General features: G+C 71.3%; 78 protein-coding genes and 1 pseudogene. 50 read left to right on the top strand and 29 right to left on the bottom strand.

Features of this window, described 5'->3' with window-relative positions:
• The 4 genes and pseudogenes from ACVCAG_RS38345 to ACVCAG_RS38360 all read left to right on the top strand — a co-directional run.
• Positions 1–99 (top strand): annotated as a pseudogene (locus tag ACVCAG_RS38345) (succinate--CoA ligase subunit alpha); the annotation flags it as partial.
• A gap of 261 nt (positions 100–360) precedes the next feature.
• Positions 361–2,022: a cell division protein PerM gene (locus tag ACVCAG_RS38350; RefSeq protein ID WP_440087892.1), complete on the top strand. Its 1,662-nt coding sequence runs from the start codon at positions 361–363 to the stop codon at positions 2,020–2,022.
• Between the two features lie 218 nt (positions 2,023–2,240).
• Complete coding sequence (locus ACVCAG_RS38355) at positions 2,241–2,759, top strand: SigE family RNA polymerase sigma factor (RefSeq protein WP_440087893.1); 519 nt, start codon at positions 2,241–2,243, stop codon at positions 2,757–2,759.
• The gene (locus ACVCAG_RS38360) at positions 2,746–4,149 is read left to right on the top strand and encodes a hypothetical protein (protein ID WP_440087894.1); all 1,404 of its coding nucleotides are present in this window, start codon (positions 2,746–2,748) and stop codon (positions 4,147–4,149) included. Before ACVCAG_RS38355 ends, ACVCAG_RS38360 begins: the two co-directional genes overlap by 14 nt.
• Positions 4,150–4,275: 126 nt before the next feature.
• On the opposite strand, the gene ACVCAG_RS38365 is transcribed toward ACVCAG_RS38360, so the two are convergent.
• Positions 4,276–4,686, bottom strand: a complete 411-nt coding sequence (locus ACVCAG_RS38365) for a hypothetical protein (protein WP_440087895.1) — start codon at positions 4,684–4,686, stop codon at positions 4,276–4,278.
• 79 nt (positions 4,687–4,765) lie between these two features.
• On the opposite strand from ACVCAG_RS38365, the gene purN reads away from it, so the two are divergent.
• The 4 genes from purN (at position 4,766) to ACVCAG_RS38385 (ending at position 8,219) form a co-directional block, all read left to right on the top strand.
• Complete coding sequence (gene purN / locus ACVCAG_RS38370; RefSeq protein ID WP_440087896.1) at positions 4,766–5,386, top strand: phosphoribosylglycinamide formyltransferase; 621 nt, start codon at positions 4,766–4,768, stop codon at positions 5,384–5,386.
• Between the two features lie 46 nt (positions 5,387–5,432).
• Positions 5,433–6,977 (top strand): bifunctional phosphoribosylaminoimidazolecarboxamide formyltransferase/IMP cyclohydrolase, encoded by a 1,545-nt coding sequence (gene purH / locus ACVCAG_RS38375; RefSeq protein ID WP_440087897.1) that lies wholly within the window; start codon positions 5,433–5,435, stop codon positions 6,975–6,977.
• A 150-nt stretch (positions 6,978–7,127) separates the two neighbouring features.
• Positions 7,128–7,310, top strand: a complete 183-nt coding sequence (locus ACVCAG_RS38380) for a hypothetical protein (RefSeq protein ID WP_362678706.1) — start codon at positions 7,128–7,130, stop codon at positions 7,308–7,310.
• A gap of 48 nt (positions 7,311–7,358) precedes the next feature.
• Positions 7,359–8,219, top strand: a complete 861-nt coding sequence (locus ACVCAG_RS38385) for a bifunctional methylenetetrahydrofolate dehydrogenase/methenyltetrahydrofolate cyclohydrolase (RefSeq protein WP_440087898.1) — start codon at positions 7,359–7,361, stop codon at positions 8,217–8,219.
• A 25-nt stretch (positions 8,220–8,244) separates the two neighbouring features.
• Here ACVCAG_RS38385 and ACVCAG_RS38390 read toward each other — a convergent pair whose 3' ends face one another.
• Positions 8,245–8,901 (bottom strand): FHA domain-containing protein, encoded by a 657-nt coding sequence (locus tag ACVCAG_RS38390; RefSeq protein WP_344749230.1) that lies wholly within the window; start codon positions 8,899–8,901, stop codon positions 8,245–8,247.
• A 181-nt stretch (positions 8,902–9,082) separates the two neighbouring features.
• Here ACVCAG_RS38390 and ACVCAG_RS38395 point away from each other — a divergent pair, with 181 nt between their 5' ends.
• The 3 genes from ACVCAG_RS38395 (at position 9,083) to ACVCAG_RS38405 (ending at position 11,885) form a co-directional block, all read left to right on the top strand.
• Positions 9,083–10,204 carry a citrate/2-methylcitrate synthase gene (locus ACVCAG_RS38395; RefSeq protein ID WP_440087899.1) on the top strand — a complete coding sequence of 374 codons (1,122 nt, stop codon included), beginning with the start codon at positions 9,083–9,085 and terminating at the stop codon, positions 10,202–10,204.
• 34 nt (positions 10,205–10,238) lie between these two features.
• Positions 10,239–10,526 carry a hypothetical protein gene (locus ACVCAG_RS38400; protein ID WP_440087900.1) on the top strand — a complete coding sequence of 96 codons (288 nt, stop codon included), beginning with the start codon at positions 10,239–10,241 and terminating at the stop codon, positions 10,524–10,526.
• A gap of 141 nt (positions 10,527–10,667) precedes the next feature.
• Complete coding sequence (locus tag ACVCAG_RS38405; protein WP_440087901.1) at positions 10,668–11,885, top strand: NADP-dependent isocitrate dehydrogenase; 1,218 nt, start codon at positions 10,668–10,670, stop codon at positions 11,883–11,885.
• Positions 11,886–12,125: 240 nt separating this feature from the next.
• On the opposite strand, the gene ACVCAG_RS38410 is transcribed toward ACVCAG_RS38405, so the two are convergent.
• Positions 12,126–13,706, bottom strand: coding sequence for a sigma factor-like helix-turn-helix DNA-binding protein (locus ACVCAG_RS38410; RefSeq protein WP_440087902.1), 1,581 nt, complete (start codon positions 13,704–13,706; stop codon positions 12,126–12,128).
• 243 nt (positions 13,707–13,949) lie between these two features.
• Between ACVCAG_RS38410 and ACVCAG_RS38415 the strand changes: the two genes are divergently transcribed.
• The 3 genes from ACVCAG_RS38415 (at position 13,950) to ACVCAG_RS38425 (ending at position 18,678) form a co-directional block, all read left to right on the top strand.
• Positions 13,950–16,355, top strand: coding sequence for a protein kinase domain-containing protein (locus ACVCAG_RS38415; protein WP_440087903.1), 2,406 nt, complete (start codon positions 13,950–13,952; stop codon positions 16,353–16,355).
• A 251-nt stretch (positions 16,356–16,606) separates the two neighbouring features.
• Complete coding sequence (locus ACVCAG_RS38420; protein ID WP_440087904.1) at positions 16,607–17,584, top strand: malate dehydrogenase; 978 nt, start codon at positions 16,607–16,609, stop codon at positions 17,582–17,584.
• Between the two features lie 254 nt (positions 17,585–17,838).
• Complete coding sequence (locus tag ACVCAG_RS38425) at positions 17,839–18,678, top strand: hypothetical protein (protein WP_440087905.1); 840 nt, start codon at positions 17,839–17,841, stop codon at positions 18,676–18,678.
• A gap of 88 nt (positions 18,679–18,766) precedes the next feature.
• Here the strand turns inward: ACVCAG_RS38425 and galE are convergent, their stop codons facing one another.
• On the bottom strand, positions 18,767–19,726 hold the full coding sequence (gene galE / locus ACVCAG_RS38430) for a UDP-glucose 4-epimerase GalE (RefSeq protein WP_440087906.1): 960 nt from the start codon (positions 19,724–19,726) through the stop codon (positions 18,767–18,769).
• A 122-nt stretch (positions 19,727–19,848) separates the two neighbouring features.
• Here galE and ACVCAG_RS38435 point away from each other — a divergent pair, with 122 nt between their 5' ends.
• The 5 genes from ACVCAG_RS38435 to ACVCAG_RS38455 all read left to right on the top strand — a co-directional run bounded on the left by ACVCAG_RS38435 (position 19,849) and on the right by ACVCAG_RS38455 (position 24,955).
• A complete protein-coding gene (locus ACVCAG_RS38435; protein ID WP_440087907.1) occupies positions 19,849–21,162 on the top strand; it encodes a CNNM domain-containing protein in 1,314 nt (437 codons plus the stop codon).
• Between the two features lie 139 nt (positions 21,163–21,301).
• The gene (gene trpS, locus ACVCAG_RS38440) at positions 21,302–22,306 is read left to right on the top strand and encodes a tryptophan--tRNA ligase (RefSeq protein ID WP_440087908.1); all 1,005 of its coding nucleotides are present in this window, start codon (positions 21,302–21,304) and stop codon (positions 22,304–22,306) included.
• Between the two features lie 184 nt (positions 22,307–22,490).
• Complete coding sequence (locus ACVCAG_RS38445) at positions 22,491–23,423, top strand: YhjD/YihY/BrkB family envelope integrity protein (RefSeq protein WP_440087909.1); 933 nt, start codon at positions 22,491–22,493, stop codon at positions 23,421–23,423.
• A 64-nt stretch (positions 23,424–23,487) separates the two neighbouring features.
• Complete coding sequence (locus tag ACVCAG_RS38450) at positions 23,488–23,841, top strand: helix-turn-helix transcriptional regulator (protein ID WP_440087910.1); 354 nt, start codon at positions 23,488–23,490, stop codon at positions 23,839–23,841.
• 61 nt (positions 23,842–23,902) lie between these two features.
• Entirely contained in the window at positions 23,903–24,955 is a 1,053-nt protein-coding gene (locus tag ACVCAG_RS38455) for a hypothetical protein (protein ID WP_440087911.1), read from the top strand.
• Positions 24,956–25,041: 86 nt separating this feature from the next.
• Here ACVCAG_RS38455 and ACVCAG_RS38460 read toward each other — a convergent pair whose 3' ends face one another.
• Positions 25,042–26,298, bottom strand: coding sequence for a D-alanyl-D-alanine carboxypeptidase family protein (locus ACVCAG_RS38460; protein WP_440087912.1), 1,257 nt, complete (start codon positions 26,296–26,298; stop codon positions 25,042–25,044).
• 105 nt (positions 26,299–26,403) lie between these two features.
• Between ACVCAG_RS38460 and ACVCAG_RS38465 the strand changes: the two genes are divergently transcribed.
• Complete coding sequence (locus ACVCAG_RS38465; protein WP_440087913.1) at positions 26,404–26,604, top strand: SCO4848 family membrane protein; 201 nt, start codon at positions 26,404–26,406, stop codon at positions 26,602–26,604.
• On the opposite strand, the gene ACVCAG_RS38470 is transcribed toward ACVCAG_RS38465, so the two are convergent.
• On the bottom strand, positions 26,563–27,996 hold the full coding sequence (locus ACVCAG_RS38470; RefSeq protein WP_440087914.1) for a peptide ligase PGM1-related protein: 1,434 nt from the start codon (positions 27,994–27,996) through the stop codon (positions 26,563–26,565). The two genes, ACVCAG_RS38465 and ACVCAG_RS38470, sit on opposite strands and share 42 nt — an antisense overlap.
• A gap of 536 nt (positions 27,997–28,532) precedes the next feature.
• On the opposite strand from ACVCAG_RS38470, the gene ACVCAG_RS38475 reads away from it, so the two are divergent.
• The 7 genes from ACVCAG_RS38475 (at position 28,533) to ACVCAG_RS38505 (ending at position 37,027) form a co-directional block, all read left to right on the top strand.
• A complete protein-coding gene (locus ACVCAG_RS38475) occupies positions 28,533–29,774 on the top strand; it encodes a M20 family metallopeptidase (protein WP_440087915.1) in 1,242 nt (413 codons plus the stop codon).
• Positions 29,775–30,074: 300 nt separating this feature from the next.
• Positions 30,075–31,154 (top strand): BMP family ABC transporter substrate-binding protein, encoded by a 1,080-nt coding sequence (locus ACVCAG_RS38480; protein WP_440072578.1) that lies wholly within the window; start codon positions 30,075–30,077, stop codon positions 31,152–31,154.
• A 100-nt stretch (positions 31,155–31,254) separates the two neighbouring features.
• Positions 31,255–32,778, top strand: coding sequence for an ATP-binding cassette domain-containing protein (locus ACVCAG_RS38485; RefSeq protein WP_440087973.1), 1,524 nt, complete (start codon positions 31,255–31,257; stop codon positions 32,776–32,778).
• Between the two features lie 37 nt (positions 32,779–32,815).
• On the top strand, positions 32,816–33,964 hold the full coding sequence (locus ACVCAG_RS38490; RefSeq protein ID WP_440087916.1) for an ABC transporter permease subunit: 1,149 nt from the start codon (positions 32,816–32,818) through the stop codon (positions 33,962–33,964).
• On the top strand, positions 33,961–35,241 hold the full coding sequence (locus ACVCAG_RS38495) for an ABC transporter permease subunit (RefSeq protein WP_440087917.1): 1,281 nt from the start codon (positions 33,961–33,963) through the stop codon (positions 35,239–35,241). The genes ACVCAG_RS38490 and ACVCAG_RS38495 overlap by 4 nt, the downstream gene beginning before the upstream one ends.
• Positions 35,242–35,336: 95 nt before the next feature.
• The gene (locus ACVCAG_RS38500; RefSeq protein ID WP_362849937.1) at positions 35,337–35,744 is read left to right on the top strand and encodes a cytidine deaminase; all 408 of its coding nucleotides are present in this window, start codon (positions 35,337–35,339) and stop codon (positions 35,742–35,744) included.
• A 2-nt stretch (positions 35,745–35,746) separates the two neighbouring features.
• Positions 35,747–37,027, top strand: coding sequence for a thymidine phosphorylase (locus tag ACVCAG_RS38505; protein WP_440087918.1), 1,281 nt, complete (start codon positions 35,747–35,749; stop codon positions 37,025–37,027).
• A 69-nt stretch (positions 37,028–37,096) separates the two neighbouring features.
• Here the strand turns inward: ACVCAG_RS38505 and ACVCAG_RS38510 are convergent, their stop codons facing one another.
• Complete coding sequence (locus ACVCAG_RS38510; protein WP_440087919.1) at positions 37,097–37,564, bottom strand: MarR family transcriptional regulator; 468 nt, start codon at positions 37,562–37,564, stop codon at positions 37,097–37,099.
• Between the two features lie 87 nt (positions 37,565–37,651).
• On the opposite strand from ACVCAG_RS38510, the gene ACVCAG_RS38515 reads away from it, so the two are divergent.
• The 5 genes from ACVCAG_RS38515 (at position 37,652) to ACVCAG_RS38535 (ending at position 42,536) form a co-directional block, all read left to right on the top strand.
• Entirely contained in the window at positions 37,652–39,187 is a 1,536-nt protein-coding gene (locus ACVCAG_RS38515; RefSeq protein ID WP_440087920.1) for an MFS transporter, read from the top strand.
• A gap of 259 nt (positions 39,188–39,446) precedes the next feature.
• Positions 39,447–40,058 (top strand): AMIN-like domain-containing (lipo)protein, encoded by a 612-nt coding sequence (locus tag ACVCAG_RS38520; RefSeq protein ID WP_447191323.1) that lies wholly within the window; start codon positions 39,447–39,449, stop codon positions 40,056–40,058.
• Between the two features lie 116 nt (positions 40,059–40,174).
• A complete protein-coding gene (locus ACVCAG_RS38525) occupies positions 40,175–40,495 on the top strand; it encodes an AraC family ligand binding domain-containing protein (protein WP_440087922.1) in 321 nt (106 codons plus the stop codon).
• 202 nt (positions 40,496–40,697) lie between these two features.
• Complete coding sequence (locus ACVCAG_RS38530) at positions 40,698–41,777, top strand: adenosine deaminase (RefSeq protein ID WP_440087923.1); 1,080 nt, start codon at positions 40,698–40,700, stop codon at positions 41,775–41,777.
• Between the two features lie 33 nt (positions 41,778–41,810).
• A complete protein-coding gene (locus ACVCAG_RS38535; RefSeq protein WP_440087924.1) occupies positions 41,811–42,536 on the top strand; it encodes a PH domain-containing protein in 726 nt (241 codons plus the stop codon).
• 120 nt (positions 42,537–42,656) lie between these two features.
• Here ACVCAG_RS38535 and ACVCAG_RS38540 read toward each other — a convergent pair whose 3' ends face one another.
• The 3 genes from ACVCAG_RS38540 to ACVCAG_RS38550 all read right to left on the bottom strand — a co-directional run bounded on the left by ACVCAG_RS38540 (position 42,657) and on the right by ACVCAG_RS38550 (position 45,823).
• Entirely contained in the window at positions 42,657–44,300 is a 1,644-nt protein-coding gene (locus ACVCAG_RS38540; RefSeq protein WP_440087925.1) for a phospho-sugar mutase, read from the bottom strand.
• 75 nt (positions 44,301–44,375) lie between these two features.
• Positions 44,376–45,179, bottom strand: coding sequence for a purine-nucleoside phosphorylase (locus ACVCAG_RS38545; protein ID WP_440087926.1), 804 nt, complete (start codon positions 45,177–45,179; stop codon positions 44,376–44,378).
• Positions 45,180–45,370: 191 nt separating this feature from the next.
• Positions 45,371–45,823, bottom strand: coding sequence for a gamma-glutamylcyclotransferase (locus tag ACVCAG_RS38550; protein ID WP_440087927.1), 453 nt, complete (start codon positions 45,821–45,823; stop codon positions 45,371–45,373).
• A gap of 153 nt (positions 45,824–45,976) precedes the next feature.
• Between ACVCAG_RS38550 and ACVCAG_RS38555 the strand changes: the two genes are divergently transcribed.
• The gene (locus tag ACVCAG_RS38555) at positions 45,977–47,371 is read left to right on the top strand and encodes an NAD(P)H-quinone dehydrogenase (RefSeq protein ID WP_440087928.1); all 1,395 of its coding nucleotides are present in this window, start codon (positions 45,977–45,979) and stop codon (positions 47,369–47,371) included.
• 55 nt (positions 47,372–47,426) lie between these two features.
• Here the strand turns inward: ACVCAG_RS38555 and ACVCAG_RS38560 are convergent, their stop codons facing one another.
• Together ACVCAG_RS38560 and ACVCAG_RS38565 are read right to left on the bottom strand one after the other, a co-directional pair.
• Positions 47,427–47,759, bottom strand: a complete 333-nt coding sequence (locus ACVCAG_RS38560) for a nuclear transport factor 2 family protein (RefSeq protein WP_440087929.1) — start codon at positions 47,757–47,759, stop codon at positions 47,427–47,429.
• An 83-nt stretch (positions 47,760–47,842) separates the two neighbouring features.
• A complete protein-coding gene (locus ACVCAG_RS38565; RefSeq protein ID WP_447191324.1) occupies positions 47,843–48,628 on the bottom strand; it encodes an SDR family oxidoreductase in 786 nt (261 codons plus the stop codon).
• 110 nt (positions 48,629–48,738) lie between these two features.
• Here ACVCAG_RS38565 and ACVCAG_RS38570 point away from each other — a divergent pair, with 110 nt between their 5' ends.
• Positions 48,739–49,257 carry a winged helix-turn-helix transcriptional regulator gene (locus ACVCAG_RS38570; RefSeq protein WP_440087931.1) on the top strand — a complete coding sequence of 173 codons (519 nt, stop codon included), beginning with the start codon at positions 48,739–48,741 and terminating at the stop codon, positions 49,255–49,257.
• Positions 49,258–49,318: 61 nt separating this feature from the next.
• Here the strand turns inward: ACVCAG_RS38570 and ACVCAG_RS38575 are convergent, their stop codons facing one another.
• From ACVCAG_RS38575 to ACVCAG_RS38595, 5 genes are all read right to left on the bottom strand, one after another.
• Positions 49,319–51,142 (bottom strand): ABC transporter ATP-binding protein, encoded by a 1,824-nt coding sequence (locus ACVCAG_RS38575; protein ID WP_447191325.1) that lies wholly within the window; start codon positions 51,140–51,142, stop codon positions 49,319–49,321.
• Positions 51,139–52,923, bottom strand: coding sequence for an ABC transporter transmembrane domain-containing protein (locus ACVCAG_RS38580; protein ID WP_440087974.1), 1,785 nt, complete (start codon positions 52,921–52,923; stop codon positions 51,139–51,141). The genes ACVCAG_RS38575 and ACVCAG_RS38580 overlap by 4 nt, the downstream gene beginning before the upstream one ends.
• 496 nt (positions 52,924–53,419) lie before the next feature.
• On the bottom strand, positions 53,420–54,703 hold the full coding sequence (locus ACVCAG_RS38585; protein ID WP_447191326.1) for a M20 metallopeptidase family protein: 1,284 nt from the start codon (positions 54,701–54,703) through the stop codon (positions 53,420–53,422).
• 82 nt (positions 54,704–54,785) lie between these two features.
• The gene (locus tag ACVCAG_RS38590; RefSeq protein WP_440087934.1) at positions 54,786–55,577 is read right to left on the bottom strand and encodes an alpha/beta fold hydrolase; all 792 of its coding nucleotides are present in this window, start codon (positions 55,575–55,577) and stop codon (positions 54,786–54,788) included.
• A 25-nt stretch (positions 55,578–55,602) separates the two neighbouring features.
• Positions 55,603–55,941, bottom strand: coding sequence for a hypothetical protein (locus tag ACVCAG_RS38595; protein ID WP_440087935.1), 339 nt, complete (start codon positions 55,939–55,941; stop codon positions 55,603–55,605).
• Between the two features lie 129 nt (positions 55,942–56,070).
• On the opposite strand from ACVCAG_RS38595, the gene ACVCAG_RS38600 reads away from it, so the two are divergent.
• Positions 56,071–58,359, top strand: coding sequence for an AAA family ATPase (locus ACVCAG_RS38600; RefSeq protein WP_440087936.1), 2,289 nt, complete (start codon positions 56,071–56,073; stop codon positions 58,357–58,359).
• A 154-nt stretch (positions 58,360–58,513) separates the two neighbouring features.
• On the opposite strand, the gene ACVCAG_RS38605 is transcribed toward ACVCAG_RS38600, so the two are convergent.
• Both ACVCAG_RS38605 and ACVCAG_RS38610 read right to left on the bottom strand, forming a co-directional pair.
• Positions 58,514–59,710 (bottom strand): pentapeptide repeat-containing protein, encoded by a 1,197-nt coding sequence (locus ACVCAG_RS38605; protein ID WP_440087937.1) that lies wholly within the window; start codon positions 59,708–59,710, stop codon positions 58,514–58,516.
• A gap of 93 nt (positions 59,711–59,803) precedes the next feature.
• Positions 59,804–61,003 carry a cytochrome P450 gene (locus tag ACVCAG_RS38610; protein WP_440087938.1) on the bottom strand — a complete coding sequence of 400 codons (1,200 nt, stop codon included), beginning with the start codon at positions 61,001–61,003 and terminating at the stop codon, positions 59,804–59,806.
• Positions 61,004–61,282: 279 nt separating this feature from the next.
• Here ACVCAG_RS38610 and ACVCAG_RS38615 point away from each other — a divergent pair, with 279 nt between their 5' ends.
• The 3 genes from ACVCAG_RS38615 (at position 61,283) to ACVCAG_RS38625 (ending at position 65,388) form a co-directional block, all read left to right on the top strand.
• Complete coding sequence (locus tag ACVCAG_RS38615; protein ID WP_447191327.1) at positions 61,283–64,444, top strand: BTAD domain-containing putative transcriptional regulator; 3,162 nt, start codon at positions 61,283–61,285, stop codon at positions 64,442–64,444.
• Positions 64,445–64,660: 216 nt separating this feature from the next.
• Positions 64,661–64,981, top strand: a complete 321-nt coding sequence (locus ACVCAG_RS38620; protein ID WP_447191328.1) for a type II toxin-antitoxin system Phd/YefM family antitoxin — start codon at positions 64,661–64,663, stop codon at positions 64,979–64,981.
• Positions 64,978–65,388 carry a type II toxin-antitoxin system VapC family toxin gene (locus ACVCAG_RS38625; protein ID WP_440087941.1) on the top strand — a complete coding sequence of 137 codons (411 nt, stop codon included), beginning with the start codon at positions 64,978–64,980 and terminating at the stop codon, positions 65,386–65,388. Before ACVCAG_RS38620 ends, ACVCAG_RS38625 begins: the two co-directional genes overlap by 4 nt.
• 179 nt (positions 65,389–65,567) lie before the next feature.
• Here the strand turns inward: ACVCAG_RS38625 and ACVCAG_RS38630 are convergent, their stop codons facing one another.
• Positions 65,568–67,658 (bottom strand): beta-galactosidase, encoded by a 2,091-nt coding sequence (locus ACVCAG_RS38630; protein ID WP_447191329.1) that lies wholly within the window; start codon positions 67,656–67,658, stop codon positions 65,568–65,570.
• Between the two features lie 240 nt (positions 67,659–67,898).
• Between ACVCAG_RS38630 and ACVCAG_RS38635 the strand changes: the two genes are divergently transcribed.
• The 6 genes from ACVCAG_RS38635 to ACVCAG_RS38660 all read left to right on the top strand — a co-directional run bounded on the left by ACVCAG_RS38635 (position 67,899) and on the right by ACVCAG_RS38660 (position 77,261).
• Complete coding sequence (locus ACVCAG_RS38635; protein ID WP_440087943.1) at positions 67,899–68,681, top strand: permease-like cell division protein FtsX; 783 nt, start codon at positions 67,899–67,901, stop codon at positions 68,679–68,681.
• Between the two features lie 99 nt (positions 68,682–68,780).
• A complete protein-coding gene (locus tag ACVCAG_RS38640) occupies positions 68,781–71,126 on the top strand; it encodes a TIM-barrel domain-containing protein (RefSeq protein WP_440087944.1) in 2,346 nt (781 codons plus the stop codon).
• 10 nt (positions 71,127–71,136) lie between these two features.
• Positions 71,137–72,441, top strand: coding sequence for an extracellular solute-binding protein (locus ACVCAG_RS38645; RefSeq protein ID WP_440087945.1), 1,305 nt, complete (start codon positions 71,137–71,139; stop codon positions 72,439–72,441).
• A gap of 85 nt (positions 72,442–72,526) precedes the next feature.
• Positions 72,527–73,405, top strand: coding sequence for an ABC transporter permease subunit (locus tag ACVCAG_RS38650; protein ID WP_440087947.1), 879 nt, complete (start codon positions 72,527–72,529; stop codon positions 73,403–73,405).
• Positions 73,402–74,217: an ABC transporter permease subunit gene (locus tag ACVCAG_RS38655; protein ID WP_440087949.1), complete on the top strand. Its 816-nt coding sequence runs from the start codon at positions 73,402–73,404 to the stop codon at positions 74,215–74,217. Before ACVCAG_RS38650 ends, ACVCAG_RS38655 begins: the two co-directional genes overlap by 4 nt.
• 92 nt (positions 74,218–74,309) lie before the next feature.
• A complete protein-coding gene (locus ACVCAG_RS38660) occupies positions 74,310–77,261 on the top strand; it encodes a glycoside hydrolase family 3 C-terminal domain-containing protein (RefSeq protein ID WP_440087950.1) in 2,952 nt (983 codons plus the stop codon).
• Positions 77,262–77,509: 248 nt separating this feature from the next.
• Here the strand turns inward: ACVCAG_RS38660 and ACVCAG_RS38665 are convergent, their stop codons facing one another.
• Positions 77,510–77,794 (bottom strand): MoaD/ThiS family protein, encoded by a 285-nt coding sequence (locus ACVCAG_RS38665; RefSeq protein WP_440087952.1) that lies wholly within the window; start codon positions 77,792–77,794, stop codon positions 77,510–77,512.
• Between the two features lie 8 nt (positions 77,795–77,802).
• Positions 77,803–78,918 (bottom strand): WD40/YVTN/BNR-like repeat-containing protein, encoded by a 1,116-nt coding sequence (locus ACVCAG_RS38670; RefSeq protein WP_440087954.1) that lies wholly within the window; start codon positions 78,916–78,918, stop codon positions 77,803–77,805.
• 342 nt (positions 78,919–79,260) lie between these two features.
• Between ACVCAG_RS38670 and ACVCAG_RS38675 the strand changes: the two genes are divergently transcribed.
• Positions 79,261–80,127 carry an oxidoreductase gene (locus tag ACVCAG_RS38675; protein WP_440087956.1) on the top strand — a complete coding sequence of 289 codons (867 nt, stop codon included), beginning with the start codon at positions 79,261–79,263 and terminating at the stop codon, positions 80,125–80,127.
• Positions 80,128–80,223: 96 nt separating this feature from the next.
• On the opposite strand, the gene ACVCAG_RS38680 is transcribed toward ACVCAG_RS38675, so the two are convergent.
• The gene (locus tag ACVCAG_RS38680) at positions 80,224–80,763 is read right to left on the bottom strand and encodes a phosphatase domain-containing protein (RefSeq protein WP_440087958.1); all 540 of its coding nucleotides are present in this window, start codon (positions 80,761–80,763) and stop codon (positions 80,224–80,226) included.
• Between the two features lie 19 nt (positions 80,764–80,782).
• Entirely contained in the window at positions 80,783–81,367 is a 585-nt protein-coding gene (locus ACVCAG_RS38685) for a CGNR zinc finger domain-containing protein (RefSeq protein WP_440087959.1), read from the bottom strand.
• Between the two features lie 250 nt (positions 81,368–81,617).
• Between ACVCAG_RS38685 and ACVCAG_RS38690 the strand changes: the two genes are divergently transcribed.
• Both ACVCAG_RS38690 and ACVCAG_RS38695 read left to right on the top strand, forming a co-directional pair.
• Positions 81,618–82,073 carry an Hsp20 family protein gene (locus tag ACVCAG_RS38690; protein ID WP_440087961.1) on the top strand — a complete coding sequence of 152 codons (456 nt, stop codon included), beginning with the start codon at positions 81,618–81,620 and terminating at the stop codon, positions 82,071–82,073.
• A gap of 144 nt (positions 82,074–82,217) precedes the next feature.
• A complete protein-coding gene (locus tag ACVCAG_RS38695) occupies positions 82,218–82,544 on the top strand; it encodes a MerR family transcriptional regulator (RefSeq protein ID WP_440072622.1) in 327 nt (108 codons plus the stop codon).
• 4 nt (positions 82,545–82,548) lie between these two features.
• Here the strand turns inward: ACVCAG_RS38695 and ACVCAG_RS38700 are convergent, their stop codons facing one another.
• Genes ACVCAG_RS38700 through ACVCAG_RS38710 form a run of 3 tightly spaced genes read right to left on the bottom strand, consistent with a single transcriptional unit; the run spans position 82,549 to position 86,166 of the window.
• Positions 82,549–83,448, bottom strand: coding sequence for an ABC transporter permease subunit (locus ACVCAG_RS38700; RefSeq protein WP_440087963.1), 900 nt, complete (start codon positions 83,446–83,448; stop codon positions 82,549–82,551).
• Entirely contained in the window at positions 83,445–84,428 is a 984-nt protein-coding gene (locus tag ACVCAG_RS38705; RefSeq protein ID WP_440087976.1) for an ABC transporter permease subunit, read from the bottom strand. Before ACVCAG_RS38705 ends, ACVCAG_RS38700 begins: the two co-directional genes overlap by 4 nt.
• Positions 84,429–84,471: 43 nt before the next feature.
• Entirely contained in the window at positions 84,472–86,166 is a 1,695-nt protein-coding gene (locus ACVCAG_RS38710) for an extracellular solute-binding protein (protein ID WP_440087964.1), read from the bottom strand.
• 212 nt (positions 86,167–86,378) lie between these two features.
• On the opposite strand from ACVCAG_RS38710, the gene ACVCAG_RS38715 reads away from it, so the two are divergent.
• From ACVCAG_RS38715 to ACVCAG_RS38725, 3 genes are all read left to right on the top strand, one after another.
• Entirely contained in the window at positions 86,379–87,584 is a 1,206-nt protein-coding gene (locus ACVCAG_RS38715) for an ROK family protein (protein ID WP_440087966.1), read from the top strand.
• Positions 87,585–88,006: 422 nt separating this feature from the next.
• Positions 88,007–90,808 (top strand): glycoside hydrolase family 3 C-terminal domain-containing protein, encoded by a 2,802-nt coding sequence (locus ACVCAG_RS38720; protein ID WP_440087967.1) that lies wholly within the window; start codon positions 88,007–88,009, stop codon positions 90,806–90,808.
• Positions 90,809–90,819: 11 nt separating this feature from the next.
• Complete coding sequence (locus ACVCAG_RS38725) at positions 90,820–91,809, top strand: substrate-binding domain-containing protein (protein WP_440087968.1); 990 nt, start codon at positions 90,820–90,822, stop codon at positions 91,807–91,809.
• Between the two features lie 171 nt (positions 91,810–91,980).
• On the opposite strand, the gene ACVCAG_RS38730 is transcribed toward ACVCAG_RS38725, so the two are convergent.
• On the bottom strand, positions 91,981–93,321 hold the full coding sequence (locus ACVCAG_RS38730) for a hypothetical protein (RefSeq protein ID WP_440087969.1): 1,341 nt from the start codon (positions 93,319–93,321) through the stop codon (positions 91,981–91,983).
• 145 nt (positions 93,322–93,466) lie between these two features.
• Positions 93,467–94,426, bottom strand: a 960-nt coding sequence (locus tag ACVCAG_RS38735; RefSeq protein WP_440087971.1) for a biotin/lipoyl-containing protein, incomplete at its 5' end; no start/stop codon positions are given.

Consider the following 94,426-nt stretch of genomic DNA (forward strand, 5'->3'; position numbering starts at 1 on the left):
CAGGCCAAGAAGGACGCCCTGGAGAAGGTCGGCGTCCGCGTCGGCAGGACCCCGAGCGAGACCGCCCGCCTGATGCGCGAGGTCGTCAAGTCGCTCTAGCGCACGGCCCCGGGAACGGGAGAACGCGGCGGCGCATCGCCCCGGAGCACGCTCCGGGGCGATGCGCCGCCGCGGTTTCTCACCGGTGATCGTCCGATGGCCCGATCGTCCGATGGCCGTACGTCCCTCTCCGGGGAGGGGACGCGAGCGGTTCCCGTGCCGGCGCGGCCCGGATACCACAGGGGACTCCTGTCACACGGTGCGCGACACGCGGGCGCGGGAGTCCCTTCCGCACCGAAGATCCTGAGACCATCGACTACTGTGACGGCCCTTTTCGATCAGCTACGGACGGCTCCCCGCAACGTCCTCAGCCGTATCCCCCTGCCCGGCCTCACGGGTGACGACGACGACGTCCGCCGGCCGCTTCCCGTCTCCGGGATGCTCGCCGCCGCGTGGACCCTCGGCGTGGGGCTGGCGGTGCTCACCACGCTCACCCTGGTCGGCTGGATCGCCGCTCCCCGCGGTGCGCTCGGCGCGGGCCTGCCCGCGGTGTTCCGCACCGCGTCGCAGCTCTGGCTGGCCGCGCACCACGCGGGCTTCGCGATACCCGGCGGCTCGGTGGGCCTGCTCCCGCTCGGTCTGACGGTCCTGCCCGCCTTCCTGCTGTACCGCGCCGGGATGTGGATGGCCCGCGACGCGGACCTGCGGCTCCGGCTGCCCGCCCGGCTGCCCAAGAACACCCCGAAGGAGGTGTCCAACGCCCGCCGCAGGGCGCAGCTGGTCCTGATCGCGCAGGCGGGCATCTCGCTGGCGGCGCCGTACGCGCTGCTGGCCGGGCTGATCGCGCTGGTCACCAGGAACGAGATCACCCAGCCCTTCCTCGGCGACGTGCTGGTCAGCCATCTGGCGCTGGCCTTCATCGCGGGCTCCGTGGCCGTCGCCAGGACGATCGGGCCCTGGCGGTCGATGCTGCGCCTGCTGCCCGAACGGCTGCGCTCGGTCGTGGTCGGGACGTCCGCCGCACTGGCGATCATGCTCATGGCGGGTGCCGTCATGGTGCTCGGGGCCGTCGTGGTCAACTTCGGGCAGGTCCGGGAGCTGTCCGGGATCCTGGCGCCGGGGTTCGTCGGCGGGATGCTGCTCCTGCTGGTCCAGGGGCTCTACCTGCTCAACGCCGTCATCTGGGGGCTGGCCTACATCGCGGGTCCGGGTTTCGCGGTCGGCACCGGCACGCTGGTCGCGCCGACGGGCGTGCAGCTGGGTACGGTGCCGAGCCTGCCGATCCTGGGCGCGCTGCCCGAGGCGGGCCCGACCCCGGCCTGGGTGATGATCGTGATCGCGGTGCCGTTCGTGGCCGGGGCCGTGGCGGGCATCCTGGTCGTCCGGATCTCGCCCTCCTCCTCGTACGAGGGGGCGCCGCTGTGGGGGTTCGTCTGCGGGCTGGCGACCGGGGCGGCGGCGGGCCTGCTCGCGGCGCTCTCCGGCGGCTCGCTCGGCGGCGCGCGGCTGTCCGCGCTGGGCCCCGCGGGGTGGGAGGTGATGCTCTCGGTGACCCTGGAGGTGGGTGTCGCGGCGGGGATCGCCGCCGGGCTGGCCAACTGGTGGCTGATCTTCCGTGGACACAACACGGCCGTCACCAAGGCGGCGGCCAAGGTCGGCACGGCCACCGCGCCGGTGCGCAAGGCGGGCGTCAAGATCGCCAAGGCAGCGGCCTCGGCGGCCGGCAAGGTCGGCTTCGCCGAGCCGGAGGAGCTCCAGAAGCTCCCCGGCTACTGGCTGGACGCCACGGAGTGCGACACCCAGCCGATCCCGGTCATCAGGGACGACTGGGAGGACGAGCACGCCTCGGCCGCGGCGGAGAGCTCGCAAAAGGCCCGCCGCCCCGACCCGCCGCGCACGCCCCGGCGTGACATCGTCGACGAGACCGACGACAAGGGCGGTCACGTCATCTACGTCGATCCTTACGCCTGGGACCGCGACTGAGAACCGGGCGTCCACGTTCCGCCACACCCCGGCCGGGGACCGCGGCCGCTCGGGACAGGGCCGCCTGAGGTCGTGGTCGCCCAGGACGGTGACCGCCCGGGACCGGTGATCTCCCCGGACCGTGACCGCCCGGGGCCGTGACCGGAAATTCGGCCGTTCCTGGAAACCCTTCGCACGGAGCCGGGCGTATGGACGGGTATGAGACCTAAGACGGCCGGGTGAGCGGTCACGAGGGGTTCACCGAGTTCGTCGCGGCGCGGGGAGCGAGCCTGTTCAGGATCGCCCACCTCACCTGCGGGTCCCGCGACGAGGCCGAGGACGTCCTGCAGAGCGCCCTGGAGAAGGCCTACCGCAGCTGGGGCCGCCTGCACGCGGGGAGTGATCCCGAACCCTACGTGCGCCGCATCATCGTCAACACCGCGATCAGCCGCGCCCGCCGTCGCGCGATCCTGCGGATCTTCCTGACCGGCTCGCCCCCGGAGACTCCGGCGCCCGACTCCCTGAGCGGCGTCGAGCTTCGTCAGGTCCTGATCGCCGGTCTCCGGAGCCTGCCGCCACACCAGCGCGCCGTACTGGTCCTGCGCTTCTTCGAGGACCTGACCGAAGCCCAGACCGCCGAGGTCCTCCGCTGCTCGATCGGGGCGGTCAAGAGCCAGTCGTCCAAGGGGCTGGCCCGTTTGCGCGCCCTGATCGGCGCCGATCTTCACGAGGAGGAGTTTCCCCATGCCGAACGTTGAGCACGAACTCCGGCTGGCCATGGTCGAGGAGACCTCCGCGCTCGGCGCGCCTCCCGGCCTCGCCCACCGGGTCGTACAGGGCGCGAGACGGGACAGGAGGGCTCGTACGACGGCGGTTGCCCTGGTCGCCGCGGCCGTGCTGGCGGCGGCCGTACCCGGATACCTGGCCGTGACGGACCGGAGCGGCGTCGCCTCCCCCACCCGGACGGTGGGCGTGGACGGTGTCAAGGTCGGTCACCTGCCCCCGGGGCTCGGCACCCCCGTACTCGAGAGAGCCGACGCCGGAGGTCTCCGCGGCACCGCTGCGACCTGGGGGTCGGGGGACGACCTCGTCCGCGTCACGGTCTACCGGGACCCGGCCTTCCACTCCGGGGGGGCCGAGCGCGTGCTCGGCGGGATCAGGGGCACGCCCGAGACACTGCCGGGGGTCCTCGCCGCGAAGGTGCGCGGACGCGGGGCGTTCACCCGGGCCGAGGGGGACGACCTGGTCTGGGAGGAGCGACCCGGTCTGGTCCTGCGTGTCACGGTGGGCGCCCGGCACCGGGACGACCTGCGGAGGATCGCCGGCGGTCTCATCCCCAAGGATCCGACCGGCGGAGTCTTCCAGGAACTGCGCGTCACCTACGTTCCTCCCGGCCTGTACCTGAAAACCCCCTTCTCCGTGGTCGACCAGACCGGGTGGGCCGAGCTCGGGTGGGGCGGGGACGACGGCGCCTCGGTCCGGCTCCTGGCGGTGCGCGGGGTGAGCGCCGCGGACGCGGAGGCGTTGCTCACCTGGGCCAGGACCCGTCAGAGCCTGTACGCCGTCACCCCGGAGAAGGTCCGCGGCAAACCGGGGTACCGGGCCGCCGGGGGCGCGGGGGGCGCCTCGCGGACGCGGATGCGCCTGTGGCTGGAGCGGCCCGGTCTCGGATACGTCGTGGCGGTGAACCAGGGCCTCGCGGCCACGCTGGACAGGATCGTGAAGGGTCTCGTTCCCACCGAGCCGCCGTCCACCTCCGGCAACGCGGTCGACCACGTCGCCGTCGCCTACCTGCCTCCCGGCCTGCGGCGGGTCGCCGGGGAGACGACGCGGCTCGGCAAGGGCTGGAGCGCGAAGGCCGGACGGTGGTCGGACGGCTCGCGCGACGTCGAGGTCACCGTGGTACGCGGCGCGGTCCTCCACGGCAGCCGGTGGGAGGACGAGTTCCTGCGCGGGGAGAAGCGGGAGTCCGCACGCACGAGAAGGCCGCCCATGGGCATACGGACCACCGATCCTGACGGTCGCCGGGGGATCTTCTTCGAGAGCCCGGAGGTCGCCGTCCATGTCAAGGCCGATCCCGCCCTGGCCGGCGAACTGGACAGGATCGCCGCGAAGATCCGCGTCCCGCCCCCGTCCTACAGGCCGTAGCTCCTACGAGCCGTAGGTCTCACAGGCACCGATCGAGGAGGCAGGACCCGCCCGCGCTCTCCCAGGAGTGCGGGCGGCATCGCCACCGGCGGCAGGTCAGGGCGGGAAGAGGCGGGAAGGGGCAGGTCAGGGCGGGAAGGGGAACTGCACCTGGCCCGGCTGGAGGAAGGGCATCTTCTGCTCCATGGCCCGTTCGAGCTGCTCCACGCACTCGTTCTGCGACGCTATGGTGCCCGCGCCCCTGCCGCACTCGGCGTAGGCGGCCAGCTCGTCACCGAAGTAGAACTGCAGCGCCGTCACCGCGATCGAGATCAGCAACGCCCCGGCCGACAGCACGACGCCCACCACGGCGGTGCCGGCCGGCTTGGGGATGGCACGGAGCGTCCGGATCGCGCGAATCGAGGTGATGAGGGCGAAGATCGCCATGACGATTCCCGCGAGGGGGAGCACCAGCGTCATCACCGCCGCGGCGACCGCGAGCCACAGCGCCCTCCGACCGGCGTTCTCAGCAGGCCGGACCTCGACCGGTAGTGTCACCTGACCTCCTTGCGTTGTTCGTACGGACAGGCCGATACCCTTGCAGCGGCGTGAGTCCCCGTCCGAATGGAGTGCGTCGGTGTCATCCCAGGCCGTTCGGCTTGTGGTTCTCGTGTCCGGTTCTGGAACCAACCTACAGGCCCTGCTGGACGCTGTGGCAGACGAAACCTACGGTGCCCGGATCGTGGCCGTGGGTGCCGACCGCGCCGGTGTCGAGGGCCTGGTGCGCGCGCAGCGCGCGGGGGTGCCGACCTTCGTGGAGAGGCTCGCCGACCACCCCACCCGCGAGGAGTGGGACGACAGGCTCGCCGCCCGCATCGCCGAGTACCGGCCGGATCTCGTGGTCTGCGCGGGGTTCATGAAGATCCTCGGCGCGCCGACGCTGGAGGCCTTCCCGGTCCTCAACACCCACCCCGCCCTGCTGCCCTCCTTCCCCGGCGCGCACGGCGTCCGCGACGCGCTCTCGTACGGCGTGCGCGTCACCGGCTGCACCGTGATGCTCGCCGACGCGGGTGTCGACACCGGGCCGATCATCGCCCAGGAGACCGTGCCCGTGCTGGACGGCGACGACGAGGCGGCCCTGCACGAGCGCATCAAGACCGTCGAGCGTCACCTGCTCGTCGACACCGTCGGCCGGATGGCCCGCGAGGGCTGGACCGTGACCGGCAGGACTTTCCGATTCGGACGCCCCGGTGGATGAGCCGGGCGCCTCGGAGAAAACCGGAACCAACCAGGAGGAGCACGAAGTGACCCGCATCGCCATCCGGCGCGCGTTGATCGCGGTGTATGACAAGAGCGGGCTGGAGGAACTGGCCCGCGGGCTCGACGCCGCGGGCGTGGAGATCGTCTCTACCGGGGGCACCGCCGCGAAGATCGCCTCCTTCGGCGTCCCCGTCACTCCTGTCGAGTCGCTGACCGGCTTTCCCGAGTGTCTCGACGGCCGGGTCAAGACGCTGCACCCGCGCGTGCACGCCGGGCTGCTGGCCGACAGCGGCAACCCGTCCCACGTCAAGCAGCTCGAAGAGCTGGAGATCGAGCAGTTCGAGCTGGTGGTGGTCAACCTCTACCCGTTCCAGGAGACCGTGGCCTCCGGCGCCTCCGACGCCGAGTGCGTGGAGCAGATCGACATCGGCGGCCCCGCCATGATCCGGGCCGGTGCCAAGAACCACGGCACCGCCGCGGTCGTGGTCGACCCCGCCTCCTACGGCGACGTGCTCGCCGCGGTCGCCGCGGGCGGCTTCACCCTCGTCGAGCGCCGCCGCCTGGCCGCCGCCGCGTACGCCCACACCGCCTCGTACGACACCGCGGTGGCCTCCTGGTTCGCGAACGTCTACGCCGCCGAGGACGGCGCGTGGCCGCGTTACATGGGCGCGGCCTGGGAGCTCCGGTCTCCGCTGCGCTACGGCGAGAACCCGCACCAGGGCGCCGCCCTGTACTCGGGGCAGAAGGACGGTCTGGCCAACGCCGAGCAGCTGCACGGCAAGGAGATGTCCTACAACAACTACCTCGACGCCGACGCCGCCTGGCGGGCCGCCTGGGACTTCGACGGGCCCGCCGTTGCGATCATCAAGCACCAGAACCCGTGCGGCATCGCGGTCGGCGCCGACGTCGCCGAGGCGCACCGCAAGGCACACGCCTGCGACCCCGTCTCGGCGTACGGCGGGGTGATCGCGGTCAACGCGGAGGTGACCGGGGAGCTGGCCCGGCAGATCGCCGAGGTGTTCACCGAGGTCGTGGTGGCCCCCTCCTTCACGGAGGAGGCGCTGGAGGTGCTCACCGCCAAGAAGAACATCCGGCTGCTGTCCTGCCCCGCGGGGCCGTCCAACCCGGCGGAGTTCCGCCGGATCGACGGCGGCCTGCTGGTGCAGATCGCCGACCGGGTCGACGCCCCGGGCGACGACCCGTCCGCCTGGGAGCTGAAGGCCGGGCCCGCCGCCTCCGCCGAGGTCCTCGCCGACCTCGCCTTCGCCTGGAAGGCGTGCCGCTCGGTGAAGTCCAACGCGATCCTGCTGGCCTCGGACGGCGCGAGCGTGGGCGTCGGCATGGGTCAGGTCAACCGGGTCGACTCGGCGCGGCTCGCGGTCTCCCGGGCGGGCGAGCGCGCTTCGGGGGCCGTGGCGGCCTCCGACGCGTTCTTCCCCTTCGCCGACGGCCCGCAGATCCTCATCGACGCGGGAGTGAGGGCGATCGTGGAGCCGGGCGGTTCGATCCGGGACGAGGAGGTCGTCGCGGCGGCCGAGGCGGCCGGGGTGACCCTCTACTTCACCGGCACCCGTCACTTCTTCCACTGACCCGTTCCCGGTGTGCGGCCGCCGCACGGCTGTGGCGGCCGCACACAGGAGATAGGAAAGTGGCGGATTAGACAGGACTCCCTGGATGAAAAAGGTTTGACCTGCGGTTAGTCTGAAGCATCCCTTTCGTCCCAGTCGTGGAGCTCCCTTATGCCCCTGCTCGACCACGCCCTGTACGCCTTCGTGATCATGCATGGTTTCTGGATCAGCCCCTGGATGATGATCATCATCGCGCTCGGCGCGGCCTACCTCAGCGGGCGGGCCATGGAGTGGATTCCCTTCACCCGCAGGATCATCGAGCGAAGGGAAGCGAGGGAGGCGGAGCGCGGCTGATCCCGGCGGACCCGCCGCTCCCGCCGATCCCGTGAGAGGGTTGTCCGCATGAGCGCGCGGATTCTCGACGGCAAGGCCACGGCGGCGAAGATCAAGGCGGACCTCACGGCGCGGGTGGCCGCGCTGAGGGAGCGGGGCGTCGTCCCCGGGCTCGGCACCGTCCTGGTGGGCGGTGATCCCGGCAGCCAGATCTACGTGGCCGGCAAGCACCGCGACTGCGCGGAGGTGGGCATCTCCTCCATCCGCAGGGACCTGCCGGAAAGTGCCACCCAGGCCGACGTCGAGGCGGTCGTCGACGAGCTCGACGCCTCCGCCGAGTGCACCGGCTACATCGTCCAGCTCCCGCTGCCCCGCCACCTCGACACGCAGGCGCTGATCGAGCGGATGGACCCGGCGAAGGACGCCGACGGTCTCCACCCGGTCAACCTGGGCCGCCTGGTCCACATGGTCGACGCTCCGCTGCCCTGCACGCCGTACGGCATCGTCGTGCTCCTGCAGGCGTACGGGGTGCCGATCAAGGGGGCCGAGGTCGTCGTGGTCGGCCGCGGCATCACCGTGGGGCGCTCGCTCGGCCTGCTGCTGACCCGCCGCTCGGAGAACGCCACCGTCACCCTCTGCCACACCGGCACCCAGGACCTCGCGGCCCACACCCGGCGCGCCGACATCGTCGTCGCCGCGGCCGGGGTGCCGCACCTGATCACCGCGGACATGGTGAAGCCGGGCGCCGCCGTGCTCGACGTCGGCGTCTCCCGGGTCGACGGGAAGATCGCCGGTGACGTGGCCCCGGGCGTCGAGGACGTCGCGGGCTTCCTCACCCCCAACCCCGGCGGCGTGGGCCCGATGACCCGGGCCATGCTGCTCACCAACGTGGTCGAGGCCGCCGAACGGCGCGCCCGCGAGCGGGGCTGATCCCACTCGCGGGGGCCGCGGTTCTCTACGAGGCCCTGCGGTTCGCGGTGGTGGACGACGCCGTCTGGGGCTCCGGGGAACCGGCCGCGCGCTGCGGTGGCACCACCGGGGTGGGCCTGACCAGCCCCAGGGCGACGACCTCGTTCGCCAGCCTGGTGCGCCGGTTGGTCCCCTCGGGAATGCGGAACTTCTGGTAGAGGCGCAGGAGGTGCTGCTTGACAGCCGCCTCCGTCACCACCAGATCGTCGGCTATCTCCCTGGCCGTGGCCGGTGCGACGAACGCCTCGTCCGACAGCGCCGGACGGCACAGCGACGTCAGGACATCAACCTCCCGCCTGGTCAGCTCCGGTGCCGCGGCGCGGCGGAGCTCGACCTCCGGTGCGAAGTCCTCGCGTGGCACTCCGCCGATCCTGCCTCGTGCCGCGCCGAAGGACACCACGTCGCCGTCGTCAAGCACCCTCCGGGCGATCGGCCGGCCGTTGACCCGAGTGCCGTTGCGGGACAGGCCCAGGTCAACGACGTACAGGTAGGGTCCGCGCCGGACGAATTCCGCGTGCAGCCGGGAAACACTCGGATCGGTGAGCCGGATGTCCACTCCCCGGCCACGTCCGATCGTCGTGATCTCGGGGCGCAACGGGACCACCTCGCCAGTGTCCTCGATGCGTATGAACGGCCCCTCCACGGCAGTTCCTCCCCAGGTAGCCCGCCGTAACTATTCCTACAGCTCCGGCTTACCCAAACGAGGTGATGGGGAATCGCCTTTGCCAGAAGGAGAATCCTTCGTGAAATTGGTCTGTACCTCTCGGGAGGGTTTCCGCTGCTCACAGGTAGACTTCGGACACAGATAAGCGGAGGAAACACTTATGGCGGACAAGCCCACCAAAGGTCTCGCCGATGTCGTAGCCGCGTCCACAGCGCTCAGTGACATCGACGGTCAGGCCGGTCGCCTCTTCTATCGTGGCTACGACATCCACGATCTGGCCGGCCGTACCACCTTCGAAGAGACCGCCCACCTGCTCCAGTGCGGCACCCTCCCCACGCGGGAGCAACTGCTGACGTACGGTGAGGAACTGGTCCGAGGGCGCACGCTCGGCACGCTCGCCGAGGCCAACATCCAGGAGATCGCGGAGAAGCAGGCCCCCATGGAGGCGCTGCGCACGCTGGTCTCGCTGGCCGGAGGCGACGATCCGGACAAGGGCACCAACGCCCCCGAGGCGAACCTGCGCAAGGCCGCCAGGCTGACCGCGCAGCAGCCGATCCTCGTGGCCCGCTACCACGCGGCCAGGACCGGGGCCTCCGTGCCCGATCCGGACCCCGAGCTGAGCGTGGCGGCGAACTTCCTGCTCCAGATCACCGGCCGTACCCCCGGTGAGCGCGAGGTCGAGATCTTCGACGCCTGCCTGGTCCTGCACGCCGACCACACGATGAACGCCTCCACGTTCGCCGCCCGCGTCTGTGCCGCGACCCTGTCCGACATGCACTCGGCGGTCGTGGCGGCGATCGGCACCCTCAAGGGCCCCCTGCACGGCGGTGCCAACGAGCAGGTCATGCGCACCCTGGAGTCGCTCGACGCGGGTTCCGTCGCCCAGGCCGTACGGGACAAACTCTCCGCGGGAGAGAAGATCATGGGCTTCGGGCACCGCGTCTACAAGACCGAGGACCCGCGCGCCACGCACCTGCGCAGGATGTCGCAGGAACTCGGCGAGGCCTCCGGCGACGACACGTACTACCGGATGTCCAAGGAGATGGAGGAGGTCGTCTTCGAGACGAAGGGCCTCTACCCGAACGTCGACTTCTACGCGGCGACCGTCTACCACTATCTCGGCATCCCGACGGACCTGTTCACTCCCGTCTTCTCCGTCAGCCGCATGTCAGGATGGACCGCACACGTCATCGAGCAGCACGCCGACAACCGGCTGATCCGCCCGGACAGCGAGTACATCGGCGAGCGCGACCAGAAGTGGAAGCCGATCTCCGAGCGATGAGCCGACGTCAGGGGCGAGAGCGGGTGGTGGGCCGGTGAACGCGCGAGCGGCCGAGGCGAACAGGGAACGTTGGGGGGCCTACCCCCTGGTGGTGGGCGGCGCGCTCGTCGCGCTGATCCTCGCCGTGCTGCTGGGCCTGCCCTACTGGGGCGGAATCGCGATGGGCGCCGTCATGATGCTGGGGGCGCTCGCCCGGCTGGCCGGGGGCGGGCGGCTCGCCGTCCGCCGCAAGGCCACCGACGTCGTCACGCTGGGAGGCCTCGGCGTCGTGCTGACGGTGGCCGGGATCATCCTCGAGTTCAAGGACCACATACCGATGTGAGTTCAAGGACCACATACCGATGTGGCGGGTCGGATGACCGGGTGCGCCGCGAGGTGGTCGACCACGTCCGATAGCCTCAACGGCCAGTGAGCCTCAAAAAGGACTGTCTGGCCAATTTAGTTCAGAAGGGGAACCACACGCATGCCCAAGATCAAGGTAGAGGGCCCCGTCGTCGAGCTTGACGGCGACGAGATGACCCGGATCATCTGGCAGTTCATCAAGGACCAGCTGATCCTTCCCTACCTCGACGTCGACCTGAAGTACTACGACCTCGGGATCGAGCACCGCGACGCCACCGACGACCAGGTGACGATCGACGCCGCGAACGCGATCAAGCAGTACGGCGTCGGCGTCAAGTGCGCCACGATCACCCCTGACGAGGCTCGGGTGGAGGAGTTCGGCCTCAAGAAGATGTGGAAGTCCCCGAACGGGACCATCCGTAACATCCTCGGCGGTGTCATCTTCCGCGAGCCGATCATCATGTCCAACGTGCCGAGGCTCGTCCCCGGCTGGACCAAGCCGATCATCATCGGCCGTCACGCGTTCGGCGACCAGTACCGCGCCACCGACCTGAAGATCCCCGGCGAGGGCAGCCTGACCCTCACCTACACCCCCAAGGACGGCTCGGAGCCGATCGAGCTCGACGTCTACGACTTCCCCGGCCCCGGCATCGCGCTGGCGATGTACAACCTGGACGACTCGATCCGCGACTTCGCCCGCGCCTCCATGCGGTACGGCCTGTCGCGCGGCTATCCGGTCTACCTCTCCACGAAGAACACGATCCTGAAGGCCTACGACGGCCGCTTCAAGGACATCTTCGCGGAGGTCTTCGAGACCGAGTTCAAGGCCGACTTCGACGCCGCCGGGATCACCTACGAGCACCGTCTCATCGACGACATGGTCGCCGCGGCGCTCAAGTGGGAGGGCGGATACGTCTGGGCCGCCAAGAACTACGACGGCGACGTCCAGTCCGACACCGTCGCGCAGGGTTTCGGCTCGCTCGGCCTGATGACCTCGGTCCTGCTCACCCCCGACGGCCGGACCGTCGAGGCCGAGGCCGCCCACGGCACGGTGACCCGCCACTACCGCGAGCACCAGAAGGGCAACCCCACCTCCACGAACCCGATCGCCTCGATCTTCGCGTGGACCCGGGGCCTGCAGCACCGCGGCAAGCTCGACAACACCCCCGCGCTGATCGACTTCGCCGACAAGCTGGAGCAGGTCTGCGTCGAGACCGTCGAGGGCGGCCAGATGACCAAGGACCTCGCCCTGCTGGTCGGCGGCGACGCCGAGTGGCTGACCACCCAGGACTTCCTGGCGGCCCTGGACGAGAACCTGAAGAAGAAGATGAGCCTGTAAGCCTGTCCGTCGAATCCGGCCTCCGCCCGCACGTGCCGTGCCAGGCGGAGGCTGTTTCTTCGTTCCGTGACGCGCCGGGGCGCGGTGAAAGCCGGTGACCTGAGCGAACGGGCAGGATGGCGGCGGGCCGGGCCGAAGACGTTGCGTCCGCGAACGCTTTCTCCCATCCGGCCGGCACGGCACGAACATGTACGGCGACAGCACGCGATCCGGGTCGTCGTCACGGCGCCGGGCGGCCGGTCACGGTGCCGCCACGGCCCCCAGGACGAGGGGGGCGTCCGCCGGCAGGCCGGGCACGCGGTGCGACCGCCCGGTGACGGCGTCCACCCGGAAGAAACCGAGGAGGCCGCCCCCGGCCCTGGCGCTCATCCTCACGACCACCTCGCGGTTGTTCAGCCAGCTCACGACCTCGGCCGTGGCGGGCCGCCTCGTCTCGGGCAGCGGGAGCCGCTTGAAGACCCGCCGCGACGCGGCGTCGATGACGTGGAGGCTGTGGAGGTCCTCGCCCTTCCCCGCGACGATCGCGGCGGAGTGTCTTCCGCCGGGAGAGTCGGCCCAGGTCCCGTACTTCTCCTGGAGCCAGGCGGCGATCCGCTGCGCCGGAGGCATCTGTCCTGCGGGCACAGACGTCAGGGCGCCGGTCGTGAAGTCGGTCCGCAGCCGCCGCTCGCCGAGGGTGACGGTGAAGTGGCGGCCGCTGGGGGAGACGCTCACCTGGGTGCCGTCCTCGGTGTCGGCGGGGGCGAGGACCGGTGACAGGTAGCGCTTCACGCCGCTGCCGAGGTCGTGGGCCACGTACCGTCGCTCCGCCGCGCTCAGGTAGGCGATGCGGCGCCCGTCGCGGCTGATGGCGGGGGCGAGCCGGGGGCGCTCCCTCCCGTCGCCGTGCGCGAGGCGCTGGGCGGCGTCGGGGACGCGCAGCCTCGCCTCGCAGGGTTCGCGGCCCTCGCACCCGCCGAGGCCGGGAGCGGGGCTCTCGGGGCCGCCGGAGGCCATCGTCAGCGTCCAGCCCGCGCAGGTGACGTCTCCGGCGCGCGCGGGAGGTGTCCCGACGGGGGCGTCGGGACACGGCCCAGGGACCGCGTAGCGTATCACCGAGGAGGTCCGCGGGGCCTGCCACGGTGCCGGGACGGCGCCGGGTTCCCCGCCGCCCGGCCCCGAGCCGTCCGGCTCCGGACTGGAGACCGCTCGTACGGGCTCCTGCGCCTGCGCCGCGTGCGGCCGGCTGCGCTCGCCCAGCGCCGAGTTCCACACCTCGCCCTGCTGGGACACGACGAAGGCGGCGATCAGGCCGACCGGCACGAGCGCCGCCGCCACGGCCAGGAGGGCCCCCCTGGCGCGACGCCGCCTGAGCGTGCGCATGGACCGGACGGTGAGGTCGGGGACGGAGGCCTCACCCGCGGCCGTGGCCATCCTGGTGATCAGACGGCTCTCGCTGCCCTTGGTGAGGGTGTCGACCGCCTCGGCGATCTCCGACTTCACGGTCTCCTCCGGGAGCCCGAGGAGGGAGGCCATCTCCGCGCGGGACCTGCCGTCGTGCAGGCAGGCGACCACGAGGAGCCGCTGCCGGGGCGGGATCCGTACCAGGGCCGTCGGGCCGGCGGCGCTCGGCCGCTGGAGGAAGCGGCGGTAGAGCGCGATCTGGGCGTGCGTGGTGGGGTTCTCCCACAGCGGCGGCGGCCAGGAGAGGGCGACGGTGTGGAAGGAGCGCAGGGTGAGGCGGATGGCCTGCTCGTGGCTGCCGGTGAGGAGAAGGGCGGTGCCGACGAGGGAACGCTGATCGCGCTGCACGAACTCGCGATAACCGATATATCGGCGCATGGAAGTTTTAGCTCCGGCTTGCCTGAGGGACGTACAACGGTAGCGATCTAAGCGGCTGGAGCGCCAGATTGGGGTGAATGTCGGAGATTGGGGGTGAGGGCGTCCGCTGTTTTTCGTCGTGACGCGGGCGGGGGCGGGTCGTGGTCGTGAGGGATGTGAGGTCACGTCGGGATAACAGGGGGAGAGGGCGGGTCATGGCGCCGTAAAGTTTGCCACGTCGAAGATTACGAGACCGTGGGGACGATGATGCCGGAGATCGCGCCACTGGAAGCGGGAGAGCCGCGCCAGCTCGGGCCGTTCCGCGTCGTCGGGCGGGTCGGCGAGGGCGGGCAGGGCATCGTCTACCTGGGGATCAACGCCGCGGGGGAGCGGGCGGCGATCAAGCTGCTGCACGTGAAGTTCTCCGGCGACGCCGTCGCCAGGTCCCGGTTCGCCAGGGAGGCGAGGGCGGCCCAGCGGGTCGCCTCGTTCTGCACGGCGGGCGTGATGGACGCCGACCTCGAAGGCGACACCCCCTACATCGCGAGCGAGTACATCGAGGGCAGGTCGCTGCGCGAGGTCGTGGAGACCGACGGCCCCCTCAAGGGCGCCCCGCTGCAGCGGCTGGCGATCGGCACGGCCACCGCGCTCACCGCGATCCACCACGCCTCGATCGTGCACCGCGACTTCAAGCCGGACAACGTGCTCATCGCGGCCGACGGCCCGAGGGTCGTCGACTTCGGCATCGCCCGCATCCTCGACTCCACCGGCACGATCACCAGCCGGGCCATCGGCACCCCCGCGTACATGGCGCCGGAGCAGATCTCCGGCTCCGAGGTCGGACCGCACACCGACGTCTTCGCCTGGGGGGCGACCATCGCGTTCGCCGCGACCGGCGAGACGATCTTCGCCGGAAGCTCGATCGCCGTGGTGCTCAACCGCATCCTCAACCACGAGGTCGACCTCGGCACGCTGCCGGAGCCGCTGCGCGGCGTGGTCGGCTCGGCGCTGGCAAAGTCGCCCGCCACGCGGCCCTCGGCCGACCAGCTCCTGCTCCGGCTGCTCGGCCACCCGGAGACGGTGAACGCCTCGCCCGCGATCCTCACCCAGGGCGCCAAGGTCGCCGTCCCCGAGCCGCCGCCCCGCGACGAATTCCGATCCCGGGAGCGGGACCGTGAGCAGGGCCGCGAGCAGGGCCGCGACCGGGGACACGCCGACGACGGCGATCAGGGCCGTGACAACGACGCCACCAGTCCCATGCGCACCCCGAAGCCCCGGACGGGCGGTGTCTCGGGCGACCTGCTCCTCCCGTCCACGGGATTCCAGCACCCCCACCCCGTCCACGACCAGGGCTCCCACCCCGGGCGCGGCGATCAGGGCGGCCGGAGCGGTCAGGGGGTTCACCGGGAGACCGGGCCGGGCCAGGGCGAGCGTCGCGCACCCGCCGCCCACGGCGGGCCGTCGCACATCCCCGCCCCTCCCCCCGTGGAGCATTCGTCCTTCCCCGACCAGCGCTTCCCCGACCAGCGCTTCCCCGACCAGCGCTTTCCCGAGTCGCGCCCTGAGGACCGTCGCCTCCCGCGGCAGAGCCCACCGGACCACCTCTCTCCGGATCGCCGCTCACCGGCGCATCGCGGCCACCCGTCGTCGCCGGACTACTGGGACCACCCTCCGCCTCCCGCGTACGGCGACGGCACGGGGTACGCGGAGCACGGGGAGCACGGGGGCGAGGTGCCGCCGCCCAGCTGGCAGGCGTCCGCCACCCTCGTCGGGGTCCCGGAAACGCCGCCGCGCCCGCGCAGGGGGCGCTGGATCGCCGCCGCCGTGGCCGTGCTGCTGCTGATCGCCGGCGGGGCCGCCGCGGTCCGCTGGTGGCCGGGGATCGCCTCGGAGAGCGGGCCGGAGGAAACCGTTCCCACCGCGTTCACCTCCGTGGTGGACAAGGCCGCCAAAACGGGCAAGCTCGTCGTCGGCGTGCGCGACTTCCTGCCCGGTATCGCCCTGCAGAACCAGGGCAGGTGGAGCGGCTTCGAGATCGACCTCGCCCTGGAGATCGCCAAGGCGCTGGGAGTGCCGGCGAGCGGCGTCACCTTCCGGGGCACCGGCCGCCCCGAACGGCCGAAACTGCTGGCGGACGGAGACGTCGACCTCGTCCTGGCGACGTACTCGATCAACGACACCGACGACGTCACCTTCGCCGGGCCGTACTACCTCGCCCACGTCGACGCCCTCGTCAAGGACGGTTCGCCGATCGTGGACCTGAGAGGCCTGGAGGGCAGCCGGATATGCCAGCCGGCCTCCAGCGCGGCCGTGGCCGTCCTGCAGGGCGCGGTCGAGCGGCTCGCGCTGGAGGCCGCCGAGACATACTCCGAGTGCGTCAACATGCTGCAGGCCGGCCAGGTCGACGCGATCCCGGGCGACGACCTGCTGCTGGCCGGTTTCGCCAACCGGGAGAGCATCCGCTACAAGCTGCTCGGCCTGAAACTCACCGACGAGCGTTACGCGGTGGCCCTCAAGAAGGGCGACGTGCGCACCTGCGAGGCCGTCAAGGGGGCGATCGCCGACCTCTACCGGAGCGGCACGATCCGCACGCTGCTCGACAAGCACTTCTCCAAGGTCGAGTTCCCGGGGCGGGAGAACGACGCCCCCACCATGGCCGCCTGCACCTGACCGTGAGGGCCCCCGCGGAGACCTCCGCCGGGGCCCTGGTCCGGGGCCGGCGTCAGGGCCGCGCCTCGCCGTCGCGGGGCGTTCGTCCTGCTCTCCCTGTCGGCCGGCTGCCGGCCGGCTGCCGGCCGGCTGCCGGTCCCGCCGCCCGGAGCGCGGATCGGAGCGCGCATCGGGGCACTCGCCGGACGGCCGTCCACCGTGGACGGGTAGCATCCGAGCGTCACAATTCATCCTTCGAGTGGGGGAAGGTCATGGCCCAGACTCCCGTAAAGGTCACCGTTACCGGCGCCGCCGGTCAGATCGGCTACGCGCTGCTTTTCCGCATCGCCTCGGGCCAGTTGCTGGGCGCCGACGTCCCGGTCACGCTGAGCCTCCTGGAGATCCCGCAGGCCGTGAAGGCCGCCGAGGGCACCGCGATGGAGCTCGACGACTGCGCGTTCCCGCTGCTGAGCGGCATCGAGATCACCGACGACCCGAACGTGGCGTTCAACGGCGCCAACGTCGCGCTGCTGGTCGGTGCCCGTCCCCGGAGCAAGGGCATGGAGCGCGGCGACCTCCTCCAGGCCAACGGCGGCATCTTCGGCCCGCAGGGCAAGGCGATCAACGACAACGCGGCCGACGACATCCGCGTGCTGGCGGTCGGCAACCCGGCCAACACCAACGCGCTCATCGCCCAGCAGCACGCCCCGGACGTCCCGGCCGAGCGCTTCACCGCGATGACCCGCCTCGACCACAACCGCGCGCTGTCCCAGCTCGCCGCCAAGCTGCAGGTCCCGGTCACCGAGATCAAGAAGATGACGATCTGGGGCAACCACTCCGCCACTCAGTACCCCGACCTCTTCCACGCCGAGGTCGGTGGCAAGATCGCCGCCGAGCTGGTCGACGAGGCCTGGCTGCGTGACACCTTCATCCCCACCGTCGCCAAGCGCGGCGCCGCGATCATCGAGGCCCGGGGCGCGTCCTCGGCCGCCTCCGCCGCCAACGCGGCGGTCGACCACGTCTTCGACTGGGTCAACGGCACCGCCTGGACCTCGGCCGCGATTCCCTCCGACGGTTCGTACGGCGTGCCGGAGGGGCTCATCTCGTCCTTCCCGGTCACCTCGCGCGACGGCAAGTGGGAGATCATCCAGGGCCTGGAGATCGACGCCTTCTCCCGCGAGCGCATCGACGCCACGGTGCGCGAGCTGGAGGAGGAGCGTGCCGCGGTGCGCGAGCTCGGTCTTATCTGAGCCGTCCCGATCCGAGCCGTCCCGATCTGATCCGTTCTGATCTGGGTCGTTCTGATCTGGGTCGCCACGCGAAAGGGGCCCCGGCGTGCCGGGGCCCCTTTCGCGTTCCCGGCCTCCCGGGTTCCGGCCCGTTCGGGTTCCCGGCCTTTCGCGCCTCCCCGGCCCCTCGCCGCGCGGGCGGCGGGGGAAGGCGAAGGAAAAGGCGGCGTGTCGATCATCGCGGAGCGGCGCGACCCGGCGTTCAATGATCACTTGTGGTCGGGGGATCGGTGTTCAGGGAGTACGCCGCGGTGCGGATCGTCGCCGGGATGATCTGTCTCGCGCTCGTGGCGACCCCCCGTGGGGCGCTCGCCTCTCCCGACGACGACGGCTGGGGCGGCGCCGACCTGTCGGTGCGGCTGACGGTCTCCCCGAAGCGCGCGCAGCCCGGTCGGCCGCTGACCTACCGGGCCGAGGTGCGCAACGACGGTCCCGGCGACGCGGTGCTCCCGCTGCTCACCGTACGACTGCCCGAGAAGGTGGCGGTGGCCGGCGTCAACGTCGCCGAATGCCTTCCCGGCGCCGCGGCCGGAGAGGTGATCTGCCCCTCGCCGACGGACGTCCTGGCGGGGCAGACCGGCGGGGTGACGATCACCGGGATGGTGGGGTCCGGCGCGCGGGGCCCGCTGAGGGCGAGCGCCACGCTCTCCTCCGAGGTCGTGGACGACGACGAGACGGACAACTTCTCCGAGACGCTCACCGAGGTGGACAAGGGTGCGGACCTGGCCGTCAGGCTGTCGCGCGCGACGCGTGCGGGCCGCCTGGTCACGGTGGCCGCCGTGGTGCGCAACCGCGGGCCGCGGCGCGTCCACGACGCCGGGGTCCTCTTCGACACCGGCGGGGCGCATCTCGTGTCGGCGAGGGGCGCGCGGTGCGACTCCCACCTCGCCTACGTCGGGTGCAGGCTTCGTACGGTCGGCGCGGGCCGGCGGGTGAGCTTCACGCTCGCCTTCGTGGCCCGCGCGCACGCGCCACGGGCCGAGGCGACCGTCTACTCCCTCCGGCTGGGCGACCGCCGCCCGGCCAACAACACGGCCCGCTTCGGCCTGGGGTAGGCGCGGCCGGTCGGCTCGCGCCCGGCCCCGGTCGCAGGTTTCCGAGACCGGTGGCGCGGCCGGGGCGGCGGAGTGGAGCGGGGTGGTGTCAGCCGAGCATGGCGGCCCAGGCGTCGGCGACGACGTCGCGGACCGACGGGTGCTCGGGCTTCCAGCCGAGCTCACGCTGGATCTTCTCCGACGAGGCCACCAGCACGGCCGGGTCACCGGCGCGGCGCTCGCGCACGACCGCGGGGATCTCGTGGCCGGTCACCTCGCGGCAGACCGACAGCACCTCCTGGACAGAGAAGCCCGTCCCGTTGCCCAGGTTGTAGATCTTGTGTTCGCCCGGCGAGCAGGCGTCCAGCGCCAGCAGGTGGGCCCTGGCGAGGTCGGCCACGTGGATGTAGTCGCGCACGCATGTGCCGTCGGGAGTGGGGTAGTCCGTGCCGAACAGGCTGACCGACTCGCGACCGCCGAGTGCGACGGCGAGGATGTTAGGGATCAGGTGGGTCTCCACGGTGTGACGTTCGCGGTAGACCCTGCCGTCTCCGGCGGTGTGGGCGCCGCCCACGTTGAAGTAGCGCAGGCTCACCGCGGCCAGGCCGTACAGCCCGGCGAACGCGCTCAGCGCGGTGTCGACGGCGAGCTTGGACGCGCCGTAGGGGTTGGTCGGCCGGGTCGGGTCGGTCTCCTCGATCGGGGAGCGCTCCGGCTCGCCGTACGTCGCGGCGGTGGAGGAGAAGACGATCCGGCCCACCCCGGCGCCCCGCATGGCGTCGAGCAGGGCCAGGGTGCCGCCGAGGTTGTGCGTCCAGTAGAGGCCGGGCCGCTCCACGGACTCGCCGACCAGGGACTTCGCCGCGAAGTGGAGCACGGCGTCCGTGCCGGGCAGCAGGGCGGCGGCCTCGGTGATCGACCCCTCGACGAAGCGGGCACCCGGCGGCACCGCGTCGGCGTGGCCGGTGGAGAGGTCGTCCAGCACGGTGACCTCGTGGCCCGCCTCGACGAGTTGCGCCGCCACGACCCCGCCGATGTATCCGGCGCCTCCGGTGACGAGCAGCTTCACGGAGCCTCCTGTTTGATGATGTTTGTACTTGTTTACTTTTGTAAGTCTATCGCCAGCATATGCTGGCACATCAAATATCGGCCACCGCCGGAACAGGCGACCGCCATGACGGAGACGATCTCGTGAACAGCGTCCTGGCGAACATCGCCTTGGTCATGCTCTTCGTACTGATCGGGGGATTCTTCGCCGCGGCCGAGATGGCCATGGTCTCCCTCAGGGAGAGCCAGGTCAGACGGCTCGACACCCAGGGTCGCAGGGGGGCGAGGGCGGCCAAGCTCGCCCGCGACCCCAACCGCTTCCTGTCCGCGGTGCAGATCGGCGTCACCGTGGCGACCATGCTCTCGGCCGCCTTCGGCGCCGACACCCTCGCCCGGGACCTCATCCCCGTGGTGACCGGCTGGGGGGTGCCGGAGGCCGTGACGGCCCCGCTCTCCCTGGTGCTGGTGACGCTGGCGATCTCGTACGCCTCGCTGGTCCTCGGCGAGCTGGCCCCCAAACGGATCGCCAGGCAGCGCGCCGAGGGGATCTCCCTGCTGGTCGCGCCGTTCCTCGACCGGATGGCCGCGCTGTCGCGGCCGATCATCTGGGCGCTGTCCAAGTCCACCGACGGGGTCGTCAAGCTGCTCGGCGGCGACCCGGACGCCGACCGCGAGGAGATCTCCACCGAGGAACTGCGCGACATGGTGGTGGGCCACCAGGAGCTCACCGCCGACGAGCGCCACCTGATCGGGGAGGTGTTCGCGGCGGGCAAGCGGCAACTCCGCGAGGTGATGCTGCCGCGCACCGAGGTGGAGTTCATGTCCGCCGACACGCGGCTGGCCGAGGCGGCGATCCTGGCCGCGGCCATGCCGCACTCCCGTTTCCCCGTCTACCGCGACTCCTACGACGACGTCGTGGGCTTCGTCCACATTCGCGACCTGCTCGACCCGGTGCTGACCGGGTCCATCGAGCCGATCAGCGAGCTGGTGCCGATCCGCCCGGTCAAGCTGGTCCCCACCAGCAAGCGGCTGATGGCCACGCTGTCGGAGATGCGCAGGGAGGGCCACCACCTGGCGATCGTGGTCGACGAGTACGGCGGCACGGCGGGCATCGTCACCCTGGAGGATCTCGTCGAGGAGCTGATCGGCGACATCCGCGACGAGCACGACGTGGCGGACGAGCACGTCGCGCTGCCCGCCGGGGAGGTCGAGCTCGACGGGCTGGCCAACCTCGACGAGGTGGCGACCGAGAGCGGGATCCGTCTGGCCGACGGCCCGTACGAGACCCTCGGCGGGTTCGTCATGTGGGCGCTCGGCCACCTTCCCGCGCTGGGGGAGCGGGTGGAGATCCCGGGATTCGACCTGACGGTCACCGAGATGGACGGGCGCAGGGTCGCCCGGGTGAGGATCAAACGGAGCACGTCGCGGCCGGAGGCGCCGCCCGCGCCCGACAGCTGACGGGGAGCGCCCCGCGTGAGCGGGGCCCGTGATGGGGGTTCTTCGGCGAGGCCGCGAGCGAGGCCGTGGGCGGGGTCCGCGGGCGGGGTGCCGTGATCGGCGCGCCAACCACTCCCGGTAGCTGACAGAATTGGCTGCTATGGCCAGTCCTCGTGTCCTGTCGGGAATCCAGCCGACCGCAGACTCCTTCCACCTGGGAAACTACCTCGGTGCCATCAGGCAGTACGTCGCCATGCAGGAGGGGTACGACGCCTTCTACTGCGTCGTCGACCTGCACGCGATCACCGTGGACTACCAGCCGGACGTGCTGCGCAGGCGTTCCAGGGTCGCCGCGGCCCAGCTCTTCGCGGCCGGTCTCGACCCCGAGCGCTCCACGGTCTTCGTGCAGAGCCACGTCCGTGAGCACACCGAGCTGGCCTGGGTGCTGATCTGCCTCACCGGCATGGGCGAGGCCGGGCGGATGACCCAGTTCAAGGACAAGGCGGCCAAGGCCGGTGAGAGCTCGGCGAGCGTCGGGCTGTTCACCTACCCGATCCTGCAGGCGGCCGACATCCTGCTCTACCAGGCCAACCGGGTTCCGGTCGGCGCGGACCAGAAGCAGCACCTGGAGCTCACCCGCGACCTCGCGCAGCGCTTCAACCACCGCTTCGGCGAGACCTTCACGCTGCCGGAGCCGCACATCGTCAAGGGGGTCGAGAAGATCACCGACCTCCAGGAGCCCACGGCGAAGATGTCGAAGTCGTCCTCCTCGCCCACCGGGATCCTGGACCTGCTGGAGCAGCCGGGACCGCTCCGCAAGAAGATCATGCGCGCGGTCACCGACACCGGCTCCGAGGTCCTCGCCGACGACGAGAACAAGCCCGGCGTCACCAACCTGCTGCGCATCCAGTCCGCGCTGAGCGGCGTCGCGATCCCCGAGCTGGAGGCCCGCTACGCCGGGCAGGGGTACGGCACGTTCAAGAAGGACGTGGCCGAGCTCGTGGTCGACACCTTCACCCCGATCCGCGAGCGCACCGAGAAGCTGCTCGCCGACGAGGCCGAGCTCGACCGGATGCTCGCCGTCGGGGCCACCCGGGCCCGCGCGGTGGCCGCCGAGACCATGGCCAGGGTGCGCGACCGGGTGGGGTTCCTGCCCACCCCGTGATCCTCCTTCGCGCGGCCCGGGCGGGGTTCCCGCCCGGGCCGCGACGTTCTCCCGTACGGCCGGAGTCTCCTTCGCAGTAGGGCTCCGGCGGCCTCCCGTCCGCTCCGTGGTCCCCTGTGCGCGCACGGCCGCCTTTCCGCCGCCGTCCACGGTCGGGACGGCGGCGATTGGGTAGGGGGCGCACGTGACAAGCGTGCTGGAACGTATCCAAGCGGCCCGTGAGCGGTTCGGAAGGACACTCGGCACGGCCCGGGTCAGGTGGCACTGGCTCGATCACCTGGTCAGGACCTTCCAGCGCTACCAGATCCAGTCCGGCGACCGGCTCGCCGGAGCGGTCAGCTACTTCGCCTTCCTGTCCTTTTTCCCGATCATCGCGCTGGCCTTCGCGGTCTTCGGCTACTTCCTCTCCACCAGGCCCGAAGCCACCCAGGCCCTGCAGACGGCGATCAACCAGTACCTGCCCGGCCTCGCCGACAAGCTGCCGATCAAGCAGATCGCCGACTCCCGGACCAGCGCCGGGATCATCGGCCTGCTCGGGCTCCTCTACGCCGGGCTCGGCGCGATCGACGCCCTGCGCGGCGCGCTGCGCGAGATCTCCATGACGACCGAGGCGCCGCTCAACTTCGCCCTGGCCAAGCTGAGAGACCTGGCCGCACTCGTGATCGTCGGCACGACGATGGTGGCGTCGGTGCTGGTCGCCGGTTTCGCCACCCAGGCCAGCGGGGTCGTGGCCGGATGGCTCGGCCTGTCGGGGTCGGTGGTGGCCACCGCCACGATCTGGCTGGCCGGGCTGGCGGTCAGCGTGCTCACCGACGTCGTCGTCTTCCTGGTCATCCTGCGCGGGCTGGGCCGGTCCAGGCAGCCGTGGCGGGTGCTGCTGCGCGGAGCCCTGCTCGGCGCGGCCGGTTTCGCCCTGCTCAAGCAGCTCGCCGCACTGATCCTCTCGGGCACCCTGAACAACCCCGTCTACGGGGTGTTCGCCGTGGTGGTCGGCCTGCTGGTCTGGATCAACTTCTCGGCCCGGGTGATCATGTACGCCGCCGCCTGGACCGCGACCGCCTCCCTGGGCCCTCCGCCCGACCCCACCCCGGTCCCGGCGACCGCCATCCGCGCCTGAACGCCCGGCGTCACGGGAGATCCACCCCTCGGCATATCCTGCTTTCCGATATATGCTGCTAAGCATGACTCCAAGGACGATGACGGAGCCCGCGTTCCTCATCCTCACCGCGCTGGTCGACGAGCCGTGTCACGGCTACGGCATCGTGCGGGAGGTCGAGCGGCTGTCCGGCGGGCGGGTCCAGCTCAAGGTCGGCACGCTCTACGGCGTGCTCGACCGGCTGGCGGGTGACGGGCTGGTCGCCCTCGACCGCGAGGAGGTCCAGCAGGGGCGGCTGCGCCGCTACTACCGGCTCACCGACTCCGGGTCGCGGACGCTGGAGGCCGAGGCCGTCAGGCTCGCGGAGAACGCCAGGACCGCCGTCGACCGGCTCCGCGCCCGGCACGGCCGGCCGGCCGCCGCCGGAGGCCCCGCGTGAGGGCGGGCGTGAGGTTCCGCGTGATGGCGAGTGAGGGAACGAGCGGGAGGGTGGCGCGCCGATGAGTCTGCTGGAGGAGCGCTACCGTCACTGGCTGCGCCTGCTGCCCGCCTCCTATCGCGCCGAGCGCGAGGAGGAGATGGTCTCGGTGTTCCTGGAGGGTTCGCCCGACGTCTCCGACGCCGACGGGCCCCGGCCTCGCTGGTCGGAGATCGCCAGCGTCGCCGCGCTGGCGGCCCGGGTCCGTCTCGGGGGAGCGGGTCACACGGTGCCGAGGTTCCTCGCGTGGGGAGAGACGGTCCGCCTCGTCGCCCTGCTGGGGGTGGGCTTCCAGGCGTTGCTCGGAGCCCTCGCCGCCACGGCCACGCTGCGCATGTACGGGGTGATCGGCGAGGCCCGGCCCCTGCTCGCCCAGGTGGCCGGGCCCCCGGGCTCACCCGAGCGGCTCGTGGCCGTCCTGGGAGGCCTCACGGGCGCGCTCTGGTTCGCCCCGCTCGTGGCGCTCATCGCCGGGCGTCCGCGCGCCGCCAGGGCACTGGCGCTCCTCGCGCTCGCGCTGAAGCTGCCGTTCCTGCTCCAGGAGCGCGTGGACGTCTTCCTGTGGAGCGCGCTGATCGGCCTGCTGCCGTCCCTGGTCACGGTGCTGGCCCTGTGGGCCGGTTTCCACCGGGACGCGCGGCTCGTGCGCCGGCCGCTGTGGCTCCTGCTGCCTCCCCTCGCCGCCGGTGCCGCCCTCGTCGCGCTGTACGAGGCGGTCGCGTCCCCCACGACCACCGCCTGGATATGGCCGTGGCTGGACGATCCCGGCCTGGCGAGCGCGCTCATCCTGGGCGCGGGCGCCGCGTACGCCTGCGTGCACGTGTACGTACCCGCGCGGCGCACCCCGTCGTGGCCGCTGGCCCTGGCGATCCTGGCGCTGCCGGTGCTGTGCGTCCGTCTGGCCGAGCTGAACTACGGCGCCGACCTCGCCGACGAGACGAGCCGGATCATCACATTCGGAATGTTCGGCCAGGCGGCTCTGCTCCTGGCCTTCGTCGCCTGGAGCGCCGTCCTGGGGGTCAGGACACTCCCGGCCGCACCGGCCCGGAGCCGCGGGGGACCGGCCGAGGGGTGACCGAGCCGCCGGGGGCGGGCGAGCAGTCGCGGCGGGGCGCCCCCCGGCCCGGGGCGGACACCCCGGGCACGACGAGGGCCACCGGATCACCGCTCCCGGTGGGAGCGCCTGCGCAGGCCGTACGTCAGCCAGGCCAGGCCGCCGAGCAGGGCGGCGCCGAGGGCGTAGTAGCCGACCGGGACGCCCTCGTCGGCGGGTCTGCCGGCCGCCGCCGGGTCCTGCGCGGAGACGGGGGCCGGGGCGGAGGGAGGCGCCGAGGCGGCGGGCCCGGTGGGCAGCGGGGCGGGCTCGGGGACCGGGTCGACCAGCTTTCCGACCGGGAGGACCTTGCCGCGGTTGGCGAAGCCCCAGTCGAGCAGGTCGGCGACCTCCTCCCAGAAGTAGCCGTCGTGACGCATGATCGACACGATGACGGTGTGGCCGTTGCGCTTGGCGGCGCCGACGAAGCTGCCCAGGGCCTTGGACGTCCAGCCGTTCTTGACGCCGATCATGCCCTTGTAGCGCCAGAGCAGCCTGTTGTGGTTGCCGATCTCGTAGTAGCCCTTGGGAGCCGGGAACTTATCGGTCTTTGTGCTGATATATCGACGAAAATCGGCGTTGGCCAGGCCGGCGCGGGCGATCAGCGCCAGGTCGTAGGCCGAGCTGCTCTGCCCCGGCTTGTCCAGCCCGCTCGGCGTCTTGGCCACCGTGTCGAACGCCTGCAGGCGCTTGGCCTCGGCGTTCATGTCCGCCAGGGTCGCGGCCAGGCCGCCGTTGGCCTCGGCCAGCGCCATCGCGCAGTCGTTGCCCGAGACGAGCATCAGCGCCTTGAACAGGTCCTCGACGGTGTAGAGGGGCTTGGGGACCAGGCCGACCGCGCTGCCCTCCTCGTTCACGGCACGCCTGCTCGGCGTGATCTTCCGGTCCTTGTCCAGCTTCGGGATCAGGGTGAGGGCGGTCAGCGCCTTCAGCGTGCTCGCGGGAAGGTAGCGCCCGTGGGCGTCCTTGGCGGCCAGCACCTCACCGCTCTCGGCGTCGGCGATCACGTACGACTTCGCGGCCGTCCTGGGAGGGGCCTTCACGCCCGCGGGGACGACGAGGCCCCGCCCCCCGAGCCGGGAACCGCCGACCGGCTCCCGCTCACGGCGCGCGCCCGGCCCCTTCGCCGAAACGGCGCCCGCGCGTGGACCCGGCGAACCGGCGCCCGTACGCGAATCCAGCGCGCCGGCGCCTGTCCGCGCGTCCGCGCGCAGGTCGAGCCGGCCGTTCGCGGGCGCGTCCGCGACCCGGGCCTGTGCGGGCGCGCCAAGGAGGGCGGTCGCCGCGAGCAGCACCCCAACGGGCGCGACATGTTTGATCCCCATGATGATCTCAGGGTAGCTTCGTACCGGTTCGCATGGAGTTACAGGTGCCCTGACCAGGTACGAACCACTCGGCGGAATACTGACATCATGCAAATAACGCGAAAGATGGCCGCTTTTCTGATCGGCCTTGCCGCTTTCATGATCTTCGAATGGATCACCCTTGGCTTCAACCTCGCGGACGGCCATCCGACGGCCTTCTACGTGGTCCACGGAATCCTGATCGCCGTCAACCTCGTGCTGGCGGCCGTGCTCGGCGTGATCGGCCTACGCTGTCTGGCGCAGCGTGGCCAGCGTCCTCCGGTGTAGCTCGGCGGCCTCCTCCGCGGAGTCGCCGATGCTGGTGAACCCGAGCTTGCCGTACTTCGGGATCCCGCCCAGCATGTGCAGCACGTTCCCGGTGCGGCGCTCGCGGTCGAAGCCCAGGCCCTCGTCGTGGACCAGCTTGACCACCTCACCCGGGGTGCGGCCCCGCAGGGCGGGCGCGGCGCAGTTGTCCGTCGCCACGTAGTACTTCGGCCGGCCCGCGTGCACGAGCGTGCCGGTCCCCGGGTCGTACGACGCGCCGGTGGTCAGGACCGCGGCGCCGAACGGGTGGGTGGTGCCGCCGATGCGCAGGTTGATCTCGCACATCAGCGTGCGATAGCCGCCGTCGGTCTTGACGGCGAAGAAGTCGATGCCGAACAGTCCCACCACGCCGCGGCCCGCGAGGATCCTGGCGATCCGCTCCGCGTGCGCGCCCAGCTCGGCCCGGTACTCCTGCCGGGCGGGGAAGGTGCAGCCCTGGTAGACGTCGCCGTTGGGGCCGCCGAGGATCTGCTCGTGGGTGGCGACCACGTCGTACACGCCGCCGGGGGTGATCCGTGCCAGCGCGCTGGGGGAGTACAGGGGCCGGTCCTCGATGAACTCCTCGATCACCGCTCCCCGCTCGGCGACCTTCTCGGCGAACGTCGTCCAGTTCTCGTCCGACGCGGAGAAACTCGTGGGACAGGAGGCGAGCGGCCGGTCGCCCTTGGTCACGATGGCGTTGCCGAGTCCCGAGTAGCTGTTGTTGAGCTTGACCATCAGCTTGCTCGTGGGACCCATCGCGCGCGCGGCGTGCTCCACCTCGATCAGCGAGCGCAGGTCGCCGAAGCCCCTGACCAGCGGCACCCCGGCCTCGTCGCCGATCGTGCGTCCGCCGCTCTTGGAACCCAGGTGGGCCAGGGCGGTGGCGGGGCCGTACACCGGCAGGGAGAGGATCCCGGCGAGGCGCTCCTCGTACTCGCTCACCACGAACGGCACCATCCAGGCGGCCCTGCCGTTGCCGCCGTTGCCGCCGTTGCCGCCGTCCCCGGCGGTGGCGTCGCCCTCCCGGTGGCCGCCGAGGGCGGCGCGGATGCGCGCGATCGCGTCCGGGCGGCGCAGCAGCGCCTCGGTGAGCGGATGCGTGTCGGGATCATCCAAACTGATCATCTGCAGGCGCGTGCGGGCCTCGTCGGGATCGTCGAGGAAACCCAGGTAGTAGTCCACGACCGCACTGTCCACCGGCGTCGAGGTGAGGTAGACGACCTCGACTTTCGGCTTCCTCAGGGTGAGGAGGAGAAACAGCAGCCGCTCCTCGTAGCAGAGGGGACCGGTGATCCTGCGCAGCTCATCCTGGGGAAGCGACAACGAGGGAAGGACCACCAGGGTCCCCTCGTCCGGTTCAAATATGCTCAAACGCGACTGCCTCTCCCCGAATGGGATGTTAGCGATCATGTGAGGAGTGAAACACGCATTCCTCCCGTTTGCATCACTCCGCCGGGTTCGATGACCGGCACCTGAGGTCACGTAAATTGCCAGGTCGGCGACGTTTGGAAATGGCCCGGGGGCTACCGCCTCCCGGATCCTCCACCCCCCTGCCTAGCCATCGTCTCATAGTCAATTTGGGCTATCTTTCCTGGTCCTTCCGGGTCGGAAGGTGTACGAGTGGGGCATGGGGCGACAAAACATTTGGCCTGGATGTCGGCGAGCTGCTCGGGGGGAGGGATAAAGTCGTTGTCATCGCCAACGCGACGGCTTCTCCGGGTCACCGGCCTGCCGTTTTCGCGTCGGTGACCGACCAGCCCGCGCTGATGCGGCCCGTGAGACCCCACTCCGGCCCGTCGGCGCGGCGATCGCTTTTTTTCGAGACTGCCTCATGGGTTTCGAGATCCTGGGCAGTGGCACGGTGCGTCGAGGATCCAGGCCCGCCGGCGCAGATGGGACGGTGAGCAATGCGGGGGCGTAATTTGCGGGGAGAACTCGACACGTTCCTCGCCGGTCGCGAGCAGGAACTGATCAACTTCCGTCGAGACCTGCACATGCATCCCGAGCTCGCGTTCGCCGAATACCGCACGACGCAGCGCGTCGCCGAGCGCCTGACCGCCGCGGGGCTGGTCCCCTCGGTGCTGCCGCGCGGCACCGGCCTGCTCTGCGACGTCGGCAGCGGCGACGGCCCGACCGTGGCGCTGCGGGCCGACATCGACGCGCTGCCCGTGCCGGACGAGAAGGACGTCTCCTACAGCTCGACGGTCCCCGGTGTGTGCCACGCCTGCGGCCACGACGTGCACACCGCGATCCTGCTCGGCACCTCGCTCTTCCTCGCCCAGCAGGCCGAGGCCGGTCTGCTGCCCGGCCGGGTCCGGCTGATCTTCCAGCCCGCCGAGGAGCTTCCCGGCGGCGCGCTGGAGGTGATGGCCTCGGGCGGCATCAGCGGCGTCGACCGCATCTTCGGCCTGCACTGCGACCCGCGGCTGGACGTCGGCAAGGTCGGCCTCAAGGCCGGTCCCATCACCTCGGCCTGCGACAGGGTCACGATCAGGGTGAGCGGTCCCGGCGGGCACACCGCCCGGCCGCACCTCACCGCCGACCTCGTCTTCGCGCTCGCCAAGATCCTCACCGAGCTGCCCGCCGCGCTCTCGCGCCGGATCGACCCCCGCTCCTCGCTCAGCCTGGTCTGGGGCCGGGTCGAGGCGGGCTCGGTGGCCAACGCCATCCCGGACGACGGCGTCGCCGAGGGCACCGTGCGCTGCCTGGACGAGGCGGCCTGGCACGCGGCCCCCGACATGATCAAGTCGCTGCTGGAGTCGGTCGCCGGCGCGTACGGCGTCGAGGCCGAGATGGACTACGTGCGCGGCGTGCCGCCGGTGGTCAACGACAAGGTCAGCGTGCAGATGCTGGCCGAGGCCGCCGAGGGCGTGCTCGGCGAGGGCGCTCCGGTGCCGACGGAGCAGAGCCTGGGCGGCGAGGACTTCGGCTGGTACCTGGAGTCCATTCCCGGCGCGTTCGCCAGGCTCGGCACCCGCGAGCCGGGGTCGGCGCACCTGGCCGACATCCACCAGGGCACCTTCGACGTGGACGAGACCGCCATCGGCGCCGGGGTGCGTTTCCTGGCGGCGACCGCGCTGACGGCCCTGTGGGAGGGGCAGCGTCCCATCGCGGGCGAGCCGCTCATGGCCCTGAACGCCGACAACTAGTCAATTCTGACATCTAGTCAGCTGAAAAGTCCGGACATATCCTGAGGAGCCGGTCGATGATCCCCGAAGACGATCGTCGACCGCCGGACAGGAGTGCCAACGCCAGGCTGCGGCGGCCATCCAGGGCTACCGGCGGGTAGTCCCGCCCCGCTTCCCGGGTCACAAGGTGGCGTGAGCTGGATAACGGACCTGTTGCGGACTTGTGTGCTGGTTTGGTCAACCCTGATGGACCAACTATCTTCCGTGCAGGGTTGCCGTGCGTCTCTTCGCGCGTGCACTGAAACGCGAAGGGAGTCCATCTTGCTTCAGAACCGATTCGGCAAGCTGGCCGCGACCGCACTGGCGGGCAGCATGCTCATGGGAGCTGCCGCGTGTGGTGGAAGCGAGGAACCGGCCACGTCGGCTCAGCCGAGCGGGGCCGCCAGCAGTGCGGCGCCGGCCGCGACGGGACCGAAGGTCGGTCTCGCCTACGACATCGGCGGGCGTGGCGACCAGTCGTTCAACGACTCCGCGGCGGCGGGCATCGACAAGGCCAAGGCCGAGCTGGGCCTGGCCGAGGTCAGCGAGCTGGAGGCCGGCAACGGCGAGACCGAGGCGGCCAAGGAGGAGCGGCTCCGCCTGCTCGCCGACGGCGGCTTCAACCCGATCATCGCCGTGGGCTTCGCGTACTCCAACCCGGTCAAGAAGGTCGCGACCGAGTTCCCCGACGTCAAGTTCGCGATCGTCGACGACGCGGCGGCCGCCGCGCCCAACATCTCGAACCTGCTGTTCGCCGAGCACGAGGGTTCCTTCCTGGTCGGCGCCGCCGCGGCGCTGAAGAGCAAGAAGAACCACGTGGGCTTCGTCGGCGGCGTCCAGGTGCCGCTGATCAACAAGTTCGAGGCCGGATTCGCCGCGGGCGCCAAGGCGGTCAAGTCCGACGTGAAGATCGAGGTCAAGTACCTCACCCAGCCGCCGGACTTCACCGGCTTCAGCGACCCGGCCAAGGGCAAGACCGCGGCCGAGGGCATGTTCGACGCGGGTGCCGACGTGGTCTACCAGGCCGCGGGCGGCTCCGGTGGCGGCGTGTTCGAGGCGGCCAAGGCCGCCAAGGGCCTGGCCATCGGCGTCGACTCCGACCAGGCGAAGACCGCCGCCCCCGAGCTGCAGAGCGTCATCGCGACCTCGATGCTCAAGAAGGTCGACGTCGCCGTCTTCGACTTCCTGAAGAGCTTCACCACCAACTCCGTGAAGTCGGGCAGCACGATCTACGACCTCAAGGCCAACGGCGTCGACTACTCCACCACCGGTGGCCAGGTCGACGACATCAAGGCCAAGCTCGACGAGTACAAGCAGAAGATCATCTCCGGCGAGATCACCGTTCCGGACAAGACCTCCTGACCTGGTACTAATGAGGGGCCCGGTGGACATTTCCCCCGGGCCCTTTGTCCTCTCTGACCACCACGTTCCGTATCGGGGCATCCGTACGGAGGAGGCCGTCATCAGCACCTCGGCACCGGCCGTCGAGCTCGAGGGAATCACCAAACGATTCCCCGGCGTCGTCGCCAACCGCGACATCTCCCTATCCGTACGGCAGGGGCACGTGCACGCCGTCGTCGGCGAGAACGGCGCGGGCAAGTCCACCCTCATGAAGATCCTGTACGGCATGCAACGCCCGGACGAGGGACGGATCCGCGTCAACGGCCAGGACGTGAGCTTCCGCTCCCCCGGGGAGGCGATCGCCGTGGGCATCGGCATGGTCCACCAGCACTTCATGCTGGCCGACAACCTGACCGTGCTGGAGAACGTGATCCTCGGCAGCGAGCCCCGCAAGGGCGGGATCGCCCTCGACTTCGGCGCCGCGCGAAAGAGGATCCGGGAGATCTCCGACTCCTACGGCCTCGGCATCGACCCCGACGTCACCGTCGAGGACCTGGGCGTCGGGGCCCGCCAGCGGGTGGAGATCCTCAAGGTCCTCTACCGGGGCGCCCGGATCCTCATCCTGGACGAGCCGACCGCCGTGCTCGTGCCGCAGGAGGTCGACGAGCTCTTCGCCAACCTGCGAGAGCTGGTCCGCGAGGGCCTGACGATCATCTTCATCTCGCACAAGCTGGACGAGGTGCTCTCGGTCGCCGACGCCATCACCGTCATCCGGCGCGGCACGACCGTGGCCAGCGTGGATCCCAAGGACGTGACCGCCAGGCAGCTGGCCGAGCTGATGGTCGGCAGCGAGCTGCCCAGCCCGGAGACCCGCGAGTCCACCGTCACCGACGTGGTGGCGCTGTCGGTGCGCGGCCTGAACGTCCACTCGGCCGAGGACCGCTGCGTCGTGGACGGCGTCACCTTCGACATCCGCAAGGGCGAGGTGCTCGGCATCGCCGGGGTCGAGGGCAACGGCCAGGCCGAGCTGGTCGAGGCCATCATGGGCATGCGCGCGGCCGAGGGCGAGATCCGCCTCGGCGAGCACGACATCTCCGCCTGGACGACGCTGCGCCGCCGCGAGGCCGGCATCGGCTACATCCCCGAGGACCGTCACCGGCACGGCCTGCTGCTGGAGGCCCCGCTCTGGGAGAACCGGATCCTCGGCCACCAGACCCGGCGGCCCAACGTCAAGGGCCCCTGGATCGACCGCGCGGGAGCGCGCGAGGACACCCGGCGCATCGTCGAGGAGTACGACGTGCGGACCCCGGGCATCGACGTGGACGCCGCGGCCCTGTCCGGCGGCAACCAGCAGAAACTGATCGTCGGCCGGGAGATGAGCGGGGAGCCGGTCTTCCTGATCGCGTCCCACCCGACGCGCGGCGTCGACGTGGGCGCCCAGGCCGCGATCTGGGACCACCTGCGCGCGGCGCGCGCCGCGGGCCTGGCGGTCCTGCTGATCTCGGCCGACCTCGACGAGCTCATCGGCCTGTCGGACACCCTGAAGGTGATCCTGCGCGGCCGGATCGTCGCCGAGGTGGATCCCAAGGACGTGACACCCGAGCAGCTCGGTTCGGCCATGACGGGTGCTGGAGAGGCGGCATGAACACCCACGTAGCGCACACGCCCCCGGGGACGCGCGGATGAGCCAGGAAAGATCCACCTTCGCCGACCGGCTGCTCGGACGGGTCTCGCCGGCGGGGCTGCTCTCGCTCGCCGCCCCGCTCGTCGCCATCGTGTTCGCGGCGCTGATCACCATGGTCATCCTGGCGATCACCGGCGCCCCGCCGCTCGACACGCTGGTCGTCATGGGCGAGTACGGCATCCGGCCGCGCTCGATCGTGCTGACCCTGAACTACGCGACGACCTACTACCTGTCCGCGCTCGCGGTGGCGATCGGGTTCAGGATGAACCTCTTCAACATCGGCGTCGACGGCCAGTACCGCCTGGCGGCGCTCACCGCCGCGGCCGTCGGCGGCGCGGTCACCCTGCCCGCCCCCCTGCACGTCGCGCTGATCATGTTCGTCGCCGTGCTGGTCGGCGCGGGATGGGCGGCGATCGCCGGGCTGCTCAAGGTGCGGCGCGGGGTGAGCGAGGTCATCTCCACGATCATGCTGAACGCCATCGCCACCGCGCTCGGTGCCTGGCTGCTCAACAAGGAGCGCCTCGCGGTCGAGGTCGCGGGCAGCAACAACATCGGGACCAAGCCGATCGGCCCCTCCGGCCAGGTGCCCGGCATGGAGATCATCGCCGGCACCCAGACGAAGGTGTTCGGCCTGATCATCCTGTCGGTCGTGATGGGCGTCCTCTACCACGTGGTGATCAACCGGACCCGCTTCGGCTTCGACCTGCGCGCCACCGGCCGCTCGGAGACGGCCGCGGTGGCCAGCGGCGTCAACGTCAAGCGGATGATCCTCGTCTCGATGGTCCTGTCCGGCGCGATGGCGGGCCTGGTCGGCATGCCGCAACTGCTCGGCGCCTCCTACAGCTACAGCCTGGACTTCCCCACCGGGCTCGGTTTCACCGGCATCGCGATCGCGCTGCTCGGCCGCAACCACCCGGTCGGCATCGCGTTCGGCGCCCTGCTGTGGGCCTTCCTCGACACCTCCGCGGGCATCCTGCAGATCAAGAAGATCTCCCCGGACATCGTCACCATCATGCAGGGCACGATCGTGCTCTCGGTGATCATCGCCTACGAGCTGGTCCACCGTTACCAGATCTCCGCCGAGCAGCGCCGGGTGAGCCGCCAGCTGGCGGGCACCACCCCGACCAGGGAAGGAACGCCGGCATGAGCCAGGGAGCCCTCACCACGCCGGAGGCTCCCTTCGTGGAGCCGAAGACCCCCGCCCGCAGGTTCAGGGTCACCTGGCGGGTCCTGCTGCTCGCCCTCGGCGCGCTCGTCCTGCTGCTCTCGTTCGCGCGGACCGTCACCGGCGCCGTCGACCTCACCTCCGCGGGCGCGATCAACGCCTCCGTCGCGCTGGCCATCCCCATCGGCCTGGCCGGTCTGGGCGGCCTGTGGGCCGAGCGGGCCGGGGTGGTCAACATCGGCCTCGAAGGCATGATGATCCTGGGCACCTGGTGCGGCGCCTGGGGCGCGCTCCAGTTCGGCAACCCCTGGGCGGGCGTTCTCGCGGGCGCGATCGGCGGGGCGCTGGGCGGCCTGCTGCACGCGGTCGCCACCGTGACGTTCGGCGTCGACCACATCATCTCCGGTGTCGCGATCAACATCCTGGGCCTGGGCGTCACCCAGTTCCTGTCCAAGGTCACCTTCGCCGAGATGCCGGGCGGCGGCGACTCCCAGTCGCCCCCGGTGCCCAAGCCCGGCGTGGTGAGCGTGCCGTGGGTCGGGGATCCGCTCAGGACGCTGGAGGCCAAGCAGTGGTTCCTGCTGTCGGACGTCGCGGGCATCCTGCGCGGCCTGACCACGAACGTCTCGCTGCTGACGATCCTGGCGATCCTGCTCGTCCCGCTCTCGTACTACCTGCTGTGGCGTACGGCGTTCGGCCTGCGCCTGCGCTCCTGCGGGGAGAGCCCGGTGGCCGCGGAGTCGCTGGGCGTCAACGTCTACACCTACAAGTACATCGCGGTGCTCGTCTCCGGCGCCCTGGCGGGCCTGGGCGGCGCGTTCCTGGCGCAGGTGGCCGCCAGCGCCTACCGCGAGGGACAGACCGGCGGGCGCGGCTTCATCGGCCTCGCCGCCATGATCTTCGGTAACTGGCGGCCGGGAGGGCTGGCCGGGGGCGCCGTGCTGTTCGGCTACACCGACGCGCTCCAGCTGCGCAGGGGTGGCGAGTCGGTGCACGCGCTGCTGCTCGTGGTGACGATCCTGCTCGCCGCGGTCGCCGTCTACCAGCTCGTACGGCAGAACCGGACGCGGGCCGCGCTGATCACCGGGGTCGCGGCGGTCGCCGTGTTCGTGGTGTTCGCGCTGACCGACTCCGTCCCCTCGGAGTTCACCTCCGTCACCCCGCACATCACCACGCTGCTGGTGCTGTCGCTGGCGGCGCAGCGGCTCCGCCCGCCGGCCGCCGACGGCGTGCCGTACCGCAGGGGACAGGGCAAGTGACCATCACGCGGCACCTCACGAGCGGATCTGATTCGATGGGCACCGAGACGGGCAATGAGACGGGCGCCGAAGCGGGTGCCGAGACGGGTGGTGAGATGAGCACCGGGACGGGCATCGACTGGGCGGCGCTGAAGGCCGAGGCCGTGCGGGCCATGGGCCACGCCTACGCCCCCTACTCCAAGTTCCCGGTCGGTGCCGCCGCGCTGGTGGACGACGGGCGGATCGTGTCCGGCTGCAACGTCGAGAACGCCTCCTACGGCATCGGGCTGTGCGCCGAGTGCGGGCTGGTGTCCTCGCTGCAGGCCACCGGCGGCGGCCGTCTCGTCGCGTTCACCTGCGTCGACGGGCACGAGGAGCTCCTCATGCCGTGCGGCAGGTGCCGCCAGCTCCTGTACGAGTTCGGCGGCCCGGAACTGCTGCTGGAGACCATCGACGGCCCGAAGCCGATGGCGGAGATCCTTCCCTACGCCTTCGGGCCCGACGACCTGAGCCGGGGGGCCTGAGCATGGACGCGATCGACGTCATCGTCACCAAGAGGGACGGCAGGGAGCTGTCGGCGGAGCAGATCGACTGGGTGATCGACGCCTACACCAGGGGCGTCGTCGCCGACGAGCAGATGTCCGCGCTCGCGATGGCGATCCTGCTCAACGGCATGAACCGGCGGGAGATCGCCGAGTGGACCCAGGCCATGATCCGATCCGGGTCCAGGATGGACTGGTCGTCGCTGCCGGGGGCCACCACCGACAAGCACTCCACCGGCGGCGTCGGTGACAAGATCACGCTGCCGCTGGCGCCGCTGGTCGCCGCGTGCGGGGGGTACGTGCCCCAGCTGTCCGGCAGGGGGCTCGGCCACACCGGCGGCACCCTGGACAAGCTGGAGTCCATCCCCGGCTGGCGGGCGTCCCTGTCCAACGACGGGATGCTCGACGTGCTCGGCAAGGCCGGAGCGGTCATCTGCGCGGCCGGTGACGGCCTCGCCCCCGCCGACAAGAAGCTGTACGCGCTCCGCGACGTCACCGGCACCGTCGAGGCGATCCCGCTGATCGCCTCCTCGATCATGTCGAAGAAGATCGCGGAGGGCACCGGCGCGCTCGTCCTGGACGTCAAGGTCGGCTCCGGGGCCTTCATGAAGAACGTGGAGCAGGCCCGCGAGCTGGCCACGACCATGGTCGAGCTCGGCACCGACGCAGGGGTCAACACCGTCGCGCTGCTGACCGCGATGGACCGGCCGCTGGGCCGGGCCGTGGGCAACGCCCTGGAGGTCACCGAGTCGGTCGAGGTGCTCGCCGGAGGCGGGCCCGCCGACGTGGTCGAGCTGACCGTGCGGCTGGCGCGGGAGATGCTCCAGGCGGCGGGCCTGTCCGGGGGCAAGGACCCCGAGCGCGCCCTCGCGGACGGCTCGGCGATGGACGCCTGGCGCCGGATGATCGCCGCCCAGGGCGGCGACCCCGACGCCCTGCTGCCCAGGGCCGCCGAGACGATGGAGATCACCGTGCCCTCGTCCGGCGTGCTGTCCAGGCTCGACGCGTACGGCGTGGGCCTGGCGGCCTGGCGGCTCGGCGCGGGCCGGGAGCGCAAGGAGGACCCGGTGTCGTTCGGGGCGGGCATCGTGCTGCACGCCAAGCCGGGGGACCTGGTTCGCGCGGGGCAGCCGCTGATGACGCTGCACGCCGACGAGACCGCGCGCTTCGAGCGGGCGCTCGCCGCCCTGGAAGGCGCCTACACCGTCGGCGAGGCCGCCGACCCGGACCTGCTGCCCCTGGTGATAGACCGCGTCACCGCCTGACGCCGCCGGCCGGAACGCCCGCCCGGCCCGTCTGGCGGGCCGGGGCGCCCTTCCGTCTCGCCCGGCGGGCTAGCGGGCCGGGACGCCCTTCATGTCCGTCTCGCGGGCCGGGGCGCCCTTTTGCCCCGCGTGGCGGGCCGGTGAGCTTTGCTCCGCGTGGCGGGCCGGTGAGCCGAAGATCTCGCCGATCACGGCGCGGTGGGTGGGCAGGGCGGTCGCGTGGCGCTCGCGGCCGTCCTCGGTGATGCCGACGAAGATGCCGCGCCGGTCGTCCTCGCAGATGCGGCGGGTCACCAGGCCCGCCTTCTCCAGGCGGGCGATCAGCCGGGAGCAGGCGCTCTGGCTCAGATGGACCGCGTCGGCGATCTCCTGGACCCGGTATTTGCCCTGGCCGCCCTCGACCATCCGCTCCAGGACCTCGAACTCGCTCATGCCGAGCCGGTGCCGTTCGGAGAGCTCGCGTTCCAGCGCGCAGGCGGTCGTGGCGTACTTGGCGAGCGCCTCGCGCCACGCTCGGACCGGGTCCTCCTCGTTCATGCCGCGGATCGTACCATGCGTGAACATTAAATGCACAGACATTAAATGCTTTTGCATTAGATGTGCTTGCATGTATTGTCGGACGACATGACCTCTTCATCGACCTCGACGGCTCCACCCGATCCGTCGGTCGCACCTGTTCCAACCGCTTCACCTGCCGCTTCTGTTCCCCGGGTTCCACCGGTTCCGCCGGTCTCGCCGCCCGACGAGCGCTGGGGCGCGGGCCTGTGGGCCGCGCTCACCGTGCTCTGCGCCGTGGTCTTCCTCGACGCGCTCGACGTCTCGATGGTGGGGGTCGCCCTGCCGTCCATCCAGGCGGACCTGGGACTGTCCACGTCCTCCCTGCAGTGGGTGGTCAGCGGCTACGTGCTCGGCTACGGCGGGCTGCTCCTCCTCGGCGGCCGGACCGCCGACCTGCTCGGGCGTCGCAGGGTCTTCCTGGTCGCCCTCGCGGTCTTCGCCGTGGCCTCGCTCCTCGGCGGCCTCGTCAACGACGGCACGCTGCTGATCGCGGCCCGCTTCGTCAAGGGCGTCAGCGCCGCCTTCACCGCGCCCGCCGCGCTCTCCATCATCACCACGACCTTCGCCGAGGGACCTGCCCGCAACAGGGCTCTCAGCGTCTTCACCGCCTCCGGCGCCAGCGGGTTCTCCCTGGGCCTGGTCATCTCCGGATTCCTGACCGAGCTCGGCTGGCGCTGGACGTTCCTCATGCCCGTCCCCGTCGCGATCATCGCGCTGGTCGCGGCCCTGAAGTTCCTCCCCAAACATCGGGAGGAGCGCGCCGAGGGCGGCCACGACCTCATCGGCGCCGTCACCATCACCGGCTCCATGCTGCTGCTCGTCTACGCCGTGGTGGAGGCGCCCGGCGCGGGCTGGGGCTCGCCGCGCACGATCGCCTCGCTGCTGGGAGCCGCCCTGCTGCTGGCCGTCTTCGTCCTCACCGAGCAGCGCGTCAAGCACCCGCTGGTACGCCTCGGCATCCTGCGCTCCGGTCCGATCGTCCGCGCCAATCTGGGGCTCGTGATCCTGTTCGGCTCCTACGTCGGCTTCCAGTTCGTCGCCATGCAGTACTTCCAGAACTTCCTGCACTGGTCGGCCCTGGAGACCGCGCTGGCCTTCCTGCCCGCCGGCCTCCTGGTGGCGGTGACATCCACCAGGATGGGCAAGCTGGCCGACCGGTTCGGCACCGCCCGGCTGATCGTGATCGGCTCGGCCGCGCTGGCCGCCGGGTACGCGTTCTTCCTCCGGATCAACGGCGAGCCCAGCCTGGCCACGCTGATCATCCCCGGCATGGTCCTGCTGGGCATCGCGTTCGCCCTGTCCTTCCCCTCGCTGAACATCCAGGCCACCAACGGGGTGGCCGACGACGAGCAGGGACTGGCCTCGGGACTGCTCAACACCTCGGGACAGGTCGGCGGGGCGGTCGTGCTGGCCGTCGTGACGGCCGTCCTCACCTCGGGTACGGGCGCCGACCCGATCGGTTCCTTCCGTGCCGCGATCACGGTCTCGGGGATCCTCGCCGTGATCGGCCTGCTGATCGCCCTCACCGGCCTCCGCGCCCGCCGCACGTCCGCCGCGGCCGAGGGGGAGAGGGGGAGGGAGAAGGCGCTCGAGACCGTCTAGGTCCGGCGCGCCGCTCGCGTCGCCGTCCCGTACGGGGACGGGGACGGGGACGCGAGCCCCGCGGGAGGCGAGGAGGGGCCGCCGCCGGATACCGGGGCCCGGCGGCGGCCCTCCTCGCGACCCGCGGCACTCCCCGCCACGACCGGGGTGCTTGACTCTCCCCTCGACAAGGTGTCACGATCCGGCCAGGGCGCATGTGGACGGCCGGGAGGTGAACCTCTCCGGAGACCTGAGCATCTAACGGGGCAGGAGGCTCACCATGAACCGCACCCTCGTTTCCCTCGCGCTCGTCCCCCCGTTCCTGCTCGCGGTCGGCTGTGGCTCGACCACGCAGACCGCAACCCCGTCCCCGGCGGGCCCGGTGACCACGGCCCCGGCCCCGGTGGATCCGGCGACCACGCCGCCCCCCACGCCCTCCGCCGTCGCGGCCGGGCTGCTCCCTCCGACGAGCACCAAGGAGATCGAGGTCGACCGCCCCATCGACACCCAGCCGACCGTCACCGGAGCCCGGTTCGGGGAGCACCAGGGGTTCGACCGGGTGGTGATCGACCTCAAGGGCGACCTGCCCGGCTACACCGCGCGGTGGGTGCCCAAGCTCATCCAGGACGGCTCGGGAGATCCGGTCGACGTCAAGGGCGGGGCCTACCTGCAACTGACGATCACCCCGGCCGTCGCGCACACCGAGGCGGGCGAGTCCACCTGGACGGGCGGCCCGATCTTCCAGGCCAAGCTGGGCAACGTCCAGAACGTGGTCAAGACAGGCGACTTCGAGGGCGTGGTGAGCGTGGGCGTCGTCCTCGACCGCAAGGCGCCGTTCCGGGTGCTGGAGCAGAAGAGCCCGAACCGGCTGGTCATCGACATCGCGCACTAGTCACGTGCCGGGTGGCGCACCGGGAGCGCCGAGGGCGCCGAGAGGAGCCATCTCCCCGAGACCGGTGACAGACTGGTCCGATGGTACGCAAAATCGATAGTGCGACACGGATTCCCGTGCCGGGTGGCAAGACGATCGACGAATACGTCGGTCTTGCCAACACCGGTGACGCCGGGATCTCGATCGCGCACATGAAGGCCCCGGCAGGGTGGGACGAGCCCGCCCAGACACCGGAGTTCGCCGAGTACACGCTGGTGCTCAAGGGCACCGTCATCGTGGAGCACGACGGAGGCACGAGCGAGATCGGCGCCGGGCAGGTGTTCGTGTGCGAGCCGGGGGAGCGGATCCGCTACAGATCCGGCCCCGACGGCGCCGAGTACGTCGCCGTCTGCCTGCCCGCCTTCTCCCCGGAGACCGTCAACCGCGACGACGAGTGACGGGACGACGCGTGACAGGATGACGAGTCACGACCGGAGACGACCGGTGACGGCTCGTCACACACCGATCCCGGCGTCTCCGTGCCGGGATCGGCGCGACGTCCCCTCAGGAGGGGACACCCGTGTGAACATCCCGAGGCCGGGCCGTGGCGGCGTCTCCGCGCGGGCCGGCCGGTCAGGCCCCTGACGGTAAGGTTGCGAAATGAGTCAGCTACCCACTTTCGAGCAGATCCGCCTGGCTCCGAAGGTGTTGCTCCACGACCACCTCGACGGTGGCCTGCGGCCGGAGACCATCATCGATCTGGCCCGCGAGTCGGGCTACGACAAATTGCCCGCGACCGAGACGGATAGCCTGCGCGCCTGGTTCAGGGAGTCCGCCGACTCGGGCTCGCTGGAACGCTACCTGGAGACCTTCGACCACACGGTCGGCGTCATGCAGACGCGAGAGGCGCTGGTCAGGGTAGCCGCCGAATGCGCGGAGGACCTGGCGGAGGACGGCGTCGTCTACGCCGAGGTGCGTTACGCGCCCGAGCAGCACACCTCCACGGGCCTGAGCCTCGAAGAGGTCATCGAGGCCGTGCAGGAGGGGTTCAACGCCGGCTCCAAGGGGCGGGGCATCCGGGTGGGCACCCTGCTCACCGCCATGCGCCACCAGGCCAGGTCCATGGAGATCGCCGAACTCGCGGTCCGCTACCGCGACGCGGGGGTGGTCGGGTTCGACATCGCCGGCGCGGAGGCGGGCTACCCTCCCACCCGCCATCTGGACGCCTTCGAATACCTCCAGCGGGAGAACGCCCACTTCACCATCCACGCGGGCGAGGCGTTCGGCCTGCCGTCGATCTGGCAGGCGATCCAGTGGTGCGGCGCCGACCGGCTCGGCCACGGCGTCCGGATCATCGACGACATCTCCGTCCAGAGCGACGGGGAGCCCAAGCTGGGCCGTCTGGCGGCCTACGTCCGCGACAAGCGCATCCCGCTGGAGATGTGCCCGACGTCCAACCTGCAGACCGGCGCGGCGGCCTCCATCGCCGAACACCCGATCGGCCTGCTGCGCCGCCTGAACTTCCGGGTCACGGTCAACACCGACAACCGGCTGATGAGCGGTACGTCCGTCTCCGAGGAGTTCGCCAAGCTGTCGGAGGCGTTCGGCTACGGCTGGGACGACATGCTGTGGTTCACCGTCAACGCCATGAAGTCCGCGTTCCTGCCGTTCGACGAGCGCCTGTCGCTCATCAACGGCGTCATCAAGCCCGGTTTCGCGCGCCTCAAGTGGCAGGCGTGACCGGGCTCGTACGAGTGAAGTGAGCTCTTTCCGATGAAGCAGGTGTTCCGCTCCACCCTCGCGACGGTCGTCGGCTGGGTCTGGATGGCCTTCGCCGCGTTCAACGCGGTCGACCTGATCGCCCGCTACAGCGGGCAGGCGTCGATGGTCGCCGCGGCGGTGCTGGGGGTGCTGACCGCGCTGGTCTTCGCCACCTGCCTGCGCCCGGCGGTCATCCTGTCCGAGGACGGCGTCCGGGTCCGCAACCCGCTGAGGAACACCTTCGTGCCCTGGCGGGCCGTGGACGAGGTCACGGTCTCCCACTCGATCACGATCACCTCCGGCGGTGAGAGGGTCCGCTGCTGGGTGCCGCAGGCCTCGGCCCGCGAGCGGGCGGCGGCCGCGCGCAGGGGGCGGTCCGCGTCCGCGCCCGTGCCCGCGCGGGGCCGTTTCAGGACCGAGCCGGTCCGCTCGAAGGGCGAGCGGGCCGCCGCCGAGGCGCTGGCGGGAAAGACCCACGCCGACTGGGTGGCCGAGCAGATCACCGAACGCGCGGAAGCCGCCGGGCGCGCGGCCTCGATGACCGAGGCCTCGAAGGCGACCGGGGCTTCGACGGCGACCGGGACTCCGGCGGAGCCCGAGGCCGGGACCGCTGCCGGGGTCGGGACGGGCGCCGGTACCGGGACGGGGGCCGGCGCGCTCAAGGTGACCTGGGCGCCGAGCGCCCTGGCGGCCTTCGCGGCCGCGGCCCTGCTGGTGGTCGCCGCCTTCCTCGCCTGATCGTGGCCGGCCGCCGAGGGTGCCCCCCGCGGCCGTGCCGGTGATCGTGGCCGGCCGCCGGCCGGGCACCGGGCCCCGCCGGCCGTGCCGCAGGCGCCTTCTCGCGCCGGTTCCGGCAGGTCAGAGGCCGAGTGCCTCGGCGAGGTCGGCCTTCAGGGCGTCGAGATCCCGTACGGCCGTCGCGCGGGCGGCGGAGACCTCGCCGGTCACCGGGACCACGACCTCCAGGTAGCACTTGAGCTTGGGCTCGGTGCCCGAGGGGCGGACGACGACCCGGGCGCCTCCGGCCAGGTGGTAGCGGACGCCGTCGGTGGGCGGCAGCCCGCCCGCGCCGAGGCTCAGGTCGTCGGCCGCCTCGACCTCGCGACCGCCGAGCCGCGCGGGCGGCGTGGCCCGCAGGCGGGCCATGGCCCCGGTGATCAGCGACAGGTCGGCCACCCGGAACGACAGCTGGGACGTGGCGTGCAGGCCGTGACGGCGTGCCAGGTCGTCCAGGAGGTCGAGCAGGCCGCGGCCCTCCAGCTTGGCCCGCGCGGCGATCCCGGCCACGGTCAGTGCCGCGCCGATGCCGTCCTTGTCGTGCACGGGCAGTCCGAGGTCGGAGCCGACGCTGTATCCCAGCGCCTCCTCGTACCCGAACAGCAGGCCCTCCCCGGCCTTCATGATCCACTTGAAGCCGGTCAGGGTCTCGGCGTAGCGCACCCCGTACCCGGCGGCGATCTTGCCGAGCAGGGACGAGGACACGATGGTGGTCGCCACCAGACGGCCGTCGCCCGAGGTCTGCCGGATCACGTGTTCGCCCAGCAGGGCGCCCACCTCGTCGCCGGTCAGCATCCGGTAGCCGCCGCCGGGCAGCGGCACGCCCACCGCGCAACGGTCCGCGTCGGGGTCGTTGGCCAGGATCAGGTCGGCGCCGACCCGCTCCGCGAGCTCCAGCGCGAGGTCCATCGCGCCGGGCTCCTCCGGGTTGGGGAAGGCGACGGTGGGGAAGTCGGGATCGGGCTCGGCCTGCGCCCCGACGATCGCGGGCGCGTCGAACCCGGCGGCGGTGAAGGCCCTGACCAGGGTGTCGCCGCCCACGCCGTGCAGCGGGGTGTACGCCACCCGCAGCTCCCGTGCGCCGCCGATCGGGAGCGCGGTCACCGCCTCCAGGTAGGCGGCCACGATGCCGTCGTCCAGCTCGCTCCAGGCCGGGTCGCCGGGGGAGCCGAGGGGCAGCCCGGAGACCGGCCCCGTCGCGTCGATGGCGGCGGAGATCTCCGCGTCCACCGGCGGCACGATCTGGGAGCCGTCGCCCCAGTAGACCTTGTAGCCGTTGTCGCGGGGCGGGTTGTGGCTGGCGGTGACGGTCACGCCCGCGTCGGCGCCGAGGTGGCGGACGGCGAAGGCCAGCACCGGGGTGGGCAGCGGACCGGGGAGGAGCGAGGCGCGCAGCCCGGCCCCGGTGAGCACGGCCGCGGTGTCGCGGGCGAAGGCGTCCGACTTGTGCCGGGCGTCGTAGCCGATCACGACGTGTCTGCCGGGACCGAGAACGCGGGCCAGCCCGGCGGCGGCGCGCATGACCGTCACCCGGTTCATCCGGTTGGGACCGGCTCCCAGCTCGCCCCGGAGCCCGGCGGTGCCGAACTCCAGCCTGGAGCCGAACCGCTCGCGCAGCGCGTCGCCGTCGCCGCTCTCCAGCAGCTTCTCCAGCTCCGCGCGCGTGTCGGGGTCGGGGTCCTGGGCCAGCCAGGAACGGGCGAGCCCTGCGAGATCGCTGCTCATCGTCACCTCTCGGGGCCGGGGCCCGTCCGCTCGCCGGGCCCGCCTCCTGTTGATCCCTGAAGTCGGTCCGCCGGCTTACAGCTTGCCGACGACGGCGGCCAGCAGGCCGCCCATGCGCGTGGCGGTGGCCCGGCCGACCTCCAGCACCTCCTCGTGGTTGAGCGGCTCGCCCACCAGCCCGGCACCCGGGTTCGTGACCAGGGAGATGCCCAGCACGTCGGCGCCGCCCTCGCGGGCCGCGATGGCCTCCAGCACGGTGGACATGCCCACCATGTCGCCGCCGAGGATGCGGCACATGCGGACCTCGGCCGGGGTCTCGTACGTCGGGCCGCGGAAGGCCACGTAGACGCCCTCGGCCAGCGACGGGTCGGCCTCGCGGGCCAGCTCGCGCAGGCGCGGGGTGTAGACGTCGGTGAGGTCGACGAAGGTGGCGCCGGTGATCGGGCTGGCACCGGTCAGGTTGATGTGGTCACTGATCAGCACCGCCTCGCCGACCTCCTGGGTCTCGGGGCGCAGGCCCCCGGCGGCGTTGGTCAGCACGACCGTGCCCACCCCGGCCCTGATCGCGGTCCGTACGCCGTGCACGACCGGCTCCACGCCGCGGCCCTCGTAGAGGTGGGTGCGGCCGAGGAAGATCAGCACGTTCTTGCCCGACTCGGTCCTGACGGCGCGGATCCGGCCCGCGTGGCCCTGCACGGCGGGCGGCGCGAAGCCGGGCAGGTCGGTCACCGGGATCTCGGCGACCGTCTCGCCGATCGCGTCGGCGGCCGGGACCCAGCCGGACCCCATCACCAGCGCGACGTCGAAGGAATCCACGCCGACGGCGCTTCTCAGCGCGTCCGCGGCGTCGGTGGCGAGTGCATACGGGTCGTTTGTCACGTCACCGAGCGTACCGGTCGTCCGCCTTCGCACCGCGCCGTGTCTCCTGCGAGCGGCGCGCTCGACCAGGCCCTCGACCTGATCCGGCCGGTGCTCCCGGTGAGCCGCCCGGCGGACTTCCGCGCGTGCTCGCGCGGCCGGTGGCGACGTGGCGCCTCCGGCTCCCCGGGAGTTCCCGGGGAAGGTCGCCCTCAGCTCCCCAGGGAGGTGCAGGGACGGCCGCGCAGCTCCCTGACGTAGTCGTCGGGGGCACCCGCGCGCTCGGCGGCCTCGGCCAGGATGCCGAGGTAGCGAGCCGAGGGCAGCCCGCCCTCGTACCCGTCGAGCACGTAGAACCACGCCACGACCTCGCCCTCCATGGTCTGCACCCGGAGCTTGACCTTGTGGTAGAGGCCGCGGGCCGCGCCCTCCCACTGGTCGAGAGAGCTCTCGTCCCACTCGGGCACGTCGTAGAGGACGACGAAAACCTGGTGGGCGGCGTCTTCGACGATGGAGGCGAGCGCGCCCTCCCAGCCGAGGTCGTTCCCGCCGAAGGTCAGGCGCCAGCCCTGGAGCCAGCCCGTCCCCCTGATCGGGGAGTGAGGGGCCCGCTGGGCCATCTGCTTCGGGTCCATGTTGCTGCCGTAAGCGGCGTAGACAGGCACGGAGACAAACACTAATCCAAGATCCGCGAGACGCTCACCCCGCTTCGAAGCCACGCCGATGTCTCGTGGAATCCCGGTGGTTTTGTGGAGGTTTCGTGGTTTAGGAGGGATGCCGAGCGATGTCCGGTCCCACCATGCGGGAGAATGGGCTATGTGACGAGGATAGTGATCATCGGTGGCGGTCCCGGCGGATACGAGGCGGCGCTGGTCGCCGCCCAACTGGGAGCGCAGGTCACCGTGGTCGAACAGGACGGCCCCGGCGGGGCCTGCGTCCTCACCGACTGCGTACCGTCCAAGACGCTGATCGCCACCTCGGTGCGCAAGCAGGCGCTCCTCGACGCCAGCATGCTGGGGGTCCACTACACCGGCGGCCCCGACGGCGACGTCGGCGGTGTCATCGCCGACATGCCGCTGGTGAACAGGCGCGTCAAGGATCTCGCCCGCGCGCAGTCCGCCGACATCGCCGCCCGGCTGGCGGCGGAGGGCGTCGAGGTGATCAAGGCCCCGGGGCGGCTGGTCGATCCGCAGGTGGTCAGGGCCGGAGACCGGACGATCCGCGCGGACGTCGTCATCGTGGCGACCGGCGCGACCCCGCGCATCCTGACCGGCGCCGAGCCCGACGGCGAGCGCATCCTCACCTGGCGCCAGCTGTACGACCTGGAGGAGCTGCCCGAGCACCTCATCGTGGTCGGCTCCGGCGTCACCGGCGCGGAGTTCGCGGGCGCCTACCGCTCGCTGGGCTCGGAGGTCACGCTCGTCTCCTCCCGCGACCGCATGATGCCCAACGAGGACGCCGACGCCGCCGAGGTCCTCGAAGAGGTCTACCGGCGCCGTGGCATGAACGTCATGGGCCGTTCCCGCGCCGAGTCCGTCAAGCGCACCCCGGACGGCGTGGTCGTCACCCTGGAGGACGGCCGGACCGCCGAGGGCAGCCACTGCCTCATGACGGTCGGCATGGTCCCCAACACCGCGGGGATCGGCCTCGAGGAGGCCGGGATCACCCTCGACAAGGGCGGGTTCATCCAGGTCGACAAGGTCTCCCGCACCTCCGCGCCCGGCGTCTACGCGGCCGGAGACTGCACCGGGGTCCTGATGCTCGCCTCGGTCGCCGCCATGCAGGGCCGGATCGCCGTCTGGCACGCCCTCGGCGAGGCCGTGCACCCGCTCCGTCTGGCCACCGTCGCCTCCGCCATCTTCACCGACCCCGAGATCGCCGCCGTGGGCATCGCCGAGCGGGCGATCGAGAACGGGGAGATCGAGGCCAACATCGTCAAGCTGCCGCTGGCCACCAACGCCCGCGCCAAGATGCAGGGGTTCAACGACGGCTTCGTGAAGCTCTTCTGCCGCCCGAACACCGGCATCATCCTGGGCGGCGTGGTGGTCGCCCCCCGCGCGTCGGAGCTGATCCTGGCGGTCTCGGTCGCCGTCCAGCAGCGGCTGACGGTCGACCAGATCGCCCACACCTTCGCGGTCTACCCCTCCCTGTCCGGCTCCGTCACCGAGGCCGCCCGCCGCCTCATGCAGCCGATGACCCCCAGCGGCATCTGACCCGTCCGTTCGATCTCGTGTCGTCCCGGGCCTCTGAGGCGGTGGCGGCCGAGGCTCAGGGACGGATGCGCAGGACGCGGATGCGCCCGTCGTCGCCGTACTCGAAATGGAACCGCAGGGTCACCGGGCTGCCGGGGAAGTCGCCGGAGATGTCCGCGGTGGCCAGGGTGGCGCCGCCGTCGGTGAGGCCGGCACCGGTGACGGTGTAGGCGACGGCGGGCACGCCGGTGCGCCAGGCGCGGATCGAGGCGATGCCGTGGTGCTCGACTCCCTCGTCCTCCACGGTCGCGTCGTCCGTGAACAGCGCGAAATAGGCGTCCTGGTCGGGCAGGGGAGCCAGCTCGAAGTAGCGGCGGACGGTGCCTGGGATGGTGGGCGCGTCGGACATGGGGACACTTCCTTCGGTGTGGTGGGTGGGCTCGGACGGTCGGATCGGTGGGCAGGGCCGGACGGCCGGCCCGGTGAGCGGGATCAGACGGTCGGCAGGGTGCCGCCGTCGATGACGTGCTCGGCGCCGACGATGGAGGCGGCGCGGTCGGAGACGAGGAACGCGACGAGTTCGGCGACCTCTTCCGGGAGGCTGGGGCGGCCGAGGGGGATGCCCCCGAGGGAGTCCATCAGCTTTCCCAGCGCGGCCTGCCTGTCGATGCCGGAGCCGAGGGCGATGCGGTCGACGAGCTCCTCGGCGGCCGTCGTCCGGATGAAGCCGGGGGCGACGGAGTTGACCCGCACGCCGTGCGGGGCGACCTCGTTGGCCAGGCCCTTGCTGTAGACGGTCAGAGCCCCCTTGGCCGCGGCGTAGGCCAGCGTCGCGTCGTGCAGCGGCATCCGGCGCTGTATCGAGGAGACGTGCACGATCGCGCCGGAGCGGTTCTCGATCATGCCGGGCAGGAGCCCGCGGTCCAGGCGGACGGCGCCCAGCAGGTTGGTGTTGAGCTCCCTGTCCCACGCGTCGTCGTCCAGGGCGGCGAAGCCTCCGGCGGGCGAGCCGGAGCCGCCGAGGTTGTGGACCAGGATGTCGACGCCGCCGAGGCGGTCGAGAACCTGCTCGACGATGCTGTCGGTGCCCTCGCGGGTGGAGACGTCGGCCGCGATGAACAGCTTGGGGTCGACGTCGTCCGGCCGGGTGCGGGCGGTCACCAGCACCGTGGCGCCGGCCCGCGCGAGACGCCTGGCGATGGCGGCGCCCGTGCCCTTGGTGCCGCCGGTGACCAGGGCGCGCCTCCCGTCGAGGGAGTCGCCGATGGAGGTCTCCACGATGTGCTCCGTTCCGGGTACGGGCACGCCGGGGCCCGCACCCCCAGTTGCTGCTAAAATAGGAGTGAGTCACTTCGACTTTAGCAGTAACTATTCGAGGAGGGGTAACGGTGGCGAGCCGGATCAGGCTGGAAGATCGTGAATGCCCGCTGTCGACGACGGTGGCCCACGTCGGGGAGTGGTGGACGCTGCTGATCCTGCACGACGCCTTCGACGGCTACACCCGCTTCGACGAGTTCCAGGAGAACCTGGGCATCTCCTCCAGCATGCTGACCAGCCGCCTGAAGACCCTCGTCGCCGACGGGCTGCTGGAACGCCGCGCCTACCAGAGCAACCCCACCCGCCACGAGTACGTCCTGACCGAGCTGGGCCGGTCCCTGCGCCCGGTGATCGTCGCACTGGCGGCCTGGGGCAACTCCCGGCTCGACCCGTCACAGCGCGCCATGATCCTCGTCGACGCCGCCACCGGCCAGGAGGTCGAGCCCGCCGTCGTCGATGCCGCCACCGGCCGCCGCCTCGACTCCAGCGAGGAGTTCGTCTTCGCCGCCGGTCCCGTCGCGAGCGAGCTCATGCGCGCCCGCTACGCCCGCACGCCCGGGAACGGCGATGCAGGCCGGAGCCGGGTCTGACGCGGACGGGTTCGGGGCCGCCGCACCGGTGCGCGCCGTGCTCCCACTTCCCGCGACGCTGTCAGGAGATGCGGGCGGCGGAGGTCCACGAGGCGTACAGGTCGGCGTAGACGCCGTCCTGCCGCACCAGCTCGGCGTGGGGGCCGCGCTGGACGATGCGGCCGTGCTCGAACACCAGCACCTCGTCGGCCGTCTCGGCTGTGGACAGGCGGTGAGCGATCGAGACGGCCGTACGGCCCCGGGCGACGTTGTCCAGCGCCCGGGCGATGCGCACCTCGGTCGCGGGGTCGACCGAGGAGGTCGCCTCGTCCAGCAGCAGCAGGCCGGGGTCGGTCAGGTACGCCCGGGCCAGGGCGACCAGCTGGCGCTCGCCGGCCGACAGCGACTCGCCGCGCTGGCCGACGGAGGTGGCCAACCCCGCGGGCAGTCCTTCCAGCCAGTCGGTCAGGTCGAGCTCGGCCATCGCCAGGGCGATGTCGTCGTCGGTGGCGGAGGGACGGCCGTAGCGGATGTTGTCGGCCAGGGTGCCGTCGAACAGGAAGCCGTCCTGCGGGACCATGACGACGCGCTCGCGCAGCGAGGAGAAGCGGATTCGGCGCAGGTCCACCCCGTCGACCAGAACGCGCCCGCTGCTGGGGTCCATCAGCCGGGTGAGCAGCTTGGCGAAGGTCGTCTTGCCCGAGCCGGTCTCCCCCACGACAGCGACGCGCGTGCGCGGCGCGATCTCCACCGTGACCTCGTGCAGCACCCGCGGGCCGTCGGGGTAGTGAAAGCCCACGCCCTCGAAGGACACCGTGATCGGGCCGCGCGGCAGCACCGCGCCCTTCTTTCCCGGGTCGGCGACGTCGGCGGGAGTGTCCAGGACGCTGAGCACGCGCCGCCAGCCGGCGACAGCGTTCTGCGCCTCGTTGAGCACCTCGGTGAGGGCCTGCAGCGGGCTGATGAACAACGTGACCAGGAAGAGGAACGCCACCAGCCGCCCGGCCGAGATCGTGCCGTCCACCCCCAGCCGCACTCCCAGCACGACGACGACGCCGAGCACGATCGCGCCGACCAGTTCGGTGGTGGGGAAGGTGAACGCGGTGATCTTCTGGGCACGGGTCTGCGCCGCCTGTTGGGCGCCGATGGCCTGGTCGACGCGTCGCGCGGTGCACTTCTCCGAGCCATGGGCCCGGATCACCGCGGTGCCCACCACCGACTCGCTCACCACCGCCAGCACCTCACCGGTGCGCTCACGTACCTGGGTGTAGGCGCGGGTCGCCCAGCGCTGGAACCTCGGCAGCACGACGACCAGTGGAAGGAAGCAGGCCCAGACCACCAGCGCGAGCTGCCAGGAGTAGACGGCCATCAGCACGCCGGCGATGAGCAGCCGGCCCACCGAGATGATGACCATGAGGCCACCCCGCTGCATGAAAGTGCTGATCTGGTCCACGTCGCCGGTGACCCGGGAGACCATGGCGCCGCGCCGCTCGGTGTTCTGGGTGAGCACCGACAGGTCGTGGACGTGCCGGAACGCCCTGCCGCGCAGCCCGGCGAGGCCGGACTCGGTGGAGCGATAAAGCCGAACGTTCATCAGGTAGCCGCACAGCGCGGTCAGCAGCACGGCGGCGGCGCACAGCAGGACGGCCCGGGTGATGAAGCCGATGTCCGGTAACCCTGTGTCCGTGAGGCCCCAGTCGATGACCTGCTGCATCGCGATGGGGACGATCATCTTGCCGACCGTGGCGAGCACGGCCAGCAGCAGCGTCACCGGCAGCCCGGTGCGGAATTCCGGCGACAGCGCGAGGCCGTGTCGCAGCGTTCCCAGTGCGTCCCGCTCCTCCGTCCGCAGGCCCGCCCCCGGTTTGGCGGCGGTGGCGCCGCGTTCTTCCACCCGCGCCGTCATGCGTTGATTTCCTCACGGACGTCGAGCGTCGCGCGCTCGGCCCTCTCGCGCTCATAGGCGGTGACGAGGTTGCGGTAGCCCTCGCAGTGGGCCAGCAGTTCCTCGTGGGCACCGCGGTCGGCCACTCGTCCCTGTTCCAGGTAGACGACCTCGTCAGCCAGTGCGATCGTCTCCATCCGGTAGGCCACCACGATCACCGTGGCGTCGACGGAACCGTCGCGCAGGCCGGACAGGATGCGGCTTTCGACCTGGGCGTCCACGCTGGAGGTGGCATCGTCCAAGATGAGCGTCCGGGGCCGCCGGACCAGGGCGCGGGCCAGTGCCAGCCGCTGACGCTGTCCGCCCGACAGCGTCGTACCGCGTTCACCGACGCGCGTGTCCAGGCCCTCGGGCAGGGCGCGGACGAAGCCGTCGGCCTGCGCCAGGCGCAGCGCCGCCCACAAGCGCTCATCCGGCATCCTCTCCCCGGCCCCGAGGGTCAGGTTGCCGCGCACCGTGTCGTCGAACAAGAACGTCTGCTGCGGCACCAGCGCCGCGGCGCGGCTCACCTCCCCATGCGCGACGTCCCGCAGGTCCACCCCGTCGATCAGCACCCGGCCCTCGTCCGGGTCGATCAGCCGGACCAGAAGCTGGGTCAGCGTCGACTTGCCCGACCCGGTCGGGCCCACGATCGCAACCGTGCGGCCCGGCCAGGCCACGAAGCTCACCCCCGACAGCACCGGAGCGCCGGGCAGGTACCCGAAGCTCAGGCCGCGGACCTCCAGCTCGGCCGGGCCCTGCGATCCCAGGCGGGCCGGCCCGTACTCCATGGACCCGGACGCCCTCAGCACCTCCCGCACCCGTCGCCAGCCCACCACGCTGCGCGGCAGCTCGGCGAGCACCCAGCCGAGCGCGCGGATCGGGAAGGCGAGCAGCGTGAACAGGTAGGCCACCTGGACCAGCTCACCGGAGGTGACGTCCCCCGCGGCCAGGCGCAGCGAGCCGAACAACAACACCGCCAGCACGCCGAGCGTCGTCATCGTCTCCAGCAGCGGGTCGAACAGGCCGCGCACCCGGCCGACCGCGATGTTGGCCTCGCGCAGCCGGTCGGCCGCGGCCTGGAAGCGCTCGGCCTCGGTGTCCTCCCGGCCCAGGGTCTTGACGACCAGGGCCCCCTCGAAGCTCTCGTGCGCGATCTCGCTGACCTCGGCGCGCAACTGCTGGGCTCGCGTCACCAGCGGGGAGAGCCTGCGCTGGTAGACGAAATTGAGCACGGCGATCGCCGGGAAGATCAAGAAGCCGAGCAGGGTGAGCACCGGGTCCACGGCCATGGTGGCGACGGCCGCGGTGAACAGCATGACGACCACACCGACCGCCAGCGGCAGCGGGCCGAGCGGGGCCCAGACGGCCTCGATGTCGGAGCTGACGATGGACAGCAGCCGTCCGGTCGGGTGCCGATGGTGCCAGGCGAGCGGCAGCCGCAGGTACTGACGGGTCACCAGGCGGCGCCAACGTGCCTGCATCCGGTACTGCATGACGCCGGCGACCACCCTTCGGGCGATGAGCCCCAGCGCCTTGAGCACCGTCACGCCCGCGATCAGCAGCGCGGCGGTGACCAGCGTGCCGGTGGCCGCGTGGCCCGTTCGAAAGGCAGGCAGAACCGCGTGCTCGGTGGCCCAGCCCAGCGCCCAGGAGGACGCGACTGTCATCGAACCGTAGAGGGAGCTGCCCAGCACGGCGCCGGCGAAGATGCGCGGCTCACTGCGGATGGCGTACCCGATGACATTGAACCCCTGCCGCATGACGGTCGTGCCGTCTCCGCGCCCGCTCGGCACGCGGTGGCCTCTCGACGAGGGGCGGGACGTGGCGAGGCCGGTTCGAAGCCGCCGCAGGACGGGTCCGAGACCCACCATCCGTAACATCGTGATTACTCCCATGTTTACCACTGACCGCCAAGTATCTTTACTCAGGCTGTAAGGGTTCAGCGCATGCGCAAACCACCCGAAAAGCCCATATGAGGCAGGGGGTACCCGCCCCCACCCGGTCAGCGACAACCTTTATGTATGGGAATCATGCAGATTAAGGGCGCCCAAAACACCGTATTTTTTCACTCTCGGTGCAAAAGATCGTGGACGGCTGGGGCGCCGACTCACGGGGCGGTCCACCTCGAAACTCCCGTGACAGCGGGCACCGCGACACCAGGGAAGGCGGGCACAGGTGCCCGCCGCCTGAGGTGGGTGAGCGACGCCGAGTGGTCGTCCCCGCGCGAGGCCACGCGGCAGGAAGCGGCGCCGGCCGCTACGCGACCTCGCCCGGCACGGATCCACGCGAGGTGGCGGGCGACCGCCGCTCCGCGTGCCGGCGCAGTGCCCGGATCGCCAGCTCCGCGTGAACCAGCGCGCCGTCGGAGAGCACTCCGTCGTCGAACACCGCTCGCGGGCTGTGGTTGATCGGCGCCGTGGCCGGATCGTCCGCGGCGCTCGCGTCCAGGATGAGATAGCAGCCGGGCACCTCGCCGAGCACCTCGGAGAAGTCCTCCGCGGCGCTCACCGGGGACGCCATCGGGACGAACCGGTCCGCGCCGAGCACCTCGGAGACCACCGTACGGGCGAACTCGTACTGCTTCTCGTCGTTCACCGTCACCGGGTAGCCCTCGATGTAGTCGACCTCGGCGGTCAGCCCGTACGCCTCGGCGATGTGCAGGCACAGCCGGGTGACCTCGCCGGGCAGCCGCGTCTGGTTCGCCGGCGAGAAGGTGCGTACCGTGGCGTTGATCGTGGCCGTGTCGGGAATGGTGTTGGACGTGGTCCCGGCATTGATGAAGCCGACCGTGACGACCACCGGGTCGAAGACGTCGAAGCGCCGGGTGACCATGGTCTGCAACGAGGTCACGATCTCCGCCGCCACCGTGACCGGGTCGCGGCTCAGGTGCGGCATGGAGGCGTGCCCGCCGACTCCGCGCACGGTCACCCTGAGCTCCGCCATCGACGCCATCAACGGGCCGGGCCTGCTGCGGAACAGGCCGGCGGGGGCCCCGTACGAGCGCACGTGCATGCCGTACGCCGAGGAGACCCGTGGTCCCGCCGCGTCCAGCACCCCTTCCTCGATCATGCGGGCGGCGCCGTTCCAGCCCTCCTCGCCCGGCTGGAACATGAACACCACGTCGCCGGCCAGTGCGTCGCGGTGCGCGCTGAGCAGCCGGGCCGCGCCGACCAGCATCGCCGTGTGCAGGTCGTGCCCACAGGCGTGCATGGCGCCGTCCACCTGGCTCGCGTGGTCCAACCCGGTCAGCTCGGTGATCGGCAGGGCGTCCATGTCGGCGCGCAGCAGCACCGCGGGGGCGGGTTCGCCGCCGGGATCCGCCTCGCCGGGTCGCCCGCCGCGCAGCACCGCGGTCACCGAGCTCAACGACCGGCCCGGGGTGATCTCCAACCCCAGCCCTGACAGCTCGTCCAGCACCGCCCGCTGGGTGCGTGGCAGGTGGAGGCCGATCTCCGGGTGCCGATGGAGGTCACGCCGCAGCCGTACGAGGTCGTCCTGCAGGGCTGCGGCGTCGTCGCGCAGCCGGTTCGGTGGCTTCATTGAACATTCCGATCGTCAGGCCGGCCGGGCGGGCCCGGCCGGCGGGGATGTGGTGAGGAAGGACGTCTTGGAGCGGGCCGGCTCAGCCGGCCAGCATCCCGGCCAGCTCGCGCGGGTACACCAGGTGCGGGAAGTGGCCGCTGCCGGACAGCACGGTGACGGTGACGTCCGGCAGGGCGGACTTCAGCCATCCCTCGTACGCCGGATCCGGCGAACGGCCGGCCACGTAGTGGTACGGCACCCCGCTGGACCGGATCACGCCCAGCAGGTGGGTCTGGCGGCGGCCGAGCTCCTCGGCGGAGGTGACCAGGATCTCGTTCCAGTAGCCGAGGAGCAGGTCCTGCCGCGGATCGGTGGCCGTGGAGACCAGGTCCCGCGCCGCCGGCGGCAACCGGTCGACCTGCATGTCGCCGAGCATCCGGTCCCAGATCTCACGCCAGGACGGGCTGCGTAGCACCGGTTCGGCCTGCCGCAGGACATCGCCGAACCTGCCCGCGAGCAACGGCTGGTCGAGGTTGACCACGCCACGGGTCGTGTGGGCCGCGGCGTACCTGGTCACCAGCACGGCCCCGAGCGAGTGCCCCACGACGATCGGCGCGGCGAGTCCGGCCTCGGTCACCGCCGCGTGGAGGGCGGCCACGACCTTGTCGAGGTCGTAGCCGTCCCATCGCGCCGACCCCCCGTGCCCGGGCAGGTCGAGTGTGAGCACCCGCCGGCCCGGATCGACGGTCGCCAGTTCGTCCAGCAGCGGTCCCCACTGGCGGCGGTCGTACGTGAGACCGTGCAGGAAGACCAGCGGCGGGCGGTCGTCGTCCGTGCCCCGGATGTCACCGGCCAGGCCACCGAAAAACCGGATGTCACGTGTGTCCGTCATGTCCCCCTCTTTTCGCAAAGGAATCTCACCCAGAGGGCGTAACCGAGGGGGGCACGATTTGTACGTGACGCAGGCCACAGCCATCCGGGGCCGGTTGGGCGCGCTGGAGGTCCGCGCCGGAGATCTTCCCGCCGGACACCGAGAAGTCGTGGTGGGCGCGCCCCCCGGCCGAACCGGCCGAACCGGCCGGAGCCCGGTGGGCCGGCGGCCGCTGTCCATCGGCGCGTCGCCGGTCGGCCGACAGGACCCGCAGCGTGTCGCCGATGACCTCGCCGTCCGCCCAGGCACGGATGGCGTCGTGGCCGGTGACGGTCCGCCGGACGTCGATGATCTTGCCGTCCGCGGTGAAGGAGTCCACCCTCACGGAGGGAACGCATCAGATCCGAAGTCAACCGTCGAGAGACTTCCAGCCGCGACCACCGAGCCTGAGCGTCGGAGGGCAGAGCCTCAGAACCGGTAAGGGCCGGTCGCGGCAAGCCGTTACGCTGCACAGATGGCCTTGATTGGACGCCAAAGGGAGCTCGCCGCAGTGGCACGGCTGCTCGACCGGGCCGCGGCAGGGGACAGCGGCCAGCTTGTCGTCACCGGTCCGCCCGGCTCGGGCAAGTCGGCGCTGATCGACGCCGCCGCGGACCTGGCCCGCGAACGGAAGATCCCGGTTTTCCGTGCGACCGCCCCCACCGTGTCCTGGCTTCAGTCGCCGGATCGCCTCGCCCAGGCGGCTGACGGCCCGCGCCTGCTCCTCATCGACGACGTCGACCACGCCGACACGTTCGCCGTCGATTTCCCAGCCTTGCCGGCTCGGCTCGTGTCCGGCGCGACGATCCTGGTCACGACCGCCGTGGAACCCACCGGACTGAAGCCGGAGCTGCGGTTGCGTGGCCTGACGGAACCGGAGCTCGCCGAGCTGAGCCCGGGCCTGTCCGCCGACGCGGTCCACGCGGTGTGGCTGGCCTCGGGCGGGCTGCCCGGAGCCGCACTCGGCCTCGCCGATGAGCTGGCTCGGCTCGACGTCACCTGCGACCCGGTCCTCCACCTGGCGCTGACCGCGCCGTCGCGGACGGAGTTCCTCGATCTCGACCCCGGTCTCATCCGTCTGCTGGAGGCCGCAGCCGAACGCACGCAGGCTCCTGGCTCCCGGGCCCGTGTGCTGGCCAGGCTCGCGCGCGAACTGCTGGGCGACCCGTCGGCCGGACGGCGCCGGCGTACGCTGATCGACGAGGCGGTGACGCTGGCCCAGGAGGTCGGCACTCCCGGCGCGATCGCCGAGGTCCTCGACTCCGGGCTGCACGCGCTGTGGGATCCCGCGGCCGCCCACGAACGGCTGGCCACCGCGTCGGAGATCGTGACGCAGGCCCGGCGGGCCGGGGACGCTGAGGCCGAGCGGCGCGGACTGTTCTGGCGTTTCATCGCCCTGGCAGAGCTGGGAGAACTGGAGGCGGCCGAGTCCGCGCTGACGGCCTACGCGCGGGCCAGCTCACTGGCCGGCGACTCCGAGGCGGCGGTGGTGGTGCTGGCGCGTCAGGCGATGCTGGCGACGATCCGGGGACGGTTCGACACGGCGGCCACGCTTGCCGCCGAGGTGGGCGTACTGGGCGGGCGTGTAGGGCTCGCGGACACGGAACGCCTGGTCGGGACGCTGCGCGCCGCCCTGGCCATGATGCGCGGCGAGTACGACTCGCTCATGGCTCCCTGGCATGACATTGCCCGACGGCTGCCCGGTCACTTCTTCGAGGCCGCCGCCGCCCGGGCACTGGCCGAGTCCGGGCGGGGCGACGAGGCAAGTCTTGAGCTCGAACGACTGCTGCCGGCTGTTCTCGCCGGATCGGGGCCGCGCTGGCTCGGAGTGTGCGCCGACCTGGCAATCGTGGCGGCGCTGGTCGGCGAACCGGCGGCGGCCCAGGCCCTGTACGACGCGCTGGCCCCCTACCACAGGCGTTTGGTCGTTTCGGGCGGCGCTAACATGATCAGCGGCCCGGTCGACGACTACCTGGGCCGGCTCGCCATGCGACTTGGCCGGCTCGACCTCGCGATAACCCACCTGGACGTCGCAGTGACGCTGGAGCGACGGCTCGGAGCGCTGCCTTGGCTCGCCGGCACGCTGGCCGCCCGGGCACGGGCGCTGACCGCCCGCGACGGTGCAGGCGACCTGCTCCGGGCGGAGGAAGACCTGGACCAGGCTCGCTCGATCGCGCAGCGCCTCGGCATGGGAGCGTTCCTGACCACCCTGACTCCACCGGCAAACGAGTGGTCTCTGCACCGCGACGGCGAGGGCTGGCGACTGGACGCCGGCACCGAGGTGGCCCGGTTGCGTGACGGACGCGGCATGGAGTACCTGCGGATCCTGCTGGCTGCGCCCAGGCGAGAGATCGCCGCGCTGGACCTCGTCGCAGGAGGAGCCGGCCTCACCGTCCCCCACGGCGCCCCGATTCTCGACGCCGTCGCCCGCGCGGCCTACCGGCGCCGACTGGAGGCGCTCGCCGAGGAACTCGACGCGGCCGACCGGGCCGGCGACGCCGAACGGGCAAGGGTGGTCCAGGAGGAGCGGACCGCCCTGCTGGCCGAGCTGCGCAAGGCCACCGGGCTGGGCGGGCGGGCCCGCAGCCAGTCCGGCGAGGCCGAGCGGGCCCGGGTCAACGCGACCCGGGCGTTGTGGACGGCGGTCAAACGGGTGGAGGCGGCGGCGCCCCTGGCCGGGGCCCACCTGCGGGCTTCACTGCGCACCGGCCATCTCTTCCGGTACCAGCCCGCACCGGGCGGCCCTGCTCGCTGGGTGCTGTGATCCACATCACATACAAATCATGCACGGTGAAGTTACGCCTCCCAGAGTGAAACCTTCAGCCTCGGGGAGGCTGACATGTCCGACATCCATTCCAGGCCGTCATCCGTCATCCCGGAGAGGACCGACCAGGCGGCCGATCCGAAGTCCGTAGGCTCTAGTGCACGCGGGAGCGGAGACGGTCCAGGGCGGCCCCGCCGTCCTGGACGGCGCGGGCCACGAAGTGCAGCTCCTCCGGGCGGCGGGCGACCAGAAGAGCCTGCTTGGCCGCCTCGTAGGCGTCGAGGGCGAGGCGCCAGTCGCGGTCGGCGGTCATGCCGCCGCGCCCGCTGACCTGGAACTCGTAGTCGAGCTGGTCGATCCCCTCGCCCAGCCGGGTGATGTCCTCCTCGGCGCCGCGCCGCATCATGACGAACTGGGCGTTGCGCCGGGTCCGCCGCTGGGCGCTGACACCCCAGGCCACCACGGTCAGCGCCAGGCCCACGGCGCTGAGCACGACCATGACCAGTCCCACGGACGGGCCGCCGCTCGGGGCGGGCTCGTCCCCGGGGGCGTCCCTCTCCTCGGTCTTGAAGATGTCGAGATCGGACAGCGAGGTCGGCACCGCGACGGTGAGACCGGTGGGCTTGCCCTTGGAACCGGTGAGGTCGGCGTCGTCGGCCTGGATGAAGGACGCGCCCTCGACCAGCGCGCCGGTGAAGTCGGCGCCGTCCAGCTCGGCCTGGGTGAACTCGGCCTCGCTCACGTCGGCGTCCTTGAACGTCGCGTTGCGCAGGTTCGCCTGGCTCATCTTGGCCTCGCGGAGCTTGGCCCGGGTGAAGTCGGCCTTGCGCGCCTTGAGCTGGCCGGGGGTGCTCTCCTCCAGGTCGGCGTCGATCAGCTTGGCGTTGGTGAAGTCGACCTGGGTCAGCTCGGCCCTGGTCAGGGTCGCCCCGGTCAGGTTCGCGTGCGGGAACTCCGCCTGCCCCGCCTCCGCGTCGATCAGGATCGCGCCCCGCAGGTCGGCGTGGTCGGCGTGCATCTGGCCCAGGTCGGCCTCGGAGAGGTCGGCGCCCCGCAGGTCGGCGTACTTCAGCGTGGCCTGCGTGAGGTTGGCCTGCTTGAGCGAGGCGTCGCGCAGGATCGCTCCGGTGAGGTCCTTCTGGAGCAGCTCCACGCCGTCCAGCTTGGCCTTGGTCAGGTCGGCACAGCGCAGGACGGCGGGGAGCTGTGCTCCCCGCGTGAAGTCCTTGCCACGCAGGTTGACGCCCTGACCGGGCTTGCACGGCCCGGCCGCGGCCTGGGCGGGAGAGATCACTGTCCCCGACAGCGCGAAGATCGCGGCGATGAGAGCCAGGGGGATGGAACGACGCACGGGAGCCTCCTTCAAAGCAGCCCCGATCGTGTCAGCGGATCATTGCATCACGCTAGACACCCGCTTGCACCCTTTTCTGCCGGGTGCTCGCGGTCACACGTCCCAGGTGACGGGGAGGCTCTTGACCCCGTAGATGTCCGCGGTCTCCGGGCGCAGGGGGACCTCTTCGGCCGGTACGGCCAGGCGCAGCGTGGGGAAGCGGTTGAACAGCGCGGGGAAGGCGACCCGCATCTCGACGCGGGCCAGCTGCTGGCCCAGGCACTGGTGGATGCCGTGGCCGAAGGCCAGGTGCCCGCCGTCCTGCCTGCGCAGGTCGAGCGCGTGGGGATCGGCGAAGCGCTCGGGGTCGCGGTTGGCGGTGTTGTAGGACAGGATGACCGTCGCGCCGGCCTTGATGGTCCGGCCGCCCAGCTCGACGTCCTCCAGAGCGACCCGCATGAACTGCTTGGCGACGCTCAGATACCGCAGCAGCTCCTCCACGGCCCCGTCGGCGAGCCCGGAATCGGCGCGCAGCGCGGCCAGCTGCTCCGGGTTCCGCAGCAGCGCGAAGGTGCCCAGCGCCAGCATGTTCGCGGTGGTGTCGAACCCGGCCGCCAGCAGGATCAGGGCGACACCCCGCAGCTCCTCGTCGGTCAGATCGCTGTCGGTGAGGTCGCTGAGCACGTCGTCGGTGGGGTCGGCGCGCTTGGCGGCCACCAGCTCCGCGAGGTACTCCTGGGTCGCCGCGTAGGCCGCGAACAGTTCCTCGTCGCCGGCCTCCCCGCCGAGGAACTTGTCGATGTGCTCCTGGAAGGAGCCCCGGTCCTCGTACGGCACGCCCAGCAGCTCACAGATGATGACGGAGGGGATGGGCTTGGCGAACGCGGTCACCAGGTCCGCCGACGGCCCGGCCTTCTCCATCGCGTCCAGGTGCTCGGCGGTGACCTGCTCGACGCGCTCGGTGAGCAGCCGCATCCGCCGTACGGTGAACTTGCCCACCAGCGGTTTGCGGTAGCGGCTGTGCTGCGGATCGTCCATCAGCAGGAACTCGCCGGGCGGCGCCGGGGGGACCTCGATGTCGCCGTAGTCGATCAGCGGGTGGTGGCGCATGAGCTCCTTGCGCGAGCTGAACCGCGAGTCGGCCAGGACCGACCGGACCAGGTCGTATCCGGTGACCAGCCAGCCCTCGTGCCCGTCGGGGAAGGTGTAGCGGCTGATCGGGCCGTGCTCGCGGGCCTGGACCAGCTCCTTGGGCGGGTCGAAGGGGCAGCCGGGCTGGCGCGCGGCCGGCAGCGTGGCGAGGGTGTGCTCCATGGTCGTTCCTCTCGTCGGCCTGGGTGCTACTCGAGATATTACGTGTTTCTGGCGGCTCGGAAACCACGTCGCGTTCAGAAGTTCTGTCAACCACGGGAGGTGCGCTCAGGCGAGTACCCGGCGTCGATCGCGGTGATGGCGCCGCGTGAAGACGCGATGACGCGTTTTCCGTGGCTCCGAGGCCGTACTCGCCGGACCGTTCATGGCGTCCACCGTCGCCGACCGCGCTGATACCGGGCCGTCGCCGTGCTGACACGGCCGCTGACACGGTTCGGCACAATGACTGATGTGCGAGTTGGACTGCTCGGGCCGTTCGAGGTCCGGAACCGCGACGGGGCCGTGGTTGAGGTTCCCGGGATCAGGCTGCGCGCGCTGCTGGCCGCACTCGCCCTCGAACCCGGTCGGATCGTCACGCGCGCGAGGCTGGTGGACTGGATCTGGGGGCGACGGCCGCCCGCGGACGAGGTGAACGCCCTGCAGGCGCTGGTGTCCAGGCTGCGCAGGGTGCTGCCGGACGGTGTGATCGAGGCGGAGTCCGGCGGGTACCGGCTGGCGGTGGCTCCCGACGCCGTGGACGTGTGCCGGTTCGAGCAGCTGGTCGGTCAGGCCCGCGCCGCCGCCGAGCCCGCGGCGCGGGCGGACCTGCTGCGCTCGGCCCTGGCGTTGTGGCGCGGTACGGCCATGGCGGACGTCGCACCGCGCGACAGCGACGTGTTCGACGCCGCGGTCGCGCGGCTGGACGAACTCCACGTCGCCGCGCTCGGGGATCGGGTGGAGGCGGATGTTCGCCTCGGCCGCGGTTCGGAGCTGGTCTCCGAGCTGACCGAGCTGGTCGCCACGTATCCGCTGCGGGAGGGGTTCGTGGCGGCCCTGATGCGCGCGCTCGCCGAGGCGGGGCGCGGTGCCGAGGCGTTGACCGTGTACCAGCGGACGCGCGAGCGGCTCGCCGAGGAGCTGGGCGCCGATCCGTCGGCCGAGCTCTCCGCGCTGCACACCGCGTTGCTGCGGGGCGAGCTGGGCGAGCGGGCGGAGAACCACAGGACGAACCTGCGCGCCGGGCTGACGAGTTTCGTCGGCAAGAACGACGACGTCTCCGAGGTCGCGGGTCTGTCGACCAGGCACCGGCTGGTCACCTTGACGGGGGCGGGTGGCTCCGGCAAGACGAGGCTGGCCACGGAGACCGCGCGGACGATGCTCGCCGAGCTGCCGGACGGGGCGTGGCTGATCGAACTGGCCTCGGTCCGGGCGGGCGGTGAGCCGGCGCAGGCCGCCCTCGCCGCGATCGGCCTGCGTGACCAGGCGCTGCTCGGCGGCGCGCGGGGCGGGGAACCGATGGATCGGCTCATCGCCGCGCTCCGGGAGCGCGCGATCCTGCTGATCCTGGACAACTGCGAGCACATGATCGAGGCGGCGGCGGCTTTCGCGGACCGGCTTCTGGGAGAGTGCCGGAGACTGCGGATCCTGGCCACGAGCAGGGAACCACTCGGCATCACCGGGGAGGTGCTGTGGCAGGTCGAGCCGCTCGCGCTGCCCGCGGAGGGAGCGGACCCCGCCGAGGTCGGGTCCTCGCCCGCGGTGCGGCTGTTGCGGGACCGCGCGGGCCTGCTGCGCAAGGACATCGGCTCTGACGCGCACACCCTGTCGGCCCTGGCGCGGATCTGCCGGGCGCTCGACGGGATGCCGCTGGCGATCGAACTGGCCGCGGCGCGGCTGCGCACCATGTCCGTCGATCAGCTGGCACGCCGGCTCGATGACCGGTTCCGTCTGCTGACCGGCGGCAGCCGTACGGCGCTTCCCCGGCACAAGACGCTGCGCGCGGTCGTGGACTGGAGCTGGGATCTGCTGAGCGAGGCCGAACGCGGCGTGCTGCGGCGGCTCTCGGTGTTCTCCGGCGGGGCGAGCCTGGAGGCGGCCGAACGGGTGTGCGGGGACGAGACGTTCGCCGGGGAGCAGGTGCTCGACGTGCTGACCGCGTTGATCGAGAAGTCGCTGCTGCTCGCCGACGGCGAGGGCACGCCGCGCTATCGCATGCTCGACACCATCAGGGAGTACGCGGCGCACCGGCTCGCCGAGGCCGGGGAGACCGAGCCGGCGCGCCGGGCGCACCTCGCCTACTTCACCGAGCTGGCCGAGACGGCCGATCCGCACCTGCGCCGGGCCGGGCAGCTGGAGTGGCTGTCCACGCTCGACGCCGAGCGAGACAACATCGGTGCGGGCCTGCGCGGGGCGATCGCCGAGGGGTGGGCGCAGGAGGCGATGCGGCTGGTCGCGGCCGTGGGCTGGTACTGGTACCTCAGCGGGCACAGGGCCGAGGGCACCGAGTTGAGCATCGCGGCGGCCTCGCTGCCCGGTGAGGTGTCCGATGATGTGCGGGCGATGGCGTACACCATCGTGACGGTGTTCGTGACCTCCGGGCCCGGCCGCGATCAGTATCAGGCGCGGGAGTGGATCCACGAGGCGCACCGGCTCATCCGGCGCGGCGGGCATCGCAACTCGCTGCTCGGGTTCATCGAGCCGCTGGAGCGGATGCTGCGGGAACCGACGGAGTTCCTGCCCGCGTTCGAACCGCTCATCGCCGGCGACGATCCGTGGGTGCGCGCGCAGGCCAGGCTCACCCGTGGCCGGCTGCGGCTCACGCTCGACGGAGACGAGACCGACGTGGACGCCGACATCGAGATCGCACTCGCCGGGTTCCGCACGCTGGGCGATCGGTGGGGGATCTCGATGGCGCTGACCTTCCTGGCCGACCGGCTCGCCGCGCGCGGCGAGCTCGCACGCGCGTGCGAGCACTACGAGGAGGCGGGCGTGGCGCTGACCGAGGTGGGCGCGACCGAGGACGTGGTCGGCCTGCGGGCGCGGCAGGCTCAGCTGTACTGGCTGCTCGGCGACGAGCGGTCCAGCACGTCCGCCATGGCCGAGGCGCAGCGGTGCACGGGCGAGATCGCCTGGCCGGACACGCTCGCCGAGCTGGCGCTCTCGAAGGCGCAGCTGGCGCGCTGGCGCGGCGAGCCGGACGAGGCGCACCGGCACCTGGCCACGGTGCGGACGATGCTGGGCAACGGGGAACTGAGCGACAAGGTTCGCGCCAGGGCCAAGATCATGGACCTGTACGGCTACCTCACCGAGGATCTCGAGAAGACCCGCGCGCATCGGGCCGAGGCGTTCCGCGCGGCTGTGGAGACGATGTACCCGCCGCTGATCGCCGAGGTGCTGATCGGGATCGCGGATCTCGCGCTGCGCCAGGGACGGTACGAGCAGGCCGCGCGACTGCTCGCGGCGAGCGACGGCGTGCGCGGCACGCCGGACCGTTCGCAGCCGGACGCTTCCAGGATCGCCGAGGACACGCGGAACCGCCTCGGTGAGACCGCGTTCACCGAGGCGACCCGTGCCGGTGGGCGGCGGGACTGGCGCGAGCTGGCCGAGATCACGCTCGCCTCGTGAACGACGCGCGCGCCCGGTGCGTCGCGGGCCGACGCCTTCGCGCTGACTCGGGCCAGGTTCACCAAGACGGTCATAGGACGTGCCAAGCGCTCCAGATGCTTGCCGATCTCAGGACAGAGCCACTGCGGCAAGGGTCGATACAGACGCGGCGGAACGCGAACGATGCCTTGGTGCTATCTGGTAGCACCAGGTAGCACGCGGAGATAGGATTCATGGGTGCGCACTCCTGAGCCTGACCACTCCCACCAGATCTCCCAGCGCGATCTGCGCAACCGGTCAGCGGAGATCATGGATGGACTGGAACGCGGAGAGCGCTATGCCGTCACACGCAACGGCCACCACATCGGCGATCTGGTTCCCCTCCGCCGTCGGCGCCGGGCCGTCTCGCGGGCCGATTTCGCCGCCGTGTCACGCGGCATGCCGCTCCTGGACGACCGAAAATACCGCGAGGACATGGATCACAACGTCAACGACGACCCCTACGACCCTTACGACCGCGCCTACGACAGAGGCGAGTTCGCGGAGGACGGGGAATGACCTCCGCTCAAGGGTTGCTCGACACCAACATTCTCATCCTGCGCGCTGGAATCGACCCCGACGAGCTGCCGGACGAGATGATGATCAGCGCCATCACCACCGCGGAGCTATCGGTCGGAGTACTGACGGCCGGCGGAGCGCAGGAACTCGCCCAGCGGATGAGAATCCTGCAAACCGCCGAGGCCGAGTTCGACCCCCTGCCCTTCGATGACAACGCCGCCCGGGAATACGGTCAGTTATGGACCGCCGTCATCGCCTCCGGTCGTAAACCCCGCCCCCGGACAGCCGACCTGATGATCGCTTGCGTGGCGATCGCGAACCGGCTCCCCCTTTACACCTGCAATCCGAAGGACTTCAAGGGCTTGGACCACCTGCTCACCGTGGTCCCGGTCACCAGGCCCCGGTGAGGCTCAGATGTTCTCCCTGCCTACTGGACGTTTCTCTCCCGGAAAAGACTGAAATCCCAGCTCAAAAACTCCACCACCGGCCCTCCGGGGTCGGTGAGGATCGCAACATCGGCACTGGCTCGGTGGTGAGCACTCCGCGCGGCCAGCACGTTCCTCTGAGGCCGTCGGGGTTGTAACGATCAAGGCTTCGGGTCACCGGATGCTCGTACGGCGAAGCCGCCGGGTGGTAGGCGCAGGCCGTCTACCTCGTGTTCCTCGTCGCTGTGGTTGATGGCGAAGAGCCATTCGCCGCGTCGTACGAGTTCCACGGGGGCGGGTTTCAGGCCGAGCAGGTGGGCGTACGCGGTGTCGGACAGGCGGGTGGAGACGTAGAGGGCGGTGCCGGAGCCGTAGGGGTGGCGGGTGATGGCGGGTTGGCCGGAGAGAGGGGTGCCGGAGGTGTGCGGGCCGGTGTAGACGGCGAGGGCCTCGGCGCCTTCGAGGTGGACGTGCTCGCTCCAGAACGTTCCGGTCTCCGGCCGGTCGCCCCGGTCGCCCCGGTGGCCCCGGTCCTCCTGGTCGTCCCACTCGCCCTGGTCGCCGTCGAGGACGTCCGGAGGGGACAGGGTGAGGACGACGTCGGGAGGTAGGGGATGGAACTCCTCGACGCGGATGCCGAGGAGGTCGCGCAGGGCGCCGGGGTGACCGCCGAGGCGGACGCGGGCGTGTTCGTCGGCGACGCCGCTGAGGTAGGAGACCACGAGGGTGCCGCCGCCGGAGACGTAGCGGCGCAGGTTGTCGGCGTCGGCGTCGGCGAGGAGATACAGGGCGGGGACGAGTACGAGCGGGTAGGCCGACAGGTCGGCGGAGGGGTGGACGAGGTCGGCGGTGACGCCGTGCCGGTAGAGGACCCGGTGGGCCTGGCGTACGGTCTCGGTGTAGTCCAGCTCGGTGGAGGGCAGGCCGGGGGACTGGAGCGCCCAGTTCGCCTCGGCGTCCCAGAGGACCGCGGCCCCGGCCTCGACGGGGGCCGCGCAGGCGTCCTTCAACGTGGGCAGCAGGGCGCCCAGGTCGCAGATCTCGCGGAAGATTCGCGAGTCGGGTCCGGCGTGCGGGACCATGCCGCCGTGCCATAGCTCGGCGCCGCCCCGGGAGGCTCGCCACTGGAAGAACATCGCGCCCCGCGAGCCGCGCGCGATGTGCGACAGGCTCAGCCTGGTGATCTCACCGGGGCGCTTGGCGAGCATCCGCGGGCCGGTGTAGGTGACCACCGCCTGCTCCATCAGCAGCCAGGGTTTTCCGGGGGCCGGGCCGCGTTCAGGGGCATGCTCCGTGGCCGGGCTCGGGTCCGCTGCTGGGCTGTGCTCCGGGGCTGGACCCGGGTCCGCGGCCGGGCCGCGCTCCGGGTTCGCGGCCCAGCCGCGGGCCAGGTCGGCGGCGAAGGCGGTCTCGGCGGGCGGGTCGGCCGACGGGTAGTGGTCGATCGCGACGAGGTCGACCTCGGCCGCCCAGTGGCGGTGGTTCACCGGCGCCCAGTCGCCGAGGACGAAGTTCGTGGTGACCGGGACGCCGGGGGTGAGCTCCCGCAATACGGCCTTCTGCTCGCGGAAGTGGTCGAGCATCGCGTCGGAGACGAACCGGCGGAAGTCGAGGACCTGGGAGGGGTTGGGCAGGTACTGGGTGGCGCGGGGTGGGGTGATCTGCTCCCACGCGGAGTAGTGCTGGCTCCAGAACGAGGTGGTCCAGGCGTCGTTCAGCGCGTCCAGGGTGCCGTGCCGGGCGCGCAGCCAGGTCCTGAAGGCCGAGGCGGCGTGCTCGCAGTGGCACGCGGTGCCGTACTCGTTGTGGACGTGCCACATGGCGAGCGCCGGGTGGTCGCGGTAGCGCTCGGCGAGGCTGCGGGCGACGCGGACGCAGGCGGCGCGGTAGGCGGGGGCGTGCACGCAGTAGGTGTCGCGGCTGCCGTGGGTGAGCCGGACGCCGTCGGGGGTGACGGTGAGCGCGTCGGGGTGGGCGAGGCCGAACCAGGGGGGAGGGGAGGCGGTCGGGGTGGCGAGGTCGACCCCGATGCCGCCGTCGTGCAGCAGGTCGAGGATGTCGTCGAGCCACCCGAAGTCGTGGACGCCGGGTGACGGCTCCAGCCGGGCCCAGGAGAACACCCCGACGCTGACCAGGTTGACCCCGGCCCGCCGCATCAGCGCGACGTCCTCCTTCCAGACCTCCTGCGGCCACTGCTCGGGGTTGTAGTCCCCGCCGTAGCACAGCGCGCCGAACCGCCCAGGCCAGTCCACGGCCACTCCTCTATTTGGATGGAGGATAAACTAATTATCACGGGTCGCCGGTCCCGTTCAAGGGCGCGGACTCCGGTCCGCGCGCTCATGCCTCCCCGCTCGCGGCTTCCAGGTCACCTCACCCGCGGACGACTCATGTGAGGAATCGGGCGCCGGGGCGTCGTGCGAGCCTTCTCGTGAAGACGGCGGCGGGGTGCGGGCAATAACAGCGTCCGTTGCCCCACGAAAGGCATCCTCCGTATGAGAGTCAACAGCGATCGTCCCCCTGATCGCGCCCTTCCCGATCTGGTCCTTCCCGCCTCGTTCCTCGCGGACGACGTGGGCGACGCGGGTGACCTGGCCGAGGGCGCCGTACCGGGGGAGCCCGCCGTCGCGAGTGACGCCGACGTGATCCGGCTGTCGCTGCGCGATCCGGAGTTCCGCCCGGTCCCGCGCCTCGTGGTCGCGGTCGTCGCGGCCACCGTCGTGGCGGGGGCGGTGACGACGACGGTGATCGCGCGGGGTTCCGGCGAGGACAGGCCGCTCACGCTCGCGGCCATGGGGGCCCTGGTGCCGGAGTGGCACGACGGGGATCCCGAGATCGTCGTGTTCTTCTGCGAGGACGACTCGCCTTTCGTCTCGTGCGGTGGCGGCGGCTTTCCCGAGGACGACGGCGGCTCGGGTCCTCCGCCGGACCCCATCCTGGGGGGCGAGGCCGCCACGCCACGGGACAAGGCGGTGGTCGAGCGGACGCTCGGGGCCATGCCGCAGGTGGAGGCGATCTCCTTCGTGGACAAACGTGAGGCGTACGCCGAATTCCGCCGCGACGAGCCGAAGCTGGCCCAGCGCATCGTCGAGGCGAACATGACGGAGTCGTTCACGCTGAAGATGAGGCCGGGGACCGACTGGAACACCGTGATCGAGACGGCCAAGACGCTGCCGGGAGTGGCCAGCGTGTTCAACCGCAAGTGCATCACCGAGAACCTTCGGAAGATCTCCGAGGGGAACAGGGGCCTGTGCGCTCCCGGGGGCCTCGACTCCTGACGGACCCGTCCGAGGGGGCTGCGGGTCGGAGGCATTGACGTTTGTTGGTTTGGACGTAAAACTAATTCAGCAAACGAGAGCCCGAGTGCTGGAGTCCCCATGCCTTACCGCCCTCCCCTGGTCGCGCACGAGTACTTCGTCGCCGATCCGCCGGAGCTGCCCGTCCGTTCGCACGGCGAGGGCGGCCTGTCGGCGCTGATCTCGGCGGAGCCGGTGGCCTCCGACGCGGCCGGGGTGATCCTGAAGGCGGTGACCTCGGCGGAGGAGACGCTCCTGGTCCAGGTGGGCGTGGCGGGCGAGGGGGTGATCCGGGTCAGGCTCGGGCAGGACGCGGACGCGCGGACCAGGTCGGCCGCCGCGATCTCCATGGTCACGCCGGGGGAGTTCGCCGGGGCGCGGGTGGAGAGCCGCGAAGGGACGATCGTGCTCGACGCGGGATCGCTCCGCGCGGAGATCACTTTGGCACCCTGGCACCTGAGGTTCACCGACGCGAGCGGGGCGCCGCTGCTGGAGCAGGACCGGGGGCACACCGACATCAGCGGCCGGTTGCGCACGCTGCCGTTCGGCCGCTCCAGCGCGGACGGCGCGGTGGTCGGCTACCACGAGAGCTTCGCGGCCCCCGCCGACGAGGCGTTCGGCGGTTTCGGCGAGTCGTTCACCCGGCTCGACAAGCGCGGCCAGCGGCCGGTGATGTGGAACTTCGACGCGTTCGGCGCCGAGTCGCAGCGGGCGTACAAGAACATCCCGTTCTACCTGTCCAGCAGGGGTTACGGGGTGCTGGTGGACAGCGGGACGCCGGTGGAGTTCGACGTGTGCCAGTCCACGCACAGCTGCGTGCAGATCGTGGTCCCCGACGACCTGATCGACTACTACGTGATCGCCGGGCCCACCCCGCCGGAGGTGCTCGGCCGGTACGACCTGCTGACCTGCCGCCCGCTGCTCCCGCCGAAGTGGGCGTTCGGCACCTGGATCTCCTCGGGGTTCTTCGTCGACACCCAGGAGCGGGTGATGGCCAGGGCGCGGCGGATCCGCGAGCGGGGGATCCCGTGCGACGTGCTCCATCTGGACACGTACTGGCAGACGGACGGGCACTGGTCGGACATGCGCTGGGACGCGGAGGGCTTTCCCGACCCGGCGGGGATGCTGGCCGAGCTGGACGCGATGGGCTTCAAGGTCTGCCTGTGGATGAACCCGTACATCTCCCACCTCAGCCCGGCCTTCCCGCCCGCCGCCGAAAGCGGATATTTCCTTAAAAAGCCGGATGGTGAGGTCTACGTGGCCGACTGCTGGCACGGCTCCTACCCGGCCTGCGGCATCGTCGACTTCACCAACCCCGCCGCCGTGGAGTGGTTCAAGGGGCTGCTCCGCCCGCTGCTGGAGCAGGGCGTCCAGGTCTTCAAGACCGACTTCGCCGAGGGCGTGCCGCACGACGCGGTCGCGGCCAACGGCATGTCGGGCACCGACCTGCACAACGTCTACACGCTGCTGTTCAACGACGCCGTCTCCGAGGTGACCCGGGAGATCGCCGGGCACGGCATGGTGTGGGCGCGCTCGTCGTTCCTCGGCGGGCAGCGGCACTCGGCGCAGTGGAGCGGCGACACCTACACCAGCTACGCCGCGATGGGCAGCACCCTGCGCGGCGGGCTGGCGCACGGCCTGTCCGGCGTCCCGTTCTGGAGCCACGACGCGGGCGGGTTCACCGGCCGGCCCACCGACGACCTGTACGTCAGGTGGACCCAGTTCGGCGCGCTCTCCCCGCTGCTGCGCCTGCACGGCACCACCAGCCGGGAGCCGTGGGAGTTCCCCGAGGTCGAGGCGGAGGCGGTCGAGGCGCTGAGACTGCGCTACCGGCTCATGCCGTACATCTACACGGCGGCCGTCGAGGCCGCCAGGACCGGGGCGCCGATGATGCGGGCGCTGTGCGTCGACCACCCGGACGACCCGGTGGCCTGGCAGGCCGACCTGCAGTATCTCCTCGGCCGTGACCTGCTGGTGGCGCCGATGACCTCGCCGGAGCAGGTCAGGAGGGTCTACCTGCCGCACGGGGAGTGGGTGGACCACTGGACGGGCGAGATCCTGCCCGGCGGCCGGTACGTCACGGTCGCCCCGCCGCTGGACCGCGTCCCCCTCTTCGCCCGGCGCGGCGCGATCGTCCCCGTCCTCGCCGACCCGGGCGGGACCGTCGGGGACGGGCCGTTCGGGGAGATCACCCTGGTCGCGTACGGCGTCGGCGGCGGTTCCGGCCCGGACGCGGGTCCGTACACCGGCTCCGGATCCGGGGAGAACGGCGAGATCCGTACCACCGTCTCCGACCTCGACGGGGACACCACGATCACCGCGGTTCCCGAGGGGGAGGGCCTGCGGATGACCGTCTCGGGGAGCGCGCGGATCGCGGACGTCGAGCTGGTGGGCCCAGGCGTCCCGATCGTCATCACCACCATCTAGGAGAAGAACCATGGTCAACCTCAAGGCGGGTGTCGCCCTGGTGGCCGCGCTCGCGGTGCTCGTCGCCTGCGGCGGCACCGAGAAGGCGGCGGAGACGCCCGCCGCGGACGGCCCCCGCGTCCTGAAGCTCTGGTACTACGAGGGCGCCGACAGCGCGATGGGCAAGGCCTGGACCGAGGCCGTCAAGCGGTTCCAGGCCACGCACCCCGGCGTGACGGTGAAGTTCGAGGAGAAGGCGTTCGAGCAGATCCGCCAGTCGGCGGGGATGATCCTCAACTCGGACGAGGTCCCCGACGTGATGGAGTACAACAAGGGCAACGCCTCGGCCGGCCTGCTGTCGAAGCAGGGCCTGCTCACCGACCTCACCCCGGAGGTGACCAAGCGGGGCTGGGACAAGCTGCTCAGCCCCTCCATCCAGACGACCGCGCGATACGACGAGCGCGGCGTCATGGGCGCGGGCAAGTGGTACGGCGTCCCCAACTACGCCGAGTACGTGATGGTCTACTACAACAAGGACGCGTTCGAGAAGGCGGGCGTGAAGGTGCCCACGACCTTCGAGGAGTTCACCGCCGCGCTCGACACGTTCGCCAAGGCCGGGACCACCCCCCTCGCCGTCGGCGGCGCCGAGTACCCCGCGCAGCAGATCTTCTACCAGCTCGCGCTGAGCAAGGCGCAGCGGCCGTGGGTGGACGCCTTCCAGCTCTACAAGGGCAAGGTCGACTTCAAGGGCCCGGAGTTCAAATACGCGGCCGACACCCTCGCCGACTGGGTGAAGAAGGGCTACATCGGCAAGGACTCCGCCGGTATCAAGGCCGAGGACATGGGCGTGTCCTTCATCGGCGGCAAGTATCCGATCATGGTCACGGGCAGCTGGTGGTACGGCCGCCTCGCGAGCGAGATCAAGGACTTCGAGTGGGGCTCGTTCCTGTGGCCGGGCAACACGATGAGCGCCGGGTCCAGCGGCAACATGTGGGTCGTCCCGGAGAACGCGAAGAACAAGGACCTGGCCTACGACTTCATCGACATCACGATGAGCAAGGACATCCAGAACCTGCTCGGCAACTCCGGCGGCATCCCGGTGGCCGCCGACACCGCCGCGATCACCGACGGGAAGAGCAAGGAGCTGATCGAGAACTTCAACACGCTCTCGACCTCCGACGGGCTGGCCTTCTACCCCGACTGGCCGGCGCCCGGCTACTACGACGTCCTCGTGTCGGGCGTGCAGAACATCATCAACGGCACCAAGACCTCCGACCAGGTTCTGGACGAGATCGCCGCGCCGTACGAGGAGAACCTCGCCGACCTCGGCAACTGACCCCCCCTTCGCGCCCCGTGCCGTGACGCCGTCATGTCAGGTCACGGCGCAGGGCGTACGTACGGAGACAGAGAGGAGACCTCCGATGCAGAGGTCTCGCGACCGCGGGTACCGGGTGTTCCTGCTGCCGAGCGCCGTGCTGTTCACCGCGGTCGTCGCGGTGCCGTTCCTGATGAACGTCGGGATCGGGTTCACCCGGTGGCAGGGGGTCGGCGACCCGCGGTGGATCGGGCTGGACAACTACGCGAGGCTCGTGGCCGACGCGCGGTTCTGGACCTCCTTCCGCAACAACGTCGCGCTGATCGTCGCGATGGCGGTCGTCCCCACGCTCATCGGCCTGGTCCTCGCGGCGGCCCTGTTCGACCACGTGAGCAGGAGGTTCGGCCCCCGGACCGCCGGGGCGCTGCGGGCCGCGTACTACCTGCCGCAGGTGCTGCCGGTCGCGGTCGCCGGGATCGTCTGGGGCTGGATCATGCACCCGCGTTTCGGGGCGCTCAACGAGCTGCTCGGGGCGCTGGGGATGGAGCCGAGGAACTGGCTCGGCGACCCGGCCTGGGCATTGCCGAGCGTGATGGCGATCATGGTGTGGTTCCAGATCGGCTACCCGGTCGTCATCTTCATGGCCGGGCTGCAGCGGGTCGACCCCGCCCTGTACGAGGCCGCCGAGATGGACGGCGCGTCGTGGTGGCGCAGGTTCTGGCACATCACGACCCCGCAGATCCGGCCGGAGATCTACGTGGTCCTGCTGACCTGCACGATCGCCGCGCTCAAGGTCTTCGGGCCGATCTTCGTGCTCACCAGGGGCGGACCTGGCGGGGCCACGCTCGTGCCGTCCTACTTCAGCTACCAGAACTTCTTCGAGAAGGCCAACGTCGGGTACGGCGCGGCGATCGCCACCGTGCTCACCCTCGTGATCATCGCGGTGACGGTGTTCTTCCTGCGGGTTCAGGACAGGGAAGCATGATCCGGAAATACTCGGTCCTGATCTCGCTGGTCGTACTGGCCGTCGCGATGCTGGTGCCGTTCGCCATCGTCACGCTCAACGCGTTGAAGTCCCCGGCCGACTACTCCTCGGGCGGGCCCCTCGGCCTGCCCTCGGAGCTCTACCTCGACGGGATCGTCGAGTTCTGGAACCGGGTCGACTTCGGCGGCAAGCTGTGGAACAGCCTGCTGATCAGCGGCTCGGTCGCGGTGCTCGCCACGGTGCTGTCGGTGCTCAACGCCTACGCGCTCGGCATCGGCAGGGTGCGCGGCCGGATGTGGATCCTGGTCCTCTTCCTGGTGGCCAACACGCTGCCGCAGGAGGCGCTGGTCTACCCCCTGTACTACCTGGCCAAGCAGGTCGGCCTCTACGACACCCGGCTCGGGGTGATCATCATCTTCACGGTCATCCAGAGCGCCTTCGGGACGTACCTGCTCGCCTCGGTGCTCGGCCGCTTCCCGCGCGAGATCCTGGAGGCCGCGGCCCTCGACGGAGCGGGCAAGTGGCGGGCCCTGTGGCAGGTCGTCGTGCCGATCAGCAGGCCGACGCTGAGCGTGCTGCTCGTCTTCTTCTTCATCTGGACCTGGAACGAGTTCTTCCTGCCGCTGGTCTTCCTCATCTCGAACGAGAACCAGACGGTCCCGGTCGCGCTGGGCGTCCTGCAGGGCGACAAGATGATGGACGCGACGATGTCCAGCGCCTCGGCGCTGCTCGGCATCCTCCCGGCCGTCGTCTTCTTCCTCATCTTCCAGCGCACGCTGACCCGCGGCGTGACCGTCGGCGCCGTCAAGTGACCCCTCCCGGCCTTCCTCGGCACTCCCCCGACGCCGTACGCCGCTCGGGGGCGGACGGCGTCCCGTTCGACTCCCCCTGACCTGGAGGCGAGATGTCGTTATCCACCACGTCCGTCGCGGCGATGGCCGCGACGGCCCTGACCCTGGGATTGTGCGCGGTCCCCGCCCACGCGGCCCACGAGCGATCCCCCGTCCGTACAGCCCACGAGTACCCCTTCCGCGACCCCGCGCTCCCGCTGGACAAGCGCGTCGACGACCTTCTCGGCCGCCTCACCACGGCGGAGAAGGTCTCCTGGCTCCACCAGTACCAGCCCGCGGTGGAGCGGCTCGGCATCGGGCTGTTCAAGACCGGCACCGAGGCGCTGCACGGCGTCGCCTGGTCCACCGACGTCGACAACGGCGGGAACGTCGTGACGGCGGAGGGCACCGTGTTCCCGCAGGCCGTCGGCCTGGCCAGCACGTGGAACCCCGACCTGGTCAAGAGGGTCGGCACGGCCGTCGGGGAGGAGGCCAGGGGCTACCACGCGGAGAACCCCCGCCTGTGGGGCCTGCAGCTGTGGGCGCCGGTCGTCAACCCGCTGCGCGACCCCCGCTGGGGCCGCAACGAGGAGGGCTACTCCGAGGACCCGCTGCTCACCGGCGCGATCTCCACCGCGTACGGCTCGGGCATCCAGGGCGACGACCCCGACCACCTGCGGGCGGCCCCGGTGCTCAAGCACTTCCTGGGCAACAACAACGAGGTCCGCCGCGACACGACCTCCTCCAGCCTGCGCCCGCGCGTCCTGAACGAGTACGAGTACCCGGCGTTCAGGACCGCGCTGGAGGCGGGCGCGGCCACCGGCGTGATGACCGCGTACAACCTGGTCAACGGGCGGCCCGCCACGGTCACCGACCTGAACTCCACCGTCAGGGCCTGGACGGACCGGCCGGTGTTCAACGTCTCCGACGCCGGGGGGCCCAACAACCTGACCGGCTCCCAGGGCTACTTCGCCACCAAGGCCGAGGGCGCCGCCGCCATGCTCAAGGCGGGCGTCGAGAGCTTCACGGTGGACAACACCGACGGCGCCCCGACGGTGGCCGCGGTGAACGAGGCGCTGGCACAAGGGCTGCTCACCCAGGCCGACCTCGACACCGCCGTCCGCCGCATCCTCGGCGTCCGGTTCCGGCTCGGCGAGTTCGACCCGGACGGCGGCCCGTACGGGAAGATCACCAAGGACGTGGTCGACAGCCCCGCGCACCGGAAACTGGCCCGGCGGACCGCGGCCGAGGCGGGAGTGCTGCTGAAGAACTCCGGGGGGACCCTGCCGCTGCGCCCCTCGCAGAAGGTCGCGGTGGTCGGCCCGCTGGCCGACACCCTCTACACCGACTGGTACTCGGGCAGGCTCCCGTACCGGGTCACCCCTCTCGACGGGATCGGGGAGCGGGCCGCCACGGTCACCTCCGAGGGCGTCGACAGGATCGCGCTCAAGTCCGGCGGCAGATACCTCACCGCGGGCACAGGGGCGGGCGCGGACCTGCGGCTCTCGGGAACCTCGGCGGGCGCGACCGAGCAGTTCGACGTCTTCGACTGGGGCCAGGGGATCGTCACCCTGCGCAGCGTCGCCAACGGAAAGTACGTCAGCCGCGCCAACTGGTCCACCCTGGTCAACAACCAGGAGCAGCCCACCGGCTGGTTCGTGCAGGAGCAGTTCACGCTGGAGGCGCAGGCCGACGGCACGACTCTGCTGCGCTACGCGGGCTACGAGACCGCCTACGACTGGTTCGGCCAGAACAGGTACGTCAAGGCGGCGGACGACGGCACGCTCGGCCTCACCGTCGCCGAGAACGCCACCCGATTCGAGAAGGAGGTCGTGCGCAGCGGCGTCGCCGAGGCCGTCGCGGCGGCGAGGAGCGCCGACGTGGCGGTGGTCGTGGTCGGCAGCATGCCGTTCATCAACGGCCGCGAGGACCACGACCGGACCGACCTCGGCCTCGCCGAGGGGCAGCGGGCGCTCGTGGAGGCGGTGCACGCGGCCAACCCGAACACGGTCGTGATCCTGGAGAACAGCTACCCGACCACGATCGACCGGCTGCAGGAGAAGGTCCCGGCGATCCTGTGGACCACCCACGCCGGAGCCGAGACCGGCCACGCCCTGGCCGACCTGCTGTACGGCGACGCCAACCCGGCCGGACGCCTCACCCAGACCTGGCCCAGGGCCGGCACGCCCCTGCCGGACATCCTCGACTACGACATCGTCAAGACCGGCTCGACCTACCTGTACTCGACGCGGAGCCCGTTGTACGCCTTCGGCCACGGGCTGAGCTACACCACCTTCGGCTACCAGGGGCTCAAGGCCGTGGCGAAGGGGGACGGGCACGAGGTGAGCGTCCGCGTCACCAACACCGGCTCCCGGGCGGGCGACGAGGTCGTCCAGCTCTACACCCACCAGCACGCGTCCCGGGTGGAGCAACCGGTCAGGCAGCTGCGCGGCTTCCAGCGGGTGAGCCTGGCCCCCGGGGAGTCGAAGGTCGTGAGGCTCACGCTCAGGACCGCGGACCTGGCCCTGTGGGACGTGACCAAGGGCCGCTTCGCGGTGGAGCCGTCCACCCACGACGTCATGGTCGGCTCGTCGTCCGACCGGATCCGGCAGCGCGTGACCGTACGGGTGGACGGCGAGCGCATCCCGGCCCGCGACCTCACCCGCGTCACGCGCGCCGCCGACTTCGACGACTACGCGGGCGTCGAGCTGGTCGACGAGACCAAGGTCCGCGGCGACGCGGTCGGGGCCTCGGCGGGTGAGTGGATCTCCTTCGAGGACGCCGACTTCCGCGCCGGGGTCACCGGCGTGCGGCTCGGGGTCGCGGCCACCGCGGCCTCCTCCGTCGAGATCCGCCTCGGCTCCCCGACCGGCAGGCTCGCCGGGACCGTGCCGGTGACCGCCACCGGCGGGACCCACTCGTGGGCCGCGGTCACCGCCCCCGTCTCGGGCGTACGCGGCGGGCAGGACGTCTACCTGGTCTTCCGGGGCGCCCTGCGGATCAAGGACGTGGCCTTCACCCGCTGACCGTCTCCCCGTACGGCTCGTCCCTCCGTGCGGCCCGTTCCCCGCCGGGGACGGGCCGTACGGCGCGCGGGACGACATCCTGCTCGCGAGCGGGATGTCAGGAGTTCGAAGCCCTGGACTCCCCGCCCGTCAGACCAGGTCAGAGGATGCGCCCCGGCCTGGGTTTCGCTGTCCGCACCGCCTGCCCGCGCCGGTCGCCGCCGTGGTGGCCGGCGCGGGCAGGCGGTGTCGTGCCGCTCGTCGCCGCTCTACCCGCCCGCCATGGCCCCCACGACCATGAACGGCTCGGCCCCCGTCGCGACCGGCTCGGGCAACGGGGTGTCGGGCGGCTCGTGGGACAGGTCCTGCTCGCAGGCGAAGAACCGCACGAACGGGCGGCGCCGCTGGGTGACGTGATCGCGGATCGTCCCGCGCAGCATCGGGTAGCGGGCCTCGAGCGCGTCGAGGACCGAGCGCTGCGTGGCCTGCCCCTGAACGTGGAGCTCCACCTCGCCGCCAACACTCGCGAGGTTGCGCAGATGCGCCGGAAGCACCACGCGGATCATGGCAGCGTCTGGACTTCGACGGACAGCACGGCCGGGAGGTCCCGGGCGATGGGAGCCCAGCTGTCGCCGGCGTCGGCCGAGGCGTACACCTGCCCGCCGGTGGTGCCGAAGTAGACGCCGCACGAGTCCAGCGTGTCGACGGCCATCGCGTCCCGCAGCACGTTGACGTAGCAGTGGCTCTGCGGCAACCCCCTGGTGAGCGGCTCCCACTCGTTTCCGCCCGTCCGGCTGCGGTACACCCGCAGCTTTCCCTCCGGCGGGTAGTGCTCCGAGTCGCTCTTGATCGGCACGACGTAGACGGTGTCCGGCTCGTGCGCGTGCACGGCGATCGGGAACCCGAAGTCGCTGGGCAGGTCACCGCTGATCTCGTACCACGACCCGCCGGCGTCGTCGCTGCGCATGACGTCCCAGTGTTTCTGCATGAAGAGCACCTCCGGGCGCGACGGGTGCATCGCGATGTGGTGGACGCAGTGGCCGACCTCGGCGTCCTGGTCGGGGATGCCCTCGGAGCGCAGACCGCGATTCATCGGCTGCCAGCTCTTGCCGGCGTCGTCCGTCCTGAACACGCCCGCCGCCGAGATCGCCACGGTGATGCGCCCGGGATCGCGCGGGTCGGGAACGATCGTGTGCAGGCACATCCCGCCGGCACCCGGCTGCCAGGAAGGCCCGGAGCGGTGCTCGCGCAGCCCGGGCAGCTCCTGCCAGCTCTGCCCGCCGTCCACCGTGCGGAACAGGGCCGCGTCCTCGACCCCGGCGTACACCGTGTCCGGGTCGGTCGGGGACGGCTCCAGATGCCAGACCCGGTTGAACTCCCACGGGTGCGGCGTGCCGTCGTACCACTGGTGGGTGCCGGGGACGCCCTCGTACTGGAACTGGTTGCCGACCGCCTCCCACGTCGCGCCGCCGTCGTCGGACCGCTGGATCAGCTGCCCGAACCAGCCGCCGGACTGCGACATGTAGAGCCGGGACGGGTCGGCGGGAGATCCGGCGAGATGGTAGATCTCCCAGCCCCCGAAGTGGGGGCCGCTGATGTCCCACCGCTCGCGCCTGCCGTCCGACGTGAGGATGAACGCGCCCTTGCGCGTGCCAACCAGCACCCGTACACCACTCATCGGCGTTCCTTTCCGAGCCGGTGCCGATCTGGGTCGACACTGCGGCCACGCTCCTGATCGTCCGACCGGGCTCGGAGCCGATTTCGTTCACGACATGTCCGCCACGGCCGTGGCCACCGACGCTACGACAGCCCACCGACAAAATCGCGGCACGCCGAGGTCGTGCGGAAATCCGATTTTCGCGAGTGACGCCATGTGATTCCACACGGCCCGCCCTCACCCGGGTCGCTTTGCGAGTACGTGTCGCAAGGTTTACGAGTACGGGCCTCGGAGGGGGAATCGGCCCCGTCGCCGTGCTGTTTCGAATCATGAACGTCAGGCCGAGTCCCTAGGAGGACAACCATGACGACCACGACTCGTCCCGCCGAGGCGTCGGGCCAGTTCGCCATCGGGGGAGATCTCACCGTCAACCGCCTGGGTTACGGGACGATGCAGCTCACCGGCGAGGGCGTGTGGGGGGACCCGCGCGATCCCGAGGAGGCGGTCCGCGTCCTGCGCAGGGCCGTCGAGCTCGGCGTGAACTTCTTCGACACCGCCGACTCCTACGGCCCGTTCGTCGCCGAGCTGCTCATCAAGAAGGCGCTGCACCCCTACGCCGACGAGCTGGTCATCGCGACCAAGGCGGGGTTCACCCGGCAGGGTCCCGGGCTCTGGACGCCGGTGGGCCGCCCCGAGTACCTGCGCCAGCAGGTCGAGCTGAGCCTGCGCCATCTGGGCGTCGAGCGGATCGACCTGTTGCAGCTGCACCGCATCGACCCGGCCGTCCCCGTCGCCGACCAGGTCGGGGAGCTCGCGCTGATGCAGCGGGAGGGCAAGATCCGGCACATCGGCCTCAGCGAGGTCAGCGTCGAGGACGTCGAGGAGGCGGGCAGGTCCGCGACGATCGTCTCGGTGCAGAACCTCTACAACCTCGCGCACCGCGACGCCGAGCCCCTGCTCGAATACTCCGAGGCCAACGGCATCGCCTTCATCCCCTGGTTCCCGCTCGCCACCGGCGAACTCGCGGCGGAGGGCGGCCCGCTCGCCGCGGCGGCCAAGGAGCACGGCGCCACCCCGTCGCAGCTCGCGCTGGCATGGCTGCTGCGCCGTTCCCCGGTGATGCTGCCCATCCCCGGCACCTCGACGGTCGCCCATCTGGAGGACAACGTCGCCGGTGCGGCCGTCCGGCTGAGCGACGAGGAGTTCGACGCCCTGACCAGGGCGGCCTGAGGGAGCCGGCCCGTCACGGGGACCTCGCGGGAGCCCCGGGAGAGCGCCCGTCGAGGAGGCCGTGGACGCTCGGTTCCATGCCGGCCGCGATGCGGCTCAGCGCGATGTCCCAGGATCGTCGCCGTGGTCGCGCGGATCCGAGCGAGGGGACGGCGGGAAGCGCAGTACCCAGCGGCGCTGCCACGGGGTCTCGACGGCCCGGGGGTGGTGGTGCTCGCGCGCCCAGGCGACGGCGTCGGCCGGGGCCAGGCCGGCCAGGACGGCGAGGCAGGCGACGACCGTGCCGGTGCGTCCGACGCCGCCCCCGCAGGCGACCTCCACCGCGATGCCCGCCCGGGCCCGCTCGTGCAGCGCGCGGATTCGCCGCACGGCCAGATCGTGGTCGCGGGGCAGCAGGAAGTCGGGCCACCGGATCCACGCGTGCGGCCAGCGCAGCTCGCTCTCCCGGCGACGGCGGAGCCGGTCGGAGCCGAGGTACAGGCCGAAGCCGGGCACCGGCCCTCCCGGCGGCGGACGGCGCAGGCCGCGGCCGCGGATCCAGGAGCCGTCCGGCAGCTGGACGGCGCCCACGAGCGGCGGTCCGTTCACCGGCCTGCCTGCCGGGCTGGTCGCCGCGTCGTCCTCGGGGTCTCGCATCGTGTTCTCCCTGTGTCTCTCACCGGGCGCTGCCCAGTCGATGCCGTGCGCGGTGATTGGCGACATTGAGCCGGTTGCCGCACAGCTCGGGCATGCAGTAGACGCGGCGCCCCCCGCGGCTGGTGTCGACGAACACGCCGCGGCAACCGGGGGCGACGCAGGCGCGGAACCGGCCGTGGCCGAGGGCGCGGACGGCGCCGAGCAGCCCGACACCGATGAGCGCGGCCAACTCCTCGGCGGGCGACGCGCCCGGCGCGGTCGGGACGTACCACTGCCACCGCCCACCGGGATCGCGGTCCAGCACCGGGCTGAGATCGGCCCGCCCGGCCAGCACGGCGGCGCCCGCGACGGCCTGGTCCTCCGTCTCGGTCTCCACGACGCCACGCGCCTCCCGGCGCAGCAGGTGAACCTCGCGGACGTCGTCGCCGGTCGGCGGCCGTCCGTCCGCCAGGGCGTCGAGTCGCAGCCCGTGCTCCGCGAGGAAGCGCGTCAACGCCTCCGGGGTCGGCAGGGCGTCCCCGGCCGCCTGCACGGTGGGCGAGGTGTTGGCCAGGTCGCCGGCCACGGCCGCCCCCACCGCGTAGTCGGCGATGGAGATGCGCATGTCTCACCGCCTTCCATGTAACCGATAAAACGAAAATATACCCCTTACATGGAGGCGAAGTCACGGTGACGTCGCGGGCTGCGCCCGAGCCGGCGGGGAGGGTGCGGACCGGTGGCCTGTCAGAAGAAGGCTGGAAATTTTTCGTAAGGCTACTTGCGAACCAGTCTGCCGGTAACCTATAACTGAATTAAGAGGTTTCCGAGAAGGCAGGCTTGAGGATACCTGCCAGTTCACACGGAGGTGGTTACCGATGCTGCTGACGTCGATCGACCCGTTCATCCAGGAGTTCGACCGCCAGTTCGACCGGCTCGCGCGTCAGGCCCTGGGGTCCGGTGACGCCGCCGCTCGCGGGGCCATGCCGCTGGACGGTGTGCGGCGCAAGGACGACGTCCTCCTGAAGTTCGACCTCCCGGGCATCGACCCCGACACCATCGAGGTGACCGTCGACCGCGGGGTGCTCTCGGTGAGCGCCGGTCGCGAGGAGGAGTACGGGGAGGAGGACCGCCTGTTCGTCCGCGAGCGTCCGATGGGCACCTTCACCCGCCGCGTCTACCTGTCCGAGCACCTCGACAGCGACAAGATCGACGCCGCCTACTCCAACGGCGTCCTGGCGGTGCGCATCCCGGTCATCGAGCGGGCCAAGCCCCGCAAGGTCGAGATCCAGAAGGCCGAGAACACGTCCGACCAGAGGTCCATCAAGGCGTGAGGTCCAGGGTCTGACCGACGAACCTCCTCGGGGTGGGTGCCGGATTCCGGCACCCACCCCCGCACGTTTCCCGCCCTGCCACCGTCACGGACCTCCCATGAACTCCAGCGAACCCCCACGAACCCGTACGGGAAAGGAGCGGTGATGGCCCGGTTGCCCTTCGACGACGAGCACGCCCCGCTGTACTCCGTCGGCCAGGTCGCCGACATGCTCGACGTCGAGCAGGCGTTCCTGCGCCGGCTCGACGAGCACGACGTGGTCAGTCCCGCCCGCTCCACCGGCGGCCAGCGGCGCTACACCCGCCACGAGATCGGCGACCTCCAGGACGCCATCCGGCTCGTGGGCGAGGGCATGACCCTCGCCGCCGTCCGCCGGATCTTCACCCTGCAGCAGCAGGTCCGCGACCTGCAGGAGGAACTCGCCAGGGAACGCGCCGCCCGGCGGGAGGACGGCTCCTCCGGGCGGCCGTGACCGCTCACCCCTTGACGGCGCCGATGATCACCCCCTTGGTGAAGTGCCGCTGGACGAACGGGTAGAGGAACAGCACCGGGAGCAGCGCGACGACGATGATGGCCATCTGGATGGCCAGGCTCGGCGGCGGGGCCTGCCCGGTGACGGTGCCGACGCCGGTCTGGCCGACGATCAGCGACTGGCCCTGGAGCACGTACTGGCGCAGCACCACCTGCAGCGGCCACTTGGCGTTGTCGTTCAGGTAGAGGACGGCGTTGAAGAACGAGTTCCAGTAGCCGACCGCGTAGAACATGCCGATGACGGCGGTGACGCCCTTCGACATGGGCAGCACGATGGTGCGCAGGATGCGGAACTCGCTCGCGCCGTCGATGCGGGCGCTGTCGGTCACCTCCTCGGGGATGTTCATGAAGAACGCGCGCATCACCACGAGGTTGAACGCGGTGACCGCCCCGGGCAGGATCAGCGACCAGTACGTGTCGATCAGCCCCAGCGAGCTGACCAGCAGGTAGTTGGGGATCAGCCCCGGGCCGAACAGGAAGGTCAGCAGGATCAGGAACAGCATCGGCCGGTGCAGCAGCGACCCCGGCCGCGACAGCCCGTAGGCGGCCAGCACGGTGACGGTCAGGCTGATCGCCGTGCCGACGAGGGTCACGCCGAGGCTGACCCCGACCGACCGGGTCACCACGCCGCCGGAGAACAGCTCCTCGTACGCGGCCAGGGACAGCCCGCCCGGCACGGTGACCAGGCCACCGGCCTCCGTCACCGCCTCCTGGGTGGACAGGCTGGTCAGCACGACCATGTAGATGGGGAAGAGCACGCACGCGACGATGAGCGTCAGGACGAGCCCCTTGAGGAGCCCGCCGGCGCGGCTGGGCCGCTCGGCCCAGGGGGGAAGAGTCGTCATGATCGTTTGTAGATCCCCTGCTCGCCGAATCGGTGGGCGACCTTGTTGGCCACCAGGATCAGCACCAGCCCCACGAGGCCCTTCACCAGGCCGGCCGCCGCGCCGTAGCTCCACTCGCCGGTCAGCAGCGTGCGCCAGTACACGAACGTGTCCAGCACCTCGGCGGCGTCCCGGCCGACCGCGTCGCGCTGCAGGAAGAACTGCTCGAACCCGACGTTCAGCGCCTCGCCGAGGCGCAGGATCAGCAGCAGCACGATGACCGGGCGCAGGCCCGGCAGGGTGATGTGCCACAGCCGCCGCCAGCGGTTCGCGCCGTCGACGGCGGCGGCCTCGTAGAGGTTCTGGTTGATGGCCGCCAGCGCGGCCAGGAAGATGATCGTTCCCCAGCCGGCGTCCTTCCAGACCGTCTCCGCCGTCACCAGCACGATGAACGTATCCGGATTTGTCATGATGTCGATGCCGTCGTACCCGTGGTCGCGCAGCACCTGTGAGAGCAGGCCCGCACCCCCGAACATCTGCTGGAACAGCGTGACCACCAGCACCCACGAGAAGAAGTGCGGCATGTAGACGATGCCCTGGATGAACACGCGCAGCCGGGGCCGCACCACGCTGTCCAGGAGCACGGCCAGCATGATCGGTACGGGGAAGTAGAAGACCAGCTGGAACGCGGTGATCGTCAGGGTGTTGAGCGTCGCGTCCCAGAAGCTCGCGTCGAACACCAGCCAGTGGAAGTTGTCGAGCCCCACCCACGGGCTGTCCCCGATGCCCACGTACGGCGAGTAGTCCTGGAACGCGATCACGTTGCCGAGCAGCGGGACGTAGTGGAACAGGACCAGCAGCCCGATCGCGGGAAGGGCCATGAGCAGCAGCTGCCAGTCACGTCTCAGGCGCGCGCGGAAGGATCGTGGGCGCGCCCGGCTTGTCCTCGGACCCCTTTTACGGACATCCTTGGAGGTGCCGGCGCCGGCGGGTGAGGTCAGGTCACCCGCCGGCCCGGTCCTTCCTTGATCCCCGGACGTCGTCCTAAGCACGGCCGTTGTCCCGCAGGACCTTCATGTAGAAGTCGCGGGCCTCGTCCCCGCCGTCCCGCCGCCACTCCGTGGCGATCTGCTTGGCGTCGCTCACCGGCCGCCGGCCGCGCATGATGTCGGTGAACTTGTCCTCGGTGGGGACCTGCAGCCCGGAGAACTTCGAGGGCCGCTGGATCCTGATCCCGTCGAACGGGCCCTTCTCCAGGTACGGGAAGCTCGCGTTCTGCCACTCCATGTTGAGCTTGACCGCGTCGGGGAAGGGCCAGTCCACGTACTGCGGGCGCCCGCCGAGGAAGCCGTAGGTGTAGGCGACCTCCTTGCGGTTGAGGTCGGTCTGCACCGGGATGTTGTCCTCGCCCCGGGTGAAGTGCTTTCCCTCCACGCCGAAGTTGGAGAGCTCGTACTCCTTGGTCCCGTACGGCGCCGCGCACCAGTTGAGGATGGAGAGGATCTCCTCCACCTTCTCCTTCGGCAGGCCCTTCTTGACGAAGGTGAAGAGGCCCGCCGCGTTGTTGTGGTACATCAGCGGCGTGCCGCCGTCGTGGGAGAAGAGCGGGAAGGCGCCCAGGCCGAAGTCGGGGTTCTTGCCGCGGTGCTGCTGCAGGAGCTCCTTCCAGCCGCCCAGCCCGTCGCGGTAGATCAGGATCTGCCCGCTTCCGATCAGCTCCTTCTCGTTGGCGCCCTTGCTGCCGGCGACGGTCGGGTGGACCAGTCCTTCCTTGAAGACCTTCCGCATGAACTCCAGCATCAGCTCGAACTCGGGGGTCTCGTACTTGTGGACGAGCTTGCCGCCCTCGTACCGCCACTCCTGCGGGATGCGGAAGGTCGGCCACATCATCTCGTGGATGCTGCCGAACGCCCAGCGCTTGGCCTTGGCGTCGGTGACCTCCCTGCCGAGCTCGAACAGCTCGTCGGCGGTCTTGGGGTTGGTGTTCCAGCCGTTCTTGTCGAACAGGTCCTTGCGGTAGAGCAGCGCGAAGGGGTACGGCTCGGTCGGGAACGGCACCGCCATGAGCCTGTCGTTCCAGACCGACCACTGCCACGCGGCGGTCGGCAGGTTGGCCAGCAGCGGGTAGGGCTTGACCTTGTCGCCCTGCAGGTACGGGGTGAGGTCCTCGAAGGTCTTGTCGACGGCGGTGTTGAAGTCCGCCATCTTGTCGATCTCCCAGCTCGGGATGACCATGATCTCCGGGATGTCCCCGGAGGCGAGCCTGGCGATGGCCTTGTCGGCGTAGACGTTGCCGTCGGTGATCTGGAACTCCACGGTGGCGCCGATGTCGGCGTTGACGGCCTGGAAGTAGGAGTTGCTCGCCAGGCCGGGCGGCGGCGGGCCCCACAGCGGGGTCATGGCCTTGTAGGTGCCCCCCTTGCCCGCCTTCTGGGTGAGCGCGGCGGTGGGGGTGGCCGGGTAGGAGGTGAAGCCGCCGCTGACGTCGGGGACCCCCGGAAGGGTGGAGATCGTGCCGGGGATGTCAGGCTTGATGCCGGGGAAGGCGGTGTAGGTGGGGGTGAGGGACGTCAGCTTGTCCGCCGCGGCGGCCGTGGCGCCCCCGCTACCGGGCCGGGGGCCGGTCGGGGCGGAACACGCGCCCAGCAGACCGCCGCCCGCGACCATCGCGGCGCTCAGTCCCACCAGCCCGAGGAATCCACGGCGGCTGGTCATCGCGCCCGGGGGAAGATCTTTCACGGGGCGCTCCCTTCGTTGTTTCGAGACGGATCCGGGGTGTCGTGGGGAACGGCTCCGGGGTAGAATTAGTTAGTCTTTCGACCAAACAAATTAGTCGAGGGTGGCCGCCGCCACAAGGGACCGCCGATCGCGGGGCGCCGGGGAGCGGTCACGGATTGGTGAACGATGGGGCATGATGGGGCCAGCCTGGCCGAGCGGGAGCGGGACTCACCTTGATCACATCTACGACTGACCCGCGGCCGGCCGACTTCGCCGACGTGCGGGCCACCAACCTCGCCGTCGTGCTGAGGTTCGTGCGAGAGCACGCGCCGTGCTCGCGGGCCGACATCGCGGCGTCCACCGGTCTCAACAAGGCGACCGTGTCGAGCCTCGTCGCCGATCTGATCGACCGCCGCCTGGTCAGGGAGACCGGCCTGACCGAGAACCGCGTCGGCCGTCCCGCCACGATGCTCGTGCTCGACGGCTCGCCGTACGCGGCGATCGGCATCGAGGTCAACGTCGACTACGTCACCGCGGTCGCGGTGGACCTGTCGGGGGAGAGGCTGCTGTCCTGGCGCAGGTCCTTTTCCGGCGCGGCCGGCACGGCGGGCCAGGCCATGGCCACCGTCGCGGGGATCGTCCGCCGCGTCGTGACCCGGATGGCGAAGGAGGAGCGCCAGGTCCTGGGGCTGACCGTGGGCGTGCCGGGACTGATCGGCGCCGACGGCACCGTGCGCATCGCGCCCAACCTCGGCTGGCGCGACGCCGACCTCTGCGGCGACCTCACCAAGGCCCTGCGCGACCCGGGCTTCCCCGTCCAGGTCGACAACGACGCCAACCTGGCGGCCCTGGCCGAGTACCGCTTCGGCCCGCACGCCGGGACGGCCAACCTGGTCTACCTCACCGGCGAGATCGGCGTCGGGGCCGGGGTCATCCTCGACGGGCGACTGCGCCGCGGCGGCCAGGGGTACAGCGGCGAGATCGGCCACATCCAGCTCGACCCCTTCGGCGCCGAGTGCCGCTGCGGGCGCCTGGGCTGCCTGGAGGCCGTCGCCGGGATCGGCGCGGTGCTGGAACACGCCGCGATCTCGCCCGCCGAGGTCGAGATCGAGCTCGACGAGGTGGTGCGGCTGGCCCGCGCGGGCGACGCGCGCACGCTCGCCCTCCTGAGCTCCGTGGGCCACAACCTCGGCAAGGGCGTGGCCCTGATGACCAACCTGCTCAACCCCGAGGTGGTCATCCTGGGCGGTTACTACGTGCCGCTCGCCCCGTGGCTGCTGCCCTCGGTGGAGGCCGAGACCCGGGGGCGCACGATCGCCCCGGACGCCGGGGGCTGCCGGGTCGTGGCCTCCACACTCGGGTACGGGGCGGCCGCGCTGGGAGGCGCCGCCCGGGTGCTCGACTCGGTGGACTCCGGACGCCTGCCGCGGGTCTCGTGATCCGCCGGCCCGTGTCCCGCTGACGCCGCGACGGACACCGTGCCGGACGGACGCCGCCTGGGATCCACGCTGTTTTCAGCTGGTTTCACGATGCTCCCGGCGGATCTCCTGACCCGGATCCCGAGGGCCCGGGTCGCTCACAGGCGGTCTTGCGCTCCGGCTTCCCGGTGGAACGCAACCGTTTGCCGCCGCCTCTTGACCTTGGCCGCACAGGAGTGCACCCTTCAGGGAAGCTCCGTTCGAAACACGCGCGAAACGGACGCCGGAGCGCGCGGGTGAGACGGAGTTTTCCCTGACCGATTGTCGAAGCGCTTCGACTGAGGCGTCCTTCCAGGTCGGAACCCTGTCGGAACCCCGTCTGCACCCTGTTGGAACCACGTCGGAATCGAAGCGCTTCGACGCTCTCAAAGGGATGGTCCCCGATGAACGAACCGTTCCGTGACCCGGAACTCCCCCTCGCGCGGCGCGTCGCGGACCTGCGGGGCCGGCTGACCCTGGAGGAGAAGATCGGGCTGCTGCACCAGTACCAGCAGCCGGTGGAGCGCCTCGGGGTCGGTCCGTTCCGTACCGGCACCGAGGCGCTGCACGGCCTCGCCTGGCTCGGCCCGGCGACGGTGTTCCCGCAGGCGGTCGGGCTGGCCAGCACCTGGGACCCCGACCTCGTCCGGCGGGTCGGCGAGGCGACGAGCGACGAGGTCCTGGCCTTCCACCACAAGGATCCGGCGGGGGCGGGACTCAACGTCTGGGCCCCGGTCGTCAACCCGCTGCGCGACCCCCGCTGGGGCCGCAACGAGGAGGGCTACTCCGAGGACCCGTGGCTGACCGGTGTCATGGCGACGGCGTACGCCTCCGGCCTTCGTGGGAGCGATCCCACGGTGCTGAAGACCGCGCCCACCCTCAAGCACTTCCTCGGCTACAACAACGAGACGGACCGCTGCGTCACCTCCAGCGACCTGCCGCCCCGCGTGCTGCGCGAGTACGAGCTCCCGGCCTACCGGCCCGCCCTGGAGAGCGGCGCCGCGGTCGCCGTGATGCCCTCCTACAACCTGGTCAACGGCCGCCCGGCCCACCTCAGCCCGCTGATCGGCGAGGTGCTGCGGGCCTGGGCGCCCGACGACCTCCTCGTGGTCAGCGACGCCTACGCGCCCGCCAACCTCACCGGCCTGCAGGGCTACCACGACGACCTCCCCGAGGCGTACGCCCACGCGATCAGGGCGGGGCTCGACAGCTTCACCCAGGACGACGACCGCCCCGAGGCCACCCTCGGCCACCTCCGCGCCGCGCTGGAGCGCGGCCTGCTCACCGAGGCGGACGTCGACGCCGCCGTACGGCACACGCTGTCCGTCCGCTTCCGGCTGGGCGAGTTCGACCCCTCCACCCCGTACGACGACATCACCGAGGCGGTCGTCAACTGCCCCGAGCACCAGAGCCTGGCCCGCGAGGCCGCCCGGCGCTCGATCGTGCTGCTGAGCAACGACGGCGTCCTGCCGCTGGACGCCTCGGTGCGCAGGATCGCGGTCATCGGCCAGCTCGGCGACACGCTCATGGAGGACTGGTACTCCGGGACCCTCCCGTACGCCGTCACCGCCCGCGCCGGGCTCGCCGAGCGGTGCGAGACCGTCTTCTGCGAGGCCGTGGACCGGATCACCCTCTCGGTGGACGGCGGCGCGGAGGGCGTGAACGGCCGTCACGTCGTCGCCGACCCCGACGGGGGTCCGCTCGGGGTCGGCGACGAGCCCGGCCTGTTCGACCTGTTCGACTGGGGCGGCGGCTGCTACGCCCTGCGGGCCGTGGCGACCGGGCGCCACCTGTCCGTCGACGACGACGGGGTGCTGGTCAACGACCAGCCGGGTCCCAACGGCTGGGAGGTGCGCCAGACCTTCCGCACCGAGGACCGCCCCCGTGGCGCGCTCGCGCTCCGGCACATCTCCACCGGCCGCTACCTCGCCCTGGACGGCGAGGTCTTCCGCCTGGCCGCCGACGCCGACGCCGCCGCCTGGTTCACCGTGGAGCGGGTCGTGCGCGGCGCCGAGGCCGCCGCCGCGCTCGCCGCGACCGCGGACGTGGCCGTGGTGGTCGTCGGCGACCACCCGCTGGTCAACGGCAGGGAGACCGAGGACCGCCTCGACCTCGCGCTGCCCGCCGCGCAGCAGGCCGTGGTCGCGGCGGTGCGCGAGGCCAACCCGAGAACCGTCATGGTGATCAGCAGCGGCTACCCGGTGACCTGGGACATCGACGACCCGCCCGCGGTGCTGTGGTCCTCGCACGGGGGCCAGGAGTACGGGCACGCGCTGGCCGAGGTGCTGTTCGGCGACGCCGCCCCCGAGGGGAGGCTCACCCAGACCTGGTACCGCTCGGCGTACGAGCTGCCCGACCTGTTCGACTACGACATCATCGCCTCGGACGCGACCTACCAGTACTTCAGGGGAACCCCGCTCTACCCCTTCGGCCACGGCCTCGGCTACACCACCTTCGACTACGCCGACCTGGCCGTCTCGGTGGAGGGCGGCGACGGCAGGGTCACCGCCTCGGTCACCGTGACCAACACCGGTTCCCGCGAGGGGGTGGAGGTCGTCCAGATCTACACCCGCCAGCGGCGCTCCCGGGTCAAGCAGCCGCTGCGCCGCCTGCGCGGCTTCGTCAAGGTGCGCCTCGCCCCCGGTGAGAGCACCCGGGTCGACTGGGGCCTCGACATCGCGGAACTCGCCTTCTGGGACGTCACCAGGGGCCGGTTCGTCGTCGAGGACGCCCCCCACAAGATCATGATCGGCCGCTCCTCGCGGGACATCCGGCTGTGCGCCCCCTTCCACGTCGACGGCGAGCGGATCCCGCCGCGCGACGCCCTCGCGGGCCCGATCGCCGCCGTGGACCACGACGAGTACGACTCGGTGACGTTCGTGGACGCGGCCAGGGTCTCCGGCGACGCCGTGCGGTCCACCGCCGAGGGGGCCTGGATCGTGTTCCGCGCGGTCGACCTGGGGGAGGGGGCCGCCTCCTGCGCCGCCGTCGCCGCCGGAGAGGAGGGCGGAGTGATCACTCTGCGCCTGGACGACCCCCTCTACGGACCCGTCGCCGGCGACCTCCCCGTCCCCCGCGCGGGCCGCCACGACCTCGTCGAGGTGCGCACCGGACTTGCGGAGGCGAGGGGAGTCCACGATCTTTATGTGGTGTTCGAGAATGCGGGGATCACCGTCGCCTCCCTGAGCTTCGGCGAGGCCGGGTGAGCGGGCGGGCGGTGACCATCAGCGAGGTCGCCAGGCACGCGGGGGTCGCGGTGAGCACGGTGTCGTACGTGCTCAGCGGGAAACGCGCGATCTCGGCCGACACCCGGCGCCGGGTGCTCGACAGCGTGCGGGTCCTGGGATACCACCCCAACGCCGGGGCGAGGGCCCTGGCCAGCAAGCGCGCCAACGTCATCGCGCTGGTCCTGCCCCTGAGGGCCGGGGTGCACGTCCCGGTGCTGATGCAGTTCGCCACCTCGGTGGTCACCGCCGCGCGGCGCTACGACCACGACGTGCTGCTGCTCACCGCGGACGAGGGCTCCGACGGGCTCCGCAGGGCGGCGGCGAGCGCGCTGGTCGACGGGCTGGTGCTGATGGACGTGGAGCTCCACGACAGCCGGGTACCGCTGTTGCGGGAACTCGCCGAACCCAGCGTGCTGATCGGGTTCCCCGCCGCCTCGGCCGGTCTGACCTGCGTCGACCTCGACTTCGCGCGGGCGGGCGCGCTCTGCGTGGAGCACCTGGCCGAGCGCGGGCACCGGGAGGTCGCGCTGCTCGGCGCGCCCTCGGTCGTCTACGAGCGGGGCACCGGCTTCGCCCGCCGCACCCGGGAGGGCTTCGCCGCGGCCGTGGCCGAGACCGGCCTGACCGGGGTGGCCCTGCCGTGCGAGGAGAACTTCGACCAGGTGTCCACCGCGATCGCCGGGCTCCTCGACGCCAGGCCGCGCCTGTCCGGGCTGGTCGTGCACAACGAGGCCGCGGTCGGCCACGTGCTGGGGGCACTGCGCCAGTACGGCAGGCGGGTGCCCGGCGACATCGCCGTGGTGGCGATCTGCCCCGACGACATCGCGGAACGCGCCAGCCCGCCGCTCACCTCGGTGCTGATCCCGGCCGAGGAGGTGGGCCGCCAGGCGGTCCGGCTGCTCATGGAGAAGCTCGAAGGCCGCGCCGTCCCCGACGGCACCCTGCTCCAGCCGAGACTCACCGTTCGCGACAGCACCTGACCGGCCGTCCCCGACGGCATCCTGCTCCGGCCGGGACTCACCGTTCGCGACGACACCCGACCGGGAGTCCTCCGTGACGCCGACGGGCGCGCTCCCCTCCCGGAGAGCGCGCCCGTCGGCGTCACGTTCGTTCCGTCCTGCCTGTCCTGCCGATCGGCTCGCCGTGGACGGCTACCAGTCGCCCCCGCCGAAGTCTCCGCCGCCGAAGTCGCCTCCGCCGCCGAAGTCACCCCAGCCGCCGCCGCCGAAGTCGCCTCCGCCGCCGCCGAAGTCGGTGCCGCTCTCGGCGCCGCCGCCGTAACCGCCGTAGCCGAAGCCGCCGCTCATCATGCTGCCCATCATCGTGCCGACGAGCATGCCGGTCATGACGTCGCCGAAGCCGCCGTAGTAGCCGTAGGCGTAGGGCTGGTAGGCCGGTCCCGCGTCGTAGTACGGGCGGCGCTGGCCGTTGACCATGACCTCGCGCGTCTGCGGCTCGAAGCCGCGCTCGACGGCCTCGGCGTCGGCCGCGCAGGCGGGCACGTCGCGCAGCGCGCCGCCGGGCGGGGCCCAGCGCACGTCGCGGGCGGAGGGGCCGTGCTGCGGGTTGAAGAAGCACGGGGAGCGCCGCTCGGGCACCGGCTGGTGGTTGACGCGCGCCTTCACGCAGGCGAGGGCGTAGCGGCCCTCCTCCAGCGCGGTGGTCACGCCGCGGAACTCGTCGGGGCGCTTGACCGCCGCGAGCTCCACCTTGGCACGCTCGTAGGAGTCGAGGGCGCGCTGCCAGTCCTGCTGGTGGTCGCCGCCGTCGTTGAGCAGCTTCACGTCGGTGTCGAGGTCGGTGATCTCCTCACCGAACTTGGTGACGTCCTCGTCCACGGTCTGCTTGACCGCGGCCAGCTCGGCGGCCTCGCGCTCCTCACGCTGCTTCTTCTTCTTGCGGGAGTAGAGGAAGATGCCCGCGCCGCCGGCCAGGGCCAGCACCAGGATGCCGACCAGCACGCCCCCGCTGGAGCCGCCGGAGGAGCCGGAGGAACCGGACGGGGCACCGGCGCCGACGGCCGCCTCGTCTGCCAGCTTGACGAAGTTGATCACGTTGTCGGTCGGGCTGCCGGTGGTCTTGGCCCGTCCGAGCAGCTCGTCGACGTCGACGCCCCTGACGTTGGTGACGCCGAACGGGGTCTTGCCGCTCATCACCAGGACGGTGGACTTCGACCCGACGCCCTTGAGGAGCGAGCTCAGCAGGGTCCTCGCCTGGGACTGGCTGCTGATCGAGCCCTCGGGCAGCATCGCCACGTAGACGGAGGAAGTCTGGTCGGCCGCGCCGCGCATGGCGTCGACGGCGTTGGGGGGCAGCCCCGCCGCGGGATCAACGTAGAAGTTGTCCCCGTCCTTCAGCTCCGAGACGATCGCACTTGGATCTGGCGCCGCGGCGTGGGCCGCCGGGGCGATCATGAACATGGCCAGTAGCCCGGCGAACAATGCCATGATCGTGGCACCGAAACGACCTGGCGCGGCTTTTGTGGTGGTCACGGCAGAAAGCCTCCTTCGTCCTGAAGACGAATGAGCGGGCGGCAGAGTTCCCTACCCCTCGACCGTATCCCCTCACGGCCCGCGTCAGGCATCTCTCGGGCACCCGGTATCCGATCGTCGTGCCTGCCCCGGCCCGCGGGCGCGCTCAGGCGTCCTTGATCTCGCAGATCGTGGCGCCCGAGGTGATGCTCTGGCCGACCGACGCGGCCAGTCCCGTGACGGTGCCCGCCTTGTGGGCGGCGAGGGGCTGCTCCATCTTCATCGCCTCCAGCACGACGATCGTGTCACCGGCCGCGACGGTGTCGCCGTCGGCGGCCACGACCTTGACGATCGTGCCCTGCATCGGGCTGACCAGCGAGTCCCCGCTCGTGGCCTTCCTGGCCACCCCGCCGCCCCGGCGCGGCGCCTTCGAGGCACGGCCCGCGGCCGCGCTCCCGCCGCTCCCGGCGCTCCCGGCGTTTCCCGCGGCGAACCCCGGGGGAAGCACCACCTCCAGCCGCTTGCCGCCCACCTCGACGGTGATCCGCTCCCGCTCGCCCGGCTCCTCGGCCGTGTCCGGCTCTCCCTCGTACGGCGTGATCGTGTTGTCGAACTCGGTCTCGATCCACCGGGTGTGCACCGAGAACGGGGCGCCGGTGAACGCCGGATCAGCCACCACGGCCCGGTGGAAGGGCAGCACGGTCGGCATGCCGCCGATCTCGAACTCGGCCAGGGCCCTGCGCGAGCGCTCCAGGGCCTGCGCCCGGGTGGCCCCGGTCACCACCAGTTTGGCGATCAGGGAGTCGAAGGACTGCGGGACGGTCATGCCCGCCTCGTAGCCGGCGTCCAGACGCACCCCGGGCCCCGAGGGGGCGCTCATGCGCGTGATCGTGCCGGGGGCCGGCAGGAAACCGCGCCCGGCGTCCTCGGCGTTGATCCGGAACTCGATCGAGTGGCCGCGCAGCACGGGGTCGCCGTAGCCGAGCTCCTCACCGTCGGCGATGCGGAACATCTCCCGTACGAGATCGACGCCCGCGACCTCCTCGGTCACCGGGTGCTCGACCTGCAGGCGGGTGTTGACCTCCAGGAAGGAGATCGTGCCGTCCTGGCCCACCAGGAACTCGCA

The organism is Streptosporangium sp. G12 (genome assembly GCF_052983175.1).

Bases quoted from the DNA above. Each gene is read 5' to 3' on its own strand.
- ACVCAG_RS38360 (WP_440087894.1), top strand. From the start codon at position 2,746: ATGCCGAACGTTGAGCACGAACTCCGGCTGGCCATGGTCGAGGAGACC.
- ACVCAG_RS38380 (WP_362678706.1), top strand. From the start codon at position 7,128: ATGCCCCTGCTCGACCACGCCCTGTACGCCTTCGTGATCATGCATGGT.
- ACVCAG_RS38385 (WP_440087898.1), top strand. From the start codon at position 7,359: ATGAGCGCGCGGATTCTCGACGGCAAGGCCACGGCGGCGAAGATCAAG.
- ACVCAG_RS38395 (WP_440087899.1), top strand. From the start codon at position 9,083: ATGGCGGACAAGCCCACCAAAGGTCTCGCCGATGTCGTAGCCGCGTCC.
- ACVCAG_RS38405 (WP_440087901.1), top strand. From the start codon at position 10,668: ATGCCCAAGATCAAGGTAGAGGGCCCCGTCGTCGAGCTTGACGGCGAC.
- ACVCAG_RS38410 (WP_440087902.1), bottom strand. From the start codon at position 13,706: ATGCGCCGATATATCGGTTATCGCGAGTTCGTGCAGCGCGATCAGCGT.
- ACVCAG_RS38415 (WP_440087903.1), top strand. From the start codon at position 13,950: ATGATGCCGGAGATCGCGCCACTGGAAGCGGGAGAGCCGCGCCAGCTC.
- ACVCAG_RS38420 (WP_440087904.1), top strand. From the start codon at position 16,607: ATGGCCCAGACTCCCGTAAAGGTCACCGTTACCGGCGCCGCCGGTCAG.
- trpS (WP_440087908.1), top strand. From the start codon at position 21,302: ATGGCCAGTCCTCGTGTCCTGTCGGGAATCCAGCCGACCGCAGACTCC.
- ACVCAG_RS38450 (WP_440087910.1), top strand. From the start codon at position 23,488: ATGACTCCAAGGACGATGACGGAGCCCGCGTTCCTCATCCTCACCGCG.
- ACVCAG_RS38455 (WP_440087911.1), top strand. From the start codon at position 23,903: ATGAGTCTGCTGGAGGAGCGCTACCGTCACTGGCTGCGCCTGCTGCCC.
- ACVCAG_RS38460 (WP_440087912.1), bottom strand. From the start codon at position 26,298: ATGGGGATCAAACATGTCGCGCCCGTTGGGGTGCTGCTCGCGGCGACC.
- ACVCAG_RS38465 (WP_440087913.1), top strand. From the start codon at position 26,404: ATGGCCGCTTTTCTGATCGGCCTTGCCGCTTTCATGATCTTCGAATGG.
- ACVCAG_RS38475 (WP_440087915.1), top strand. From the start codon at position 28,533: ATGCGGGGGCGTAATTTGCGGGGAGAACTCGACACGTTCCTCGCCGGT.
- ACVCAG_RS38490 (WP_440087916.1), top strand. From the start codon at position 32,816: ATGAGCCAGGAAAGATCCACCTTCGCCGACCGGCTGCTCGGACGGGTC.
- ACVCAG_RS38495 (WP_440087917.1), top strand. From the start codon at position 33,961: ATGAGCCAGGGAGCCCTCACCACGCCGGAGGCTCCCTTCGTGGAGCCG.
- ACVCAG_RS38500 (WP_362849937.1), top strand. From the start codon at position 35,337: ATGAGCACCGGGACGGGCATCGACTGGGCGGCGCTGAAGGCCGAGGCC.
- ACVCAG_RS38505 (WP_440087918.1), top strand. From the start codon at position 35,747: ATGGACGCGATCGACGTCATCGTCACCAAGAGGGACGGCAGGGAGCTG.
- ACVCAG_RS38510 (WP_440087919.1), bottom strand. From the start codon at position 37,564: ATGAACGAGGAGGACCCGGTCCGAGCGTGGCGCGAGGCGCTCGCCAAG.
- ACVCAG_RS38515 (WP_440087920.1), top strand. From the start codon at position 37,652: ATGACCTCTTCATCGACCTCGACGGCTCCACCCGATCCGTCGGTCGCA.
- ACVCAG_RS38520 (WP_447191323.1), top strand. From the start codon at position 39,447: ATGAACCGCACCCTCGTTTCCCTCGCGCTCGTCCCCCCGTTCCTGCTC.
- ACVCAG_RS38530 (WP_440087923.1), top strand. From the start codon at position 40,698: ATGAGTCAGCTACCCACTTTCGAGCAGATCCGCCTGGCTCCGAAGGTG.
- ACVCAG_RS38535 (WP_440087924.1), top strand. From the start codon at position 41,811: ATGAAGCAGGTGTTCCGCTCCACCCTCGCGACGGTCGTCGGCTGGGTC.
- ACVCAG_RS38540 (WP_440087925.1), bottom strand. From the start codon at position 44,300: ATGAGCAGCGATCTCGCAGGGCTCGCCCGTTCCTGGCTGGCCCAGGAC.
- ACVCAG_RS38560 (WP_440087929.1), bottom strand. From the start codon at position 47,759: ATGTCCGACGCGCCCACCATCCCAGGCACCGTCCGCCGCTACTTCGAG.
- ACVCAG_RS38575 (WP_447191325.1), bottom strand. From the start codon at position 51,142: ATGACGGCGCGGGTGGAAGAACGCGGCGCCACCGCCGCCAAACCGGGG.
- ACVCAG_RS38580 (WP_440087974.1), bottom strand. From the start codon at position 52,923: ATGCGGCAGGGGTTCAATGTCATCGGGTACGCCATCCGCAGTGAGCCG.
- ACVCAG_RS38585 (WP_447191326.1), bottom strand. From the start codon at position 54,703: ATGAAGCCACCGAACCGGCTGCGCGACGACGCCGCAGCCCTGCAGGAC.
- ACVCAG_RS38590 (WP_440087934.1), bottom strand. From the start codon at position 55,577: ATGACGGACACACGTGACATCCGGTTTTTCGGTGGCCTGGCCGGTGAC.
- ACVCAG_RS38600 (WP_440087936.1), top strand. From the start codon at position 56,071: ATGGCCTTGATTGGACGCCAAAGGGAGCTCGCCGCAGTGGCACGGCTG.
- ACVCAG_RS38610 (WP_440087938.1), bottom strand. From the start codon at position 61,003: ATGGAGCACACCCTCGCCACGCTGCCGGCCGCGCGCCAGCCCGGCTGC.
- ACVCAG_RS38615 (WP_447191327.1), top strand. From the start codon at position 61,283: ATGACTGATGTGCGAGTTGGACTGCTCGGGCCGTTCGAGGTCCGGAAC.
- ACVCAG_RS38625 (WP_440087941.1), top strand. From the start codon at position 64,978: ATGACCTCCGCTCAAGGGTTGCTCGACACCAACATTCTCATCCTGCGC.
- ACVCAG_RS38635 (WP_440087943.1), top strand. From the start codon at position 67,899: ATGAGAGTCAACAGCGATCGTCCCCCTGATCGCGCCCTTCCCGATCTG.
- ACVCAG_RS38640 (WP_440087944.1), top strand. From the start codon at position 68,781: ATGCCTTACCGCCCTCCCCTGGTCGCGCACGAGTACTTCGTCGCCGAT.
- ACVCAG_RS38645 (WP_440087945.1), top strand. From the start codon at position 71,137: ATGGTCAACCTCAAGGCGGGTGTCGCCCTGGTGGCCGCGCTCGCGGTG.
- ACVCAG_RS38650 (WP_440087947.1), top strand. From the start codon at position 72,527: ATGCAGAGGTCTCGCGACCGCGGGTACCGGGTGTTCCTGCTGCCGAGC.
- ACVCAG_RS38655 (WP_440087949.1), top strand. From the start codon at position 73,402: ATGATCCGGAAATACTCGGTCCTGATCTCGCTGGTCGTACTGGCCGTC.
- ACVCAG_RS38660 (WP_440087950.1), top strand. From the start codon at position 74,310: ATGTCGTTATCCACCACGTCCGTCGCGGCGATGGCCGCGACGGCCCTG.
- ACVCAG_RS38670 (WP_440087954.1), bottom strand. From the start codon at position 78,918: ATGAGTGGTGTACGGGTGCTGGTTGGCACGCGCAAGGGCGCGTTCATC.
- ACVCAG_RS38675 (WP_440087956.1), top strand. From the start codon at position 79,261: ATGACGACCACGACTCGTCCCGCCGAGGCGTCGGGCCAGTTCGCCATC.
- ACVCAG_RS38680 (WP_440087958.1), bottom strand. From the start codon at position 80,763: ATGCGAGACCCCGAGGACGACGCGGCGACCAGCCCGGCAGGCAGGCCG.
- ACVCAG_RS38685 (WP_440087959.1), bottom strand. From the start codon at position 81,367: ATGCGCATCTCCATCGCCGACTACGCGGTGGGGGCGGCCGTGGCCGGC.
- ACVCAG_RS38690 (WP_440087961.1), top strand. From the start codon at position 81,618: ATGCTGCTGACGTCGATCGACCCGTTCATCCAGGAGTTCGACCGCCAG.
- ACVCAG_RS38695 (WP_440072622.1), top strand. From the start codon at position 82,218: ATGGCCCGGTTGCCCTTCGACGACGAGCACGCCCCGCTGTACTCCGTC.
- ACVCAG_RS38700 (WP_440087963.1), bottom strand. From the start codon at position 83,448: ATGACGACTCTTCCCCCCTGGGCCGAGCGGCCCAGCCGCGCCGGCGGG.
- ACVCAG_RS38720 (WP_440087967.1), top strand. From the start codon at position 88,007: ATGAACGAACCGTTCCGTGACCCGGAACTCCCCCTCGCGCGGCGCGTC.